This is a genomic window from Streptomyces sp. NPDC005931, assembly GCF_042871235.1.
Taxonomy (GTDB): domain Bacteria; phylum Actinomycetota; class Actinomycetes; order Streptomycetales; family Streptomycetaceae; genus Streptomyces.
Genome location: NZ_JBIAIG010000009.1, coordinates 171,274 through 283,673 on the forward strand (window position 1 = coordinate 171,274; position 112,400 = coordinate 283,673).

Annotated in this window: 104 protein-coding genes, 5 tRNA genes and 2 pseudogenes (2 of these 111 only partly in view); 32 read left to right on the top strand and 79 right to left on the bottom strand. The window is 72.7% G+C overall.

The annotated features are described in order from the left end of the window. The 3 genes from ACFYOV_RS21715 to ACFYOV_RS21725 form a co-directional block, all read right to left on the bottom strand. A protein-coding gene (locus tag ACFYOV_RS21715) for a GNAT family N-acetyltransferase (protein ID WP_389089865.1) crosses the window boundary here: on the bottom strand, window positions 1–158 show its start. Its footprint begins 667 nt before the window's first position; only the first 158 of its 825 coding nucleotides appear in the window; its start codon is at window positions 156–158; the stop codon falls past the left edge of the window. 106 nt (window positions 159–264) lie between these two features. Next, window positions 265–1,086, bottom strand: a complete 822-nt coding sequence (locus tag ACFYOV_RS21720; protein ID WP_389089867.1) for an aminotransferase class IV — start codon at window positions 1,084–1,086, stop codon at window positions 265–267. 1 nt (window position 1,087) lies between these two features. Further along, entirely contained in the window at window positions 1,088–2,131 is a 1,044-nt protein-coding gene (locus ACFYOV_RS21725) for a chorismate-binding protein (RefSeq protein ID WP_389089868.1), read from the bottom strand. A 166-nt stretch (window positions 2,132–2,297) separates the two neighbouring features. On the opposite strand from ACFYOV_RS21725, the gene ACFYOV_RS21730 reads away from it, so the two are divergent. The 5 genes from ACFYOV_RS21730 (at window position 2,298) to ACFYOV_RS21750 (ending at window position 2,761) form a co-directional block, all read left to right on the top strand. Then, window positions 2,298–2,370, top strand: a tRNA-Gly gene (locus ACFYOV_RS21730). Window positions 2,371–2,408: 38 nt separating this feature from the next. Next, window positions 2,409–2,482 (top strand) — tRNA-Cys (locus ACFYOV_RS21735). 1 nt (window position 2,483) lies between these two features. Continuing rightward, window positions 2,484–2,555: transfer RNA gene (locus ACFYOV_RS21740), tRNA-Val, on the top strand. A 19-nt stretch (window positions 2,556–2,574) separates the two neighbouring features. Next, window positions 2,575–2,646: transfer RNA gene (locus ACFYOV_RS21745), tRNA-Val, on the top strand. 43 nt (window positions 2,647–2,689) lie between these two features. Continuing rightward, window positions 2,690–2,761, top strand: a tRNA-Val gene (locus ACFYOV_RS21750). Window positions 2,762–2,805: 44 nt separating this feature from the next. On the opposite strand, the gene ACFYOV_RS21755 is transcribed toward ACFYOV_RS21750, so the two are convergent. From ACFYOV_RS21755 to ACFYOV_RS21765, 3 genes are all read right to left on the bottom strand, one after another. Continuing rightward, on the bottom strand, window positions 2,806–3,066 hold the full coding sequence (locus ACFYOV_RS21755; RefSeq protein ID WP_389089870.1) for a zf-TFIIB domain-containing protein: 261 nt from the start codon (window positions 3,064–3,066) through the stop codon (window positions 2,806–2,808). 37 nt (window positions 3,067–3,103) lie between these two features. Next, entirely contained in the window at window positions 3,104–4,015 is a 912-nt protein-coding gene (locus ACFYOV_RS21760; protein ID WP_389089871.1) for an aminoglycoside phosphotransferase family protein, read from the bottom strand. 255 nt (window positions 4,016–4,270) lie between these two features. After that, window positions 4,271–4,480: a hypothetical protein gene (locus ACFYOV_RS21765; RefSeq protein ID WP_389089873.1), complete on the bottom strand. Its 210-nt coding sequence runs from the start codon at window positions 4,478–4,480 to the stop codon at window positions 4,271–4,273. 616 nt (window positions 4,481–5,096) lie between these two features. Here ACFYOV_RS21765 and ACFYOV_RS21770 point away from each other — a divergent pair. Then, window positions 5,097–6,557 carry a protein kinase gene (locus ACFYOV_RS21770; RefSeq protein ID WP_389089874.1) on the top strand — a complete coding sequence of 487 codons (1,461 nt, stop codon included), beginning with the start codon at window positions 5,097–5,099 and terminating at the stop codon, window positions 6,555–6,557. Between the two features lie 31 nt (window positions 6,558–6,588). Here ACFYOV_RS21770 and ACFYOV_RS21775 read toward each other — a convergent pair whose 3' ends face one another. From ACFYOV_RS21775 to ACFYOV_RS21815, 9 genes and pseudogenes are all read right to left on the bottom strand, one after another. After that, on the bottom strand, window positions 6,589–7,407 hold the full coding sequence (locus ACFYOV_RS21775; protein ID WP_389089876.1) for a TrmH family RNA methyltransferase: 819 nt from the start codon (window positions 7,405–7,407) through the stop codon (window positions 6,589–6,591). A 79-nt stretch (window positions 7,408–7,486) separates the two neighbouring features. Then, window positions 7,487–8,746, bottom strand: a complete 1,260-nt coding sequence (cobA, locus tag ACFYOV_RS21780) for a uroporphyrinogen-III C-methyltransferase (RefSeq protein ID WP_389089877.1) — start codon at window positions 8,744–8,746, stop codon at window positions 7,487–7,489. Window positions 8,747–8,897: 151 nt separating this feature from the next. Beyond that, a complete protein-coding gene (gene cobT / locus ACFYOV_RS21785) occupies window positions 8,898–13,586 on the bottom strand; it encodes a nicotinate-nucleotide--dimethylbenzimidazole phosphoribosyltransferase (protein WP_389089879.1) in 4,689 nt (1,562 codons plus the stop codon). A 348-nt stretch (window positions 13,587–13,934) separates the two neighbouring features. Continuing rightward, complete coding sequence (cbiE, locus tag ACFYOV_RS21790; protein ID WP_389089880.1) at window positions 13,935–15,167, bottom strand: precorrin-6y C5,15-methyltransferase (decarboxylating) subunit CbiE; 1,233 nt, start codon at window positions 15,165–15,167, stop codon at window positions 13,935–13,937. A gap of 127 nt (window positions 15,168–15,294) precedes the next feature. Then, window positions 15,295–15,933 (bottom strand): GNAT family N-acetyltransferase, encoded by a 639-nt coding sequence (locus ACFYOV_RS21795; RefSeq protein WP_389089882.1) that lies wholly within the window; start codon window positions 15,931–15,933, stop codon window positions 15,295–15,297. Between the two features lie 139 nt (window positions 15,934–16,072). After that, window positions 16,073–16,909: a MetQ/NlpA family ABC transporter substrate-binding protein gene (locus tag ACFYOV_RS21800; RefSeq protein ID WP_389089883.1), complete on the bottom strand. Its 837-nt coding sequence runs from the start codon at window positions 16,907–16,909 to the stop codon at window positions 16,073–16,075. 77 nt (window positions 16,910–16,986) lie between these two features. After that, on the bottom strand, window positions 16,987–17,712 hold the full coding sequence (locus ACFYOV_RS21805; RefSeq protein ID WP_389089885.1) for a methionine ABC transporter permease: 726 nt from the start codon (window positions 17,710–17,712) through the stop codon (window positions 16,987–16,989). Then, the gene (locus ACFYOV_RS21810; protein ID WP_389089886.1) at window positions 17,709–18,746 is read right to left on the bottom strand and encodes a methionine ABC transporter ATP-binding protein; all 1,038 of its coding nucleotides are present in this window, start codon (window positions 18,744–18,746) and stop codon (window positions 17,709–17,711) included. Before ACFYOV_RS21810 ends, ACFYOV_RS21805 begins: the two co-directional genes overlap by 4 nt. 411 nt (window positions 18,747–19,157) lie before the next feature. Next, window positions 19,158–19,537: pseudogene (locus ACFYOV_RS21815) on the bottom strand (HAD-IA family hydrolase); the annotation flags it as partial. Between the two features lie 130 nt (window positions 19,538–19,667). Between ACFYOV_RS21815 and ACFYOV_RS21820 the strand changes: the two are divergent. Beyond that, window positions 19,668–20,027, top strand: coding sequence for a hypothetical protein (locus ACFYOV_RS21820; protein WP_389089888.1), 360 nt, complete (start codon window positions 19,668–19,670; stop codon window positions 20,025–20,027). A gap of 58 nt (window positions 20,028–20,085) precedes the next feature. Continuing rightward, entirely contained in the window at window positions 20,086–20,448 is a 363-nt protein-coding gene (locus ACFYOV_RS21825) for a hypothetical protein (RefSeq protein WP_389090018.1), read from the top strand. Between the two features lie 66 nt (window positions 20,449–20,514). Here ACFYOV_RS21825 and ACFYOV_RS21830 read toward each other — a convergent pair whose 3' ends face one another. From ACFYOV_RS21830 to ACFYOV_RS21840, 3 genes are all read right to left on the bottom strand, one after another. Then, the gene (locus tag ACFYOV_RS21830) at window positions 20,515–21,012 is read right to left on the bottom strand and encodes a GNAT family N-acetyltransferase (protein ID WP_389090020.1); all 498 of its coding nucleotides are present in this window, start codon (window positions 21,010–21,012) and stop codon (window positions 20,515–20,517) included. A gap of 57 nt (window positions 21,013–21,069) precedes the next feature. Continuing rightward, on the bottom strand, window positions 21,070–21,564 hold the full coding sequence (locus ACFYOV_RS21835) for a sigma-70 family RNA polymerase sigma factor (RefSeq protein ID WP_389089889.1): 495 nt from the start codon (window positions 21,562–21,564) through the stop codon (window positions 21,070–21,072). A 73-nt stretch (window positions 21,565–21,637) separates the two neighbouring features. Continuing rightward, window positions 21,638–22,822: a glycerophosphodiester phosphodiesterase gene (locus tag ACFYOV_RS21840; RefSeq protein ID WP_389089891.1), complete on the bottom strand. Its 1,185-nt coding sequence runs from the start codon at window positions 22,820–22,822 to the stop codon at window positions 21,638–21,640. 442 nt (window positions 22,823–23,264) lie between these two features. Between ACFYOV_RS21840 and ACFYOV_RS21845 the strand changes: the two genes are divergently transcribed. Continuing rightward, window positions 23,265–23,936 carry a lysophospholipid acyltransferase family protein gene (locus tag ACFYOV_RS21845; RefSeq protein ID WP_389089892.1) on the top strand — a complete coding sequence of 224 codons (672 nt, stop codon included), beginning with the start codon at window positions 23,265–23,267 and terminating at the stop codon, window positions 23,934–23,936. A 57-nt stretch (window positions 23,937–23,993) separates the two neighbouring features. On the opposite strand, the gene ACFYOV_RS21850 is transcribed toward ACFYOV_RS21845, so the two are convergent. The 6 genes from ACFYOV_RS21850 to ACFYOV_RS21875 all read right to left on the bottom strand — a co-directional run bounded on the left by ACFYOV_RS21850 (window position 23,994) and on the right by ACFYOV_RS21875 (window position 31,105). Then, window positions 23,994–25,517 carry an MFS transporter gene (locus ACFYOV_RS21850; RefSeq protein ID WP_389089893.1) on the bottom strand — a complete coding sequence of 508 codons (1,524 nt, stop codon included), beginning with the start codon at window positions 25,515–25,517 and terminating at the stop codon, window positions 23,994–23,996. After that, window positions 25,514–26,065: a TetR/AcrR family transcriptional regulator gene (locus ACFYOV_RS21855; RefSeq protein WP_389089895.1), complete on the bottom strand. Its 552-nt coding sequence runs from the start codon at window positions 26,063–26,065 to the stop codon at window positions 25,514–25,516. The genes ACFYOV_RS21850 and ACFYOV_RS21855 overlap by 4 nt, the downstream gene beginning before the upstream one ends. Before the next feature lie 83 nt (window positions 26,066–26,148). Continuing rightward, window positions 26,149–27,120 (bottom strand): aldo/keto reductase, encoded by a 972-nt coding sequence (locus ACFYOV_RS21860; RefSeq protein ID WP_389089896.1) that lies wholly within the window; start codon window positions 27,118–27,120, stop codon window positions 26,149–26,151. Window positions 27,121–27,182: 62 nt separating this feature from the next. Continuing rightward, the gene (locus ACFYOV_RS21865) at window positions 27,183–28,010 is read right to left on the bottom strand and encodes an alpha/beta fold hydrolase (RefSeq protein ID WP_389089897.1); all 828 of its coding nucleotides are present in this window, start codon (window positions 28,008–28,010) and stop codon (window positions 27,183–27,185) included. Between the two features lie 368 nt (window positions 28,011–28,378). Beyond that, window positions 28,379–29,809, bottom strand: a complete 1,431-nt coding sequence (gene argH, locus ACFYOV_RS21870; protein ID WP_389089898.1) for an argininosuccinate lyase — start codon at window positions 29,807–29,809, stop codon at window positions 28,379–28,381. A gap of 102 nt (window positions 29,810–29,911) precedes the next feature. Further along, entirely contained in the window at window positions 29,912–31,105 is a 1,194-nt protein-coding gene (locus tag ACFYOV_RS21875; protein ID WP_389089900.1) for an argininosuccinate synthase, read from the bottom strand. 231 nt (window positions 31,106–31,336) lie between these two features. Between ACFYOV_RS21875 and ACFYOV_RS21880 the strand changes: the two genes are divergently transcribed. From ACFYOV_RS21880 to ACFYOV_RS21905, 6 genes are all read left to right on the top strand, one after another. Then, entirely contained in the window at window positions 31,337–31,912 is a 576-nt protein-coding gene (locus ACFYOV_RS21880; RefSeq protein ID WP_389089901.1) for a hypothetical protein, read from the top strand. Window positions 31,913–31,921: 9 nt separating this feature from the next. Further along, complete coding sequence (locus tag ACFYOV_RS21885; RefSeq protein WP_389089902.1) at window positions 31,922–32,509, top strand: pyridoxamine 5'-phosphate oxidase family protein; 588 nt, start codon at window positions 31,922–31,924, stop codon at window positions 32,507–32,509. Between the two features lie 3 nt (window positions 32,510–32,512). Next, window positions 32,513–33,214, top strand: a complete 702-nt coding sequence (locus ACFYOV_RS21890; protein ID WP_389089903.1) for a L,D-transpeptidase — start codon at window positions 32,513–32,515, stop codon at window positions 33,212–33,214. A gap of 66 nt (window positions 33,215–33,280) precedes the next feature. Next, window positions 33,281–34,663, top strand: coding sequence for a ferric reductase-like transmembrane domain-containing protein (locus tag ACFYOV_RS21895; protein ID WP_389089905.1), 1,383 nt, complete (start codon window positions 33,281–33,283; stop codon window positions 34,661–34,663). A 39-nt stretch (window positions 34,664–34,702) separates the two neighbouring features. Further along, the gene (locus ACFYOV_RS21900; protein ID WP_389089906.1) at window positions 34,703–35,803 is read left to right on the top strand and encodes an FMN-binding protein; all 1,101 of its coding nucleotides are present in this window, start codon (window positions 34,703–34,705) and stop codon (window positions 35,801–35,803) included. A 55-nt stretch (window positions 35,804–35,858) separates the two neighbouring features. Further along, the gene (locus tag ACFYOV_RS21905) at window positions 35,859–36,599 is read left to right on the top strand and encodes an FAD:protein FMN transferase (protein ID WP_389090022.1); all 741 of its coding nucleotides are present in this window, start codon (window positions 35,859–35,861) and stop codon (window positions 36,597–36,599) included. Between the two features lie 539 nt (window positions 36,600–37,138). On the opposite strand, the gene ACFYOV_RS21910 is transcribed toward ACFYOV_RS21905, so the two are convergent. From ACFYOV_RS21910 to ACFYOV_RS21945, 8 genes and pseudogenes are all read right to left on the bottom strand, one after another. Next, window positions 37,139–37,678, bottom strand: coding sequence for an arginine repressor (locus ACFYOV_RS21910; RefSeq protein WP_389089908.1), 540 nt, complete (start codon window positions 37,676–37,678; stop codon window positions 37,139–37,141). 25 nt (window positions 37,679–37,703) lie between these two features. After that, window positions 37,704–38,900, bottom strand: coding sequence for an acetylornithine transaminase (locus ACFYOV_RS21915; RefSeq protein ID WP_389089909.1), 1,197 nt, complete (start codon window positions 38,898–38,900; stop codon window positions 37,704–37,706). Continuing rightward, window positions 38,897–39,859: an acetylglutamate kinase gene (gene argB / locus ACFYOV_RS21920; protein ID WP_389089911.1), complete on the bottom strand. Its 963-nt coding sequence runs from the start codon at window positions 39,857–39,859 to the stop codon at window positions 38,897–38,899. Before argB ends, ACFYOV_RS21915 begins: the two co-directional genes overlap by 4 nt. After that, window positions 39,856–41,007: a bifunctional glutamate N-acetyltransferase/amino-acid acetyltransferase ArgJ gene (argJ, locus tag ACFYOV_RS21925; RefSeq protein WP_389089912.1), complete on the bottom strand. Its 1,152-nt coding sequence runs from the start codon at window positions 41,005–41,007 to the stop codon at window positions 39,856–39,858. Before argJ ends, argB begins: the two co-directional genes overlap by 4 nt. Next, the gene (argC, locus tag ACFYOV_RS21930; protein WP_389089914.1) at window positions 41,004–42,032 is read right to left on the bottom strand and encodes an N-acetyl-gamma-glutamyl-phosphate reductase; all 1,029 of its coding nucleotides are present in this window, start codon (window positions 42,030–42,032) and stop codon (window positions 41,004–41,006) included. Before argC ends, argJ begins: the two co-directional genes overlap by 4 nt. 92 nt (window positions 42,033–42,124) lie before the next feature. Next, window positions 42,125–43,078: an RNA polymerase sigma factor SigJ gene (gene sigJ / locus ACFYOV_RS21935; protein WP_389089915.1), complete on the bottom strand. Its 954-nt coding sequence runs from the start codon at window positions 43,076–43,078 to the stop codon at window positions 42,125–42,127. A 10-nt stretch (window positions 43,079–43,088) separates the two neighbouring features. Further along, window positions 43,089–44,291, bottom strand: a complete 1,203-nt coding sequence (locus ACFYOV_RS21940; protein WP_389089917.1) for an NAD(P)/FAD-dependent oxidoreductase — start codon at window positions 44,289–44,291, stop codon at window positions 43,089–43,091. Window positions 44,292–44,515: 224 nt separating this feature from the next. Continuing rightward, a pseudogene (locus tag ACFYOV_RS21945) lies at window positions 44,516–44,985 on the bottom strand (carbohydrate binding domain-containing protein); the annotation flags it as partial. A gap of 109 nt (window positions 44,986–45,094) precedes the next feature. Between ACFYOV_RS21945 and ACFYOV_RS21950 the strand changes: the two are divergent. Next, window positions 45,095–45,556: a DUF6314 family protein gene (locus ACFYOV_RS21950; protein ID WP_389090023.1), complete on the top strand. Its 462-nt coding sequence runs from the start codon at window positions 45,095–45,097 to the stop codon at window positions 45,554–45,556. Here the strand turns inward: ACFYOV_RS21950 and ACFYOV_RS21955 are convergent. The 3 genes from ACFYOV_RS21955 to ACFYOV_RS21965 all read right to left on the bottom strand — a co-directional run bounded on the left by ACFYOV_RS21955 (window position 45,553) and on the right by ACFYOV_RS21965 (window position 48,304). Beyond that, window positions 45,553–46,146 (bottom strand): histidine phosphatase family protein, encoded by a 594-nt coding sequence (locus ACFYOV_RS21955; RefSeq protein ID WP_389089918.1) that lies wholly within the window; start codon window positions 46,144–46,146, stop codon window positions 45,553–45,555. The genes ACFYOV_RS21950 and ACFYOV_RS21955 overlap by 4 nt on opposite strands. Window positions 46,147–46,282: 136 nt before the next feature. After that, complete coding sequence (locus ACFYOV_RS21960) at window positions 46,283–46,720, bottom strand: GNAT family N-acetyltransferase (RefSeq protein ID WP_389089920.1); 438 nt, start codon at window positions 46,718–46,720, stop codon at window positions 46,283–46,285. A 150-nt stretch (window positions 46,721–46,870) separates the two neighbouring features. Then, window positions 46,871–48,304 carry a PLP-dependent aminotransferase family protein gene (locus tag ACFYOV_RS21965; RefSeq protein WP_389089922.1) on the bottom strand — a complete coding sequence of 478 codons (1,434 nt, stop codon included), beginning with the start codon at window positions 48,302–48,304 and terminating at the stop codon, window positions 46,871–46,873. Between ACFYOV_RS21965 and ACFYOV_RS21970 the strand changes: the two genes are divergently transcribed. Together ACFYOV_RS21970 and ACFYOV_RS21975 are read left to right on the top strand one after the other, a co-directional pair. Next, complete coding sequence (locus tag ACFYOV_RS21970; RefSeq protein ID WP_389089923.1) at window positions 48,303–49,304, top strand: DMT family transporter; 1,002 nt, start codon at window positions 48,303–48,305, stop codon at window positions 49,302–49,304. The genes ACFYOV_RS21965 and ACFYOV_RS21970 overlap by 2 nt on opposite strands. A gap of 91 nt (window positions 49,305–49,395) precedes the next feature. After that, complete coding sequence (locus ACFYOV_RS21975) at window positions 49,396–49,590, top strand: DUF1918 domain-containing protein (RefSeq protein WP_389089925.1); 195 nt, start codon at window positions 49,396–49,398, stop codon at window positions 49,588–49,590. Window position 49,591: 1 nt separating this feature from the next. Here ACFYOV_RS21975 and ACFYOV_RS21980 read toward each other — a convergent pair whose 3' ends face one another. Further along, the gene (locus ACFYOV_RS21980) at window positions 49,592–50,827 is read right to left on the bottom strand and encodes a glycoside hydrolase family 10 protein (RefSeq protein ID WP_389089926.1); all 1,236 of its coding nucleotides are present in this window, start codon (window positions 50,825–50,827) and stop codon (window positions 49,592–49,594) included. Window positions 50,828–51,030: 203 nt separating this feature from the next. Here ACFYOV_RS21980 and ACFYOV_RS21985 point away from each other — a divergent pair, with 203 nt between their 5' ends. Then, the gene (locus tag ACFYOV_RS21985) at window positions 51,031–51,891 is read left to right on the top strand and encodes a 3-hydroxybutyryl-CoA dehydrogenase (RefSeq protein WP_389089928.1); all 861 of its coding nucleotides are present in this window, start codon (window positions 51,031–51,033) and stop codon (window positions 51,889–51,891) included. Between the two features lie 183 nt (window positions 51,892–52,074). Then, window positions 52,075–52,332 carry a hypothetical protein gene (locus ACFYOV_RS21990; protein WP_389089929.1) on the top strand — a complete coding sequence of 86 codons (258 nt, stop codon included), beginning with the start codon at window positions 52,075–52,077 and terminating at the stop codon, window positions 52,330–52,332. Here ACFYOV_RS21990 and ACFYOV_RS21995 read toward each other — a convergent pair. From ACFYOV_RS21995 to infC, 10 genes are all read right to left on the bottom strand, one after another. Beyond that, a complete protein-coding gene (locus tag ACFYOV_RS21995; protein WP_389089931.1) occupies window positions 52,329–52,883 on the bottom strand; it encodes an NUDIX domain-containing protein in 555 nt (184 codons plus the stop codon). The genes ACFYOV_RS21990 and ACFYOV_RS21995 overlap by 4 nt on opposite strands. 65 nt (window positions 52,884–52,948) lie before the next feature. Further along, window positions 52,949–54,289 carry a transcriptional regulator gene (locus tag ACFYOV_RS22000; RefSeq protein WP_389089932.1) on the bottom strand — a complete coding sequence of 447 codons (1,341 nt, stop codon included), beginning with the start codon at window positions 54,287–54,289 and terminating at the stop codon, window positions 52,949–52,951. A 262-nt stretch (window positions 54,290–54,551) separates the two neighbouring features. Further along, window positions 54,552–55,652 carry a PP2C family protein-serine/threonine phosphatase gene (locus ACFYOV_RS22005; protein ID WP_389089934.1) on the bottom strand — a complete coding sequence of 367 codons (1,101 nt, stop codon included), beginning with the start codon at window positions 55,650–55,652 and terminating at the stop codon, window positions 54,552–54,554. Window positions 55,653–55,892: 240 nt separating this feature from the next. Beyond that, the gene (gene pheT / locus ACFYOV_RS22010; RefSeq protein WP_389089935.1) at window positions 55,893–58,415 is read right to left on the bottom strand and encodes a phenylalanine--tRNA ligase subunit beta; all 2,523 of its coding nucleotides are present in this window, start codon (window positions 58,413–58,415) and stop codon (window positions 55,893–55,895) included. Further along, entirely contained in the window at window positions 58,415–59,536 is a 1,122-nt protein-coding gene (pheS, locus tag ACFYOV_RS22015) for a phenylalanine--tRNA ligase subunit alpha (RefSeq protein ID WP_389089937.1), read from the bottom strand. The genes pheT and pheS overlap by 1 nt, the downstream gene beginning before the upstream one ends. A 148-nt stretch (window positions 59,537–59,684) precedes the next feature. Beyond that, window positions 59,685–60,830 (bottom strand): ATP-binding protein, encoded by a 1,146-nt coding sequence (locus ACFYOV_RS22020; RefSeq protein ID WP_389089938.1) that lies wholly within the window; start codon window positions 60,828–60,830, stop codon window positions 59,685–59,687. 54 nt (window positions 60,831–60,884) lie between these two features. Beyond that, a complete protein-coding gene (locus ACFYOV_RS22025; RefSeq protein ID WP_389089940.1) occupies window positions 60,885–61,745 on the bottom strand; it encodes a TrmH family RNA methyltransferase in 861 nt (286 codons plus the stop codon). 127 nt (window positions 61,746–61,872) lie between these two features. Next, window positions 61,873–62,256 carry a 50S ribosomal protein L20 gene (gene rplT / locus ACFYOV_RS22030; RefSeq protein ID WP_004933571.1) on the bottom strand — a complete coding sequence of 128 codons (384 nt, stop codon included), beginning with the start codon at window positions 62,254–62,256 and terminating at the stop codon, window positions 61,873–61,875. Between the two features lie 101 nt (window positions 62,257–62,357). Next, the gene (rpmI, locus tag ACFYOV_RS22035; protein ID WP_004933563.1) at window positions 62,358–62,552 is read right to left on the bottom strand and encodes a 50S ribosomal protein L35; all 195 of its coding nucleotides are present in this window, start codon (window positions 62,550–62,552) and stop codon (window positions 62,358–62,360) included. Between the two features lie 108 nt (window positions 62,553–62,660). Continuing rightward, window positions 62,661–63,305: a translation initiation factor IF-3 gene (gene infC, locus ACFYOV_RS22040; RefSeq protein ID WP_389090025.1), complete on the bottom strand. Its 645-nt coding sequence runs from the start codon at window positions 63,303–63,305 to the stop codon at window positions 62,661–62,663. Window positions 63,306–63,684: 379 nt separating this feature from the next. Here infC and ACFYOV_RS22045 point away from each other — a divergent pair, with 379 nt between their 5' ends. After that, complete coding sequence (locus tag ACFYOV_RS22045; RefSeq protein ID WP_389089941.1) at window positions 63,685–64,041, top strand: DUF1844 domain-containing protein; 357 nt, start codon at window positions 63,685–63,687, stop codon at window positions 64,039–64,041. A 90-nt stretch (window positions 64,042–64,131) separates the two neighbouring features. On the opposite strand, the gene ACFYOV_RS22050 is transcribed toward ACFYOV_RS22045, so the two are convergent. The 3 genes from ACFYOV_RS22050 to ACFYOV_RS22060 form a co-directional block, all read right to left on the bottom strand. Next, window positions 64,132–64,869, bottom strand: a complete 738-nt coding sequence (locus ACFYOV_RS22050) for an SseB family protein (protein ID WP_389090026.1) — start codon at window positions 64,867–64,869, stop codon at window positions 64,132–64,134. 842 nt (window positions 64,870–65,711) lie between these two features. Beyond that, window positions 65,712–66,890 (bottom strand): type VII secretion-associated serine protease mycosin, encoded by a 1,179-nt coding sequence (mycP, locus tag ACFYOV_RS22055; protein WP_389089942.1) that lies wholly within the window; start codon window positions 66,888–66,890, stop codon window positions 65,712–65,714. After that, window positions 66,887–67,699: a hypothetical protein gene (locus ACFYOV_RS22060; RefSeq protein WP_389089943.1), complete on the bottom strand. Its 813-nt coding sequence runs from the start codon at window positions 67,697–67,699 to the stop codon at window positions 66,887–66,889. Before ACFYOV_RS22060 ends, mycP begins: the two co-directional genes overlap by 4 nt. 1,287 nt (window positions 67,700–68,986) lie before the next feature. Between ACFYOV_RS22060 and ACFYOV_RS22065 the strand changes: the two genes are divergently transcribed. After that, the gene (locus ACFYOV_RS22065) at window positions 68,987–70,189 is read left to right on the top strand and encodes an amino acid deaminase/aldolase (protein ID WP_389089945.1); all 1,203 of its coding nucleotides are present in this window, start codon (window positions 68,987–68,989) and stop codon (window positions 70,187–70,189) included. Between the two features lie 18 nt (window positions 70,190–70,207). On the opposite strand, the gene ACFYOV_RS22070 is transcribed toward ACFYOV_RS22065, so the two are convergent. From ACFYOV_RS22070 to ACFYOV_RS22085, 4 genes are read right to left on the bottom strand one after another with little or no spacing between them, the layout of a single operon-like run. Beyond that, window positions 70,208–71,101 (bottom strand): DUF2510 domain-containing protein, encoded by an 894-nt coding sequence (locus tag ACFYOV_RS22070; RefSeq protein ID WP_389090028.1) that lies wholly within the window; start codon window positions 71,099–71,101, stop codon window positions 70,208–70,210. A gap of 27 nt (window positions 71,102–71,128) precedes the next feature. After that, window positions 71,129–71,911: a 3-oxoacyl-ACP reductase gene (locus ACFYOV_RS22075; protein ID WP_389089946.1), complete on the bottom strand. Its 783-nt coding sequence runs from the start codon at window positions 71,909–71,911 to the stop codon at window positions 71,129–71,131. Between the two features lie 6 nt (window positions 71,912–71,917). Then, complete coding sequence (locus tag ACFYOV_RS22080; protein ID WP_389089948.1) at window positions 71,918–73,291, bottom strand: aldehyde dehydrogenase family protein; 1,374 nt, start codon at window positions 73,289–73,291, stop codon at window positions 71,918–71,920. Between the two features lie 8 nt (window positions 73,292–73,299). Then, on the bottom strand, window positions 73,300–74,670 hold the full coding sequence (locus ACFYOV_RS22085; RefSeq protein WP_389089949.1) for a glutamine synthetase family protein: 1,371 nt from the start codon (window positions 74,668–74,670) through the stop codon (window positions 73,300–73,302). Between the two features lie 85 nt (window positions 74,671–74,755). Here ACFYOV_RS22085 and ACFYOV_RS22090 point away from each other — a divergent pair, with 85 nt between their 5' ends. The 3 genes from ACFYOV_RS22090 (at window position 74,756) to ACFYOV_RS22100 (ending at window position 77,853) form a co-directional block, all read left to right on the top strand. After that, window positions 74,756–75,490, top strand: a complete 735-nt coding sequence (locus ACFYOV_RS22090) for a FadR/GntR family transcriptional regulator (RefSeq protein WP_389089950.1) — start codon at window positions 74,756–74,758, stop codon at window positions 75,488–75,490. Window positions 75,491–75,666: 176 nt separating this feature from the next. Beyond that, window positions 75,667–77,118, top strand: coding sequence for an ethanolamine permease (gene eat, locus ACFYOV_RS22095; protein ID WP_389089952.1), 1,452 nt, complete (start codon window positions 75,667–75,669; stop codon window positions 77,116–77,118). A 42-nt stretch (window positions 77,119–77,160) separates the two neighbouring features. Next, window positions 77,161–77,853 (top strand): gamma-glutamyl-gamma-aminobutyrate hydrolase family protein, encoded by a 693-nt coding sequence (locus ACFYOV_RS22100; RefSeq protein ID WP_389089953.1) that lies wholly within the window; start codon window positions 77,161–77,163, stop codon window positions 77,851–77,853. Window positions 77,854–78,966: 1,113 nt separating this feature from the next. Here ACFYOV_RS22100 and ACFYOV_RS22105 read toward each other — a convergent pair. After that, on the bottom strand, window positions 78,967–79,902 hold the full coding sequence (locus ACFYOV_RS22105) for a LysR family transcriptional regulator (RefSeq protein WP_389089955.1): 936 nt from the start codon (window positions 79,900–79,902) through the stop codon (window positions 78,967–78,969). A 71-nt stretch (window positions 79,903–79,973) separates the two neighbouring features. Between ACFYOV_RS22105 and ACFYOV_RS22110 the strand changes: the two genes are divergently transcribed. Then, on the top strand, window positions 79,974–81,140 hold the full coding sequence (locus ACFYOV_RS22110; protein ID WP_389089956.1) for a TDT family transporter: 1,167 nt from the start codon (window positions 79,974–79,976) through the stop codon (window positions 81,138–81,140). On the opposite strand, the gene ACFYOV_RS22115 is transcribed toward ACFYOV_RS22110, so the two are convergent. Together ACFYOV_RS22115 and ACFYOV_RS22120 are read right to left on the bottom strand one after the other, a co-directional pair. Further along, the gene (locus ACFYOV_RS22115; RefSeq protein ID WP_389090029.1) at window positions 81,067–81,786 is read right to left on the bottom strand and encodes a helical backbone metal receptor; all 720 of its coding nucleotides are present in this window, start codon (window positions 81,784–81,786) and stop codon (window positions 81,067–81,069) included. The genes ACFYOV_RS22110 and ACFYOV_RS22115 overlap by 74 nt on opposite strands. A 5-nt stretch (window positions 81,787–81,791) precedes the next feature. After that, the gene (locus ACFYOV_RS22120) at window positions 81,792–82,367 is read right to left on the bottom strand and encodes a helix-turn-helix domain-containing protein (protein ID WP_389089957.1); all 576 of its coding nucleotides are present in this window, start codon (window positions 82,365–82,367) and stop codon (window positions 81,792–81,794) included. A gap of 638 nt (window positions 82,368–83,005) precedes the next feature. Here ACFYOV_RS22120 and ACFYOV_RS22125 point away from each other — a divergent pair. The 4 genes from ACFYOV_RS22125 (at window position 83,006) to ACFYOV_RS22140 (ending at window position 86,291) form a co-directional block, all read left to right on the top strand. Further along, window positions 83,006–83,935 carry a 5'-3' exonuclease H3TH domain-containing protein gene (locus ACFYOV_RS22125; RefSeq protein ID WP_389090030.1) on the top strand — a complete coding sequence of 310 codons (930 nt, stop codon included), beginning with the start codon at window positions 83,006–83,008 and terminating at the stop codon, window positions 83,933–83,935. Window positions 83,936–84,024: 89 nt separating this feature from the next. Then, complete coding sequence (locus ACFYOV_RS22130; RefSeq protein ID WP_389089958.1) at window positions 84,025–84,873, top strand: siderophore-interacting protein; 849 nt, start codon at window positions 84,025–84,027, stop codon at window positions 84,871–84,873. 112 nt (window positions 84,874–84,985) lie between these two features. After that, window positions 84,986–85,273, top strand: a complete 288-nt coding sequence (locus tag ACFYOV_RS22135) for a hypothetical protein (protein WP_389089960.1) — start codon at window positions 84,986–84,988, stop codon at window positions 85,271–85,273. A gap of 58 nt (window positions 85,274–85,331) precedes the next feature. Further along, a complete protein-coding gene (locus ACFYOV_RS22140) occupies window positions 85,332–86,291 on the top strand; it encodes an RluA family pseudouridine synthase (protein ID WP_389089961.1) in 960 nt (319 codons plus the stop codon). Here ACFYOV_RS22140 and ACFYOV_RS22145 read toward each other — a convergent pair. From ACFYOV_RS22145 to ACFYOV_RS22220, 16 genes are all read right to left on the bottom strand, one after another. Beyond that, window positions 86,285–87,787, bottom strand: coding sequence for a cytochrome P450 (locus tag ACFYOV_RS22145; protein ID WP_389089962.1), 1,503 nt, complete (start codon window positions 87,785–87,787; stop codon window positions 86,285–86,287). The genes ACFYOV_RS22140 and ACFYOV_RS22145 overlap by 7 nt on opposite strands. A gap of 65 nt (window positions 87,788–87,852) precedes the next feature. Then, window positions 87,853–88,473 carry an ATP/GTP-binding protein gene (locus tag ACFYOV_RS22150; protein WP_389089963.1) on the bottom strand — a complete coding sequence of 207 codons (621 nt, stop codon included), beginning with the start codon at window positions 88,471–88,473 and terminating at the stop codon, window positions 87,853–87,855. After that, window positions 88,454–88,855: a DUF742 domain-containing protein gene (locus ACFYOV_RS22155; protein ID WP_389089965.1), complete on the bottom strand. Its 402-nt coding sequence runs from the start codon at window positions 88,853–88,855 to the stop codon at window positions 88,454–88,456. The genes ACFYOV_RS22150 and ACFYOV_RS22155 overlap by 20 nt, the downstream gene beginning before the upstream one ends. Further along, on the bottom strand, window positions 88,852–89,259 hold the full coding sequence (locus tag ACFYOV_RS22160) for a roadblock/LC7 domain-containing protein (protein WP_389089966.1): 408 nt from the start codon (window positions 89,257–89,259) through the stop codon (window positions 88,852–88,854). Before ACFYOV_RS22160 ends, ACFYOV_RS22155 begins: the two co-directional genes overlap by 4 nt. Beyond that, entirely contained in the window at window positions 89,256–90,890 is a 1,635-nt protein-coding gene (locus ACFYOV_RS22165) for a sensor histidine kinase (protein WP_389089968.1), read from the bottom strand. The genes ACFYOV_RS22160 and ACFYOV_RS22165 overlap by 4 nt, the downstream gene beginning before the upstream one ends. Window positions 90,891–91,320: 430 nt before the next feature. After that, window positions 91,321–94,179 (bottom strand): DEAD/DEAH box helicase, encoded by a 2,859-nt coding sequence (locus ACFYOV_RS22170; RefSeq protein WP_389089970.1) that lies wholly within the window; start codon window positions 94,177–94,179, stop codon window positions 91,321–91,323. Window positions 94,180–94,243: 64 nt separating this feature from the next. After that, window positions 94,244–95,191: a twin-arginine translocase subunit TatC gene (gene tatC, locus ACFYOV_RS22175; RefSeq protein ID WP_389089971.1), complete on the bottom strand. Its 948-nt coding sequence runs from the start codon at window positions 95,189–95,191 to the stop codon at window positions 94,244–94,246. A gap of 48 nt (window positions 95,192–95,239) precedes the next feature. Next, on the bottom strand, window positions 95,240–95,524 hold the full coding sequence (gene tatA / locus ACFYOV_RS22180) for a Sec-independent protein translocase subunit TatA (protein ID WP_389089973.1): 285 nt from the start codon (window positions 95,522–95,524) through the stop codon (window positions 95,240–95,242). A gap of 288 nt (window positions 95,525–95,812) precedes the next feature. Further along, window positions 95,813–96,007: a hypothetical protein gene (locus ACFYOV_RS22185; protein WP_389089974.1), complete on the bottom strand. Its 195-nt coding sequence runs from the start codon at window positions 96,005–96,007 to the stop codon at window positions 95,813–95,815. Between the two features lie 46 nt (window positions 96,008–96,053). Then, window positions 96,054–96,347: a hypothetical protein gene (locus ACFYOV_RS22190; RefSeq protein WP_389089976.1), complete on the bottom strand. Its 294-nt coding sequence runs from the start codon at window positions 96,345–96,347 to the stop codon at window positions 96,054–96,056. Window positions 96,348–96,426: 79 nt separating this feature from the next. Next, window positions 96,427–97,431 (bottom strand): helix-turn-helix transcriptional regulator, encoded by a 1,005-nt coding sequence (locus ACFYOV_RS22195; RefSeq protein ID WP_389089977.1) that lies wholly within the window; start codon window positions 97,429–97,431, stop codon window positions 96,427–96,429. Window positions 97,432–97,448: 17 nt separating this feature from the next. Continuing rightward, a complete protein-coding gene (locus ACFYOV_RS22200; RefSeq protein WP_389089979.1) occupies window positions 97,449–98,426 on the bottom strand; it encodes a helix-turn-helix transcriptional regulator in 978 nt (325 codons plus the stop codon). Window positions 98,427–98,555: 129 nt separating this feature from the next. After that, window positions 98,556–98,927, bottom strand: a complete 372-nt coding sequence (locus ACFYOV_RS22205) for an FKBP-type peptidyl-prolyl cis-trans isomerase (protein ID WP_004002537.1) — start codon at window positions 98,925–98,927, stop codon at window positions 98,556–98,558. 55 nt (window positions 98,928–98,982) lie between these two features. Next, window positions 98,983–99,963 (bottom strand): FKBP-type peptidyl-prolyl cis-trans isomerase, encoded by a 981-nt coding sequence (locus tag ACFYOV_RS22210; protein ID WP_389089981.1) that lies wholly within the window; start codon window positions 99,961–99,963, stop codon window positions 98,983–98,985. A gap of 153 nt (window positions 99,964–100,116) precedes the next feature. Continuing rightward, window positions 100,117–101,478 (bottom strand): Pup--protein ligase, encoded by a 1,362-nt coding sequence (pafA, locus tag ACFYOV_RS22215; RefSeq protein ID WP_359763019.1) that lies wholly within the window; start codon window positions 101,476–101,478, stop codon window positions 100,117–100,119. Between the two features lie 9 nt (window positions 101,479–101,487). Further along, window positions 101,488–102,747 (bottom strand): MFS transporter, encoded by a 1,260-nt coding sequence (locus ACFYOV_RS22220; RefSeq protein WP_389089984.1) that lies wholly within the window; start codon window positions 102,745–102,747, stop codon window positions 101,488–101,490. A 75-nt stretch (window positions 102,748–102,822) separates the two neighbouring features. Between ACFYOV_RS22220 and ACFYOV_RS22225 the strand changes: the two genes are divergently transcribed. Continuing rightward, complete coding sequence (locus ACFYOV_RS22225; protein ID WP_389089985.1) at window positions 102,823–103,881, top strand: LacI family DNA-binding transcriptional regulator; 1,059 nt, start codon at window positions 102,823–102,825, stop codon at window positions 103,879–103,881. Window positions 103,882–104,547: 666 nt separating this feature from the next. On the opposite strand, the gene prcA is transcribed toward ACFYOV_RS22225, so the two are convergent. The 5 genes from prcA to arc form a co-directional block, all read right to left on the bottom strand. Continuing rightward, window positions 104,548–105,297 (bottom strand): proteasome subunit alpha, encoded by a 750-nt coding sequence (prcA, locus tag ACFYOV_RS22230; RefSeq protein WP_389089986.1) that lies wholly within the window; start codon window positions 105,295–105,297, stop codon window positions 104,548–104,550. A 78-nt stretch (window positions 105,298–105,375) separates the two neighbouring features. Next, a complete protein-coding gene (prcB, locus tag ACFYOV_RS22235; protein WP_389089988.1) occupies window positions 105,376–106,221 on the bottom strand; it encodes a proteasome subunit beta in 846 nt (281 codons plus the stop codon). A gap of 390 nt (window positions 106,222–106,611) precedes the next feature. Then, window positions 106,612–106,830: a ubiquitin-like protein Pup gene (locus ACFYOV_RS22240; protein WP_388389596.1), complete on the bottom strand. Its 219-nt coding sequence runs from the start codon at window positions 106,828–106,830 to the stop codon at window positions 106,612–106,614. Window positions 106,831–107,019: 189 nt separating this feature from the next. Continuing rightward, a complete protein-coding gene (gene dop / locus ACFYOV_RS22245) occupies window positions 107,020–108,531 on the bottom strand; it encodes a depupylase/deamidase Dop (protein WP_389089989.1) in 1,512 nt (503 codons plus the stop codon). 235 nt (window positions 108,532–108,766) lie between these two features. Further along, window positions 108,767–110,533 (bottom strand): proteasome ATPase, encoded by a 1,767-nt coding sequence (arc, locus tag ACFYOV_RS22250; protein ID WP_389089990.1) that lies wholly within the window; start codon window positions 110,531–110,533, stop codon window positions 108,767–108,769. A 245-nt stretch (window positions 110,534–110,778) separates the two neighbouring features. Between arc and ACFYOV_RS22255 the strand changes: the two genes are divergently transcribed. Further along, window positions 110,779–111,084 carry a ferredoxin gene (locus tag ACFYOV_RS22255; protein ID WP_389089992.1) on the top strand — a complete coding sequence of 102 codons (306 nt, stop codon included), beginning with the start codon at window positions 110,779–110,781 and terminating at the stop codon, window positions 111,082–111,084. 90 nt (window positions 111,085–111,174) lie between these two features. Here ACFYOV_RS22255 and ACFYOV_RS22260 read toward each other — a convergent pair whose 3' ends face one another. Both ACFYOV_RS22260 and ACFYOV_RS22265 read right to left on the bottom strand, forming a co-directional pair. Beyond that, a complete protein-coding gene (locus ACFYOV_RS22260) occupies window positions 111,175–111,753 on the bottom strand; it encodes a hypothetical protein (protein ID WP_389089993.1) in 579 nt (192 codons plus the stop codon). A gap of 226 nt (window positions 111,754–111,979) precedes the next feature. Next, window positions 111,980–112,400 carry the 3' portion of a tRNA (adenine-N1)-methyltransferase gene (locus tag ACFYOV_RS22265; RefSeq protein ID WP_389089994.1) on the bottom strand. Its footprint extends 482 nt past the window's final position, so the window shows 421 of its 903 coding nt (coding positions 483–903); its start codon lies beyond the right edge, outside the window — the gene reads right to left on this strand; its stop codon occupies window positions 111,980–111,982.

Genomic DNA, 112,400 nt, shown 5'->3' on the forward strand with positions numbered 1-112,400 from the left:
AGATGCAGGATCCGGGCCACCGCATCGCCGAAGAGGGGATGCGTGGCGAGGTGTATCTCCCCGACGGGGCGGCTGTTCACGCACACCCGGAAGCGGCGCGAGCGCGTCCCGTCGGAGTTCTGCTGAAGCGGCTCGACCGGCCGCAGGGTGGTGGTCATCAGGTGAGTTCTACCCGACCACCCGGCGCCCGCCACCACCCCCGACCGAGGGCCCCGCGGACGCCGCTTTCCGTGCACGCCTCGGGTCAGCCGGCTGTCCGGCGGCTCACGGATCGAGGTCGGCCCCGGACCGCTCGTCGAAGATCCGCATGGCCTTGGCGGTCACCGGACCGGGCGCGCCGGGAAGCTCGCGGTCGTCGACACGGTGCACGCCCTGCACGTCGCGCAGGGTGGAGGTGAGGAAGATCTCCTCGGCCTCCCGCAGGACGTCCAGGGGCAGGTCGGTTTCCTTGGAGCCGGTCCACTCCACGGCCAGGGCGCGGGTGATGCCGGCGAGGCAGCCGGAGGCGAGCGGCGGGGTGTGGATCTCGCCGTCGAGGACGACGAAGACGTTCGACCCGGTGCCCTCGCAGAGATGTCCGACGGTGTTGCCGAACAGCGCCTCGGAGGCGCCCTGTTCGCGGGCACGGGCGAGGGCGACCACGTTCTCGGCGTACGAGGTGGTCTTCAGCCCGGTCAGCGCGCCGCGCTCGTTGCGCGTCCAGGGCACGGTGACGACGGCGGTGGAGTCGGGGCGCCCGGCGGTCGAGCCGAGGGCGACCACGAGCGTCGGGCCGTGCTCGCCCCGGTCCGAGCCCAGCGGGCCGTGACCGCCGGTGTAGGTGATCCGCAGCCGCCCGAGCGGCATGGGGTTGGCCTCGAGGACGGCGGCGCAGGCGCGGCGGACGTGGTCGAGGTCGGGGGCGGGCAGCCCGAGCCCGCGGGCCGACCGGGTCAGCCGGTCGAGATGCCGGGTGAGCGCGAACGGACGGCCGTCCACGGCCTTCACCGTCTCGAAGATGCCGTCGCCCACGGTCAGTCCGTGGTCGAAGACGGAGACGCGGGCGGACTCCATGTCCTGCAGCCCACCGTCGAGCCAGATCTTCACCTCAGGTCCCTTCACTCACCTCGTACGTGCCCGACGCTACCGCGAGCAGCCGGGAAGCCTTCAGTTCGGTCTCCCGCCACTCCCCCTCGGGATCGGAGCCCCAGGTGATCCCGGCGCCGGTGCCGAAGCGCAGCACGGCACCGCCCGTCCCCCGGTCGATCCAGAAGGTGCGGATGCCCACCGCCAGCTCGCCGGTGCCCCGGTCGGCGTCGACCCAGCCGACGCCACCGCAGTACGGGCCACGGGGCGAGGTCTCCAGGGCGTCGATGATCCGCAGGGCGCTGGACTTGGGCGCGCCGGTGACCGAGCCGGGAGGAAAGGCGGCGTCCAGCAGTTCGGGCCAGCCGGCCCCCTCGCGCAGCTCACCGCGCACCGTCGACACCAGGTGGACCAGCCCCGGATGCTTCTCCACCGCGCACAGGTCGGGCACGGTGACGCTGCCGGTGTCGCAGACCCGCCCGATGTCGTTGCGCACCAGGTCCACGATCATGACGTTCTCGGCGTAGTCCTTCTCCAGGAGGTCCGCCTCGGTCCGCCCGGTCCCCTTGATCGGCCCGGACTCCACGACACGCCCGCCGCGGCGGAGGAACAACTCGGGCGAGGCGGTGGCGATCTCCACACCGTGCTCCGGCAGCCGAATCGTTCCGGCGTACGGTGCGGGATTGCCCCGGGCCAGCAGGGCGGTGAGCGCCTCCACATCGGCACCGGACGGCACCGGCGCGGACAGCACCCGGCACAGATTGGCCTGGTACACCTCACCGCGGGCTATGTGCTCACGGATGCGCCGCACGGCAGCCGTGTACGAAGCGCGATCCAGCGAGGACGTCCAGTCACCGACCGCCGGCCCCTCCCAGGCTCCCGGCGCCGCCGCCGGCACCGGCGCCTCGCGCACGTCCCGGAAGCGGGCGCAGGTCAGACGGCCCTCGAAGTCGGCGCAGACGGCCCAGAAGCCCTGGGAGTCGAGGGCCGCGGGGTCGTCCGTCACATCGAGGAGTCCGGTGGCGAGACGGCTGCCGAAACGGGCGAGAGGTGGGAGGTCGAGCACGCGTCGAGTCTATGGCGGGCGCCCCTGCGGCGGCCCGTCCCGGCCCCCGGCCGCGTACCTGACCAGGCGCAGCGCAGCACGCTGCACAAACGCGTTTTTGTGCTGGCCCCGGAATCCGCTAGAGTTCAACACGTCGCCGGGACGCGCAAGCCGACCGAAACGACAGGCGGACGTAGCTCAGTTGGTAGAGCGCAACCTTGCCAAGGTTGAGGTCGCGAGTTCGAGCCTCGTCGTCCGCTCGAAGGAAGAGGGGGGGATCCCGATCCCCTACACTCCTGGTGGAGTGGCCGAGAGGCGAGGCAACGGCCTGCAAAGCCGTCTACACGGGTTCAAATCCCGTCTCCACCTCCAAGGACGATTAGCTCAGCGGGAGAGCGCTTCCCTGACACGGAAGAGGTCACTGGTTCAATCCCAGTATCGTCCACTGGATCCTCGGATCCTCCGCGCGATTAGCTCAGCGGGAGAGCGCTTCCCTGACACGGAAGAGGTCACTGGTTCAATCCCAGTATCGCGCACGCACTGCCCATGATCCGCTCCAGTGCGTGATCGTGGTCCCGAGGACGATTAGCTCAGCGGGAGAGCGCTTCCCTGACACGGAAGAGGTCACTGGTTCAATCCCAGTATCGTCCACGCACCGAACCCCCGGCCGCAGGCGGCCGGGGGTTCGATCGTTCTCAGGACGAGAACAGCATGTGCCCGAAGCTCTTGTGGCGGCGGTGCCCGTAGTGCCCGGCGTGCGGCGCACCCCAGGCCGGCGCCTGCGGGGCCGCGGGGGGCGGCGGAGGGGCGGGCTGGGCCCACTGCGACTCCAGCCGGGTCAGCGCCTCCAGTTCGCCGTAGTCCAGGAAGATCCCCCGGCACCCGCTGCACTGCTCGATCTGGACACCGTTGCGGTTGTAGGTGTGCATCGGCGCACGGCACTTGGGACACTGCATGATCGGTTCAACTCCTCGTCCGTTCCACGTATCGCCATCACAGACTCCGCCCGGCTCCGGACGGTTGCACCCGGACGGCTGCCATGCGCCCGCAGGCGTCCACCACGGCCCGCTCCACCTCGTCCAGGTCCCGCCCCTCGCGCACGGCCCTGGTCACCATGCGGGCCGCGGTCTGCACGGTCAGCGCCCGCGCCGGAACGTCCAGCACCCCCCACGGATCCCCGGCCGGAACGGCCGGCCCGCCCGCGGCCCGGTAGGCGTCGAGGAACCGCGCCCATTCCTCCCCCGGCAACAGCCCGCACGCGAACCAGGACGCAGGCCGCGCCAGATCCCAGGCCTGCATCCCCACCCCCAGGTCGTCGACGTCTATCAACCGCCAGCCGGAGGCCCGCACCAGCTGCCCCAGATGAAGATCCCCATGACACAGCGCACCGCCCCCCATCGGGGCCTCCCCCCGCGCCCACGCGGGCAGCGCCTCCCAGGCGCCGAGGACCGAGGCGTGTCCCCCGGCCGCCCGCAACCGGGCGACCGCCAGGGCCGCCTTGGCCGGCCCCCGCATCACGGGCAGCGGCGCGACGACGGGCGTGCGGTGCAACCGGGCCAGCAGTTCGCCCGCGGCCTCCCAGGGAGCGGCATCTGGATCGTCCGGGTCCACGGGAGTGGCGTAGGGCCAGTAGGTCACCGGCCTCCCGCCCAGCTCGGCGGGCGTGGTGCCGAGCGGCGCCAGGAACACCTCGGGCAGCCCCGCGGCGACACCGAGCCGCCTGGCCAGTTCGCCCCGGTCGGCGTCCGGGGCGTGCGCCTTCCCCACGACGTCCGCATGGCGCACGACGACCCCGTCGGCCCGGTCGGCCAGCGTCCCGGCGGCGCATGGACAGGCCGAGCCGCGCGAGTGGGCCACGGCGCGCACGCGGGCGGCCAGCTCGGGCACGACTTCTCGGTCGGTCACGGTTCTCCCCCGGCCGGCGGACATGTCCCGAGAGCGTACGCGGCGCTCGCGGCGGGCACCGGTGCGGCCGGTCAGGCAGGACGAGGACGCTCACCACCACCGCAGCGCGCCGAGGAATGCGCGTCGGGTACGGCGATGCCGACGCAGCTCCCCAGCTGCGCCGGCATCTGTGCCGTCCGCCGCACCCCCGTCCCCACGGGGTTTCATGGGTGGATGTCCCCGCCCGGACCGCTCTTCCGGGCCTGGGGTCGCCGCTCAGCGCCCCAGCATCTCGCCCACGGACGACGCCTGTGTGGCCACTGTCTCCCACCCGTCGAACACGAGGAGGAGCAGGACCGCCAGGGGAAGGGCCATGAGCGTCGCCACCAGCGGATGACGACGGCCCTCCCGGCGCGGCCGGAACGCGGCGGTGCCCGCCGTGCGCTCCCGCATGCGGACCAGCGTCCGCGGTGCCGTGTGGGCCATGGTCCCTCTCCTGACCGTTTCTGTTGTCGTTGGCAGCGGCGGGCGTTCGACCTCGGGGGACGAGTGCTGCACCCGCCGCTTGACCTCGAATCTAGGCGTTCCGCGCCTCCGGGGCGTCATGCCCTCGTACCGATTGCCGGGCCTCCCGGAGGATGAGCGATGACCTGCGGTGTACTCCCCTGGGTGGAGACGAGGTCCTGGGTCTCGGGGTCTTCTCGGAAGGGCCGCCCGCGGTGACGCTTTCGAGTGACGGCCTTCGCACCTCGCAGGCCGTCCCCCCAGCGCGTGACTTCCGTCACTTCCCGTGCCCCGCGTCACCCCCGCCCCGCGCCGCCGCTCCCCACCCGCCCACCGCACCCCCCGCCTCACCGCGCTGCGGGGCAGCCGCCGCGTCCCCTTCGCCGTGCGACCCCCCGCCGCATGATCAATTGCCCGCGCTCGGCAGGCGGTTGGGGTCACGGTCCACCGGCCGGTCCGCCCCGGGCCGCACCCCCTGATCCCCCCTCAACTCTCCGGCCCGCCAGCGACAATCCGGCCCGAAGAGAGGGCGCGGCCTCTGCGCGCACACGCCCGGGGAAACGTAAGCTGTGGCACGTCACAGGACCGGGCAGCGGGGATGAACATGGCGATGATGCGCCTGAGGCGCGAGGACCCGCGCGTCGTCGGCTCTTTCAGGCTCCACCGACGGCTCGGCGCGGGCGGGATGGGCGTGGTCTACCTGGGCTCCGACAAGAAGGGGCAGCGGGTCGCGCTGAAGGTCATCCGGCCGGACCTGGCGGAGGACCAGGAGTTCCGCTCCCGATTCGCACGCGAGGTCTCCGCCGCCCGCCGCATCCGCGGAGGCTGTACCGCCCGTCTGGTCGCCGCGGACCTGGAGGCGGACCGCCCGTGGTTCGCCACGCAGTACGTCCCCGGGCCGTCGCTGCACGACAAGGTCGCCGACGAGGGGCCGCTCTGCGCGGCGGAGGTCGCCGCCATCGGTGCGGCGCTGTCGGAGGGGCTGGTCGCCGTGCACGAGGCCGGCGTGGTGCACCGGGACCTGAAACCGTCCAACATCCTGCTGTCCCCCAAGGGACCGCGGATCATCGATTTCGGCATCGCCTGGGCGACCGGCGCGTCGACACTCACGCACGTCGGCACGGCGGTCGGGTCCCCCGGCTTCCTCGCCCCCGAGCAGGTGCGCGGCGCCGCCGTGACGCCGGCCACGGACGTGTTCTCGCTGGGGGCCACGCTCGCCTATACCGCCATGGGCGACTCGCCCTTCGGGCACGGCAGTTCCGAGGTCATGCTGTACCGCGTCGTGCACGAGGAGGCCCAGCTCCACGGCGTCCCGGACGCCCTGGCGCCGCTGATCCGCGCCTGTCTGGCGAAGGACCCGGAGGAACGCCCGACCACGCTCCAGCTCTCGCTGCGGCTCAAGGAGATCGCCGCGCGCGAGGCACAGGGCCTCGCCGACGTCCACCCGCCCGCACCGCGCGGCGCCGAGACGGACCGGCCGGCCGGCCGCCTCGCCGACACCTACCCGGACCCGCACCGCGACCGCCCGGCGGACCGCGGCCGGGGTCGCCGCCCGGGGCCGCAGGGCGACGGCCAGGGGACTCCCCCGCCGCGCGGGGCGTCCACCGGCCGTGGTGCCACCCCGGCCGGGAACGGCTCGGCCCCCCGGCGCGGGAGCCGGGGTGTTCCGCCGTCGCGGGGCGGCAGCGGACCGCGCAGCGGCGCTGCACGCGGCGGTACGCCGTCCCGTTCCGGCGCCCGCCCCACGCCCGCGTCCAGGAACTCGACACGCCCGGGCACGGGTGCCCGGCGCCCGGGCGGCCCCAGGACGACGGGAACCGGTCTGCGCCCGGCCAACCCGCGCCTGCTCAGGCAGCGCCTGTTCGTCTTCGTCGTGGTCACGCTGGTGGTCGCGCTCGGCATCGCCCTGGTGCAGGGCTGCCAGGGCCCGGCGCGTGGACTCGGCGGCGACGGGAGCACCGTACGGAGCGAGCAGGGGCAGGCGGCCGGCATGACCCAGTCGTCGAACGGAAGCGGGAACGGGCACTCCGGTGTGCCGGATCGGCGGACAGCCGGATGAGCGGCGAACAACCGGGCAAGGCCGGGCCGTACTACCCCTGCGCCCTTTCGGCGGCCACCGCGTAGAAGGCGACCGCGGCCGCCGCGCCCACGTTCAGGCTGTCCACGCCGTGGGACATCGGGATGCGCACCCACTCGTCGGCCGCCATCAGGGCCTGCCGGGACAGACCGTCGCCCTCGGCGCCCAGCATCAGCGCCACCCGGTCCATCCGGTGGGGCGCCGCTTCGTCGAGCGGCCGGGCCTTCTCGTCGGGGGTGAGGGCGAGGAGCGTGAAGCCCGCCCCGCGGACCGACTCCAGGTCCTTGGGCCAGGTGTCGAGACGGGCGTAGGGCACGGAGAAGACCGCGCCCATGGAGACCTTGACGCTGCGCCGGTACAGCGGGTCGGCGCAGTCCGGTGAGAGCAGGACGGCGTCCATGCCGAGGGCGGCGGCCGACCGGAAGATCGCCCCCGTGTTGGTGTGGTCGTTGACCGACTCCATGACCACGACCCGGCGGGCGGTGCGCAGCAGGTCCGCCGCCGTGGGCAGCGGTGTGCGCCGCATGGAGGCGAGGGCGCCGCGATGCACGTGGTAGCCGGTGACCCGTTCGGCGAGTTCGGGGGTGACCACGTAGACAGGGGCGGGGACCTCGTCGATGACGTCGCGCATGACGTCGACCCACCTGGCCGACAGCAGCATGGACCGCATCGCGTAGCCGGCGTCCCTGGCCCGTCTGATGACCTTCTCGCCCTCGGCGATGAACAGGCCCTCGGCGGGTTCGCGCCTACGGCGCAGCTCCACGTCGGTCAGGCCCGTGTAGTCGTGCAGGCGGGGGTCGTCGGGGTCGTCGACGGTGATGAGATCGGCCACGGGGGTGATACTGCCTTGTCCTGGGTGCGGTGTGCGGGGTGCGGGGTGCCGACGGCCGGGATCGGACGCGTCCCCCTGGTCACTCGGTGGTGGGCTGCGCCTTCGGGGCGTGCGGTGCGGGGAGCCCCACGTTCACGACCTCGCCGATGACGATGACCGCCGGCGGCTTGACCTCCTGCGCGACGACCGTCCCGGCGACCGTGGCGAGGGTGGCGTCGACCCGGCGCTGGGCGGCCGTGGTGCCTTCCTGCACGAGGGCGACCGGGGTGTCGGGGGACTTGCCGTTCGCCACCAGGGTCTCGGCGATCCGGCCGATCTTGTCGACGCCCATGAGGATCACCAGCGTGCCGGTCAGCTTCGCCAGGGACGGCCAGTCGACCAGGGAGCGCTCGTCGTCCGGGGCGACATGGCCGCTGACCACGGTGAACTCGTGGGCCACGCCGCGGTGGGTGACGGGGATGCCGGCCGCGCCCGGCACGGAGATGGAACTGGAGATGCCGGGCACGACGGTGCAGGGGATGCCGGCCTCGGCGAGCGCCTGGAGTTCCTCCATGCCGCGGCCGAAGACGTACGGGTCGCCGCCCTTGAGGCGGACCACCGACTTGCCTTGCTTGGCGTGCTCGATGAGCGCGTTGTTGATGGCCTCCTGGGCCATGAATCGGCCGTACGGGATCTTCGCCGCGTCGATCACCTCGACGTGCGGCGGGAGTTCGGCGAGGAGGTCCCGCGGGCCGAGCCGGTCGGCGATGACGACGTCGGCCTCGGCGAGCAGACGCCGGCCGCGCACGGTGATCAGGTCCGGGTCGCCGGGGCCGCCGCCGACGAGGGCGACGCCCGGGGTGCGGGTGCGGTGGTGGGGGGCGACGAGGGTGCCGTCGCGCAGGCCCTCGACCACGGCGTCACGGATGGCGGCGGTGTGGCGGGGATCGCGGCCACGCGCCTCGGTGGTCAGCACGGCCACCGTGACCCCCTCGCTGTGACCGGTGGCCGGGGTCCAGGCGGTCGCCTCGTCGGCGTCGTCGGAGCGGACGCACCAGACGCGGTGGCGCTCGGCCTCGGCCGAGGCGCGAGTGTTGGCCCCGGTGTCGCTGGTGGCGATCAGGGCGTACCAGGCGTCCGCGAGATCTCCCTCGGCGTAAGGGCGCCGGTGCCAGGTGATCTCGCCCGTGTCGGCCATGGCCTCGACGGAGGGGGTGGCTTCGGGGGACACGAGGAGGATGTCCGCGCCTGCCGCGATCAGTGCGGGGAGGCGGCGCTGGGCGACCTGGCCGCCGCCGAGGACGACCACGCGGCGGCCGGTGAGGCGGAGACCTACGGGGTAGGCGGGGTGTTCGGCCATGAGGGTGCGGCTCCTCGTACGGGCTGCGTGCGGTGGGCGCTACGGCACTGGAGCGGCCCTGACGTGCGGATTCTAGACGGCCGGTGGTGCGTGTGGCGGGGGTGGGCGGATGCCGGCCGTGTGCGGCTGACCACCCACCCCCGGTGACGCGCTACTTCTCGGTGACCCCCGCCGAGTCGAACGTCGCCACCTCGTGCATGGCCCGGGCCGTGCTCTGGACCAGCGGCAGCGCGAGCAGCGCGCCGGTGCCCTCGCCGAGGCGCAGGTCGAGGTCGACCAGCGGGCGCAGGCCCAGCTTGTTGAGGGCGGCCACGTGGCCCGGCTCGGCGCTGCGGTGACCGGCGATGCACGCGGCCAGCACCTCGGGGGCGATGGCGCGGGCGACGAGGGCGGCGGCGCCGGCGCTGACGCCGTCCAGGATCACTGGCGTGCGCAGGGACGCGCCGCCGAGGAGCAGACCGACCATGGCGGCGTGCTCGAAGCCGCCGACCGCGGCGAGGACACCGATGGGGTCGGCCGGGTCCGGCTGGTGCAGTTCCAGGGCGCGGCGCACGACGTCGGTCTTGCGGACGAGCGTCTCGTCGTTGATGCCGGTGCCCCGGCCGGTGACCTCGGCCGGGTCGGCGCCGGTGAACACGGAGATCAGGGCGGCGGACGCGGTGGTGTTGGCGATGCCCATCTCGCCGGTGAGCAGGGCCTTGTTGCCGGCGGCGACCAGGTCGCGGGCCGTCTCGATGCCCACCTCGATGGCCTTCTTGGCCTCCTCGCGGGTCATCGCGGGGCCTGCGGTCATGTCGGAGGTGCCGGCGCGGACCTTGCGCGGCAGCAGGCCCGGGGTGGCGGGCAGGTCGGAGGCGACTCCGACGTCGACGACGCAGACCTCGGCGCCGACCTGCGTGGCGAAGGCGTTGCAGACCGCTCCGCCCCCCAGGAAGTTGGCCACCATCTGGGCGGTGACCTCCTGCGGCCAGGGGGTGACGCCCTGGGCGTGCACCCCGTGGTCGCCGGCGAAGACGGCGACGGCCGCGGGCTCCGGAATGGGGGGCGGGCACTGGCGGGACAGGCCGGAGAGCTGCGCGGAGATGATCTCCAGCATGCCGAGCGCGCCGGCCGGCTTGGTCATGCGCTTCTGCCGCTCCCACGCCTCGCCGAGCGCCTTCGCGTCCAGCGGGCGGATCTGGGAGACGGTCTCGGCGAGCAGGTCGTGCGGGTCCTCGCCGGGCAGGGCGCGGCGGCCGTACGTCTCCTCGTGGACCACCCAGGACAGCGGGCGGCGCTTGGACCAGCCGGCCTGCATCAGCTCGGGCTCGTCCGGAAACTCGTCGACATAGCCCACGCACAGGTAGGCGACGACCTCGAGGTGTTCGGGCAGGCCGAGCGCGCGGACCATCTCGCGCTCGTCGAAGAAGCTGACCCAGCCGACGCCGAGGCCCTCGGCGCGGGCGGCGAGCCAGAGGTTCTCCACCGCGAGCGCGGAGGAGTAGGGCGCCATCTGCGGCTGGGTGTGCCGACCGAGGGTGTGGCGGCCGCCGCGGGTGGGGTCGGCGGTGACGACGATGTTCACCGGGGTGTCGAGGATGGCCTCGATCTTCAGTTCCTTGAACTGCTTGGCCCGGCCCTTGGGAAGGGACTTCGCGTACGCCTCGCGCTGGCGCATGGCCAGTTCGTGCATGCTGCGCCGGGTGTCGGCGGAGCGGATGACGACGAAGTCCCAGGGCTGCGAGTGGCCGACGGAGGGCGCGGTGTGGGCGGCCTCGAGGACCCGGAGGAGGACCTCGTGCGGGATGGGGTCGCTGCGGAAGCCGTTGCGGATGTCCCGGCGCTCGCGCATGACCTTCAGCACGGCCTCGCGCTCCGCGTCGTCGTACGCGGGGGCGGCGGGGCCGGACCGCCCGCCTGCGTCGGCCACGGCCGCGCTCTGCTGCTGTGCCGGAGGCGTCGGGGGCGTCTGCTGCGCCGGCTGGTCTTCAGCGGCGGCGCCCCCGGTGGCCAGGTCGTCGGCGTTCTGTGCGGGATCCGGGTCGGCGTCCGCCCCGGGTGCGGCGGGTACGGCGTCGGAGTCCCCGGCCGCGGGGTCGGGGGCGACGGCGTCCGGGGCGGTCTGCTCCTGGGCGGGGAGGGTCAGGGGCTGCGGCGGCGTGGGCGCGAGGTGCGGGGTGGTCGGCACGGACCCTTCCACGGGGACGAACTGCCCGAGCGGCTGGTCCGACTGGGGTTCCAGGGGGACCGCGCCCGGCAGGGGGGCGGGGGGACGGTCGGAGGTGGTGGGGGTGGCACCGACGGGGATTCCGGCGGCGGGTGTCGCGGTGGCCGGAACGCCGGGTGCGGCTCCGGCCCGGGGGGACGGGGCGGAGGGCCACGGGTCCTGCCCGGGTGGTCCGGGCTGCTCCGTCCCGGCGGGGGCGTGGGTCTGCTGCGGGCCCTGGACCGGCTGGGCGGGCTGGTGGTGCGCGGGGGCGCCGCGCTCTTCCGCGTGCGCCGGCTCGGTGGGAGTCGCGGGCACGGGTCCGGGGGCGCGGTCGGCTGCCCCGACGGGCTCCGTGGCCTCGGGCGTCTGCGCGAGGCCGGGGGTGGGGACGTCGGGTGAGGGCACCTGGTCCATCCCGGGGGTGGGCTCGGTCGTGGGGGTGACGGCCGCCGGTTCGGCCGCGTCGGGGGTGGCACCCGCCTGTTCCGCCGTGTCGGGGGTGGCACCCGCCTGTTCCGCCGTGTCGGGAGCGGGGGCGGACGTTTCTTCGGCGGGTGCGGGGGCACCGGCGTCTGCATCGGCAGCGGGGACGTCCCCCGCGGCCACGGCGGCAGGGGCCGCGTCGGCAGCGGGGGCGAGCTCCGCAGCGGCCACGTCCTCGGGATCGGCGCCCTCGGTTCGGGCCGCGGCTGCCTGATCGGTCGCGTCGGCAGCGACAGGCGTGGTGGTCGTCGCCTCTGTGGCGCTCGCTCCGCTGGGCGGTACGGTGTCAGCGCCCACCTCGGCGGCGGGGAGCGCCTCGATGGCGGGGAGCGCCTCGGTGCCCGCCGGCCCGGTCATGGGGGCCTGGGCCTCGGGGGTCCCGGCCTCGGCTTCGGCGGCAGGGGCGGGCGCGCCCTGGGTCCCGGGTGCCGCAGGGCCCGCGCTCCCGGGATCGCCGGGTGCGGCGACGGGAACGTCGGGAGCCGTGGCGGTTGCCTGCCGGTTTTCGGGAGCGGCAGAGGTGGCGGCCCGGGTCTCGGCAGCCGCGTCGGGCGCACCCGAGGTCCCGGCGGCGGCGGGTGCCTCCGCGGTTCCGGGAGCCGCGACGGTCGCCTCCAGATCCCCGGAGGCCGCCGGGGCCACGGCCCCGGTCGCTACGGCCGCGCCGTCCGAATCCCCGGCGACGGTCGCTTCGGGAGCCTCGGGGGCCGCGACGGTCGTCTCCGGAGCCTCGGCGGTCACGGCGGTCGTCTCCGGAGCCTCGGCGGTCACGGCGGTCGTCGGCCCGGCCTCCGTCGTGGCAGGCGCACCCGGCGTCCCGGAGGAGGCGGCCGCAGGCGCGTCCGGAGTCCCCGGAGCCGTCGCGGTGGTCTCCTGGCCCTCGGCGTCCGGGGCGGTCGTGCTCTGGGCCTCGGTCACGTGGGGTACGCCGTCGGAGGCGTCGCCGGTCGTGCCGGGAGCGGGGGTGCCCGTGCCGGGCGTGGCGGCGTCGGGGGCGGTGTCGTTCGCCGCCTGCTCCGTGGTCTGCCGGGACCCGGCCTCGGGGGCGGCGTCCTGCGGGGCGTCCGTGGTCTCGGTGGCCGTGGTCGGTGCTGTCTCCGGGGCCTCCACGACGTCGGGAGCAGGATCCTCCACGGGCCCGGCCACGTCGGGCAGGTGCTCGGCGGCGGCGTGCCGGGGCGTCGCAGGAGCGGCAGCCCGTGCCTCGGCGGCGGCCGGTTCCGATGCGGGGGCCTGTGCGGCGGGATCGAGGGTCGCCTGGGACGGCATCGGGTCGGGGCGCTGGGCGCCCCGGGGCTGGTCGGCGTGTGGGGAGGACTCGATCTCCGGCTCGATTCCCGGGGCACCGACATCGCCGGCGGCCGGAACGTGCCCGGCCGCCTCGTCGGCCTGGCCCGCCTCGGCGAGCGGTGCCGTCGTCTCCGTCGGCGTCTCCGTCGGCGTCGGCGTCGGCGCGGCCGGTGCGCCCGCCGCCGTGTTCTCCGCCTGCCGGGAGTACTCGACCGCCTCCGTCGTGACCCGGGCGACGACCGCCTGGGCGGGGCTCACCCGGCCCTGTTCCGGAACAACCGTTTCCGCAGGGGTGGCCGCCGGGACCACCTGGGTCGCGGGCACGGCCCGCCCGCCCCAGGGCTGGGCCGGCTGCGGGGCCGTGGCCTCGCGGGTCTGCGGGACGTCGAGGTATTCGGGCCCCAGGGTCGGCGGGCCGGAGGGGCGGACCGGGACGTCGGCCGGGCCTCGGTCGGCGAGGGAGCGGACCGGGGTGGCGGAGGTGCTGGGGACGGGCGGGCCGAGGTGCAGCGGGCGGCGCGATGCGGGCGGGGCCGTCTGCTCATGGGGGGAGCGAGGGAGGTGCGGGGCCGCGTGGGCGGGCGCCGGGGAGGGTACCGGGTCGGAGGGGCGGACGGCCCCGAGGTCGACCGAGCCGCTGTCGCGACCGGAGATCTCGTGCGGGCCGGGCTCGTGCACGGTCTCCACGACCGGCTCGGGCGCGGGCGGGGCGACCTCGTTGCCCCAGGCCCCCCGGGCGCCGGGCAGCAGCAGGTCTTCGTCCTCGGCGGCGGTCTCGGAGAGGTAGGTGTACGCGCTGGGCGCGGCGACGCCCTGCTGCTCCACCGTGCCTGCGTTCTCCGGCAGCCCCTCGCCCGGGACCTGGCCGGTGTCGGTCATGCGTACCCCTCGCCCATCGGTTAGTGCTCCTACGACCAGCTCACCCGGAACGGCGCACCGACCGCCCCACACTGAAGAACGAGCGTGCGTCCCCAGCGGCACGAACGGCCCGACCGAAAAAGGCGACAAAGCCATTCACTGGCATTGTCGCGGCCGCACCGCCGTCCCGTCAGCTTGATCCGCGACGGTTCCGCTGTGGACTGCGCCACGTTGCGCGTCCTCCGGTTGCGCCGTACCACGACCCACCTCAAAACGGGTGCGGTTTCGGGACATTGACCGACGAAGTGCCGGGTGCCCGAGTGCGGTACGACGATCGGCCAGCCTACCGCGCGCGGTACGACAAACGGATCACGGGGACGGGTGAGGGGACCAGCCGTCGCGGGCCGACAGCACGCCGCTGAGCAGGAACCCGACGCTCCGTTCCTTCTCCGTCCAGACCCCGGTGTCGAGTTCGACGGACTGGAGCAGGGCGCACTCGACCTGATAGCCGTGCTCCGTCAGGTCGCGGCCGACGAGTTCGGCCGTGTCGCGGGTGGCGGCGTGGGTGACGATGCGCTGAGGGCGGCGGTCGGCGACCGCGGAGACCACGGCCGCTCCCCCGCCGCCGACCCGGACGACGTCCGGTTCGGGCAGGTTCTCCAGCACGTGCGGGGCGGTGCCGTGGACGACCTGGAGCTGGACGCCGTAGTGGCGTGCGGTGGCCTCGGTGCGGGCGCAGGCGCGCGGATCGCTGTCGACGGCGATGACGGCGGCGCCCGCGCGTGCGGCCTCGGTGGCGAAGGCGCCGCTGCCGCAGCCGATGTCCCACACCAGATCCCCCGGACGCGGTCCGAGCCGGGAGAGCTGGGCGACGCGCAGCATCTCCGTCTCGCCCTCGCCGAGTTCGCCGCCGTAGGCCCCGGCGGGCAGCGACCAGCCGCGCGGGCCGACGGCCGGGTCGCGTCCGGCGATCCAGCCGCCGGACTCTCCGGCACCGGCGGGACCGCCGATGACGATGACCACGTTGGGATCGCGCCAGGTGTGGTCGGCCGCCTTGTCGGATGTGACGACGGTGACCTGCTCCCGGTCGGTGCCGAGTTCCTCGCAGATGACGAAGGTGCGGTGGACGCCCTCCAGCAGCAGGCCGAGTTCCGCGGGGCCGGCACCGGGCGAGGTGAGGACGGCGACCTTGGTGTGGGCCCGGCATACGTTCACCGCGCGTCGCAGGGTACGCCGGTGTGCGACGACCACATGGGCGTCGTCCCAGGGCATACCGGCCCGGGCGAAGGCGGCGGCGACGGAGGAGACGGCGGGGACGACCTCGACCTCGAGGCCGAACTCGGGTGCGCGCAGGGTGCGTACGACGCCGAAGAAACCGGGGTCGCCGTCGGCGAGGACCACGGCCGTGCCGCGGTGCGCGGCGATGCGCCGGGCGGCGAGGGCGAGGCTGCCGAGCCGGATGCGCTCGGCGCCGGGGGGCACCTCGGGCAGTACCAGGTGGTGGGCGGCCCCGGCCACGAGGGTGGCGGCGCCCAGGGCGGAGCGTGCCGCGGCGGTCAGCGGCGAGCCGTCCCAGCCGATCACCGTGACCCGGTCGGCCATCGCGTCAGTCTCCAGGGGTGTTTGCGCAGGTCGTCGTCGGTTGTCCCGCTCGAGGCGGGCTTGGTGAGAGTACCTGGTGCGGCCGTGCACCGGGGCGGCGGTGGCACCGCGGACCGGTCCGGGGGAATCAGTTCCAGTCGGTGTACGCGGTGTAGCCACCGGTGTCGGCCAGTTGTTCGGCCGCGCCTTCGATGTCCTCGGGCAGCAGGCTCCACACGATGTAGTCGGTGCGCACGTCGCTCCAGCCGCCGTCCTCGGTGCGCACGTGCGCTATGCAGGCGTTGCGCAGCACGCCCTCGCTGATGCAGCCGATCTTCTGGGCGACCTGCTGGGAGGCGGTGTTGTCGGCGGCGGTGCGCAGTTCGATGCGCTCCAGCCTCTGGTCGCCGAAGAGCCACTGGGCTGTGGCGAGCGCGGCCTCGGACGCGTAGCCCTCGCCGCGCGCCCAGGGCGCGATGATGTACGACAGTTCCGTGGACCTGACGCGCCAGTTGGTTCTGGTCAGGCGGATGATGCCGACCAGGCGCTGGGTGAGGAACTCGGTGACGGCGAGGTCGAGTCCGAGGCCGGCCGCGCGTTCCACGGGGGCGTGCTCGGTGATCCAGGCCCGGGCGGCCTGCTCGGTGAAGGGCTGGGGGACGTCCGTCCAGGCGGCGACCTGTTCGTCGTTCATCATCTCGGCCAGGGCGGGGACGTCGTCCGTGTCCAGGGGACGCAGCACCAACCGCTCCGTGCTGATGGAGATGTTGGGGAAGGTGCTCGTCATGCGCCGCTCCGTAGCCTTCGAAACCGTCGGGTGCTGCTGAACTGCCCAGCATGCAGCATGAAAGCACCGCACCGCACCACGGGGTCCACTCCGTGTGCCGGAGCGGACCCCGTGGGTAGCGGCGGGCGCGCCGACCGGATCAGAAGGAGGCGACCACGGAACCGGCGTACTTGTCCTCGATGAACTTCTTCACCTCGGGCGAGGTGAGGAGCTCCGCGAGCTTCTTCACGCGCGGGTCGTCCTCGTTGCCCTTCTTCACGGCGAGGAAGTTGCCGTAGGGGTTGCCCTCGGGGGACTCGGCGGCGATGGCGTTCTCGGCCGGGCTGAGGTCGGCCTCCAGGGCGTAGTTGCCGTTGATGACGGCGGCGTCGACGTCGCCGAGGGAGCGCGGGAGCTGGGCCGCCTCGAGCTCCTTAAACGTGAGGTTCCTGGGGTTGGAGGCGATGTCCTTGGGGGTCGCCTCGTAGCCGACGCCCGCCTTGAGCTCGATCAGGCCGTTGGCCTCCAGCAGCTTCAGCGCGCGGGCCTCGTTGGTGGTGTCGTTCGGCAGGGCGATCGTGGCGCCCTTGGCGAGGTCCGTGAGCTTCTTGGCGCCCTGGGAGTACACGCCGAGCGGCTCCAGGTGCACCGTGGCGTTCGGCACGGCGACGATGTCGGTGCCGTTCTTCTTGTTGAAGTCGTCCAGGTACGGCTGGTGCTGGAAGTAGTTCGCGTCGACCTCGCCCTGCTGGACGGCCGTGTTGGGCGTCACGTAGTCGGTGAACTCCTTGACCTCGAGCTCGAGGCCGGCCTTCTCGGCGAGGTTGTCCTTGATGTAGGTGAGGATCTCGCCCTGCGGGGTGGGGGTGGCGGCGACCGTCAGCGGGCCGCTCGCGTCGCCGGACCCGGAGTCCTTGTCCGAGCCGCAGGCGGTGAGCCCGAGGGTGAGGGCTCCGGCGGTGAGGACGACGGTGGTGATCTTGGCGATGTTACGCACGAAAAGTGCCTTTCCTTCTGGGTGGTGCGACCCCGACATGGGTGTGCGGGGAGTCGTGGGAGCCCGTACGGGGCGTGTCACGCAGCCTTGCTCGTGGCGGCGGATGCCTTCAGCAACCGCAGCTTCGGCGCCACCCCCGAGCGTCCGGCGCGGCGGTGCAGGGAGCGGGCCGCGTAGTCGCCGACGAACTGGATGAGGGAGATGACGACGGCGAGGATCGCGACGGTCAGCCACATCAGCTCGGTCTCGAAGCGCTGGTAGCCGTAGCGGATCGCGATGTCGCCGAGGCCGCCGGCGCCGACCGTGCCGGCCATGGCCGAGTAGCCGATGAGGGCGACGATCGTCGTGGTGGTACTGGCGATGAGGGAGGGCAGGGACTCGGGCACGAGGACCTTGCGGACCACGGTCCAGGTGTTCCCGCCCATGGACTGGACGGCTTCGACGAGCCCGCCGTCGACCTCGCGGACGGCCGTCTCGACAAGGCGCGCGAAGAAGGGGATCGCGCCGATCGCGAGTGGCACGATGGCGGCCTCGCGGCCGATCGTCGTCCCGGTGACCCAGCGTGTGAAGCCCATCAGGGCGACCATGAGGATGATGAAGGGCATCGAACGGGCGATGTTGACGATCTGCCCGATGACCTTGTTGGCGACGACGTTCTGGAGCAGCCCGCCCCGGTCGGTGAGGACCAGGAGGATGCCGAGCGGGAGGCCGCCGACGACGGCGACGACGGTCGACCAGCCGACCATGTAGAGGGTGTCCCAACAGGCCTGTTCGAGCAGTGGACGCATGTCGGACCAGGTCATTTGGCCCCCTCCTTCACCAGCACGGGCTGTTCCTGGCCGACGACGTCGAGCTGGAGTCCTCGTTCGCGCAGGAAACCGATCGGTACGACGTTGTCCTCGTAGCGGCCGGGCAGTTCGATGCGCATCCGGCCGACCTGGAGGCCGCCGACGGTGTCGATGGCGGCACCGAGGATCGATATGTCGATGTTGTAGGTGCGGGAGAGCTGGGAGATGACCGGCTGGGTCGCGCTCTCCCCCTGGAAGGTGACGTCGACGACGGTGCGGTCCGCGCCGGTCGCCTCGCCGCCGACCGGGAACAGCGCGGAGGCGAGTTCCGAGCCGGGGGTGGCGAGCAGTTCGGTGACGGTGCCGGACTCGACGATGCGTCCGCCCTCCATGAGGGCGGCCGAGTCGCAGATCGACTTCACCACGTCCATCTCGTGGGTGATGAGCAGGACCGTCAGACCGAGCTGGCGGTTGAGGTCGCGCAGCAGGGCGAGGATCGAGCGGGTGGTCTCCGGGTCGAGGGCGCTGGTGGCCTCGTCGGACAGCAGCACCTTGGGGTCACCGGCCAGGGCGCGGGCGATGCCGACGCGCTGCTTCTGCCCGCCGGAGAGCTGGGCGGGGTAGGCCCCGGCCTTGTCGGCGAGGCCGACCAGGTCGAGCAGTTCCAGCGCCCTGCCGGAACGTTCCTTCCCCGACTTCCCGAGGATCTCCAGCGGCAGTTCCACGTTGTCCTGCACGGTGCGCGAGGAGAGCAGGTTGAAGTGCTGGAAGACCATGCCGATGCGGCTGCGCGCCCGCCGCAGTTCCCGGTCGGCGCGCGGCCCGCGGCCGGCGAGGGCGGTGAGGTCCTGCCCGGCGACGGTCACGGTGCCGGAGGTGGGGCGTTCCAGGAGGTTGACGCAGCGGATGAGGGAGGACTTCCCGGCGCCGGACTGGCCGATGACGCCGTAGACCTCGCCTTCGCGGACGTGCAGGTCGACGCCGTCCAGGGCGGTGACCTCGCGACCGCGGGAGCGGTAGACCTTGGTGAGGCCCGAGGTGGTGATCACGTGGGTTTCCGTCACTGTCGAGTGCACGGGCGCGTCGTGGCGCCGGGCACGGGGCAATCAGGGTCGAATGCAGCCGGAACGCGGCAGGGTTTCTCCCGAGCGCGGTGGGTGGCGTGCCGTGGAGAGAAGGTGCGCGTGGGCGTGGCTCGGTCGCGCACGCGGGAGCGTGCGGGCGGACGGGAGCCGGCTCTCGCTTCGGGGCGCGAGACTCAGATGGTGCGGGGGCCCTCTAGAAGGCGCACATTCGGCACGGACACATACAACGAGCACCGGGCGTCATGGTCGCCCCGGTCGCAGGAATGCGGTCGCTCGTCGTGGTCATGTGGTCAGTAAACCAGACGTTTGGTCCTGACCGGACACGGCTGTCCGGATGCTGGACAGTCGTGGACATCGCAGCGCGCGCGTGCAGGAACGTACGGAGATCGCGACTCCCGCGCCCGTGACCGGCGCCGACGGAGCCGAGAGGTTCTCGACCACGAGGTCGGCGGCCGGTTCGTGGGCCTGATGTGTTGTGGTCAGGCCCACGGTGGTCGTGCCGGCGGCGCGGCCGACCTGCAGACCGGCGGGGGCGTCCTCGAACACGACGCAGTCGGCTGGGTCGACGCCGGGTGCACGGCGGCGAGCAGGTAGGGCTCGGGTCCGGCTCGCCGCGGCTGATGTCGTCGGCGGCGACGAGCGTCTTGGGGAGGATGCCGACGGCGCCGAGACGGGCCCTCGGCCGGCCGGCGGGTGGCGGAGGTGACGACGGCCCAGCGCTCGGCGGGCAGCGCGACGAGGAGGTCACGGGTGCCACCGACCCTACGGGTCGGCGGGAGTGGCGGACCAGGGGCGTCCGGTCGGGGGGCCAGGGGCGTCCGGGCGGCGGGCGGGGTGGCGGGGGCGGGGACGGGGCGGGTTCTCCGGCGTAATAGGGTCGCTGCCATGCTTGACGTCCTGACGCTGGTGACCGGCGGTGCCGCGTTGCTGCTCGCCGCGTGGTGCGGCTGGGCCGCCTACCGTGATCAGCCCACGAAGGACTGGCACTTCATCGGCATGGCCGTGGTCACGCTGCTCGCCCTGGTCCAGTTGGTGGTCGGCATCGTGCAGCTGGCCCGGGGCGAGGAGCCGGCGCAGGGGACGACGATCTTCGTGGCGTACCTGCTGGGAGCCTTCGCGTGCGTGCCGGCGGCGGCGTTCATGTCGCTGGCCGAGCGCACGCGCTGGGGCTCGGTGACGGTCGCCGCGAGCGGTGTCGTGCTGGCCGTGCTCGAGGTGCGGCTCTACGACATCTGGGGAGGCTGAAGTGACCGCCGCGACGCGGGAGAAGCCGGACGGGACACGGCTGATCAGCGGGCCCGGGATGCTGCTGGTGTGGCTGTACGGGGTGATGGTCGTCGGCGCCGTGTCGCGCTCCGCCTACCAGATCTCCACCGAGTTCGACCGGGCCCCGCTCGCCTACACGCTGTCCGCGGTGGCCGGGCTGGTGTACGGATTCATCACCTACACCCTGGTCCGCGGCGGCGAACGGGCCCGCAGGGCGGCGCTGGTGTGCTGCGCCGCCGAGCTGGTGGGAGTCCTGACGGTCGGGACCTGGACCCTGGTGGACCCGTCCGCCTTCCCCGACGCGACCGTGTGGTCCGACTACGGGATGGGCTATCTCTTCATTCCCGTGCTGCTGCCGCTGTCGGCCGTCTACTGGCTGCGCAGGGCCCGCGCCCGCTAGCCGTGTTCACCTGAAGCGTCGTTCACATCGCCGACAGGTGGGTGGCCGCGGGCACGCGCCCGGCCGTCAGGCGGTGGCGGCGTACGCCTCCGCCTGCTTCTCCAGGACGATCATGGGTACGCCGTCCGTGCCCTGGGACGTCCCCACCCGCTGGTAGCCGACGCGGCTGTACAGCCGCAGGTTGCTCTCGCTGCGGTGGCCGGCGTGCAGGCGGAAGGTCCGGGCGCCGCGTTCCTCGGCGAGCGCCGCCTCGGCGGCGCGCAGCAGACGGGCGCCGATGCCGTGGCCCTGGAGGCGGGGGTGGACGCAGAGCTTGCCGATGGCGGCGGCGCCGTCCTCGGTGATCCTGCCGTGCACCGAGCCGACCACCTCGTCGCCCAGGCGGGCGACGAAGACGCAGTCGGCGGCGACCTCCTGACGCACGGAGTCCAGGGTCTGGACGAGCGGGTCGATGCGGTAGTTGCCGTAGAGCGCCGCCTCGCTCTGGAAGCACAGGTACTGCAACCTGAAGATCTGCTCCGCGTCCTGCTCGGCCGCCGCAGAGATGGTCACGCTCATGCCCATGTGCGCATGCCTCCCGCTCACCTGATCACCTGTCGTCCCCCACTCCTATCCCCGTCCTCAGCGGGCCGCAACCTCCGATGTGAGCGAACGACGCAGACATCCCAGGCATCTGGAACGTTCCGGACCCAGACTCCCCTGTGAGATACCCAACTCCCCTGCGATGTCCCGGTATGTCGGGTCGCTCGGGGACAGCAGCGCCTCCAGCAGCCGGGGGCAGCGGCCGGGCAGCCGGCGCACGGCGTCCCGCAGGGCGCGGCGGCGGGCGGCGGCGAGGGCGAGGCGCTCGGGATCGTGGGCGCCGGCGTCGGCGGGTTCCCCGGCCAGGGGTTGTTCCCGGCGGCTGGTGCGGCGGCCCCGGCGGGCCTCCGTGCGCACGGCCCTTCGCAGCCAGCCCGGCGGGTCGGACGGCGGGTCGTCGGCGTCGAGGCGTTCCAGGAGGCGCAGCCAGACCTCCTGTTCCAGGTCGGCCGGTTCGATTCCGGCGGCGAACGCCTCGGCGGCTGCCTCCGCGGTGAGCAGCGGACGGAGGGCGGTGACCAGCTCGTACGTCATGTGCGCAACGACGCGGCCGCGCCGGGCGGGGTTGCCCGGAGCGGCCGGAACTCACCCTCCGGGGCGAAGCGGGTCAGTCGTTGACGAAGTCGGCGCGGGCCAGCAGACCGGTGTCCGGCTGGTCGGTGAAGACGCCGTCGATGCCGGTGGCGAAGTACGCCCGGTAGGCGCCGAAGACGTCGCCGTAGGCGTCGGGGTCGGTGCCCCGGCGGAACTCGGCGGGCAGGAAGGGGTTCTCGTTGCGCAGCGTGTAGGGGTGGAGGATCAGGCCGGCCCGGTGGGCGTCACGGACCAGGGTGGTCGGGCTGGTGAGCCGGCCGCCGGAGTCGCGCGGGATGACGAGGTCCAGGGTGGGGCCGATGCCCTGGGCGTAGGAGGCGATCTCCTTCAGGCCCTCGGGGGTGATGAGGTCGGCGACGGTGCGCGGGTCGCCGGACTCGACGAAGTCCCACGGGCGGCTGCCCGCGCCGGACAGGAGCACCACCAGCGGGTTGTCCACCAGCTTGCGGAACCGCTGGATGCCTGTCGGCTCGAAGGACTGGAGGATGACCGGGGAGGTGCGGCGGTCCTTGCCGTACTTGTGCAGCAACCTGGCCACCCGCTCCTCCAGCCCGAGGCCGAGCCTGCGGAAGTAGGTGGGGTGCTTGGTCTCGGGGTAGATCCAGACCTGCTTGCCGCGCTTGCGGGTCTGCTCGTCCTGCCAGCGCAGCACCTCCTCGAAGGTGGGGATCTCCCAGCGGCCGTTGTAGAGGGTGTTGTGCGGGCGGTTGGCCGGGATGCGCTCGATCGCACGCAGCCGCTTCAGCTCGGCGAGCGTGAAGTCCTCGGTGAACCAGCCGGTGACCCGGACGCCGTCGAGGGTCTTGGTGGTCCTGCGGTCGGCGAACTCGGGATGGTCGGCGACGTCCGTGGTGCCGCCGATCTCCGGCTCGTGCCGGCAGACGATGTGACCGTCCCTGGTGGGGACGAGGTCACCCGCCTCGACGATGTCCGCCCCCATGTCGAGGGCGAGCTGGTACGCGCCGAGGGTGTGCTCGGGCCGGTGACCGCTGGCCCCACGGTGACCGATGACGGTCGGGACCGGAAGGCTCTTCAGCCCACGGCCGGTACCCCTACGGGCGTCCGCCTGCCGGGCGTCGGCGGCTCTCGCCGTTCCGCTCAGCCCGAGGGCGGTTCCGCCCGCGCCGAGCACCGCCGCGCCGAGCAGGGCCCGCCGCCCGGTTCCGCCCGTCCGTTCCCTCGACTGCCGCGTTCCCATGAGCGCCTCCTGCCGTCGGCTGGTGTCAGTGCCGGCCGATCGTAGGGGCGCGTGGATGACGTGCGGGAGACCCCGGGCCGAACACCCGGGTGATCTTGCATGGCGTACGTCCGTCGCGGGCGGGTCGTGCGTCCGGCGTAGGCCCGTCGTATTCCGGCGGAGATGTAACGAGTCGTCTGATAGATACGGATGAATGGGGGCACGCGTTCGATGTGCGAGTCCGGGCGGGTTCCGGTCACATCGTGATCGCATGAGATCGTGACGGTCATGCTGCGTGCCTGGTACGTGGGGGCCGCCGGGGATGAACCCGCGTCAAGGGTGCGTAAGACCCCGGTGAATCCCATGAGGCCGATGTGCGCAACCCCCCGGGCCGCGAGTAATGTCCTCACCTGCACAGACCCATACGGCATCCATCGTTCGTCCGCTTCCCACGGAGGGCCCGTTGTCCCGCTTCGCGCTCATCAAGGCAGTGCTCGGCCCGATCATGCGCCTGATGTTCCGCCCACGGGTGGAAGGCGCGGAGCACATCCCGGGCGACGGCCCGGTCATCCTGGCCGGCAACCACCTCACGTTCATCGACTCGATGATCCTGCCGCTGGTCTGCGACCGTCAGGTCGTCTTCATCGGCAAGGACGAGTACGTCACCGGCAAGGGCCTCAAGGGCAGGCTGATGGCCTGGTTCTTCACCGGCGTCGGCATGATCCCGGTCGACCGCGACGGCGGCCGGGGCGGGGTGGCGGCGCTGATGACCGGGCGCCGGGTGCTGGAGCAGGGCAAGGTGTTCGGCATCTACCCGGAGGGCACCCGCTCCCCCGACGGCCGCCTGTACCGCGGGCGCACCGGCATCGCCCGGCTCACCCTGATGACCGGCGCGCCGGTCGTGCCGTTCGCCATGATCGGCACGGACAAGCTCCAGCCTGGCGGCGCGGGGCTGCCGCGGCCGGGCCGGGTCACGGTGCGGTTCGGAAAGGCGATGGAGTTCTCGCGGTACGAGGGCATGGACCGGGACCGCTATGTGCTGCGGGCCGTCACCGACTCGGTGATGACCGAGGTCATGCGTCTGTCGGGGCAGGAGTACGTGGACATGTACGCGAGCAAGGCGAAGGCCGCGTAGCGTTCCGCGCGAGCGGCCGTGTGCGTCAGCGGCCGTGTGCGTCAGCGGCCGTGTGCGTCAGCGGCCGGTGTCCAGCCGCTCGTTCCGCAGCAGCAGCCAGGCCGCTGCCGACGCGACCAGGAGGACTGTCGCGCCGGTGGCGGCGGCCAGGGTGAGGCCCTCCACGAACGCCTCCCGGGCGGACGACAGGAGGGCCGTTGCCGTGTCCGTCGGCAGGGCGCGTGCCGCCTCCACCGCACCGCCGAGTGACTCGTGGGCGTCGGGCGGGGTGCCGGCCGGGCCGCTGAAGCCGCGGTAGGCGCCCGTCACGATCGAGCCCAGGACGGCGATGCCCAGGGCCGCGCCGAGTTCGTACGCGGTCTCGGAGACGGCCGAGGCGGCGCCCGCCTGTTCCTCGGGCACGGACGACAGGATCACGTCGGCCGTGACCGTGAAGGAGAAACCCGCCCCCAGACCGACCACCAGCAGGGCCGCGCCCAGCAGTGGGTAGCCCGTGGTGACGTCGATGGTGGTGAGGGCCGCGAGCGCGAGGCCCACGGCGGCGAGCCCGCCGGCGACCACCGAGCGCACCGAGAAACGCCGGGCCGCGCGGCCCGCGACCAGACCGGCCGCCACCGCGCCGATCGCGGCGGGCAGTTCGGCCAGGCCCGCCTCGAACGGGCGCCGCCCCTGCACCAGTTGCAGGTACTGCGAGAGGAAGAACACCAGGCCGGACAGACCTAGGATGGTCAGCAGGTCGGCCAGGACGGCTCCGCTGAAACCGCGGTGGCGGAACAGCCGCATGTCCAGCAGCGGCACCGGGAGCGTGAGCTGACGGCGGACGAACGCGCCCAGGGCGCCCGCGCCCAGGAGCCCGGCGGCCAGGGTGGCCCAGGCGAGGCCGTGGGCCGCGGCCTCCTTCACCGCGTACATGATGCCGACCATGCCCGCCAGGGACAGCACGACGCTCGCCAGGTCCCACGGGCCCGGGGCGGCGGTGCGGGACTCGGGGAGCAGCTTGATGCCGACGAGGACCAGGACGGCCATCACGGGCAGGTTGATCAGGAAGACGGAGCCCCACCAGAAGTGCTCGAGCAGGACGCCGCCCAGGATCGGCCCGATGGCCGTGCCCGCGGAGGCGGTCGCGCCCCAGATGCCGACGGCGAGGCTGCGTTCGCGCGGGTCGTGGAAGAGGTTGCGGATCAGGGCGAGCGTGGCCGGCATCAGGGTCGCACCGGCCACGCCGAGCAGCGCCCGGGCGAGGATCATCGTCCCGGGCGTGGTGGCGTAGGCGTTGAGGACGGACATCGCGCCGAACGCGGTGGCACCGTACAGCAGGATCCGCTTGCGGCCGATGCGGTCGCCGAGGCTGCCCATGGAGACGAGCAGGCCGGCGATGACGAAGGAGTAGACGTCGCCGATCCACAGCAACTGGGTGCCCGAGGGCGCGAGATCCTCGCTGATGTAGGGGGTCGCCAGGCCGAGGACGGTCGCGTCGACGGCCACCAGCAGCACGGCGAGCACGAGCACGGACAGCGCGAGCCAGCGGCCCGGGTGCCGCACCGTCTCGTCCTCGCCCACCGGCCGTACGGTGCTGGTCATGACTGCTCGCTCCGCAGTGCGCCGCCGAGCAGCAGCTCGACGATCATGTGGGTGAAGTCCTTGGGCGCCACGCGCCCCTCCGCCACGGCCCAGGCGGCCGAGGCGAGCAGGCCGTACAGCGCCTCGGTGAGCCAGGCCGGGGACAGGTCGATGCGGAACTCGCCGGCCTGCTGACCGCGCCGGAACAGCGCCTCCACGCGGTCGTCCAGGCGGGACCAGCCGGCGTTGCGCTCCTCGCCCTCGAACAGCTGGTTCTCCGAGTACAGGAAGGCGAGCAGTCCGGCGGCGGGCTCGACGGCACGCACCAGGCGCCGAACGGCATCGGCCGCGGGACCTTCCTCCGGGCGGGCCGCGTCGAGCGCCGCCTCGCACTCGGCGATGCCGAGCGACTCCAGGGCGCGCACCAGCGCGTCGCGTCCGGCGAAGTGCCGGTGCAGCGTGGCCCGGCTGATCCCGGCGGCCTTGGCGACCTCGTCCATGGTCGCGGTGGATTTGCGGGTCAGCAGGGCCGCGGCCTGGCGCAGCACGTGGTCACGATCGACAGCCATGAGACGACCATAGCGCACTTGAGACACTCATGTCTCACATCGGGCGCGCACGTCTCACGGCTGTCGACGTGGCCGGTGTGGTCTCAGTGCCAGGCGAGCCGTCCGCGCCGCTCCCAGTAGGCGCGCGGGTCCTCGATCAGGGTGGCGAGGCGGAGGATCTGGTCGTCGTCGAGGTCGACGGCCGCGGCGTGCAGGTTGGAGGCGAGTTGGTGGAGCGTCGCCGCGCCCGAGAGGACCACGCCGGCCCACGGCTGGCGCAGGACGAAGGCGAGGGCGACCGCGTCACAGGCCAGACCGGTCTCCGCTGCCACGGTCCGCAGCACCTCGGGTGCGTGCGGTCCGGCGAGCCGGCCGTTGGCCATGCCCTCCTTGACGATCACCGTGAGGCCGGCCTCGTGGGCCTCGCCGAGCGCGGGACCGGCCGAGACGTCGAGGAGGTTGTAGGTGGACTGGACGGTGCGGAAGAGGGGTTCGCCGTCGACGGCCACGGCGAGCGCCGCGCGGATCGCGTCGGCCTGTTCCGGTCCGCTGGTGGAGAAGCCGATGGTGATGCCGTCGGCGGCGGCTTCGGCGAGGCGTTCATGGAGCCGCTTGTCGGTGAGGGCCGGGCTGTCCGGGGTCACCGAGTGGATCTGGTAGAGGTCGAGGCGGTCCCCGAGCAGCGCGCCGGTCTCGGCCCGCTGGCGCTCGTACGTGGCGAGGGAGTGGTCCTTGATCTCGTGGTGCTCGGCGTCGGTGGACCAGTCGGCGGTGTAGGTGTAGCCCCACTTGCTGCCCACGACGACGTCGTCCGCGTCGGGGCGGGCGCGCAGCCAGGCCGCGAGGAACTCCTCGGAGCGGCCGTAGGAGCGGGCGGCGTCGATGTAGCGGACGCCCTGGGCGTAGGCGGCGTCGAGGAGTTCGTGGGTGCGGGTGCGCAGGGTGTCGACGGTGCGCTCGGCCGGGAGGTCGCGCTCCCGGCCGAGGTTGATGTACCCCGGGCGGCCCACTGCGGCCAGGCCGAGCCCCAGGTGGGCGGTGGGGGTGGTCGCGGCAGCCAGACGGCTGAACGGCATGGCGGGCTCCGTGCACGGTCGGCGGACGGGTAACCCGCACCAATCTACCGACGCCCGTCGCCTCAGCCCGCGCTGAGGCAGCGCGGCACGAAGGCCGGGTCGGCGGGCCCGTTGCGCCCGAGGGCGTTGAGCACCCACTGCCGGACCAGCGCGGACTTGGGCGCCTGGTCGTGCTCGGTGAGGTCGAGCGGGCAGCGGTCCTGGAGCAGGATGTTGGTGACGTAGGAAGCGGGCCCTTCCAGGAAGGAGCTGGTGTACGGCAGCACGACCTGGTCGTACTTGGTGGCGATCGCCGTGTAGTCGGGGCCGACGGGGGTCTCGGGGTCGGCGTTGAGCTGCTGCAGGAAGTCCGAGCCGGCGGTCTGGTCGACGCAGGAAGGGCAGAGGGTGGCACCGGCCGCGAGGGCGAGCGGGTTGGTGGTGCCGTGGTTGGAGGGCACGATGCCGACGAGGTCGTCGACCTTGGTGGCGCCACCCAGGAACTTGACGTAGTAGCGGGGCATCATGCCGCCCTGGCTGTGGCCGACGAGGTCGACCTTCCTGGCGCCGGTGGCGCCGAGCACGGCGTTCACGAAGTCGCGCAGCTCGACGGCGGAGTCGGTGACCGGCGCGGTCGCCAGGTCGCCGTACTCGAAGGTGAAGACGCAGTAACCGGCGTCCGCGAGGGCGGGCGCGAGGGTCAGCCAGTTCTCGTACGAGGTCTTGAAGGTGCCGTTCACCAGGACCACGGGCTGCGGATGAGCAGAATCCGGCTTGCAGGACCAGTCGTTGGCGCCGGGCGGCGGAGTGGCGGCGCTCGCGGGGGCCGTGAGACCGAGGGCGCACAGGGCGGCGGTCGCGGCGGCGGCGAGGAGGCGGCGGGCGGTTCTTCTGCGGTGTCTCGCGCGCATGGTGTCCCTTTCGTGCTCGACCATGATCGACCGGCGTTCGGCATTGCCGACCAGGAATCGGAATACTTACTTCCGAGTAGGGGGAAGTCAAGGATTCGGCCAGTGGCCGAATCCTTACCGTTACCCGTGCGGGTCGGCACCGTGCGAGTGGGCCCGGCTGCGGCGGGGAGCGCCCTCCCCCGGAGCAGCACGAAGGGCCCGGAGCGCGCCCTTCCGGGAACTGCGGGACGCCGGGACCTGTCGGTCGGATCAGGGCACAGGGAGGCGACGCCGCCCTGTCACCACCGTGAGCAGGTTCTGGTGCGTGCACCTGCAAGGCGGAGGAGGGCGCCGAAGCGGAGGGTCACCATCCTGCCGCGACAGCACACCTAGCCGCGCCTGGCCGTGGCCCATTCGTGCTGCGCCGCCACGTCCGCCTTCACCTCGGCCAGCTGGACGGCGACCGCCTCAGGTGCCGTGCCGCCCCGGCCGTTGCGGGAGGCCAGGGCGCCGGGGACGTTGAGCACGGAGCGCACCTGCGGAGTCAGATGGGAGGAGATCTTGGCGAACTGTTCGTCTGTGAGGTCGTCGAGCTCCTTGCCCTCGGCCTCGGCGACCTTGACGCACTCGCCGGCCACCTCGTGCGCCACGCGGAACGGCACGCCCTGGCGGACCAGCCACTCGGCGATGTCGGTGGCGAGGGAGAAGCCCGCCGGGGCCAGCGCCTCCATGCGCTCGCGGTGCACGGTGAGGGTGGCCATCATGCCGGTGAAGGCCGGGAGCAGGATCTCCAGCTGGTCGATGGAGTCGAAGACCGGCTCCTTGTCCTCCTGGAGGTCGCGGTTGTACGCGAGCGGCAGGGCCTTGAGGGTGGTCATCAGGCCGGTGAGGTTGCCGATCAGGCGGCCGGACTTGCCGCGGGCCAGCTCGGCGATGTCCGGGTTCTTCTTCTGCGGCATGATCGACGAGCCCGTGGAGAACGCGTCGTGCAGCGTGACGAAGGAGAACTCCTTCGTGTTCCAGATGATGATCTCCTCGGCGATCCGGGAGACGTTGACGCCGATCATCGCGGTGATGAAGGCGAACTCGGCGACGAAGTCGCGGGAGGCCGTGCCGTCGATCGAGTTGGCGGAGCTGCCGTGCTCGAAGCCGAGGTCCTCGGCGACCGCCTCCGGGTCCAGGCCGAGGGAGGAACCGGCCAGGGCGCCCGAGCCGTACGGGGACACGGCGGTGCGCTCGTCCCACTGGCGCAGCCGCTCGGCGTCCCGGGACAGGGCCTGGACGTGGGCGAGGACGTGGTGGGCGAAGAGCACCGGCTGGGCGTGCTGGAGATGGGTGCGGCCGGGCATGGCCACGTCCGGGTGGGCCTCGGCGAGGCCGATCAGGGCGTCCTGCAGGTCGGCGATCAGGCCGCCGATGACGCGGGCGTGGTCGCGCAGGTACATCCGGAAGAGGGTGGCCACCTGGTCGTTGCGGGACCGGCCGGCGCGCAGCTTGCCGCCGAGATCGGGGCCGAGCCGCTCCAGCAGGCCCCGCTCCAGGGCGGTGTGGACGTCCTCGTCGGCGACGGTGCCCACGAAGTCGCCCGAGGCCACGTCCGCCTCCAGCCGGTCGAGGCCCTGGAGCATGCGGGTGAGCTCGTCCTGCGTGAGCAGCCCCGCCTTGTGCAGCACGCGCGCGTGGGCGCGCGAACCGGCGGTGTCGTAGGGCGCCAGCCGCCAGTCGAAGTGGACGGACGCGGACAGCTTCGCCAGGGCCTCGGCGGGACCGTCGGCGAAACGGCCGCCCCAGAGCCGTACGTCACCGCTGTTGCTGCTCACTTGCGTTGCTCCTCGGAAGATGGCGATGTGCGACCGCCTCCCCACTCTCGGCAAGCGGGGAGGCGGCTGTCAGGCTAGTGCGTGTGAGGGGTCGTCAGGCGGTTACGCCAGGTCCCGCTTGGCGGCGATCTTCGACGACAGGCTGTAGATGTCGATGAAGCCCTTGGCCGCGGCCTGGTCGAAGGTGTCGCCGGTGTCGTAGGTGGCGAGGTTGAAGTCGTACAGGGAGGACTCGGAACGCCGGCCGGTGACGACCGCGCGACCGCCGTGCAGGGTCATCCGGATGTCACCGGTGACGTGCTGGTTCGCCTCGTTGACGAAGCCGTCGAGGGCGCGCTTGAGCGGGGAGAACCACAGGCCGTCGTAGACCAGCTCGCTCCAGCGCTGCTCCACCTGCCGCTTGTAGCGGGCGAGCTCACGCTCGACCGTGACGTTCTCCAGCTCCTGGTGGGCGGTGATCAGGGCGATCGCCCCGGGCGCCTCGTACACCTCGCGGGACTTGATGCCGACGAGGCGGTCCTCGACCATGTCGATCCGGCCGATGCCCTGGGCGCCGGCGCGCTCGTTGAGCTGCTGGATGGCCTGGAGGACGGTCACGGGGCGGCCGTCGATGGCCACGGGCACGCCCTCCTTGAAGGAGATGACCACCTCGTCGGCCTCGCGGGCGACGGCCGGGTTCTGGGTGTACTCGTAGATGTCCTCGATCGGGGCGTTCCAGATGTCCTCGAGGAAGCCGGTCTCGATGGCGCGGCCGAAGACGTTCTGGTCGATGGAGTACGGGGACTTCTTGGTGGTCGCGATCGGCAGGCCCTTGGCCTCGCAGAAGGCGATGGCCTTGTCGCGGGTCATGGCGTAGTCGCGGACCGGGGCGATGCACTTGAGGTCGGGGGCGAGGGCGACGATGCCGGCCTCGAAGCGGACCTGGTCGTTGCCCTTGCCGGTGCAGCCGTGGGCGACGGTGGTGGCGCCGTGCTTCTCGGCGGCGGCGACGAGGTGCTTCACGATCGTCGGCCGGGACAGCGCGGAGACCAGCGGGTATCGGTCCATGTAGAGGGCGTTGGCCTTGATCGCCGGGAGGCAGTACTCCTCGGCGAACTCGTCCTTGGCGTCCGCGACCTCGGCCTCGACGGCACCGCAGGCGAGAGCGCGCTTGCGGATGACGTCCAGGTCCTCGCCGCCCTGGCCGACGTCGACCGCAACGGCGATGACCTCGGCGCCCGTCTCCTCGGCGATCCAGCCGATGGCGACGGAGGTGTCCAGACCGCCCGAGTAGGCGAGTACGACGCGCTCGGTCACGGGTTTCTCCTCACAGTGCATTCGCTGATATGCATGAGTATGCAGGGCGATGCATGATTCGTCAATCCGCCTCTGCGCAGGGACGCGTTTCGGCCGGATAGCGAGCCGCGATCGCGAGCCGTCCGGGCGGCGGTGAACGCGGGAAGCCCCTTTCCCGTTCCCGTACTTCCCGCCGAGCGCAGGCGCCGCGTTCCCGGTCCACGACACCCCCGCTCTTGGTGAGGCATCGGCATGTCCAGGGCTCTCCCCAGACACCACAGGCGCCGCGTGGCGCTCGCCGGCGGCACCGCCGCGCTGGCGCTGTCCGGCACGGTGATCACCGGCTTTGCCCTCGCCGGGGAGCAGGCGGGCTCCCCGGGCGGCGGGGCGCAGCCCGGGACGCCGGCGGGCCCCGGCACGATCGCCTGTCGCGACGTCGCCTCCCGGCTCCCCGCGGTCCCCGCCTCCGCGCACGCCGAGGTCGACCGCAACCTCGCCCTGCTCGACCGGCAGATCCACGAAGCCGACAAGCACCTCACCGACACCGTCGGACAGGGCGGACCCGACTTCGTGCAGAACGCCGTCCTCGGCCCCCTCAAGGACAGGCGCACCGCCGCCATCGACCGCATCGCCATCGCCATCGACCGCACCGCCGACCGGCCACCGGACTCGACTCCCTGGCCGCCTGCACGTTCACGGAGTGACGTGACAGGCACCGTGGCCGCCCCGTTTCCGCGCCGGCCGGGGCGGCCACGGCCCCCGTCCCGGCCACGGCTCCGGTTGCGGACCGGGCAATTCCTTAGACGTGCGAAATATCTGCGCCCATAATCGTTGGACATGGGAAAGACCTATGAACGCATAGACGGCCGTATCCGTACCTTCATCGAGGAGCAGCCGCTCTTCTTCACCGCCACCGCTCCCCTGTCCGCCGACGGTACGGTCAACCTCTCGCCCAAGGGCCTGAAGGGCTCCTTCGCGGTGCTCGACGAACTGACCGTGGCCTACCTCGACTTCGCCGGCTCCAACGCCGAGACCATCGCCCATCTGCGGGAGAACGGTCGCATCACCCTCATGTGGTGCGCCTTCCAGGGCCCCCCGAACATCGTGCGCGTCCACGGCCGCGGCGAGCCCGTCTTCCGGGACGACCCCCGCTTTCCCGAACTGCTCGCCCACTTCCCCGAGATCGATCACGGCTCGCACGGCCTGCGCGCCGTCGTCGTCGTGACGGCCGAACTCATCCGCGACACCTGCGGGTACGCCGTGCCGTTCATGGCGTACGAGGCCGACCGGGACCTGCACGGCAAGCGGTTCGCGCGGGAGGACGACGCCTCGCTGAACGCCTACTTCACCAAGAAGGAGCACGTGGCGACGAGCCTGGACGGACTACCCGGGCTGCCGTTGCCGCTCCCCCCGTCTACGGTCTGAGCCATGCGCCCAGGTGCCGTCCCCACCGCCGTCCTCCTCTCCCTGTCGCTGCTCGCGCTCGGCGCCGGGCAGCCGTCGGCGCCGCTGCCCTCCCGGATGGCGGACACCGGGGGCGGCAGGCAGCTGATCACCGCCGTCGCCGCGGCGACGGGGTCGACGACGGGCACGGTCACCTGGTGGGACCTCAGGGGCGGGCGCTGGGTGAGGGCCGGTTCTGCCCCGGCGCGCTTCGGGGCGGGCGGACTCGCCGAGGGCGCCTCCCGCAAGCAGGGCACGAACACGACACCGACCGGCCTGTACGACCTGCCGTACGCCTTCGGCATCGAGGCGGCGCCACGCGGGACGGCGTACCGTTACCGCCCCGTCGGCCCGGACTCCTGGTGGTGCCAGGACAACGACTCGCGGTCCTACAACCGCTGGACCGAGCCCCGGGCGGCCGACTGCCGGGCCGCCGAGGCGGAGCATCTGATCACCTACCGGGCGCAGTACACCCACGCCCTGGTCGTCGGCTTCAACTACGACCGTCCGGTGCGCGGCCGGGGCGCCGGAATCTTCCTGCACGTCAGCGGGCGCGGCCCGACGGCCGGTTGTGTGTCCGTGGGCGAAGGAGCGATGCGGCGGATCCTGCGCTGGGCGGACCCCGCGCGGGACCCGCACATCGCGATCGGGACGGAGCGCGGGCGCACGGCGATCACGCGGTACTGACCGCTGAACGCTTCGGCGTCACGGCACGTATCTGTGGGCCAAGGGTCAAGTCCCCCCGGAGGAACCGTGACCACCACGCTCGCCGGCGGCCGTGCCGCCCGCCGCCAGACGATGCGCCGCATCCGTCCGCGCCGCTCCCCCGCCGTGCCGCTGCTGCTCGCCGTGGCGGCGGGCGCGGTGGCCGTGCTCTGGTTGTGGTGGACCAGCACGCCGTCCCTCGCGGACACCACCGCGCAGATCGTCGCCGCGGGCCGGATCACCGGACTGCTCGCCGGCTACCTGATGGCGCTCGTGGTGCTCCAGATGGCCCGGGTGCCCGCGCTGGAGCGCCGGGTGGGTTCGGACCGGGTCGCGCGCTGGCACGCGATGAGCGGCCGCTACACCCTCTGCCTGGTCGTCGCCCATGTCTTCCTCATCATGTGGGGCTACGCCCTCCAGGCGGGCAAGGGCCTGGGCGACATCGTCCAGCAGACCGTCAGTTCCATCAACCAACTGCCGGACATGGGCAAGGCCGCCATCGGCACCGGTCTGCTGTTCGTGATCGGCCTCATCTCCATCGGCGGGATCCGCCGCCGGCTGCCGTACGACGGCTGGTACCACGTGCACCTGCTGACCTACGCCGCGGTGTACCTGACCTTCTGGCACCAGATCAGCACCGGAAACGAGTTCGCCGTCGAGCCCTCCGCGAAGACCTTCTGGTACGCCCTCTATGGCGGGGTGACCGCGCTGGTCCTCTGGTACCGGATCCTCACCCCGATCCGGCTGAACCTGCGGCACCGGATGCGGGTCGAGGCGGTCATCGAGGAGGCGCCCGGCATCGTGTCGGTGCTGATCGGCGGGCGCAAGCTGCACCGGATCGGCGCGGAGGCCGGGCAGTTCTTCCGCTGGCGGTTCCTGGCACCCGGGATGCGGTTCAGCTCGCACCCGTACTCGCTGTCGGCGGCGCCCCGCCCCGACATGCTGCGGATCACGGTCAAGGCGATCGGCGACCACAGCTCCCGGCTGCGCGAGCTGGAGCCGGGCACGCGCGTGTGGGCGGAGGGCCCCTACGGCGCCCTGACCGCGCAGCGGCGCAGCCGGGGCAAGGTGCTGCTGGTTGCGGGCGGCGTGGGGATCACGCCCATGCGGGCGCTGTTCGAGACACTGCCCGGCGCCTCCGGTGACATCACCCTGCTGTACCGGGCCAACAGCACGCAGGACCTGGCGCTGTGGGGCGAGCTGGCGAAGATCGCCGACGAGCGGGGGGCGCGGCTGATGTACGCGGTGAACAGCCCCGACGGGGAGCGGCCCGACATCTCGGCCGAGAGCCTTCAGCGGAAGATACCCGACATCGACCGGCACGACGTCTTCATGTGCGGACCGCCCGGCTTCGCGCAGTCGGTGTACGAGGCACTGCGCGGCGCGGGAGTCCCCGCCCGCCGAATCCATCACGAGTCGTTCGAGATGTGAGCGACGGGTCGTCCACACCCATCAGGAGCTTGAGAAGCGATGAGGAAGAGTCATCCCGTCCGGCGTGCCGTGCTCGCCACCGCCGCCACGGTCTCGGGGATCGTGCTGCTGCTGTCACTGAAGCCGGCGTCCGACCCGGGCTCGGCCGCGGCGGCGGGCGGTGCGGCCCCGCCCGCGGCCGCCCAGTCCCCGCAGGGGGGCGCCGCCCAGCCCATCGGGAACGGCACGGTCACCGGGGACGCGGCGAAGACGGAGTACGGGCCGGTGCAGGTCCGCATCACAGTGAACGGCGGGAAGATCACCAAGGCGGAAGCGGTCCAGGCACCCAAGGGCGGCCAGAGCGACCGGATCACCTCCAACGCCGTACCCCGACTCAACCAGGCCGCCGTCGCGGCCGGAAGCGCCGACATCGACTCCGTGTCCGGAGCCACGTACACCAGCACCGGCTACAAGAAGTCACTCCAGTCCGCACTGGACAAGGCGCGGGCCGCGGCCCCCTCCGGGACCGGCGGCGGCTCGGGGCAGAGCTCCGGTGGCGCCCAGGCACAGGTCGTCACGGGCAGCGCGGCACAGACCCAGTACGGACCGGTACAGGTCCGCATCACAGTCAACGGCGGGAAGATCACCAAGGCGGAAGCGGTCCAGGCACCCAAGGGCGGCCAGAGCGACCGGATCACCTCCAACGCCGTACCCCGACTCAACCAGGCCGCCGTCGCGGCCGGAAGCGCCGACATCGACTCCGTGTCCGGAGCCACGTACACCAGCACCGGCTACAAGAAGTCACTCCAGTCCGCACTGGACAAGGCGCGGGCCGCGGCCCCCTCCGGGACCGGCGGCGGCTCGGGGCAGAGCTCCGGTGGCGCCCAGGCACAGGTCGTCACGGGCAGCGCGGCACAGACCCAGTACGGGCCGGTACAGGTCCGCATCACAGTCAACGGCGGGAAGATCACCAAGGCGGAAGCGGTCCAGGCACCCAAGGGCGGCCAGAGCGACCGGATCACCTCCAACGCCGTACCCCGACTCAACCAGGCCGCCGTCGCGGCCGGAAGCGCCGACATCGACTCCGTGTCCGGAGCCACGTACACCAGCACCGGCTACAAGAAGTCACTCCAGTCCGCACTGGACAAGGTCGGTGGCTGAGACGGTGGCCGAGTCCGCCGAGGCTCCCGCCGCCGTGCGCCATGTGGAGGAGGCGATGGGGACCGTCTTCTCCCTCGACGTCCGCGGCGGGGATCCCGGTGCCGTGCGGGTGGCGCTCCAGGACGCGGTCGCGGGGCTGCACCGGGTCGACGAGGTGTTCAGCACGTACCGCGACGACAGCCAGGTCTCGCGGCTGGCGCGCGGTGAGCTGTCCGTCGAGCGGTGCGATGCCGAAGTCGCCGAGGTGCTGGAACTCGCCGCCGAGGCGGAACGGGTGAGCGATGGCTGGTTCAGTCCGCGCTACCGCGGGCGCCTCGATCCGACGGGCATCGTCAAGGGCTGGGCGACCGAGCGGGCGGCACGGCGGCTGGCGCAGGCGGACGGAGTACACGGGGTGCACGTCAACGGGGGCGGTGACGTGCAGCTCCTCGGCTCGCCGGGGGCACAGCGGCCGTGGCGGGTCGGTGTGTCGGACCCGCTGCGTCCGGGCGGTCTGGCCGCGGTGATCTCCGCCGCCGGCACGGACCAACTGGCCGTGGCGACCTCCGGCACCGCCGAACGCGGCGACCACATCGTCGATCCGCGCACCGGCCGCTCCGCGGTGACCGACCTCGTCTCCGTGACCGTGGTGGCCCCGACCCTGACCTGGGCGGACTGTTGGGCCACGGCCGCGTTCGCGATGGGCTCGCGGGCCGGGCTGGCATGGCTGGAGTCCCTGCCGGACGTGGAGGCCCTGCTCATCACGGCGGGCGACGAGGTCCGGTGCACGGGGGGCCTGGCGGCGCGGCTGGGCTGAAGGAGAGGCGGGTACGGTCGCGGGAATACAGGAGCACGGGAACACGGGACCCCGGATATGGCGTACCCCCGTGCGCGCCGCTGGTCCGCTCCCTCACCCCAGGCGTCCGTGCCGGACCGACGGCTCCGGTCCGTACAGACCCGGCCATGGGCGGCCGATCCGAGCCGGTCGGAGCGGCGCCACCGGTGACGAGCGGGGCGGAGGGGCGCCACCCGTGACGAGCGGGGAGGGGCGCCACCCGTGACGAGCCGGGCGGGCGGCAGGGCCGGTGCAGGACCGCTCGGACCCGCTCGGGGCCGCGATCCGAGGCCCTCGGCCGCCGTGCCGAGCACCCCTGCCGCCCTGCAGCACCACCACACCGGGGCCCCGCCGCACCGGGCCCGGCCGGACGAGCGGCAGGAAACCGCCGCAGGGCCGGGGCGAACTTCATGTCGGGAGCCGCCGCCGTCCCGGGACCGTCCGCCGTCGCGCCCCGGGCCGAGGTGTCGGCAGACCCGCCCGAGGGGCCGACGGACCCGGGCACCTGCCCCGGCCGCCCCTCAGCCCCCGTTCTGGGCCAGGCGGAGCAGGTGGTCGGCCAGGGCCTGGCCGCCCGTCGGTTCCCTGCTGATCAGCAGGAGGGTGTCGTCGCCGGCGATGGTGCCCAGGATGTCGTGGAGTTCCGCCTGGTCGATGGCCGAGGCGAGGAACTGGGCGGCTCCCGGCGGGGTGCGCAGCACCACGAGGTTCGCGGACGCCTCCGCGGAGATCAGCAGCTCCTGGGAGAGCCGCCGCATCCGCTCCTCCTTCGCGGACTCCCCCAGCGGCGCGCGCGGGGTGCGGAAACCCCCCTCGCTCGGCACCGCGTAGATGAGGTCGCCGTCGTTGTTGCGGATCTTCACCGCGTTCAGCTCGTCGAGGTCGCGGCTGAGCGTCGCCTGTGTCACGGACAGCCCGTCGTCGGCGAGCAGCTTCGCCAGCTGGCTCTGCGAGCGCACCGGCTGCCGGTTGAGGATGTCCACGATCCGGCGGTGGCGTGCGGTGCGGGTCTGCGGCACGGCAGGCCCGGCGTGCTGTCCGTGGTCCTGCTCCTGGCTCATCGTCGTCTCATTCCCCGGATCGTCCTTACCCGTCGGCCCCGTCGGCCTCGTGGGCCACGTCGAGGACGCCGGGCAGCGCCCGGAGGAACGCGTCCACCGCGTCGTCGCCGAGAGTCAGCGGCGGCATGAGCCGTACGACGTCGGGAGCGGGCGCGTTCACGAGGAAACCGGCGTCCTGAGCCGCCTGTTGCACCTGGGGTGCGAGCGGCTTGGTGAGCACGATACCCAGGAGCAGGCCCGCGCCCCGGACATGGTCGATCAACGGGTGGTTCAGGCCCTCGATCCCCGCGTGGAGTCTCTCGCCCTGCCGCTTGGTGTTCTCCAGCAGCCCCTCGTTCTCGATGGTGTCCAGCACGGCGAGCCCGGCGGCGCAGGCGACCGGGTTACCGCCGAACGTCGTACCGTGGTGGCCGGGCTGCAGCAGCTCGGCCGCACGGCCGAAGGCGACGGTGGCGCCCAGCGGCAGTCCGCCGCCGAGCCCCTTGGCCAGGGTGACGACGTCGGGCAGCACACCCTCGTGGGCCTGGTACTCGAACCAGGTCCCGGTACGGCCCACCCCGGTCTGCACCTCGTCCAGCACCAGAAGGGCACCCGTCGCGGCAGTGATCGCCCGGGCCGCCTTCAGGTACCCGGGCGGGGGGACCGCGACCCCGATCTCTCCCTGGATCGGCTCGATGACGACCAGTGCGGTGTCCTCGGTCACCGCCGCGGCGAGGGCCTGGGCGTCGCCGTAGGGGACGTGGGTGACGTCGCCGGGCAGCGGCAGGAACGGCTCGCGCTTGCCGGCCTGTCCGGTCAGTGCCAGGGCGCCCATGGTGCGGCCGTGGAAACCGCCGTGGGTGGCGACCATGTGCGTGCGCCCGGTCAGCCGCCCGATCTTGAACGCCGCCTCGTTCGCCTCCGCGCCCGAGTTGCAGAAGTACACCCGTCCCTCACGCCCGAACAGCTGGAGCAGCCGCTCCGCCAGGGCGACCGGCGGCTCGGCGACGAACAGGTTGGACACGTGCCCCAGGGAGGCGATCTGCCGGCTCACCGCCTCGACCACGGCCGGGTGGGCGTGGCCGAGCGCGTTGACCGCGATCCCGCCCACGAAGTCCGCGTACGCCTTCCCGTCGGCGTCCCACACCGTGGCGCCCTCACCGCGCACGAGGGGCAGCCGGGGCGTGCCGTAGTTGTTCATCAGCGCGCCCTGCCACCGGGTGGTCAGTTCCTGGTTGCTCACGACTCCCCCTGTTCGTCCGGCCGGCCGTCGGGCTTCTCGCCGGGCTTCTCGTCGGGCTTCTCGTCGGGCTTCTCGTCGGGCACGACCATCGTGCCGATGCCCTCGTCGGTGAAGATCTCCAGCAGAATCGAGTGCTGGACCCGGCCGTCGATGACCCGGGCCGTGGTCACACCGTTGCGGACGGCGTGCAGGCAGCCCTCCATCTTCGGGACCATGCCGGACGACAGGTCCGGCAACAGCTTCTCCAGCTGCGACGCGGTCAGCCGGCTGATCACCTCGTCCGAGTTCGGCCAGTCCTCGTACAGGCCCTCCACGTCCGTGAGGACCATCAGCGTCTCCGCGCCCAGCGCCGCCGCCAGTGCCGCCGCCGCCGTGTCGGCGTTGACGTTGTAGACGTGGTGGTCGTCCTGGCTGCGCGCCACCGACGACACCACCGGGATCCGCCCGTCGGCCAGCAGGGCCTCGATCGCGCCGGTGTCGATGCCGGTGATCTCGCCGACCCGTCCGATGTCGACCGGCTCGCCGTCGATCTCGGGCCGGTGCCGGGTGGCGGTGATGGTGTGCGCGTCCTCGCCGGTCAGGCCGACGGCCAGCGGCCCGTGCCGGTTCAGCAGTCCCACCAGCTCCCGCTGCACCTGCCCGGCCAGCACCATCCGCACCACGTCCATGGCGTCCTCGGTGGTCACCCGCAGACCGGCCCGGAACTCACTGACGATGCCGTGCTTGTCCAGCGCCGCGCTGATCTGCGGACCGCCGCCGTGCACCACCACCGGCTTGAGCCCGGCGTGGTGCAGGAACACCACGTCCTGGGCGAACGCGGCCTTCAGCTCCTCGTCCACCATGGCGTTCCCGCCGAACTTGATCACGACCGTCTTGCCGTTGTGGCGGACGAGCCACGGCAGTGCCTCGATGAGGATCTGCGCCTTGGGCAGAGCGGTGTGCTTGCGAGTGGTGCTCATGAGGAGTACGCGCTGTTCTCGTGGACGTAGTCGGCGGTGAGGTCGTTGGTCCAGATGGTGGCGGTCTCGTCGCCCGCGGCGAGGTCGGCGACGATGTGCACCTCGCGGTAGCGCATGTCGACCTTCTCGCGGTCCTCTCCGACGCCGCCGTTCTTGCACACCCAGACGCCGTTGATCGCCACGTTCAGCCGGTCGGGCCCGAACGCGGCCTTCGTCGTGCCGATGGCGGACAGCACCCGGCCCCAGTTCGGGTCCTCGCCGTGGATCGCGCACTTGAGGAGGTTGTTGCGGGCGATGGAGCGGCCCACCTCGACGGCGTCCTCCTCGGTCGCGGCGTTGATCACCTCGACCTTGATGTCCTTGCTGGCGCCCTCGGCGTCCCGGATGAGCTGCTGCCCGAGGTCGTCGCAGACGGTGCGTACGGCCTCGGCGAACTCGGCGTGATCCGGGGCGATCCCCGAGGCGCCGGAGGCGAGCAGCAGCACGGTGTCGTTGGTGGACATGCAGCCGTCGGAGTCGACGCGGTCGAAGGTGACCTTCGTCGCGGCGCGCAGGGCGCCGTCGAGCGCCTCGGCCTCGAGATCGGCGTCGGTGGTGAGGACGACCAGCATGGTGGCGAGGCCGGGGGCGAGCATGCCGGCGCCCTTGGCCATGCCGCCGACGGTCCAGCCGTCCTTGGTGACGACGGACGTCTTGTGCACGGTGTCGGTGGTCTTGATGGCGATGGCGGCCTTCTCGCCGCCGTGCTCGGACAGGTGCGCGGCGGCCGTCTCGACCCCGGGGAGCAGCTTGTCCATCGGGAGCAGGACGCCGATCAGGCCGGTGGAGCACACGGCCACGTCGCCGGCGCCGATGCCGAGCGCCTCGGCGACCTTCTCGGCGGTGGCGTGCGTGTCCTGGAAGCCCTTGTGACCGGTGCAGGCGTTGGCGCCACCGGAGTTGAGGACGACGGCCGTCAACCGGCCGGCCTTGAGCACCTGCTCGGACCAGAGCACCGGTGCGGCCTTGACACGGTTGGAGGTGAAGACGCCCGCGGCGGCGTGGCGCGGCCCGTTGTTGACCACGAGGGCCAGGTCCGGGTTGCCGTTCTCCTTGATGCCTGCTGCGATGCCGGAGGCGGTGAAGCCCTTGGCAGCGGTGACGCTCACGGCGCGACTCCGATCGTGGAAAGTCCGGTGGACTCGTCGAGTCCGAGGGCGATGTTCATGCTCTGGACGGCACCGCCCGCGGTGCCCTTGGTCAGGTTGTCGATGGCGCTGATCGCGATGACGCGGTGCGCGGCGGCGTCGTACGCGACCTGCACCTGGACGGCGTTGGAGCCGTGGACGGACGCCGTGGAGGGCCACTGACCCTCCGGGAGCAGGTGGACGAAGGGCTCGTCGGCGAAGGCCTTCTCGTACGCGGCGCGCACGGAGCCGGCGGTCACGCCCGGTCGGGCCTTCGCACTGCACGTGGCGAGGATGCCGCGGGGCATGGGGGCGAGGGTCGGCGTGAAGGACACGGTGACCCGCTCGCCGGCCGCCGCGCCGAGGTTCTGGATCATCTCGGGGGTGTGCCGGTGGACGCCGCCGACGCCGTAGGGCGACATCGAGCCCATGACCTCGCTCCCCAGCAGGTGCGGCTTGGGCGCCTTGCCCGCGCCGGAGGTGCCGGAGGCGGCGACGATCACGGCCTCGTTCTCGGCGAGTCCCGCGGCGTACGCCGGGAACAGGGCCAGGGTGACGGCGGTCGGGTAGCAACCGGGCACCGCGATGCGCTTGGACCCCTCCAGCGCGGCACGGGCGCCCGGCAGTTCGGGAAGGCCGTACGGCCAGGTTCCGGCGTGCGGGGAGCCGTAGAACTTCTCCCAGTCGGAGGCGTCCCGCAGCCGGAAGTCGGCGCCCATGTCGACCACCAGGACGTCCGGTCCGAGGTGCTCGGCGACGGCGGCGGACTGGCCGTGCGGCAGGGCGAGGAAAACCACGTCGTGACCGGCGAGGACCTCAGGGGAGGTCGGCCGGAGCACCCGGTCGGCCAGCGGCAGCAGGTGCGGCTGGAGCGCGCCGAGCCGCTGTCCGGCGTTGGAGTTGCCGGTCAGGGCGCCGATCTCGACCTCGGGGTGGGCCAGGAGCAGACGCAGCAGTTCCCCGCCTGCGTATCCGCTCGCTCCGGCCACTGCCGCGCGTACAGCCATGCACTCCTCCTCCTGGATGGCATGACTATACGTTTCGCTGCACTTTTATGCAATGTCCCACGGTCCCGACCGGGGCCGCGGGCGGCACCGGGTCACCACCGGGCAATGAGCGGCGTGTCGGGTTCGCGCCGCCGCCAGGCTTCGGTCAGGCGGGTCAGACGGGCGGGGGCGGCGATGCCGTGGACGGTGCCGATCCTGCCGTCGGTGATGTCGAACGTCACGGAGCCGACGACCTGGTCCCGGACCACCGTGAGGATGGCGGGGGCGCCGTTGACGAGCGCGTAGTGGACGGCGGGCGTGCCGCCGACGAGTCGCCGCTTGGCGGTGGTGGGCCTGAAGCCGGCCCGCGCCACGGCGGCGACGCGCTGCGCGGTGGTGAAGCGCAGCAGCTTCTCGGTCAGGCCGGCGCCGTCGGAGATCGCGACCACGTCGTCGGTGAGCAGCGCCACCAGCCGCTCGGTGCGCCCCGAGGTGGCTGCTTCGAGGAACTCCTCGACGATCCTGCGGGCGGACGCCGGGTCCACTTCCCCGCCGCGGTGGCGCCCCGCGGCGATGCGGCGCCGGGCCCGGTGGAGGTGCTGCTGGCTCGCGGACTCGGTGATGTCGAGGATCTCGGCGATCTCGGCGTGGCTGTGGGAGAACGCCTCGCGAAGGATGTAGACGGCCCGTTCGAGGGGTGACAGGCGCTCCATGAGCGTCAGCACGGCGAGGGAGACCGATTCTCGCTGCTCGAAGGTGTCGGCCGGGCCGAGCATCGGGTCGCCGTCGAGGAGCGGCTCGGGCAGCCAGGCGCCGACGGCGCGTTCGCGGCGGGCCCGTGCCGAGCGGAGCCGGTCGAGGCACAGGTTGGTGACGACCTTGGTCAGCCACGCCTCCGGCACCTCGATCCGCTGCCGGTCCGCGGCCTGCCAGTGCAGGAAGGCGTCCTGCACGGCGTCCTCGGCGTCGGTGGCGGAGCCCAGCATCCGGTAGGCCAGCGAGGCCAGCCGGGTTCGGCTGGCCTCGAACCGACGCGTGTCGAAGCGATCGGTGCCGGTGGCGTCCACGCGGACCACCCTAGGCGGCCACTCGGTCGACGGCGGGCGCATGGTCCGCGGCGGCCAGGCGGCGCTTGCGCCTGGGGAGGCCGAAGGTCGGGTGCGAGATGGCCCACAGCGACATCCGGAGAATGCCCGCCTTGATCCGCGCGGCCTTCGGGCCGCCCACGTACGTCGGCTTCGCCCGCCCCTCGTCGTCGACCAGCTGAAGGATCCCGTCGCGCCGCCCGAGGCTGATGTGGTTGCCCGGGTAGGCCAGCTTGACGTTCGTGACCTCTCGGCCGGTCAGGCGTCCCACGACGGCTTCCGTGACCTGCCGGCCGGTGTATCCGGCGGAACCGCAGGACATCGGCAGCGGCAGGCCGTTGTCCCCGACGGCGTGGACGCTGTCCCCGGCGGCGTAGACGTTCGGGTGCGAGACCGACCGCATGGTGCGGTCGACGACGATCCGACCGCTCCCGGTGACCTCCAGCCCGCTGGCGGCGGCGAGGGGATGGACCGTGAACCCGGCCGTCCACACGGTCGCGTCGGACGCCAGGGCACTGCCGTCGGCGCACAGTACCCGCGCCGCTTCGACGGCTTCGACGGTGGTGTGCTCCAGGACGGTGATGCCCAGCCGGTCGCAGGCCCGGCGCAGGTGGTCGCGGGCTCCCGTGGACAGCCGGGCGCCGAGCTCGCCGCGGGCGATCAGTGTCACCGACAGCCCGGGCCGGGACTCGGCGATCTCGGTGGCGGTCTCGATGCCGGTCAGCCCGTCGCCGACGACGAGCACGCTCCCGCCCCCGCCCCGCTCGTCCAGGCCGTCCAGGCGGTCGCGCAGGCGTAGCGCCGAGGGCCGGGCGGCGACGTCGAAGGTGTGACCGGACACGCCGGGGACGCCGCCGTCGGCGACGTGACTGCCCAACGTGTAAAGCAGCGTGTCGTAGCCGAGCTCGTCCCCGCCCTCGGCGTCGGCCAGGGCGACGACCCGGCGCTCGGGGTGGACGGCGGTGACCCGGGCCAGCCGCAGCCGTACCCCTGTGCCCGCGAAGACGTCGGCCAGCTGCGGACTCTCGATCTCCTGCCCGGCCGCGAGCTGGTGCAGCCGCAGCCGCTGGACGAAGTCGGGTTCGGCGTTGACGACGGTGATCTCGGTGTCCGCCGGGGACAGCCGGCGGGCCAGGCTCCCGGCCACGTAGGCCCCGGCGTAGCCGGCACCGAGGACGACGATGCGGTGCTTCATGGGTCGCTCCTGTCGGTTCGCTTGCCTTCCGGTGACTTGAGCGGAGCAGCGCCCCGATTGCTGACAGGAAGCGGATGTGACGTGGGGCACAGGACGTGGGTCACGGAACGAGGGAAGCGCCGACGGCCGGGGACGTCCGCGCGTCCGCGGGCCGCCGAACCCGCGGGGGACGGCGGCCCACCGGCTGCGGGCAATCGCTGTCCGATCCGGTACTTGGCTCAGCGGCCCTCGACGGCCACCTGGGGGGCGGTCGCGAGCCGGCCCGCGGAGCCCTTCAGCGTGCTGGTGAGCACGGCCCCCGACTCGGCACGGGCCCACACAGAGAAGTCGTCCGCTTGCCCGCCTCGACGCGGAGGCCGGTGTGGTAACCGGCGTTGGTGACGGACGAACCGGCGCCCAGCGACAGGCAGTCGCGGTTGCACTCGTTGAGCCGTCCGGCGTCGTTCACCACCTCGGCCGCGCCGCCGGCGGTCCAGGAGGTCAGGGGCACGTACGAGCCGTTGTCGGCGGTGGAGTACTCGAAGGAGCGGTTCCGGACGAGCTCGGCATACGGATCGCCGTCGGCGGCCCGGCCGAGGTCCGAGGCGGGTGCGGCTCCGCGTGCGGCGGGAGCGGCGGGAGCGGCTTCGATCGATGCGTGACATGGATGCTCCGCGGCTCTCTCTGGGAGGGGTGGAGCTTGATACATCAGCATTGTTCGACATATAGATCAATGGTCAAAACATCGAACGGCAAGATGGGAGAAAGGCAGGAGCACGTCAATGGTTCGTACGGCATTGGACAGCACGCATCGGCGAGGCGGGATGGGCGGTTTCTGGCCAGTACCAGATGTACTGACCTATATGAGGGGGTGCTGGCGCGCGACCCGGACCGTGCGGGACCTGGGCAGCGGCGACGAGGGCCACTTCGAGGGGACGACCGTTTTCGGCCCGCTGGAGGGCGGAGGTCTGCTGCACCGGGAATCCGGCACCTTCACCTGGCGCGGCACCGCCCGGCCCGCGGAGCGGACGCTGCACTTCCTGCCGGGACCGGGCGGCACGGCGCGGGTTCGGTTCGCGGACGGCCGCCCGTTCCACGACCTGGACCTCGCGACGGGCCGGTACCTGGCCGACCACCCGTGCTCGGCCGACCTCTACCGCGGCGAGTTCACGGTGCGCGACGCCGACCACTGGCGGACGCTCTGGCGGGTGCGGGGCCCCGCCAAGGACCTGGTGCTCACAACCGCCTACGAGCGCGCCGAGGAGGTGCTCCCGGCCACCGGCTAGGCACTCAGGGGCTGAGCGCACACTCCGTCGAGCCGGAGGCTCCAGCGGCCCGCCCGGCCGGCGACGGTGATCGTCGACAGCGAGCGGACGTCGATGCTCCAGAAGGTCGAGGGCGGAGCCTTCAGGGCATACACCAGGGCCGCGCGGATCACGGACGGCTCGGCCACGGCGACCACGCGGCAGCCGTCCTCGCGGGGCCGGGTGTCCAGCCAGTCGCCGACACGGGTGATGAAGCCGAGCAGCGACTCGCCGCCGTGCACGGTGGCCCGCGGATCGGCGAGCCAGGCGTCCACGGCCGCGGGCTCCCTGGCCATCGCCTCGCCCAGGGTGAGCCCGCGCCAGCGGCCCATGTCGCACTGCCGCAGGGCGAGCTGGGCCAGCGGGGCGAATCCGAGCCCGTCGCCCGTGGCCCGGCTGCGCGGGGTCGGCGAGCAGTAGCGCAGATCGGCCGCGGCGAGCGGCAGCAGCTCGTGGGCGGCACGCTGCACCTCGACCCAGCCGTACTGATCCAGCGGCCGGTCGTCCTGGAAGCGCTCGGAAAGCACCGAGGAGCTCCCCGCGGGGGCGACGAAGGTGACCCGAAGTGCCATGCCGCGCATCGTCAGTCGCGGAAGTACGCAGGTCAAGAGGTGTTACCGGGGCGTCACCCTGGGTGTGCCACGCCTTACTCACCGGTCAGGACATCTCGGGCGATCCATCGGAGAACGCCCGTCGGTCACGGCGCCGTCAGTCCAGGACGAGCGCCATCCAGTGCTCGGGCCGGTCCAGTGGCCGGAATCCGAGCCTCTCGTACACGCCGTGCGCGTCGTGGGTGGCGAGCATGATGCGCCGCAGGCCGTGCGGCCGCAGTTCCTCCCGTACGGCCGCGACCAGGGCGCTGCCGACACCCTTGCCGCGGACCGACGGGTCGACGTACACGTCGCACAGCCAGGCGAAGGTGGCCCGGTCGGTGACCACCCGGGCGTACGCCACCTGCTTCCCGGAGGCCGAGTCGTACGCACCGAAGTTGAGCGAGCCCTCGATGGCCCGGTCCTGCTTGCGCCGGGACCGCCCGAGCGCCCAGTACGCGTCGGTGGACAGCCAGTGGTGCACGCGCGCGGCGTCGATCCGGTCGGGGTCGATGGAGATCTCGTAGCCCTCGGGCAGCCTCGGCACGTCGCTCATGGCGGGATGCTCGCAGGCGGCGCGGGCCGGCGTCGAGCGATTATGGCCGACGACCGGCCGGCCGGACTGTTCCGTCCGGACGGGTCGCGCAAGCCGTCCGGACCGCACGCGTCGTACGGGCGCGCCGGGCAAGCCGTCCGGACCGGGCGGTCACAGCACCTCGTCGCAGGCGGTACGCAGCCGTCGCACGCCCTCCGCGATCTCCCCCGTGCCCGCGACCGCGGCGAAGCTCAGACGGACGTGACCGGCCGGGGGTTCGGCGCTGAAGTAGGGCCGGCCGGGGGCGACGGCGACCCCGGCGCGCAGGGCGGCGGTCGTCAGGGCGGACTCGGCGGTCCCGTCGGGCAGGCGCAGCCACAGGTGGTAGCCGCCGGACGGGACGTGCCGCAGGGCGAGTTCGGGCAGCCGAAGCCGGAGCGCGGCGGTCAGCGCCTCCCTGCGGACCCGCAACTCGGCGGACACCGCCCGCAGATGGCGGGGCCAGGCGGGCGAGCCGACGAGTTCGAGTGCGGCCTCCTGGAGGGGCCGGGACACGAAGAAGGTGTCGACGACCTGGATGGCCCGCAGCCGTGCCAGCACCGGGCCGTGCGCGGCGAGGGCGCTCACCCGGAAGCTGGGCGAGGTGGCCTTGGTCAGCGAGCAGACGTGCACCACGACCCCGTCGGGGTCGTCGGCGGCGAGGGGGCGCGGCAGCGGCCCGGCGTCCTCGTGCACCAGCCGCCGGACGAAGTCGTCCTCGACCACGAACGCGCCCGCCTCGCGCGCGATGCGCAGCACCTCACCACGCCGGCCGGGGGCGAGCACTGTGCCGGTGGGGTTCTGGAACAGCGGCTGGCAGACGAAGACCCGGGCACCGGTGGCCCGGAACGCGTCGGCGAGCAGGGCGGGCCGTACGCCGTCCGCGTCCACGGGAACGGGCACCGGTCGCAGTCCGGCCGCACGGGCGATGGCCAGCATGCCGGGGTAGGTCGGCGACTCGACGAGGACCGGGGCACCGGGCGGGGCCAACGCGCGCAGGGCGGTGGTCAGCGCGGACTGCCCACCCGCGGTGACCAGCACACCGGCCGCGGTGACCGCGCCGCCGATGCTGCGCGCGAACCATTCCCGCAGCTCGGGCAGGCCCTCCATGGGAGGTCTCCCCCAGGCGCCCGGCCGGCGCCCGGCCCGGGACAGCGCCGCGGCCATCGCACGCTCCGGCTGGAGCGAGGGGTGCAGATAGCCGCCGTTGAACTCGATCACGCCCGGCGGCGGCGCGGCGAGCGAGGCGAGCACGCCGGTGGCGTCCACCGAGCGGGGCACGAGGTCGGCGGCGCCGTCGGCGCTGAGCGCGACCTCCTGCCAGGACGTGTCCCCGGCGGGCGGGGCGGCGGCCCTGGGTCGCGCACGGAAGGCCCCGGCTCCGGGCCGGGTGACGACCAGCCCCTCGGCGGCGAGCTGCGCGAGGGCCCGCGAGACGGTCACCGGACTCACCCGGAACCGCTCCACAAGGGCCCGACTGGACGGCAGCTTTCCACCCGGTGGATAGCGGTCGACCTCCTGCCGCAGCCGATCCGCCAACTCACCGACACTGCTACGCTCATGCATGAGAGCACAGAGTAGCGCTACTGACCCTTCCCAGATAGCGGTCGCCGGCCAGGAACAGGGCACCGGTCCGGAAGGGATTCCCTCCGCACGAAACGGCGGGACCCGTGGCACCGCCACCCCGGACCGGCCCCGCCCCCGGATGCGCCCCGGGCTCGGGACGGCGCAGGCCGGGCTCGGCGTCGTCGCGTTCTCGCTCACCTTCCCGGCCACCGCATGGGGGCTGGAGGGGTTCGGGCCCTGGTCGCTCGTGGCCGTGCGGAGCGTCCTCGCCGCGCTGATCGCGGGCGGCTGCCTGCTGGCCCTGCGCATTCCGCTGCCCGCCCGCCGGCACTGGCCCGGGCTCGCCGTGGTCGCCGCCGGTGTGGTGCTCGGCTTCCCGATGCTGACCACGCTCGCGCTGCGGAGCTCGACCACCGCGCACGCGGCCGTCGTCGTGGGTCTGCTCCCGCTGACCACCGCGCTGCTGTCCGCGCTGCGCGTCGGCTCCCGGCCCTCTCGCACCTTCTGGGTGGCGGCGCTCGCCGGAGCCGCCGCGGTGGCCGCCTTCACCGTCCGGCAGAGCGGCGGCGCGCTGGGCAACGCCGACCTGTACCTGTTCGCGGCGTTGCTGGTCTGTGCGGCCGGCTACACCGAGGGAGGCCGGCTGGCCCGGATCATGCCGGGGTGGCAGGTGATCGGCTGGGCGCTGGTGCTGTGCCTGCCGCTCGCGGTGCCGGCCGCCGTGGTGGCCCTGTCGTACGAGCCGGTGCGGCCGACCGCGCAGGCCGTGGCCGGGCTGCTGTGGGTGGCCGCGGGTTCGCAGTTCCTGGGGCTGATCTTCTGGTACCGGGGCATGGCGGCGATCGGCATCCCCAAGGCCAGCCAGTTGCAGCTGGCCCAGCCGCTGCTCACACTGGTGTGGTCGGTGCTGCTGCTGGGCGAGCACCTGACGGTGGCCGCCCCCCTGACGGCCACGGCGGTGCTCGTGTGCATCGCCGTCACCCAGCGCAGCCGCGGCTGAAAGCGGCCGCACAGCCCGCTGCCGAGCGGCGCGCCACGTCCTAGACTCGAGGCCACGGACCGCTGCTCCCGCACTTGGTGAGGAGGCCCCGATGCACGCAACCGTGGGCGACCAGCTTGTCCAGCACGGCAGGGTGGTCGGTCAGCACGACAAGGTCGCCGAGATCGTCGAAGTGATGGGCCAGGAGGGCAACCCGCCCTACCGGGTCCGCTTCGAGGACGGACACGAGGCCGTCTGCTCGCCCGGCCCCGATTCCGAGATCCGGCACAAGGCCCACCAGCAGTAGGTCACCGCGGGGGGATCGCCGGCCGCCGGTAGTGGTCGGCGATCACCCGCGCCATCGCGCCCACCCGGTCGGTCCGCACCTCTCGCGCGGCGAAGAAGACGTGCCCGCGCACCTGCGGGTGCTTCCGGGCCAGCGTGAGGTGCCGGGACAGTTCGGCCGGGTCCTGCCAGGGCGCGGGCTGCGCCGGGTCACCCGCCTTGTACAGCGCCTCCCCCACGTACAGCCGTGTCCCGCTGCCCCGCACCACCTTCGCCCACCAGGACAGCAGCTTCGCGTAGTCGGCGGCCTCGAAGCCGATGTGCCAGTACAACTGCGGGCAGATGTAGTCGATCCAGTTCTCGCGCGCCCACCGCCGGGTGTCCGCGTGCAGGTCGTCGTAGGTCTGCACGCCCGCCCGGGTGTCGGAGCCGCGCGGATCGGTGGCGGCGTTGCGCCACACGCCGAACGGGCTGATGCCGAAGCGGGTGCCGGGCCGGATCCTGCGGATCCCGGCCGCCGTCTCCCGCACCAGCCGGTCGACGTTGTCCCGCCGCCAGGCTGCCCGGTCGGGAAAACCGCCGCCGTGGGCGTCGTACGCCGCGTCGTCGTCGAAGGTCTGCCCGGCCACCGGGTACGGGTAGAAGTAGTCGTCGAAGTGGACGGCGTCGACGGGGTACCGGCGCACCGCGTCCAGCATCGCCTCCCGCACGAAGGCGCGGACCTCGGGCAGCCCGGGGTTGTAGAGCAGCTTCCCGCCGTACGGCACCAGCCAGCCGGGGTTCCGGCGCGCCGGGTGGGAGGCGGTGAGCCGGTTGGGATCGGTGTGGAGGGCGACGCGGTACGGGTTGAACCAGGCGTGCAGCTCCAGACCGCGCGCGTGGGCCTCCTCGACCGCCGTGCCCAGCGGATCCCAGCCCGGGTGCCGGCCCTGGGTACCGGTGAGGTAGTGCGACCACGGTTCGTACGGCGAGGGCCACAGGGCGTCGGCCGTGGGCCGGACCTGGAAGATCACGGTGTTGAGTCGGCGGCGGACGGCGGTGTCGAGGTGCGCGATCAGCTCGGCCCGCTGCTCGGCGGCGCTCAGCCCCGGCCGGGACGGCCAGTCCCGGTTGGCGACCGTGGCCAGCCACACACCCCGCATCTCCCCGGCCGCCGCCGGCCGCGGCCGGTGCCGTCCCGGCGCGGCCGACGCCTCCGGCATCGTCGCCAGCGCCGCCAGCGCCGCCGTCGTGAACGCCCTGCGTGACACTCGTCCCATCCGCCTGCCCCCTGGCATGCCTCGAACGTGCCGCGGTCCGGGCCGTCCGGACCGCCGAGGGACCCAGGATGCCGGACCCGCGCGATCGATCATCGATACTTCGGAGTAACGTGCACGAACGGAGCAGGGCACCGGAACCCGGCGAACCTGCCACAGCCGAAGATCAGCGCAGACGAACCGCGCAGAGAAGCGAAAGGGACGATGTGACCGACATCGAACGCGTCGGAGTGGTGGGCTGCGGTCAGATGGGCGCGGGGATCGCCGAGGTGTGCGCCCGAGCCGGACTGGACGTGAAGGTCGCCGAGACCACCGGCGAAGCCCTGGAGATCGGCCGTACCCGGCTGTTCAACTCCCTGTCGAAGGCGGCCGAGCGGGGCAAGATCACCGCGGAGGAACTGGACGCCACCCAGGCCCGGCTGAGCTTCACCACGGACCTCGGCGCATTCGCCGACCGCGACCTCGTCATCGAGGCCGTCGTGGAGAACGAGCAGGTCAAGACCGAGATCTTCCAGGTCCTCGACCAGGTGGTGACCCGGCCGGACGCGATCCTGGCCTCCAACACCTCCTCCATCCCCCTGGTGAAACTGGCCGTCGCCACCTCGCGGCCCGACCACGTGATCGGCATCCACTTCTTCAACCCGGCTCCGGTGCAGAAGCTGGTGGAGCTGATCCCGGCGCTCACCACCTCCGAGGGCACGATCGGCCGGGCCCAGGTCTTCACCGAGAAGGTGCTGGGCAAGCACGCCATCCGCGCCGTGGACCGCTCCGGCTTCGTGGTCAACGCGCTGCTGATCCCCTACCTGCTCTCCGCGATCCGGATGTTCGAGTCGGGCATCGCCAGCCGCGAGGACATCGACAACGGCATGGAGATGGGCTGCGCCCACCCGATGGGTCCGCTGAAGCTGTCCGACCTGATCGGCCTGGACACGGTCGCCTCGGTCGCGCACTCGATGTACGAGGAGTACAAGGAGCCGCTGTACGCCGCGCCCCCGCTGCTCCAGCGCATGGTGGACGCGGGTCGGCTGGGCCGCAAGACCGGTTCCGGCTTCTACACCTACGGCTGACTACCCACAGCCACGCTCCGCGGGCCCGGCACCTGGTCAGGTGCCGGGCCCGCGACGTTCGCACACCGAGTGCGCAGCGGGCCCGCATATGCCGCTCGCACACTCTCCCCCCGCGTCCACCAGGGGAGTTGACTCTTGATGCGCATGCAAGGGATGACCACCGCAACGGAAAGGAGCGGACTTGTGACCGCCGATCCCGAGCATCCCGTCGTTCAGGGTGAACTCGCAGAGTTACGGCGCCGCCTCGATGTCGCGTACACCCGGGTGGAGGGCGGACTGGCTCTGCTCAGCCATCGCACCGAGGAGGCGGCCAGGGAGCTGGAGGAGCTGAACACCCGGATCGTCACGCTGGAGCACGCCCGCTGGCCGCTGCCGTCGATCGCGGCCGTCACGGCTGTGGGCGCCCTGGCCGTGGCGGTGTGGCAGGCGCTCGGACGCTAGTGCCCGCCCGGCACGGCGTCCTGCCCGAGCCGGAGATGGTGCAGCAGGAGCAACGCCGCCGCCATGCCGGCGGCCGGGACCTCGCCCCGGGCGACGAGGTCGGGGACGATCTTGAGGGAGACCCACTCCCGGCGGTCGGACTCGAAGTCGTCCACGGGATGCCCCACGTACTCCCCCTCGTCGGCCCAGTAGACGTGATGGCGGGCGTCGGTGAGTCCGTTGGACGGCTCCACGCTCATGAGGTGGCGCAGGGGTCCCGGCCGCCATCCGGTCTCCTCCTCCAGTTCCCGGGCGGCCGCGGCGGCGATGTCCTCGCCGTCCTCCACCACCCCGGCCGCGAGTTCCCAGCCCCAGCTGTCCGTGATGAAGCGGTGACGCCACAGCAGCAGGACCTCGTTGGCGTCGTTGACGACCGTGGCCACGGCGACGGGCCGCAGTCGTATGAGGAAGTGGTCGAGATGCCGGCCGTCCGGGAGTGCGACATCCGCGAGGTTCACGCTGAACCAGCGATTCGCATACACAGTGTGTTCGGTCGATTTCGTCCACTGCATGGTGCTGCCACCTTCCGTTGGGTAAGGGGCAATATCGCAGCAGGGACGGTCCGGCAGCAGGCGCACTACAGCGGCACGCGCAGCGCCCCGTCGATGAGTTCGGCCGCCTCGGCGGTGCCCGCGCAGCCGCTGCGCATCAGGTGCTCGCGGACCGCGCGCAGGCGGTCGCGCAGGCGCTGGGACTCCATTCCCCGGGCCTGTTCCGCCATCTGCACCGCGATGGCCACCGCCTTGTCGGCGTTGCCCTGCCGCAGTTCGATGGTGCTCAGCATGGCGAGCCGGTGCACCCGGCCGCGGTCGTGCGCCGGGTTGTCCACGGCCGCCGCCGCGTGCTCCCCCGCCGCCGCGAGTTCGCCGAGACTGAGCAGCGCCTCGGCCACCTGGACGTTCACCAGGCCCGGCTGGACATAGCCGGTCTCGTCGGGCTCGTGTCCGCGCCGGATGCGTTCGGCGGCCTGCTCGGCCCGCCGGATGCAGGACAGCGCGCTCGTGCCGTCGCCGAGGTGCGCGTACGCCTTGGCCTGCATCGCGTAGAGGTCGGAGGCGAGCGCCGGGGTGATGTGCGTGCCGGCGGCGCGCAACGCGGCCTCCGCGAAGGCGACGGCCTGGCGGAACTCCCGCATGAACAGCGACTGGTTGACCAGCAGCGCGATCACATAGGCGCCGAGTCCCCGGTCCCCGCTGGCCTTCGCGAGCCTGAGCGCCTGGTGGAAGTAGCGCTGGGCCAGGCCGTGCGCATCGGAGTCGTAGGCGCAGATCCCGGCGATGGCGACCAGTCCGCCGGTGGCCCGGTGCAGTTGGCGGCCGGTGGCGTCGGTGTAGCCGCCGCGCAGCAGCGGGGCGGCCTCGGCGTTGAGGAAGCCGACGATGCGGGCCCGGGTCGCGACGCCGCCGGCCTTGCGGTACATCTGCTCGTAGTGGGTGCGGGCGGCGCGCAGCATCTGGATGTCGCCGTGGGTGACCCGGTGCCGTCCGCCGCGGGAGACGTCCACGTCCTCGGGCGGGTTCTCCCACTCCCAGACCGGCATCACCGCGGGCGTGCCGGTGACCGCGGGAGCGTCGAGCACGTGCGGGCGCCGCTGCTGGTCGGAGCGCCACAGCGCGGTGGCCCGTTCGACGAAGCCGCAGAGCGTCGCGGTGTGCGGGGCGGAGGGTTCGCCCGGCACACCGAGTCCGATGTCGTCGAGCGTGACCGGGCGGTGCAGCCGGGCGGCGAGCACCTCGCAGATCAGGTCGGGCACCTGACCCCGGGGCCGCTGCCCCTTCAGCCAGCGCGCCACGGCGGTGTGCTCGTAGCGCAGGGACAGGCCGCGCGCCCGTCCGGCCTGGTTGACGTGCGCGGCCAGTCCCGCGTGCGAGACCCCGGCCTCGTCCAGGATCGCGTCGAGCAGTGTGTTGGGCTGCATGGATGCCCCCCGTTGGCTGGGTGCCGGACAGACTAGTGGCTCCCCGTTCACACGGGGTGTGAACGGAGTGCTCGCATCCGCAGTGTGCGCGCACTGTCGCGGAGAGTTTCCGGCCGGTTGACTGATTTCCCTCGCAAGAGGCCGGCCGGGCCGCCGGCTCCCCCTCGTACAGTGCGGCGGCCCGACACCGCGCCGTCCGCCCAGCTGCCTGCCCGACACTCCGTGGCGGGGCGGACGGCCGAGCCGGCCAGGCAGCAGGGGACTAGAGGGGGTTGGTCGCGCGCGCGTGCGGCACGGCGGAGGACGGGGCGGCCCGTGCCCCCGGCGGGCCGGACCCGGCCGGGTGCTCGTGCCCCAGGACGAGGAGGGCCACGTCGTCGGCGGGCGCGCCCGACGTGTGGTGCAGGAGGGCGGCGAGGATCGTGCGGACGACGTCGTCCGGAGGCGGCGGCTGCGCGCGCACCGCGGCGGCCAGTACGCCCCGCAGGGGGAAGAACCGGCCACTGCTGTCGCGCGCGTCCTCGACGCCGTCCGTGTGCAGGACGAGCGTCTCGCCGGGCAGCAGGGCGCCGCAGGGGACGGCCGGGAGATCGGCCGGCAGCGGGAACGGCCCGAGCGGCGGGAGCGGATCGGCGCGGGCAAGCGGTTCGACCCCCGTGCCGCTCAGCCGGTAGGGCCAGGGATGCCCGCAGTTCAGCGCCCGCATCTCGCCGTCCGGACGGATCTCCAGCAGCAGGACGGTGACGAACTCCTCGGCCTCCGGCCCGTCAGCAGCAGGTTCGTGCGCGGGACCCGGCGCGGGATGCCCGTCCCGGGTCCGCTCCCGCAGATGCCGGTCCATCGCCCGCTCCAGCCGGCGCAGTACACCGGCGAGGTCGGCCTCGTCGTGCACGGCCTCGCGGAAGCTCCCGAGCACGGCGGCCCCGGTCCGCACGGCGCCGAGCCCGTGTCCCCGGACGTCGCCGATGACGGCCCGGACCCCGTGCTCGGTGGCGGCCACCTCGTACAGGTCCCCACCGATCCGCGCGCCGCGGTCGGCGGACAACTGCACGGCGGCGACGGCCAGTGGGCCGACGTACGGGGGCGGCGGCCGCAGCAGCGCGCTCTGCGCGGCGTCCGCGATGCGCCGGGTTCGCCGCAGTTCCCGCAGCAGTCTGCGCCGGACGTGGACCACGAGTCCCGTGCCGACGGCGAACAGCACGGCGCTGCCGGCCAGGCGTGCGCCGAGCCCGTCCTGCTGGGCGAGCGGGCAGGAGAACCGGTAGGTGGTGGCGCCGCCCCAGGAGGTCGGTCCGGGAGCGGGAGCCCGTGAGCTGCTGCGGGGCCGCACCCCGCGGGGAGCCCCAGCCGTGAAGCGGATCATGCCGATGGCCCCCCAATGTAGGCCCGGACAGCACAGACCGGCCTCGAGAGGCCGGTCCGATTCTGTCGACCAGGGGACCCGATCCAGGCGTACCGCCCGGGACAGCCACCCGAACGAGTGAGGAGTCCGTCGCGCATCGACGGCGGCCCGCGGGGCGGGGGAACGCCACGGCCGGCCGGGTCGTCGACCCGGCCGGCCGGTGGGGTGCGGTGTCGGCGTCCCCTTCGGGACGCTCGGTGACTAGCCTCGCAGGACGGCCCCGGTGCGCTCGCCGGCGAGGGCGACCGCCGCTTCCCGGGCGGCCGACGCCTCGTCGACCGTGAGGGTGCGGTCGCCGGCGCGGAACCGCAGCGCGTACGCCAGCGACCTGCGGCCCTCGCCCAGCTGCTCGGCGTTCTCGTAGACGTCGAACAGCCGGATGGACTCCAGCAGTTCACCGGCGCCCTCGCGCAGCGCCGCCTCGACCTCCGCCGCCGGCACGAAGGCGTCCACGACCAGCGCGACGTCCTGCGTGGCGACCGGGAACGTGGAGATGGCGGGGGCCTGCGGGAGGTCGTTGCCGACCCGCTCCAGGACGTCCAGGTCCAGCTCCATCGCACAGGTGCGCTCGGGCAGCCCCAGAGTCTTCAGGACGCGCGGGTGCAGCTCACCGGCATGGCCGACGACGCGCTCGGTGCCGTCGACGGCGACCGCGAGTTCGGCGCAGCGGCCCGGGTGCCAGGGGCCGTACTGGCCCTTGCGGACGAGGAGTTCGGCACCGGCCCCGCGGGCGACGGTCCGGGCGGCCTCGACCGCGTCGGCCCAGTCGGCCGGGCGGCCGGCGCCCCACCAGCCGGTCTGCTCGCGCGCACCGGCGAGGACCACGGCGACGTGCCGCGGCTGGTCCGGCAGAGCGGCGTCCAGCTCCGCGATCTCCTCGTGGGTGGGCCGGCGGTCCACGGGCAGCCGGACGGCGGTGCGCTGCTCCTCACGGGGGTGGAAGACCAGGCCGGTCTCGAACAGCGCCAGGTCGTGGCTGCCGCGTCCGTCGTTGCGCCGCAGGGCGCCGAGCAGGCCGGGCAGCAGCGAGGTGCGCAGCGCGGGCTCCTCGTCGCTGAGCGGGTTGGTCAGCCGCACCACGCGGCGGGCCGGGTCGTCGGCGTCGAGGCCGAGCTGGTCGAAGACCTGCTCGCTGACGAACGGGTAGTTCGGCGCCTCGACGTAGCCGGCGCCGGCCAGGGCGCGACCGATGCGGCGGTGCAGCCGCTGACGGCCGGTCAGGCCGCGGCCGGCGGGCGGCCGGGGCAGCGTGGAGGGCAGGTTCTCGTAGCCCTCGAGCCGGATGACCTCTTCGGCCAGGTCGTTCGGGTCGGTGAGGTCGGGCCGCCAGGACGGCACGGTGACGACCAGCGTGTCCTGGCCGTGGACGTCGCAGCCGACCTCCTGGAGGCGGCGCACGACGGTCTCGCGGCCGTAGGCCACGCCCGCGACCCGGTCCGGGTGGTCGGCCGGGATGGTGATGGTGCGCGGCGCGCCGGGCGCGACGACCTCGGTGACACCGGCCTCGGCGGTACCGCCGGCAAGGAGGACCAGCAGGTCGACGGTGCGCTGCGCGGCAGCGGCGGCGGCCTGCGGGTCGACGCCGCGCTCGAAGCGCCGGGACGCCTCGGAGGACAGCTTGTGCCGACGGGCGGTGCGGGCGATGGACACCGCGTCGAAGTGGGCGGCCTCGATGACCACGTCGGTCGACGCGTTCGACCCGTTGTCGACGGCGTCGTGGTCGGCGATCTCGGTGTTGGCGCCGCCCATGACACCGGCGAGGCCGATGGGGCCCCGCTCGTCGGTAATGACCAGGTCCTCGGGGTCGAGGGTGCGGGTCACCCCGTCGAGGGTGGTGAGCTTCTCGCCCGCCTCGGCCCGGCGCACGCCGATCGCTCCCTGGACCAGGGAACGGTCGTAGGCGTGCAGGGGCTGGCCGAGCTCCATCATCACGTAGTTGGTGACGTCGACGGCGAGCGAGATCGGGCGCATGCCGACCTTCTGGAGCCGGCGCTTCAGCCAGATCGGGGAGCGCGCCTCGGGGCTGAGGCCGGTCACCGTGCGGGCGGTGAAGCGGTCGCAGCCGGCGGGGTCGGAGACCTTCACCGGGTAGCCGAAGGCGTTCGGGGCGGGCACGTCGAGCAGGGCCGGGTCGCGCAGCGGGAGCCCGTAGGCGGTGGCGGCCTCGCGGGCGACGCCGCGCAGCGACAGGCAGTAGCCGCGGTCCGGGGTGACGGCGATGTCGAGGACCTCGTCGACGAGCTCGAGCAGCTCGATCGCGTCCTTGCCGACCTCGGTCTCCGGCGGCAGCACGATGATGCCCTTGGTGCCGTCGTCGCCCATGCCGAGTTCGTCGCTGGAGCAGATCATGCCGCGCGACATCCGGCCGTAGGTCTGGCGCTCGGCGATCTGGAAGTCGCCGGGCAGCACGGCGCCGGGCAGCGCGACGACGACCTTGTCGCCGACGGTGAAGTTCCGGGCGCCGCAGATGATCTCCTGGGGCTCGCCGGTGCCGTTGGCCCGGCCGACGTCGACGGTGCAGTGGCGGATGGGCTTCTTGAAGCCCTCCAGCTCCTCGATGGTGGCGACCCGGCCCACGACGAGGGGGCCCTTGAGGTCGGCGCCGAGGTGGTCGACGGTCTCCACCTCGAGGCCGGCCGAAATGAGCTTGGCCTGCACGTCGCGGCCGGTCTCCGTGGCCGGCAGGTCGACGTACTCCCGCAGCCAAGAAAGCGGGACCCGCATCAGATCTCCATCCCGAACGGCCGGGTGAACCGGACGTCACCCTCGACCATGTCTCGCATGTCCTCGACGTTGTGGCGGAACATCAGCATTCGCTCGATGCCGAACCCGAAGGCGAAGCCGCTGTACTTCTCCGGGTCGACGCCGCAGGCGGTGAGCACCCGCGGGTTGACCATGCCGCAGCCGCCGAGCTCGATCCAGCCCTCGGACGAGCAGGTGCGGCAGGGGCGGTCGGGGTTGCCGACGGACGCGCCCTTGCAGACGTAGCAGAGCATGTCCATCTCGGCGCTGGGCTCGGTGAACGGGAAGAAGTTCGGCCGCAGCCGGGTCTTCATCCCCTCGCCGAACAGCGACTGGACCATGTGGTCCAGGGTGCCCTTGAGGTCCGCCATGGTCAGGCCCTCGTCCACGGCGAGCAGCTCGACCTGGTGGAAGACGGGGGTGTGGGTGGCGTCCAGCTCGTCGGTGCGGTACACGCGGCCCGGGCAGATCACGTAGACCGGCAGCTCACGGTCCAGCAGGGAGCGGATCTGCACGGGGGAGGTGTGGGTGCGCAGTACGACGCCGGACTCGGTGCCGCCCCGGGGGCCCTGCACGAAGAAGGTGTCGTGCTCGCCGCGGGCCGGGTGGTCCGGGCCGATGTTGAGCGCGTCGAAGTTGAACCACTCGGCCTCGACCTGCGGTCCCTCGGCCACCTCGTAGCCCATGGCCACGAAGATGTCCTCGATGCGCTCCGAGAGGGTGGTGAGCGGGTGGCGGGCGCCGGCCGGGACGCGGTCGTAGGGCAGGGTGACGTCCACCGCCTCCTCGACCAGCACGCGCGCGTCCCGCTCGGCCTCGAGCTCGGCCTGGCGGGCGGCGAGGCCCTTGTTCACGGCACCGCGCGCCTGGCCCACGCGCTTGCCGGCGTCCGCCTTGGCGTGCGGGGGCAGGGCGCCGATCTCGCGGTTGGCGAGGGCCAGCGGCGAGGCGGGGCCGGTGTGGGCGACCTTCGCCTCGTGGAGCGCGTCGAGGGAGTCCGCGGCGGCGAAGGCGGCGAGCGCCTCGTCCCGCATGCGCTCGATCTCTTCCGGTTTCAACGCCTCGACCTCGACAGGGTCGTACGACTTATTGGGTGCCGACATCTCTTCCCGTGCTTCCGATTGGCTGGCTGACGGTCCCCGTCACCGACTCGTCACCGTGTTTTGGGACAGATCGTCACGGTTTTTGGGACACAAAGGTGCCAAAGGCCGAGTCTAACGGGGTGGCGGTGGGCGGATGCGCCCGTGGTCGTCAGGCGAGATACGCCGGAGCGGCCACGGGCAACGTAAATCGGAACTGGGCGCCGCCGCCGGGGGCGCGTCCGACCGTGATGGTGCCGCCGTGGGCCTCGACGATGCCCTTGACGATGTACAGCCCCAGGCCCGTCCCGCCGCGCTTGCTGCCCCGCCAGAAGCGGGTGAAGACGCGGTTCATGGACTCCTCCGGGATGCCTGGGCCCTCGTCGCTCACCGTGACCGACGTGGCTGCGGCCTCGCCGTTCTCCCGTTCGCGCGGGGACGCCGAGGGTGTGATGTCGATGGTGACGGTTCCCTCGCCGTGGCGCACGGCATTTTCCAGCAGGTTGCTGAGCACCTGGTCGATCTTGTCGGGGTCGGCCCACAGGTCGGGCAGCGGGTGCTGGACCCGCAGCAGGAACCGGTCGGCCGGCTGCCCGGCGGCGACGTACGCCTGGATGTGCCGTCCGACGGCGGCTCCGATGTCGACGGGCTGGCGGCGGACCTCCAGGCGCCCGGAGTCGATGCGGGATATGTCCAGCAGCTCGGCGATCAGCCGGGTGACGCGGTCGGCGTCGGCGTCGACGGTCTCCAGCATCAGCCGCTTCTGGTCGTCGGTGAACCTCTCCCACTTGGCGAGGAGGGTGGCGGTGAAGCCCTTGACGGAGGTGAGCGGGGAGCGCAGTTCGTGGGCGACGGTGGCGATCAGCTCGGCGTGGCTGCGCTCGGTGCGGCGGCGGGCCTCGGTGTCGCGCAGGGTGACCACGACGCGGCGGACCGGGCCGGTGGGCCCGGTGCGGACGTACTGCGCCGAGACCAGGACCTCGCGTCCGCCGGGGAGCAGCAGGTTGCGCTCGGGCTGGCGCACCCGGATGGCGAGCCCGCCGTAGGGGTCGGTGACCTGCCACCAACGGCGGCCCTCCAGGTCCTCTAACGGGAGGGCCTTGTCGAGGCGCTGCCCGAGGGCTTCCTCGGCGGCGACGGCGGTGATCCGCGCGGCCGCCGCGTTGAAGCAGACGACCCGCTGCTGTTCGTCGGCGACGACGAGGCCGTCGGGCAGGGCGTCGGGGTCGATGCCGAGGCCGGCGAGATCCGTGGCCCGGGCTCCGGGCGGGCGTGCCGCCCCGTGCGCTCCCGGTGCCCTGCTCGTGCCGACGCTCATCCCCGTACCCCACCTCTCGGACTTCCTCTGGGGGTCCCCGAGCTGGTCACCCTACTAGTTTTCGGTGACGGAGCGGCACCCTCCGACGGCGCGCTGTGCACGTGCCGAGGCGTAGAGACATACGGCCGCGGCGGTGGCCAGGTTCAGGCTCTCGGCCTTTCCGTGGATCGGGACGCTGACGACGGCGTCGGTGAGGGCACGGGTCTCCTCGGGGAGCCCCCATGCCTCGTTGCCGAAGACCCAGGCGGTGGGCCCGCCCATGGTGCCCTTGTCGAGCTCGTCGTCGAGGTCGCGGTCGCCCGCGCCGTCGGCGGCCAGCACCCGTACCCCGGTGTCCCGCAGTAGCGCCACGGCCCGGTCGACGGGCACGCCGACGGCGACCGGCAGGTGGAACAGCGAGCCGACGGAGGCGCGTACGGCCTTGGGGTTGTACAGGTCGACGGAGGCGTCGGTGAGGACGACGGCCTCGGCTCCGGCGGCGTCGGCGCAGCGCAGCACGGTGCCGGCGTTGCCGGGGTCGCGCACGTGCGCGAGGACGGCGACGAGGCGGGGCCGGGCGGCGAGGATGTCCTCGAACGGGGTGTCCAGGAACCGGCACACCCCGACCAGGCCCTGGGGCGTGACGGTGGTGGAGATGTCGGCGACGACCTGCTCGGAGGCGAGGTGGATCCGGGCGCCGGCGTCCCGGGCGTCGCCGATGATGTCGGCGTACCGGTCGGCGGCATCGGGCGTGGCGAACAGCTCGACGAGCGTGGCGGCGTCCGCGTCCCGGTGTCCGGCGGCCTCCCGTACCGCCTGCGGCCCCTCGGCGAGGAACAGCCGCTCCTTCCCCCGGAAGTTCCGCTTGGCCAACCGCCGCGCGGCGGCCACACGGGGTGAGCGGGGGGAGATCAGCTCGGGGGTGGCGGGGGGCATGGGTGTTTCACCTCGCGAGTTCATGGTCGACGGCCGCCGCAGCTGTTGATTTTTTTCCGTACGCACGACGGACCCGCGGGAAAACCCACGGGTCCGTCCAGGTGCCTCGGCTAGAGCCGGCGCGGCGTCACGCGGCCTTGGGCGCGTTCACGTCCGCCGGCAGCGCCTTCTGGGCGACCTCGACGAGCGCGGCGAAGGCGGTGGCGTCGTTGACGGCCAGCTCAGCCAGGATCTTGCGGTCGACCTCGACGTTCGCGGCCTTCAGACCCTGGATGAAGCGGTTGTACGTGATGCCGTTCGCGCGGGCAGCGGCGTTGATGCGCTGGATCCACAGCTGGCGGAAGTCACCCTTGCGCTTCTTGCGGTCGTTGTAGTTGTAGACCAGCGAGTGGGTGACCTGCTCCTTGGCCTTGCGGTACAGGCGCGAACGCTGACCGCGGTAGCCGGAGGCCTGCTCGAGGATCGCCCGGCGCTTCTTGTGGGCGTTGACTGCCCGCTTGACGCGTGCCACTTGTTTAACTCCTTGTAGCGGGGCCGCGGTGGGAACTCACACGGCCCGGTGTCGACTGGGTCCCGGTGGTGACGTACGTACGGCGCTCAGGCGCCGAGGCGTCACTTGCCGAGAAGCTTCTTGATCTTCGCGGCGTCGCCCGGGGCCATCTCGGCGTTGCCGGTGAGGCGACGCGTCACGCGGGACGACTTGTGCTCGAGCAGGTGGCGCTTGCCGGCACGCTCTCGGAGCACCTTGCCGGAGCCGGTGACCTTGAAGCGCTTGCTGGCACCGCTGTGCGACTTGTTCTTCGGCATAGCGCCGTTCTCTCCTCGTCGGTGGCGCTCCGGTGCCCGGTCGTGAAACCGGGCACGGTGGAGCGTCGTACTTGTTTCGGTTGCTTCCTGGGACTCGCGTCCCCGGAGTCACGCCTCGGCGGGCTCCTCGGCGCCGGCCTGGGCCTCGGCGTCTGCAGGGTTCTGCGAACGGCCGGGGTTGGCCTTCGCGGAAGCCTTGCGGGCCTCCTGCGCCTGGCGGGCCTCGGCCATCGCCTCGGTCTTCTTCTTGTGCGGACCGAGGACCATGATCATGTTGCGGCCGTCCTGCTTCGGGTTCGACTCGACGAACCCGAGGTCCTGGACGTCCTCCGCGAGACGCTGCAGCAGTCGGTAGCCCAGCTCGGGCCGGGACTGCTCGCGACCACGGAACATGATCGTGATCTTGACCTTGTCGCCCTGCTTGAGGAACCGGACGACGTGACCCTTCTTGGTGTCGTAGTCGTGCGGGTCGATCTTCGGCCGGAGCTTCATCTCCTTGATGACCGTGTGCGCCTGGTTCTTGCGCGCCTCACGGGCCTTCATGGCCGACTCGTACTTGAACTTCCCGTAGTCCATGAGCTTGCACACGGGCGGACGGGCGTTCGCCGCGACCTCGACCAGGTCCAGGTCGTACTCCTGCGCAAGCTCCAGTGCCTTGGCCAGCGGGACGATGCCCACCTGCTCGCCACTGGGACCGACAAGTCGCACCTCGGGAACGCGAATCCGGTCGTTGATGCGGGGCTCGGCGCTGATGGATCCTCCTCGGTAGCACCACGCGACGGTCTGGCGGACAGCCGCGTAACGTCTGTGTTCGTTAGACCTGACCGCGCCGGAGCACAAAAAATGCCCCGGACGATCACAGGCGGGGCTCCTCGAACTACCGGAGCACCGCCGCGGTGACCGCGGGGCGCGCTTTCGGACGGATCGCCGCCGAGCGGGACCGCCTGACCGGTGACCCGCCGCCCAGAGGGCGGAAGGTGGGAGTTCGAAAGCCTCCACTTGTGGGCCGGGCCCGCGTGCCGTGGGGCATACGTGTCCGACCGGTCGTTACACAAGGTTAGCAGCTCGGGCCGGTAAGGGCTAACCGAGGCCGACGCGGGCCGGGAGCCGAAGTGCCCCTATCGTGTCCGGCATGAGTGACTCCCCCGCCGACACGCCCGATTTCGATGAGATGACCCGCGACATCGCAGAGGTGCCCGCGGTCGAGGTGATCGTGACGGTCGCCGTGAACCTGATGAGTGCCGCCGCCGTGAAGCTCGGTCTGACCGAGGAGGGCGAGCAGCACAAGGACCTCGACGAGGCCCGGAAGCTGATCCACGCCCTCGCCGGCCTGCTGGACGCGAGCGCGACCGAGATCAGCTCGTTCCACGCGGCACCGCTGCGGGACGGCCTGAAGTCGCTCCAGCTGGCGTTCCGCGAGGCGTCCCTGGTTCCGGACGAGCCCGGCCAGGGTCCGGGCGAGAAGTACACGGGTCCGGTCTACGGCTGATCAGGGCCTCTGCGTCCTCACATGGGGGCTCGTTTCGCACGTGGGCGTTCGTCCTCATGTGGCGGGCCCGTCCTCACGTGAGGGGGGTCCTCACGTGGGCGGGCTCGTCCTCACGTGGACGGGCTCACCCGGCGCGGCGGCGTCGGCCGGCAGGACGGCGAGGTCGAGGCCGCGCACCAGGCGGGCCCTGAGCGTCTCGTCGGCGGCGAGTCGACGCGCCACGGCGCGGACGGTGTCGGCGGCGGGCACGGCGGGGTCGAGGACGAGGGCGAGGATGCCGTCCGCCTCGCCCGGCCCGAGGTGGGCGCGTACGACGGCGGGCTCCGCGGCGACGACCGCGCGGACGGCCTCGACGACGGCCGGGTCGGCGAGCGGGTCGGTGCTGGTCCGTCCCTCCGCGAGGGCGAGCAGGGCGGGGCCGGTCAGTTCGAAGGGCACCGGTCCGGACAGGTCCAGGACGACGGTGTCCGCCTTCTCGTGCGCCGCAGCCTGGAGGGCCTGGTGTGTGGGTACGGCCACGGGGCGGGCTCCCGGATCCCAGCGGGCGAGCGAGTCGGTGGAGGTGAACGCGGGGAGCGCGGTGCGGTTTCCGGCCTTCAGGGTGGGGACGGCCATGTCGCTGGTCTTCTCGCGGCGCAGGCCGTTCTCGTCCTCCTCGACCTCGCCGAGCACGGCGACCACGGGGACGAGCAGCCGGGCGCCCTTGAGGGCCTCGAGGACCGGGCCGACGGCGGTGCGGTCCTCGGCCCAGGCCGCGAGCGCGGCGCTCAGCCGGGGGTCGGCGGAGCCGTCGTCGTCGCGGAAGCCGGGGTCCGGAATGTTCTTCATCTCCACGGTCACGACCCTATCGGCCAACCGTCGCGGGCCGGGACGCGGGCATGCGGACCGACGCCCGGGCCGGTGGGGCGGAGGGGACGGACGCGCGCCGTGGGTGGGGCCACCGCGCCCGTGCCGGTGGCGCCGCTGGGCCCGCGCACCGGAGCCGGGGCCCACCGCGGCGACCGTGCGTTCGGCGGCGGGCATCGTCAGGGTCTGGATCCTGGTCACGGCGCTGCTCCTGCCGGCGCGGGACGCGGGGCGGGGACTCGACGGGACGGAGCGGACCCGGGTCCCGGCGATGATCGAGCACAGCGGCAACGGATCGGCGTCGGCGCCGCGGCGGACGACCGTCGCCTCGGCGGGGTTCGACGCGGTGAACGTCCGTCTGCGCCCGGCGGCGCCCCGCGATGGGGACGGCACTCTGGGGGCCTGCCGCGGATCACGGCGGTCGACCCACTCGCCCCGTCACGGCAGGTGTTCGGGGCGGAGAGGGAGCTTGCGGCACTGACCGGTGCGTCGCCGGCGTACGTGCGCACGTCGAGTGGGTGGGTGATCGCGGACCGGACGTGCCGGCGGTGGCGCGAGGCGGCGCCGGGGGCGGGGAGGGACGGCCGGCCGTCGCCGGCACGACGGGCCGTGGGGGGGTGCACAGCGTCGGCCTCGTGAGGTGCGACGGCCACGAGGTCCGGCCGTCCGTCCCGCCCGACCGCCCCCCTACGCGGGCGCGGGGCATGACCCTGTGGCAGTCGGTGGCGTGCTGGGGGGCGAGCGCCGCGACGGGGCGTGAAGGAGTGGCTCCCGGCCGCGGGTGGCGGGGGGTGGCAGGGGCCGGGCGGTCCGGCGGCCGGTCGTCAGCCGTCGTCGGGTCGAGTGCGGCCCCGCCACAGGACGACGGTGGCCACCAGGAGGACGCCGCCGGCACTGCCCGCCAGGGGGGCCGCCCAGTCGGCGGTGTCGTCACCGGAGGCGGGGGCGTCCGGGCCGAGGCCGAAGTACTCGTCGGCGTGGGCGGCGGACCTCAGGCCCTCGGGCTTCAGCCGGGCGGCGGCCCTGATCGCGGCGGCCGGGTCGACGAAGCCGAAGCCCCGTGAGTCGTCGCGGCCGTCGGCGGGGGCGTTGCGGGCGGTGTCCTCCAGGAGCCGTTTGATCTGGGCCGGGGTGAGGTCCGGGTGGGCCGACCTGATCAGCGCCACTGCGCCGGAGACGAAGGCGGCGGCTGCGCTGGTGCCCCAGCCCTCGTAGTACTTGCGGTCGGGGTCGGCGATGACGACGTCGACGCCGGGCGCGCTGACCGTGGCGTACCAGCGGCGGGTCGAGAAGGAGGCGCGGGTGCCGTAGCGGTCGACGGCGGTCACGGCGATCACACCGGGATACGCGGCCGGGTAGGAGATGCGGTCGCCCTTCTCGCCGCCGTTGCCCGCGGAGGCGACGACGGCGACGCCCTTGCGCAGGGCGTACTGGATCGCCTCGTCCTCGCCGGGTTCGGGGTGCGCGGAGGCGGAGTCGTCGCCGAGGGAGAGGTTGATGACGTCGGCGCCGTGGTCCGCGGCCCAGCGGATCCCCTCGGCGAGGGCGTGGCCACGGCTGCTGCGGGCCTTGGCGCGGGCCGGGTCGCCGTCCTCCAGGATGACGCGGACGGGCAGGATCTTCGCCTCGGGCGCGATGCCCATGACGCCCTCGGTCCTGCCGGGTCCGTGCCCGTGGCCGGCGACGATCCCGGCCATGGCGGTGCCGTGGCGGGCCCAGGGGCGGTCGCCGCGTCGGGCACCGAAGCCGACGAGGTCCTTGCCGTCGAGGACGTTGCCGGCCAGGTCGGGGTGGGAGGCGTCGACACCGGTGTCCAGGACGGCGACGGTGACGTCCTCCCCCTTGGTCGTGCGCCAGACCTCCTGGGTGTGCATGGCCTCCAGGGCCCACTGCTGGGCGCGGATGCCGTCGGCGTGCGCGGAGGTGGCGGGCAGCAGAGCGAGCCCGGCGGCGAGCAGCGCACCGAGGGCGGCGGTGCGGCGGCGGTGCGTGCGCGCGGTCATGACGGCTGCTCCGAGGCGCTTCCGGCGTTCTTGCGCAGGGCGCGTTCCACGCGGTCGGCCAGACCCTTGGCGTCGTGGCCGAGTCCCGCCTGGCCGGGGGCGGTGCCGGTGCCGGACCGCACGGCCTCCTCGGCGGGCTGCGGGGTGTCGACGGTGCGGCCGTCGGCCCAGCCGGAGACGGCGTAGACGACGACGGGGGCGTCGGTCAGCACGGAGATCGTCCAGGAGGCGCGCTGCCGGGCGCCGAAGCCGTCGGCGACGGTGTCCTTCGCCGCGTGGGTACGGGGCATCAGGTCGCTGCGGCGGTCCAGGTGCTCCCTGTCGAAACGGCGGGCGAGGGAGGCCATCCGGGTGGCGTCGGCCTTGGTGAACAGCAGGCCGACGGTGGTGACGTGGCTCTGGGTCGCGTCGGTGTACGTGGCGCGCAGCAGGCGGCGGCAGCCGACGGGGGCGAGCACCTTGTCCAGCAGGGGATCGAAGGCACCCTTGCAGCCGCTGTCCGGGGCGACGGCGACACGGGTCCAGGTGCGGTCGGCGCCACCGGGGCCGGCGCCCCGGCCCTGCACGGTGGGCGGGAAGAGCCGGTCGACCGGGACGCTGTGCCACATGCTTCCGGCGGCGGCGAAGCCGGTGTGGGCCCGTGCCTCGTCGGAGTCGCCGGCGAGCCAGCTCCCGGTGACGGCACCGCCGATGAGTCCCATGCCGAGGACGAGGCAGACGCCGGCCGCGACGGCCCGGGACCGTCCGCGCCTGCCGAGGGGACGCGGCCGGGCGTCGTCGTCGTAGCCCTCCGGCTCGCCGAACGACACGAAGGGCCGGTCGGCTCCGGGGGCGCCGCCCGGGGCGGCCGGGGCGCTCCAGGAGTGCGCGGGGTCGGGCGCACCCGGACGAGTGGGTCCGGCCGGTCGGGACGCGCCCGGGCCGGACGTCGCGGCCGCGGGTGCGACCGGCTCGGGGGCCGGCTCCGCGGGCACCGGGCGCAACCGGCGGGTCGTCTCGGACGATCTCTCGGCCGGGGCGTCGGTACGTGGTCCTGCCGGACCCTCGGTCCGCGGTGCGGGCGGGGTATCCGAAGACCCCGCGGTCGACGCGTCCGTGGGCGGCGCGCTGGGGGGCGGCGCGGTGGGGCGGGGACCGGGCTGTCGGGGTACCGCCGTCGGCCGGGGTGCCGCGGCCGGCGCACCGGTTCGGGCGTCCGGGGAGGGTGTGCCCCGGCCGACGGTGGGCCGCGTGTCCGGGAAGCGAGCGGAGGCGGGAGGCGGCGGCGCGACGGCGTCCGCGGCAGCGGGGACGGACACCCCGAAGCTCGGGAAGCGGGGTGCCGGCGGGGCGGTGCGGGACGGGGCGCCCGCGGCCCCGGCGGGGTCCCCGGTCGCCGGTCCGACATCGCGGCGCCCGCCGAAGGACCCGGTCGCGCGGGAGGTCGGCCCGCTGGGAGCGGCGCCGGACACGGGCCGCCCACCGGGGGCGGCGCCGTTCGGGACGCGTTCCGCGGGCGCCGTGGTGCGCTCCGCGGGCGTCGCGATGCCTTCCCCGGGCGCCGCGATGCGTTCCATGGGCACGGTCCCGGCCGGGGGCCGTTCGCCGGGCGCGGATCCGTCCGAAACCCGACCCCCGGGTCGCGCATCGGGGGCCGGTCGTTGCCGTTCCCTCTTCACGTGGCCGTCGTCCCCCGTACCCGGCGGATGCGGTGGGCGGGGCGGGGCGGACTGGGCCGGTACCGCGGGAGGGGTCGGCGGGGGCGGGGGCGCGGTCGGACGCGGCGGGTGGGAGGCGCGCTGCGCTTCCGTGCTCATGCACCCCCCGTTTCCTCGTGCCCGGGCCGTCCCTCGCGTACGGGCCGGTGTTCTCCTGCCAGGAGCCCGGCACGGATTCGTCCCGGGCACAGATACCCGCACGGACGGAGCGTCATCCCGGCACGGACCCCTGTCCGGCCCCGTTCCGCCGTGTCTGCGCGTCACTCTACGGCGTGCCCCCACCCGTACGGGAACCAGTCCGCGCGCCCGCGGCACTTGCCCGGAACGTCCCCCACGCTGCGGGGATCAGGTCCGGACACGCCCCTACCCCGGGGTAATCCGGTCTGGCAGGCTGCGCTCATGACTGCGCGTGCCGCCGACCGGGCCCGGTACGACCGGGCCACCGCCCACCTCGACGCTCCGCTGGCGATCGTGGACCTGGACGCCTTCGACGCCAACGCCGACGACCTGGTCCGCCGGTCCGGCGGCAAGCCCGTCCGGGTGGCCAGCAAGTCCGTACGCTGCCGCGCGCTGCTCGAACGCGTCCTCGCCCGGGACGGTTTCGCGGGCATCATGTCCTTCACGCTCGCCGAGTCGCTCTGGCTGGCACGCTCCGGCTTCGACGACGTCCTGCTCGCCTATCCCTCCGCCGACCGGGCCGGGTACGCCGAACTCGCCGCCGATCCCAAGCTGGCCGCCGCGGTGACCGTCATGGTCGACGACCCGGCCCAGCTCGACCTGATCGACGCCGCGCGGGCGGGCGGGCGTGAAGTGGTGCGGGTGTGCCTGGAGTTGGACACCTCGCTGAAGCTGCTCGGCGGCCGGGTGCGGATCGGTGCCCGGCGCTCGCCCCTGCACTCGCCCGCCCACGTCGCCGACCTGGCACGGGCGGTGGTCCGGCGACCGGGGTTCCGGGTGGTCGGGATCATGGCGTACGAGGGTCATGTCGCCGGGGTCGGGGACGCGGTGGCCGGGCGGCCGCTGCGGTCACGGGCGGTGCGGCTGATGCAGGCGGCCGCGCGCCGTGAACTCGCCGAGCGGCGGGCCGCGGTCGTGGCCGCGGTACGGGCCGTCGTGCCGGATCTGGAGTTCGTCAACGGCGGCGGCACCGGCAGCGTGCAGTACACCGCCGCGGAGGACGCGGTCACCGAGGTCGCGGCGGGGTCGGGGCTGTACGTGCCGCGGCTGTTCGACAACTACACGTCGTTCACGGGCCGTCCGGCCGCCCTCTTCGCCCTGCCGGTCGTACGGCGGCCCGGGGTGGGCGTGGTGACCGTGCTGGGCGGCGGGTATCCGGCGTCCGGCGCGCCCGGCGCCGACCGGCTGCCGGTGCCGTACCTGCCCGAGGGGCTGCGCCACGACCCGCAGGAGGGTGCCGGCGAGGTGCAGACGCCGTTGCTGGGCTCACCGGCGGACGATCTGCTGATCGGCGACCGGGTGTGGTTCCGGCACGCCAAGGCCGGCGAGCTGTGCGAGCGGTTCGACGCACTGCATCTGGTCGAGGGCGAGGCGGTGGCGGCGACGGTGCCGACCTACCGCGGCGAGGGCCGCGCCTTCCTGTGACCGTGCCGCCGGGGCGGGTCAGTCCGAGGGGCCGATGCTGCTGCCCACGCCGCCGCCCGTGTCGGCGTCGGTGGCAGGGCGGATGCCCTTGGTGATGCGGTCCATGTCGGCCAGGGGCGGCCCGTCCTCGCCGGCGTCGAAGACGTAACGGACGAGGACCGGGGACTCGGTGCCGGTGCTGGAGGGGAAGACCAGCGACTGCACGTAACCGCCGGGGCCCTTGGCGGTATGCACGCGCCAGCGCACGAAGTACCCGGCGCGGCCCGCCACCGCCACGGCGCCGGACTCGACCGTTTCGTGGGACTCGATGCCGCCGTAGGGCCTGCGGCCGATGGTGTCGCGGTCGAAGGCGTCGTCGGCCGCCTCGGAGATGTCCTGTTTCGCGAGCCGTTCCGGGGACGTCTCGTCGGTGGAGGTGACCGTGCGGGAGATGACGAGCCCGTGGCGGCAGACGGTGCCGTCGCCGGGGCAGTCGTAGGTGCCGTCGGTGGTCATGACGACGTCGTGCTCGGCGACGTGTTCCGGCCGGACCCAGCCGTCGAGGAGCGGAAAGGTGATGGCGTTGAGCGGGTCCTCGACGACCGTCGGGTCCCCGGCCGGGGACTCGGAGGGGTCGGAGGCGGAGGGCGACGGGGGTGACGGCCGTGGGGCGGAGGCCGTGGCCGTCGGCCCGGTCCTGGTCTCCGTCCCGCCGTCGTCGCCCAGGAACACCGCACCGGTGACGATCGCGGTGACCAGGACGGCTCCGGCGGTGGTCAGGGCGACCACCCTGGCGCGGCCGGAGCCGCCCGGGGGCACCGGCCCGCCGTGGGTCTCGGGGGCGCGCCGGTGCTCGGTCCAGGCCGTGCCGTCCCACCAGCGTTCCAGGTGCGGGGCGGACGGGTCGCGGTACCAGCCGGGGGGTGGCGTCATGCTCATCCCGGCACTGTAGGACGAGCGCTACAGCGGCGTGACGTACGCCCCCGAGATTCCGCCGTCCACCAGGAAGTCGGTGGCGTTGACGAAGGAGGAGTCGTCGCTGGCCAGGAAGGCGACGGCGGCGGCGATCTCCTCGGCCTCGGCGAACCGGCCGAGCGGGATGTGCACGAGGCGGCGGGCGGCGCGCTCGGGGTCCTTGGCGAACAGCTCCTGGAGGAGCGGGGTGTTGACCGGTCCGGGGCACAGGGCGTTGACGCGGATGCCCTCCCTGGCGAACTGCACGCCGAGTTCACGGGACATGGCGAGGACGCCGCCCTTCGACGCGGTGTAGGAGATCTGCGAGGTCGCCGCGCCCATGCGGGCCACGAAGGACGCGGTGTTGATGATGGAGCCCTTGCCCTGGCGTCGCATGTAGGGGATGGCGGCCTTGCAGCACAGGTAGACGGAGGTGAGGTTGACCTCCTGGACGCGCTTCCAGGCGTCGAGGCCGGTCTCCAGGATGGAGTCGTCGTCGGGCGGTGAGATGCCGGCGTTGTTGAAGGCGACGTCGACGCTGCCGTAGGTGTCGTACGCCGTCCGGAACAGGGCCTCGACCTGCTCGGGGTCGGTGACGTCGACGTTGACGAAGATCCCGCCGGTCTCCTCGGCGGCGGCCTTGCCGCGGGCCTCGTCGACGTCTGCGCATACCACGTGGGCGCCCTCGGAGGCGAGCCGGCGGGCGGCGGCGAGGCCGATGCCGCTGCCGGCCCCGGTGACGACGGCGGTCCGGCCGACCAGGCGGCGGCAGATGGTCTCTTCACTCATGAGCGGTCAGGCCTCCGTACTGATGAAGACGTTCTTGGTCTCGGTGAAGGCGGTCAGGGCGTCCGGGCCGAGCTCGCGTCCGACGCCGGACTGCTTGAAACCGCCGAAGGGGGTCCAGTAGCGGACGCTGGCGTGGGAGTTGACGGACAGGTTCCCGGCGCGCACGGCCCGGGAGACGCGCAGGGCGCGGCCGACGTCCCGGGTCCAGACGGAGCCGGAGAGGCCGTAGTCGGTGGCGTTGGCCAGCCGTACGGCGTCGGCCTCGTCGTCGAAGGGGAGGACGACGGCGACGGGGCCGAAGACCTCCTCGACGGCCACGCGGGCGTGCGGGTCGACACCGGTGAGGACGGTGGGCGGGAACCAGTAGCCCGGGCCCTCGGGAGCCTTGCCACGGATGCCGTCGAGGTCGTCGGTGACGTACGCGCGGACGCGGTCCAGCTGGGTGCGGGAGATCAGCGGGCCCATCTGGACGCTCTCGTCGGCCGGGTCGCCGACCCGGACGGATTCGATCGCGGGGGCGAGCAGGTCCAGGAACCGGTCGTACGCGGAGCGCTGGACGAGGATGCGGGTGCGGGCGCAGCAGTCCTGGCCGGCGTTGTCGAGGAACGACATGGGGGCGGCGGCCGCGGCGGCCTCCAGGTCGGCGTCGGCGAAGACGATGTTGGGGCTCTTGCCGCCGAGTTCGAGGGTGACGCGCTTGAGGTGGGCCGCCCCCCTGGCCCACACGTGTTTGCCCACGGCCGTGGACCCGGTGAACACGATCTTCGCGACGCCCGGGTGCTCGACGAGCGCGTTGCCGGTGACGGGGCCGTGTCCGGGGAGCACCTGGAACAGGCCCTCGGGGAGCCCTGCCTCCAGGGCGAGGCCGGCCAGGCGCAGCGCGGTGAGCGGGGTGGTCTCGGCGGGCTTGAGCAGGACCGCGTTGCCGGCCGCGAGCGCGGGTGCGGTGCCCCAGGCCGCGATGGGCAGCGGGAAGTTCCAGGGGGCGATGACGCCGACGACGCCGAGCGGTTCGAGGAAGGTGACGTCGATGCCTCCGGGGACCGGGATCTGCCGGCCGGTCAGGCGTTCCACTCCGCCGGCGGCGTAGTCCAGCAGGTCCCGGACGTTGCCGGCCTCCCAGCGGGCGTTGCCGAGGGTGTGGCCGGCCTCCCGGACCTCCAGACGGGCCAGTTCCTCGACGTGGTCGTCGACGGTCGCGGCAAAGCGGCGCAGCAGCCGGGCCCGGTCGCCGGGAGCCAGGGCGGCCCAGGCGGTCTGGGCACGGGCGGCTCGCTCGACGGCACCGTGGACCCCGGCGGGGTCCGTGGCGGGGACGGTGGCGATCACCTCCTCGGTCGCGGGGTTGCGCACCTGGAGCTCATCGGGCTGGTCGGACAAGAAGTGCCTCACATGCGTTCGAAGGAGCGACGCAGTTCCCAGTCGGTGACCGCGGCGTCGAAGGCGTCGATCTCGACGCGCGCCATGTTGCGGTAGTGGGCGACGACCTCGTCACCGAAGGCGGCCCTGGCGATCGCGCTGTTCTCCCACAGCTCCGCGGCCTCGCGCAGGGTGGTGGGGACGTGCTCGAAGCCTGCGGTGTAGGCGTTGCCGGGGCAGGGTTCGGGCAGGTCCAGCTTCCGCTCGACGCCGTGCAGGCCGGCCGCGACCATGCCGGCCACGGCGAGGTGCGGGTTGACGTCGCCGCCGGGCAGCCGGTTCTCGAAGCGCAGGGAGCGGCCGTGGCCGACCACGCGCAGGGCGCAGGTGCGGTTGTCGTGGCCCCAGGCGACGGCGGTCGGGGCGAAGGAGCCCGGCTGGAACCGCTTGTAGGAATTGATGTGGGGGGCGTAGAGCAGGGAGAACTCGCGCAGCGCGGCGAGCTGGCCGGCGAGGAAGTGGCGCATGACGTCGGACATGCCGCCCGGGTCCTGGGAGGAGCCCGCCATGACGTTGGTGCCGTCGGCGTCGGCGAGGGAGAGGTGGATGTGGCAGGAGTTGCCCTCGCGCTCGTTGTACTTGGCCATGAAGGTGATCGACATGCCCTCCTGCGCGGCGATCTCCTTGGCGCCGGTCTTGTAGATCGCGTGCTGGTCGCAGGTGACCAGTGCCTCGGCGTAGCGGAAGGCGATCTCGTGCTGGCCGGGGTTGCACTCGCCCTTGGCCGACTCGACGGTGAGTCCGGCGGCGGCCATCTCGTTGCGGATGCGGCGCAGCAGGGGCTCGATGCGGCCGGTGCCGAGGACGGAGTAGTCGACGTTGTACTGGTTGGCCGGGATGAGGCCACGGTAGCCCGCGTCCCAGGCCCGTTCGTAGGTGTCCTTGAAGACGATGAACTCCAGCTCGGTACCGACCTGGGCGGTCAGACCCAGCTCGGCCAGGCGCTCGAGCTGGCGGCGCAGGATCTGGCGGGGGGCGGCGGCGACCGGGGAGCCGTCGTCCCAGGCGAGGTCGGCGATCACCAGGGCGGTGCCCTCGTTCCAGGGCACGCGGCGCAGGGTGGCGAGGTCGGGGTGCATGGCGAAGTCCCCGTAGCCGCGCTCCCAGGAGGACATGGCGTAGCCGTCGACGGTGTTCATGTCGGCGTCGACGGCGAGCAGGTAGGTGCAGCCCTCGGTGCCGTGGTGGAGGACTTCGTCGAGGAAGAAGCGGGCGGCGAACCGCTTGCCCTGGAGCCGTCCTTGCATGTCGGGAAAGGCCAGGACGACGGTGTCGATCTCGCCGCCCGCGACGAGGGCGTGCAGCTCCTCGACACCGAGCGGAGGTGTGCGGTCTGCCACGGGAGAGCCTCCTCAGGCTGCTTCGACCGGCCGGGAGCCATAAGGTATTGCCGAGAACCATTGCTTGGGAAGGGGGCGCGACCGGATGCACGAGGAAGCGGCCGGCGGCATGGGGGACCGTCTGGCGCCGGTGCTGCGGCCGGTGCGCGCGGGCAACGGCTTCGAGGAGGCGCTGGAGCAGATCCTCCAGGTGGTGCGGCTGGGCCTGGTCCCGGGCGGGGAGCGGCTGCCGGCCGAGCGGGACCTGGCGGAGCGGCTGGGGATCAGCCGGGTGACGCTGCGCGAGGTCCTCAAGGTGCTCCAGGACCAGGGGCTCGTGGAGTCGCGGCGCGGCCGGTACGGCGGCACGTTCGTGCTGCCCCGCCCGACGGACACCGGGGAGGTGGAGCTGCGGCGCCGCACGGCCGGGGTCGACATCGAGGACGTCCTGCGCTTCCGGGAGGTGCTGGAGGTGGGCGCGGCGGGCCTGTGCGCGGCCCACGGCCTGACGGATGAGCAGGCGGCGCGGCTGCATGAGGCGCTGGCCGGCACGCGCGACGCCCCGCTGGCCGACTACCGGCGCCTGGACACCCTGTTCCACCTCACTCTGGCGGAGCTGTCCGGCTCACCGACGCTGACCGCGCAGTACGCGGCGGTCCGGGCGACGGTGAACGACCTGCTGGACTGCATCCCGCTGCTGGTCCGCAACCTGGAGCACTCGCAACACCAGCACACGGCCGTGGTGGAGGCGGTGCTGGAGGGCGACGCGGACGGGGCCCGCGAGGTGATGCGCGAGCACTGCGCGGGCACGGCGGCGCTCCTGCGGGGATTCCTGACGTAGAGGGCGCGGGTTCGCGGCGTGGCGGTCCGGGCAGGGGGCGGTGCGCGGGGAGGGTTCGCCGCGGTTTGACGCACGGGTCTTGCGTTCCCGCCGTCCACGCAACGAAGGTATGGGCCCACAAAGGTCTGGATCCGTTCCATTGTCCCCCGTCGACGCCGCACCTGGGGAGTCGCCCCGTGAGCCTTCCACCCACGTCCACGTCCAGACGGTCCGCCGGTGAGGCGGACGACTACCTCGACCGCAGGAAGCTGCGCCGCGGCAGCGCCGGCTGGCTGCTGCTGACCGGCCTCGGTGTCGCCTACGTCGTGTCCGGCGACTACTCGGGCTGGAACTTCGGCCTGGCCGAGGGCGGCTTCGGGGGTCTGGCGATCGCCATGGTCCTGATGGGCGCCATGTACGCCTGCATGGTGTTCGCCCTCGCCGAGCTGTCCTCGATCCTGCCCACGGCGGGCGGCGGCTACGGCTTCGCGCGCCGGGCGCTCGGACCGTGGGGCGGGTTCCTCACCGGCACCGCGATCCTCATCGAGTACGTGCTCGCGCCCGCCGCCATCGCCATCTTCATCGGCGACTACGTCGAGTCGCTGGGCCTGTTCGGGCTGGAGTCCGGCTGGCCGGTGTACCTCGCCTGCTTCGTGGTCTTCATCGGCATCCATCTGTGGGGCGTCGGCGAAGCGCTGCGCTTCAGCTTCGTCGTCACCGGCATCGCGGTGGCGGCGCTGGTGGTCTTCGCCGTGGGCGCGCTGCCCGAGTTCGACGCCTCCTCCCTCGACGACATCCCGGTGGACTCCTCGGCCTTCGGGGCGAACTCCTGGCTGCCGATGGGGCTGCTCGGCATCTGGGCGGCATTCCCCTTCGGCATGTGGTTCTTCCTGGGCGTGGAGGGCGTGCCACTGGCCGCCGAGGAGACCAGGGACCCGGCCCGCACGCTGCCGCGGGCGATCCGCTGGTCCATGGGCATCCTCGTGGTCCTGGCCGTGGTCACCTTCGTGACGGCGGCCGGGGCGCGCGGTTCGGCGGCCGTCCAGGACGCGGGCAACCCGCTGGTGGAGGCGCTCCAGCCGGACGGCGAGGCGACCGCGCTCAGCCGGATCGTCAACTACGCGGGACTCGCGGGCCTGGTGGCGTCGTTCTTCTCGCTGATCTACGCGGGGTCCCGCCAGCTGTTCGCGCTCTCCCGCGCGGGCTACCTGCCGAAGTTCCTGTCGCTGACCAGCAGCCGCAAGGCCCCGTACCTGGGTCTGCTGGTGCCCGGGGCGATCGGCTTCGCGCTGGCCGCCGGGTCGGGCAACGGGGCGCGCATGCTGAACGTGGCCGTCTTCGGCGCGACGATCTCGTACGCGCTGATGTCCCTCTCGCACATCGTGCTGCGCCGCCGCGAGCCGGAACTGCCGCGGCCGTACCGCACCCCGGGCGGCGTGCTGACCTCGTCGGTCGCGCTGGTGCTGGCCTGCGCGGCGCTGGTGGCCACGTTCCTGGTGGACGTGACGGCGGCGTTCATCGCGCTGGCCGTGTACATCGTGGCGCTGGCGTACTTCGGGCTGTACAGCCGCAGGCACCTGGTGGCGAGGGCGCCGGAGGAGGAGTTCGCGGCGCTGGCGGCCGCCGAGGCAGAGTTGTCACGGGACTGAGGCACGGGGGAAGCCCGCGCGTCGCACACGGAGGTCGGGAAGATGGTGGCCAGGCCGCTCATCGGCATCAGCACGTACGCGGAGTCCGGTGTCCGCTGGGGCGTGTGGCAGCTGGACGCCGCACTGCTGCCGGCGGGGTACCCGCGCCTGGTGCAGCGGGCCGGCGGACTGGCCGCCATGCTGCCCCCGGACGCGCCGGAGCGGGCCGCGGCGACCGTGGCACGGCTGGACGGCCTGGTGATCGCCGGCGGCCCCGACGTCGAGCCGGTCCACTACGGCGCGGAGCCCGACCCGCGCACCGGGCCACCCGCACGGGCGCGGGACGCCTGGGAACTCGCCTTGGTCCGGGCCGCCCTGGAGGCCCGGATCCCGCTGCTGGGCATCTGCCGGGGCATGCAACTGCTCAACGTCGCCCTCGGCGGCACCCTGGTCCAGCACATCGACGGCCACGCCGAGGTCCCGGGCGTCTTCGGCCGCCACCGGGTCAAACCGGTACCGGGCACGCGCTACGCCGGGCTCGTCCCGGAGGAGACCTCCGTCCCGACCTACCACCACCAGGCGGTCGACCGCCTCGGCGCGGGCCTCGTGCCGTCCGCGTGCGCGGAGGACGGCACGGTGGAGGCGGTCGAACTCCCGACGGCCCCCTGGGTCGTCGGCGTCCAGTGGCACCCGGAGATGGACGAGGACCTCAGGGTGATCCGCGGCCTGATCGCCGCCGCCGAGGGCACGAGCTGAGGGGCCCGGCACCGCAGGCACGGGCCGCGGTCGGAACGACGCCGTCGCCGGACCGATCGGCGACGGGCACCGTGACGGCGAGCCAGGGGCCGCCGCCGGCGCGGGCACCGGCCACCGACACCGCGGCGGGGAGGAGCCACGGCACAACCGGCGCGGTCGCGGGCACCGGCCGAGGGGCGGGCGCGCCGCAGGCAACGCGTCACGGGACGACCGACCCCGCCGCCGGACGGGCCGGTGACGAACGGACCGCAGGTTCAGGAGACAGAGGCGGACGCCCCGTCCCCGCCGGACCGGATCCGCGACGGCCGACACGGCCTCGCACCGGGGCCGCCGCTACCCGAGCACCGGCAACCGACGGGTATCACCGCCGCGGGCACGAACCTGGCTCCCGACACCGGCAGGCACGGGCCGCAGGCAGGCCGACCCGCCGCCGGACGAGCCGGTGACGAACGGACCGCAGGTTCCGGAGGCAGAGGCGGACGCCCCGTCGCCACCGGACCGGACCGGATCCGCGACGGGCGGGCGGCTCCGGAGCAGGCACCGCCGCTACCGCGAAGCACCGGCCACCGACGGGTGTTCACCGCCGCAAGCACGAACCGACGCGCCTGGCGCCCCAGGCACGGGCGGCCCGGCAGGCCGACCCACCGCCGGACGAGCCCGTGACGAGGGACCGCAGGCCCCGCAGACAGAGGCGAACGCCCCGGGCGGGCGGCTCCGGAGCAGGGACAGCCGCTACCGCGAGGCACCGGCGAACGAGGGGCCGACGCGGCGGGGCGGAGCCGACGGCACCCGGCGCGGTCGCGGGCCCGAGCACGGGCCGAGGCGACCGGCACCGTAGGCAACGCGTCACGGCGGGCCGGCACCGCAGGCAGACGTGACAGCAGGCCGGCACCGCAAGCACCGGGGGAATCGGCGAGCAGGCACCGCAGACAGGGAGACAGCGCACCGCTACCGCAGGCCACGCACAACGGCCGGCCGGCACCACAGGCAGAAACCGGCGGGCCGCGCCCAGGCAGCCACCCGGGACCCTGCTCCGCCGCTGGGCGAGCCGGCGGCAGAGCGGGACGCGAGGGCGGGGCCGCGCCGAGGGTGGGGCCGCTTCACCCCGTGGGGTCAGCCCCGCGTCAGTGACAGCAGGTCGCGGGCCGGCCCCGTGGGGCGGTGGCCCGTCGGCCAGACCGCGCGCAGGTCGCGGGCCAGGGTGACGCCGTTGACGGGGACGCGAACCAGCCGGCGCATGGCCAGTTCCTCGCCGACGGCCAATTCGCTGAGCACCGCCGGTCCGGCGCCGCTCACCGCCGCCGCCTTGACCGCGGTCGTGGAGGACAGCTCGATCAGCGGGCGGGCCAGGCCGCCCAGCGCAGCGTCCAGGACCTGGCGGGTACCGGAGCCCTTCTCCCGCAGGATGAGCGGGGTCGTCGCCAGTTCGTCGGCCGCCAGCGGGCGCCGGCGCCGGGCCCAGGCGTGCGAGGGTGCGGCCACCACGATCAGCCGGTCGTGGGCTATCACCGCGGAATCCAGCCCGGCCTGGACCGTGAGCCCCTCCACGAAGCCCACGTCGGCCTCCCCCGACAGCAGCCGCTCCGCGACCGCCGCGGAGTTCCCGGCCAGCAACGACACCGCCGTGTCCGGCCGCTCCGCACGCAGCGCCAGCAGCCAGCCCGGCAACAGGTACTCGGCGATGGTCATGCTCGCCGCCACCCGCAGCCGTGAGTCCCTGCGGTCCCGCAGCGCCTGCGCCCCGGCGTCGAACGCCTCCGCCGCCTCCACGATCCGCCGGGCCCAGTCGGTGACCAGGGCCCCCGCGTCGGTCAGCCGCGACCCGCGCGGCGAGCGGTCCACCAGGGCCACGCCGAGCTGGCGCTCCATCGACCTGATCCGGCTGCTGGCCGCCGGCTGGGTGATGCCCAGCTCCCGGGCCGCACCCCCGAGGCTCCCCAGCCGCGCCACCGCCAGCAGCAGCTCCAGCGCCCCGAGGTCGGGGACCCGGTGGGCGAGCGATCCCGCGCTCACGGGCCGGTCATCGGCGTGGTCCTGCGTGCTGCTCATAAAGCCAGCTTATGTCGTCATAGGGACATGCTCCCTGGCGGTGGCCCGGCGCCGGTACGACCGTGAGGACCATGGTCACCGCAGCGCGCCTCCTGCCGCCCCTCCCCCGTGCGCCCGCACGGCCCCCGCGCGTCCCGGCCGTCCGCCACCTCGGACCCAACTGGTACGCCTGTGTGATGGGCACCGCGGTGGTGGCGAGCGCGGGCGGCGCGCTGCCCCTGCGGGCGCCGGGACTGCGCGCCGCCCTCACCGCCGTGTGGGCGCTGTCCCTGCTGCTCCTGCTCGCGCTGCTCGCCGCCCGCGCCCTGCACTGGGCCCACCACCGCGACCGTGCCCTGGCCCACCTCCGCGACGCGTCCGTGGCCCCGTTCTACGGCTGTCTCTCCATGGCCCTGCTGGCGGTGGGCGGGGGCGCCCTCACGGTCGGCCGGGACTGGATCGGCACCGGGGCGGCCGTCGCGCTCGACGCCGTGCTGTTCACCGCCGGTACGGCCATCGGGCTCGTGGCGGCCGTGGCGGTGCCGTACCTCATGGCCGTACGGCACCGGGTCACCGCCGAGCAGGCCACCCCGGCGTGGCTGCTGCCGCTGGTGGCGCCGATGGTGTCGGCCGCGCTCGGTCCGCGGCTGGTGCCCCACCTGCCGGCCGGGCAGCCCCGCGCGACCCTGCTGCTCGCATGCCTCGCACTGTTCGGGCTGAGCCTGTTCGCGACCCTGCTCATGCTGCCGCTGGTCTTCGCCCGGCTGGTCACCGGCGGTCCGCTCCCGCCGCCGCTCACCCCCACGCTGTTCCTGGTGCTGGGGCCGCTCGGCCAGTCCACCACCGCCGTCGGAGCGTTCGCGGACGCCGCCCCCGGCGTGGTCCCGGCGCCGTACGACGCGGGGTTCGGCCTGCTGGCCGTGCTGTACGGCGTGCCGGTGATGGGGTTCGCGGTGCTGTGGCTCTGTCTCGCCACCGCGCACGTCGTGCGGGCCCGGCGACACGGGATGCGCTTCGCGATGACGTGGTGGTCGTTCACCTTCCCGGTCGGCACGTGTGTCACCGGCGCCGAGGCGCTGTCCCGGCACACGGGCCTCGTCGTCTACGACGCCCTGACGGCCGGCCTGTACGCCCTCCTCGTCGCCGCCTGGGCCACCACCGCCTGGCACACCGCACGCGGAGTCGTCAGCGGTGCGCTGCTCGCAGGGCCCGGTCCAGTACCGCCGGCGCCTCGGCCAGCGACGGCCCGTACCAGGTGAGGTGCCGGCCGCTGATCAAAGCGCAGGGCAGCCCGGGGAACGCCTCGGGGCCGTCGTCGGCGGTGAAGCGGTACGGCTCGTCGGGCAGCACGACCAGGTCGGGGGCCGCCGCCCGCAGCTCCTCCACCGGAACACGTGGATAACGCTCGGGACGGGCGGCGTGCAGGTGGTCGACGCCGAGGCGGGAGAGCAGGTCGCCGGCGAAGGTGTCGCGGCCCAGGACCATCCACGGCCGCCGCCAGACCGGCACCACCGCGCTCCGGCGGTGCGCGGGCGCGGGCAGCGCCTCCCAGGCCGCCCCGGCCTCGTCCAGCCACCGGGGACGCGTGGGCACCCCGCACGCCGAGAGGACCCGGGCCAGTTCGTCGAGGGCCTGGGGCAGGGTCCGGATCTCCGTGACCAGCACCTCGAGGCCGGCGGCGCGCAGGGCCGCGAGGTCGGGCCCGCGGTTCTCCTCCTCGTTGGCGATCACCAGGTCAGGGGCGAGGGAGACGATCCGGTCGGTCCTGGGGTTCTTGGTGCCACCGATCCGCTCGACGTCCAGATCCACGGGGTGCGTGCACCAGTCGGTGGCGGCGACCAGCACACCGGGGGCGGACAGCGCCACCGCCTCCGTCAGCGACGGGACGAGGGAGACGACCCGCACCCCGCTCACCGGTGCGGCCGGTCGCGGACCGCCTCGATGTGGTCGGCCACGGCGACGACGATCAGTCGGGTCTCGGGGACGGTGGCCCGCCACCGGTGGCGCACTCCCCCGGTGAGATAGAGGGTGTCGCCGCGGCCGAGACGGTAAGCGCGGCCCTCCGCCTCGATCTCCACGGCACCGTCGGCCACGTACATCAACTGATCGTTGCGGAACTGGAGTTCGCGGGCGGCATCGTGGTCGCCGGTGAACTCGGAGGCGTGCATCTGGTGGTGGCCGCGCACCAGCGAGCGCACCTGGGGCGCGAGCAGCGGCTCGGCGGCGACGCCGTCCGCGCGCACCACGTCGACGCTGCACGCCGGGTCGGCGGCGGCGAGGAGCTCCACGGCGGTGGTGCGCAGGGCGTCGGCGACCTTCTCCAGGGATCCCCTGCTGGGGCGCGCCCGCTCGTTCTCGATCTGGCTCAGGAAGGGGACCGACAGGCCGCTGCGCTCGGCCACGACGGCGAGGGTGAGCTCCAGCGCCCGGCGGCGTCGCCGCACGGCCGCGCCCACCCGAAGGGGCTGTTCCTTGTGATCGCCCATCGCTCCGCCTCCCTCCTTCGCCCATCGTCCCGCGCCTTGCCCACCGCTGTCGCGGCGCGCACCGTCTTGAGTTGTCTGCACCCTACGCATGTTCGGCAAACCGTTTCATGCACCCGTCACACAGGGGTCACGCAGCAGCAGCCGGGACCTCACAGTTCGCGCCAGCCGGGGAACCTTTCCTTCCGTTCAATGTGTGCGCGGTGCCGTGTGTTCCCGCCATTGTTCCCCTCCGCGGGCGGGAGGGGGAGTGCTGTTCGAAAAGGTTCGGGGAGGGGATAGCGGTACGTGGTTGTCCGAATCCTTTCCGCGTTTCGTGCGCGAGGCCGGCGGTCGGCGCGGGCCGCGCCCCGTCCGGGGACCACCAGAGGGCGGACGCGGGCCGTCAGGTGCCGATCCGGGCCCCCGCCCCTCGGGAGCGGATCGGCCAACGGGCGGGCGCAGACAGGACATCGAGGGGGCTTCTGCCCAAGCTCCTGACTTGTTGAATCGAGCCCCGATGCTCGGTCTGCAGCCGTAGCGTCCAGGGTGTCGGTCGGCACAGAACAGTGGGAAGACAGCCCAGCAGGGCGTCAGTCAGTGGCAGAGCCACGACCACCGGAATCTGAGCATCAGCATCGATGTCAGTGGTGTGCGGCATGATGCGGAGCGTGACCGGACGACTGATGCTTCTCGACACCGCCTCGCTGTACTTCCGCGCCTATTTCGGCGTCCCGGAGTCGATCAAGGCCCCGGACGGCACGCCGGTGAACGCCGTGCGCGGGCTGCTCGACTTCATCGACCGCCTGGTGAAGGACCACCGGCCGGACCACCTGGTGGCGTGCATGGACGCCGACTGGCGCCCGCACTGGCGGGTGGAGCTGATCCCCTCCTACAAGGCGCACCGGGTCGCCGAGGAGCACGTGGCGGGCCCGGACGAGGAGGAGGTGCCCGACACGCTGTCGCCGCAGGTGCCGGTCATCGAGGCCGTTCTCGACGCGGTCGGCATCGCCCGCGTGGGGGTCGCCGGCTACGAGGCGGACGACGTGATCGGCACCTTCACCGCGCGGGCACGGGGCCCCGTCGACATCGTGACGGGCGACCGCGACCTGTACCAGCTGGTGGACGACGCCCGCGGGGTGCGGGTGCTGTATCCGCTCAAGGGGGTGGGCACGCTCCAGGTCACCGACGAGGGCGTGCTGCGCGAGAAGTATGGGGTGGACGGCCGCGGGTACGCGGACCTGGCGCTGCTGCGCGGCGATCCGAGCGACGGGCTGCCGGGCGTGGCGGGCATCGGCGAGAAGACCGCCGCCAAGCTGCTGGCCGAGTTCGGCGACCTGGACGGGATCCTCGCGGCGGTGGACGACCGGCGGGCCGCGCTCACGCCGTCGCAGCGCAGAAGGCTGGACGAGGCACGGCCGTACCTGGCCGTCGCCCCGAAGGTCGTCCGGGTCGCCGACGACGTCCCGCTGCCGGACGTCGACACGGCGGTGCCCCGCGCACCGCGCGACGCGGCCGCGCTGGAGGCACTGGCGGCCCGGTGGGGCCTGGGCGGCTCGCTGGGGCGGCTGCTGGCGACGCTCGCGCGCTGAGGGTGGCCGACGAGCGTCTCACGCGGGGGTGGGCCGACCGCGCGAGATGCTAACTTAGGTGACCCTAACCAAGTAACCGGGAGGCCCCCATGGCAGAGCGACCGGGACGCCGGCCGCGCAGGCCGCACTCCGCACAGGTCGTCCGCACCGAGCGGCTGACCCCGCACGTGCAGCGCGTGGTGCTGGGCGGTGAGGGCCTGGCCGGCTTCAGCGCGGACACCTGCACCGACCACTACGTGAAGCTGCTGTTCCCCGCCGGGGGCGCGACCTACCCCGAACCCTTCGACCTGGAGCGCGTCCGCGCGGAATTCCCGCGCGAGCAATGGCCGGTGACCCGGACGTACACGGTGCGCCACTGGGACCCCGAGCACCGTGAACTGACCCTGGACTTCGTGCTGCACGGCGACGAGGGCCTGGCCGGCCCGTGGTCACTGCGGGCCCGGCCGGGCGAGACCGTGTGGTTCCTGGGCCCCGGCGGCGCCTACGCGCCTTCCCCGGACGCCGACTGGCATCTGCTCGTCGGCGACGAGAGCGCGCTGCCGGCGATCGCCCGGTCGCTGGAGTCCCTGCCGCGCGGGGCCAGGGCACACGCGTTCGTCGAGATCGCGGGCCCCGAGGAAGAGCAGAAGATCGACTCCGAGGTGGAGGTCGTCTGGCTGCACCGCGGGGACCGTCCCGTCGGATCGCTGCTGGTCCGGGCCGTGCGGGACCTCAGGTGGCCGGAGGGCAGGGTCCACGCCTTCGTGCACGGCGAGGCGCACTTCGTGAAGCAGCTGCGCCATCTGCTGCGGGTGGAGCGGCAGATCCCGCGCGAGGACCTCTCCCTCTCCGGCTACTGGCGGCTGGGCCACAACGAGGACGGCTGGCAGGCGTCCAAGCGGGAGTGGAACGCGCGCATCGAGGCGGAGCAGGAAGGCACGCCGGTGGCGTCGTTCTGAAACCCCGCGCGGTCGCGGAGGGGCGCCGGCCGGGTGAACCACGGCCCCTGCGCGGCCCCGGACGGCGTGGCGAGCCGGCCGGTCGACGTCCGCTGCCCCAGGATCCGGCCGCGTGGCACACACCTTCGAAGAGCTCGTGGCCCGGCAGCGCGCGGCGGACGAGGCGCACACCCGCGTACGCCGTCTCCAGGAGACGTACGGCCCGCCCACCCAGACGAAGTGGAGCGACAGCCAGACGACCACCTGGGAGACCGCTTGGCGGGCCTGGCGCGACCTCGCCCGCGACGTGCAGGTGGCGGTGAGCGAGTACGCCCGGGCCGAGGGCCGGTCGCGGCACGAGATCGAGGCGGAGGTGAAGCGAGCGGTCCGCCGGGAGGACCCGGACGGGACGGACACGTGAGTCCCGTCGGGCGGCCGACCGCGGCCGACCGCACGCCGCGCTCCCCCGCCTCGTACCCTTGCCCCCTGTGAGACGCAAGCGCCGGATCCCGCCCTCCCCCCTGCCGCAGCGGCACGGGGTGGACCCCGTACGGGTGCGGTTGCCCGCCGGGGGCACCTGGGGCACGGTGCGGGAGCATCTCGTGGAGCGTTTGGCGGCCGGGGCCGGCGTCGTCGACGGGATGTTCGACGCCGGGCTGATCGTGGGGGCCGACGGGCGGGCGGTGGCGGCGGACGCCCCGTACACGCCGGGGACGTTCGTGTGGTTCCACCGGGAGCTGCCCGCCGAGGTGCCGGTGCCGTTCCCGCTGGAGATCGTGCACCGGGACGAGCACATCGTCGTCGCCGACAAACCGCACTTCCTGGCCACCACCCCGCGCGGCAGCCATGTCGCCGAGACCGCCCTCGCCCGGCTGCGCCGCGAGCTCGGCGTCCCGGAACTCGGCCCCGCGCACCGGCTCGACCGGCTCACCGCCGGCCTGCTGCTGTTCACGGTGCGCCCCGAGGAGCGCGGCGCCTACCAGACGCTGTTCCGCGACCGGCGGGTGCGCAAGGAGTACGAGGCCGTCGCCCCGTACGATCCCGCGCTGGGGCTCCCCCGGACGGTGCGCAGCCGCATCGTGAAGGAACGCGGAGTGCTCACCGCCCAGGTGGTCGAGGGCGAGCCGAACGCGGTCAGCCGGGTCGAACTGCTCGAGCACCGGCAGGACGGCCTGGGCCGGTACCGCCTGGTGCCCGGCACCGGGCAGACGCACCAGCTGCGCGTGCACATGAACGCCCTGGGCGTGCCGATCCTCGGTGATCCGCTCTATCCCGAGGTGACCGGCCCCGTCCCGGCCGGCGACTTCCGGCGCCCGCTGCAACTGCTCGCGCGGGCCCTGGAGTTCACCGACCCGGTGACGGGTGCCGAGCACCGCTTCCGCAGCCGCCGGGTGCTCGCGGCGTGGGCCGCGTACGAGGACTGGGCGGCCGGTCAGTAGCCACGCCACCAGCGCACCAGGCGCTGCCACGCGCCCCGGGGCCGCTCCGGTTCCGGCGCCGGCGGTGCGGGTGGCGGCGGTGCCTGCTGGGGTGGGGGGACGGTGAGCTGCTCGGGCGGGGACGGCTCGGGCAGGGGCTGCGCCGGGCGCGGTGCGGGCGCGCCGATGTGCCATTCGGACTGCGGTGCGCCCTGGGGATGGTGGTTCGGGCGCTGGGTCACGTCCTGCGGCGGCCGGGGGGTGAAGGACACCGGCAGCGCCACGAGGTGCCGTGAGGCGATGGACTCGGTGTACGCCAGGTCCTCCTCCGGGCAGTCGAGTTCGACGTCGGGCAGCCGCATCAGCAGCGCGTCGACGCCGACCTCCGCGATGGCGCGGCCGATGTCCTGTCCCGGGCACTCGTGCGGCCCGCCGCCGAAGGCGAGGTGCGAGCGGTTGCCCTGCATGTTGGCCGACAGGTCCGGGCGCACCCGCGGATCGACGTTGGCCGGGGCCGGCGCGAACAGCAGTCCGTCGCCCCGGCGGATGCGCTGCCCGCCGAGTTCCGTCTCCTGCTTGGCGAAGTAGGCGAACACCGTGCTGAACGGCGGCTCGTCCCACAGCAGTTGCTCCACGGCCTCCGGCACCGTCATCTGCCCGCCGTTGAGCTGGGCGCGGAAACGCGGGTCGGTCAGCACCGTGCGCAGGACATTAGCGAGGAGGTTCGCGGTGGCCTCGTAGGCGGCGATGAGTACCACCCGCAGGTGTTCCCGGACCTCGTCGTCGGTCAGTTCCGCGGGGTCCAGGACGAGGTGGCTGGCGAAGTCGTCCTCGGGCCTGGCCCGGCGGCGGGCGGTGAGCCGGCCCAGCGCGTCCATGATGTAGGCGTTGCTGGCGATGGCGGTCTCGGTGCCCCTGAGCATGTCGCGGGCGGCCTCGACGATCCGGTCGTTGTACTCCTCGGGCATGCCGAGGACGTGGCACATCACGGCCATCGGCAGGTGCTCGGCGTACTGGGAGACGAGTTCCGCCTCGCCCTCCTCGCAGAACCGGTTGACGAGGCGCTGGGTGTAGCGGTTGATGTGCCGGCGCAGGCTGCGGAAGTCGATGGTCGACATGGCGGTGTTGATCGCGCCGCGCAGCCGCTTGTGCTCGTCGCCCTCGGCGTGGGAGCACATCGGCTGCCAGGCGATGTGCGGCATGAGCGGGTGGTCGGGCTTGACCAGACCCTCCCTGAGCGGCGACCAGATGCGGCTGTCCCGGCAGAACTGCGCGGGGGTGCGCACCATGTGCAGGTTCTCGGCGTGGCCGAGGACCACCCACACCGGCACGTCGTCGTGCAGCAGTACGGGCGCGACCGGGCCGTGTTCGGCGCGCAGTTCCTCGTAGAGCTTCTTCAGGTCCTCCGCCTCGTGCAGCCGGTGCAGCCCCCCGGGGCCGAGGCCGTGCGCGGGGCAGCCGGGGGGCGGGCCGAGCCGGGGGGCGTCCGTGGTCGGGGAGTGGGAGTCAGGCGTCACAGTGGTCGCTCCGGAAACTGAGGGAAGAGCAGGGGCCGTGGGGTGGGGCGCGGCGGTGCGCGGCGTCAGGTGAGGGAGCCGGTCATGGCGAGCGAGTGCAGGAACCGCATGAGGGTCGTCAGGACGTCACGGCTGGATGCCCGGCGCCGCACGTCGCACTCCATGATCGGGACGTCCTCCGGCAGATCGAGGGCCGTGCGCAGCTCTCCGAGGGGGTATCGGGGCGCGTCCGGGAAGGAGTTGACGGCGACGACGAAGGGCACGCCGCGTTCCTCCAGGCGTCCCATGACGTCGAAGCTGACCTCGAGGCGGCGGGTGTCGACGAGCACGACCGCGCCGAGCGCCCCCTCGAACAACCCGTTCCACAGGAACCAGAAGCGCTCCTGGCCCGGGGTGCCGAAGAGGTACAGCACCAGCTGGTCGGTGATCTTGATGCGGCCGAAGTCCATCGCCACGGTGGTGGCCGTCTTCGACGCGGATCCGAAGTTGTCGTCGACCCCGATGCCGGCCTGCGTCATGGTCTCCTCGGTGGTCAGCGGTCTGATCTCGCTGACCGAACCGACCATGGTCGTCTTGCCGACCCCGAATCCGCCCACGATCACGATCTTCACCGCGGCCTGTGCCGTGTGCGGCAACCGGTCCTCGGTTCGTGGGCCCGGGACGGTCTCAGAGCCTTTGAAGTCCATGCATCACCGCTTCGAGAAGGGAACGGTCGGGGAGCGCCTGGCGGACGATCGGGGCGCGCGCCTGCACCAGTTGTGCCGCCAGCAGGTCGGTGAGCAGGACGGTCACCACGCTGAACGGCAGGTTGAGGTAGGCCGAGAGCTCGGCCACGGACAGCGGGGCGGCACACAGCCGCAGCAGCGCCGCCTGCTCGGGGGTGGCGGAGGGCGGCGGGTCCGGGGAGCGGGCCACGATCAGGGTCACCAGGTCGAGGTCCGCGCGGTCGCCGTCCGGGCCGGCGACGACGTAAAGCCGCTCCGGGTTGCCGCCGCCCTCCTTGCCCTGGGCCGGCCGGGGAGGGGGCTCCTCCTGGGAAGTGCGCCTCTGGCGTTGCGGAGGAGTCATACGGTCTGGCCGTTCCGTCGGGGCGGACTGGTCAGATGGGCGCCGATGCGCACCACGAGGTCGCGCATCATGGCGCCCATCCGGCCCGGCTCGCACGTCATGTCGGAGAGCACGGCGAGATAGGCGTTGGCGCCGGCCGCCATCAGGTAGAAGTAGCCGCCGTTGATCTCGATGAGCACCATCTTCATCTCGCCGTCGCTGCCCGGCAGTTCCTGGGCGACGGCGCCGGCGAGGCTCTGCACGCCCGCGCAGGCCGCGGCGACCCGGTCGGCGGCGTCCGGCTCTCCGCCGTAGCGCGCGATGCGCAGGCCGTCGGCCGAGAGCACCACGATCATCTCGACGCCCGGTACGCCGTCGGCGAGTTCCTTGAGCATCCAGTCGAAGTTGGCTCGCTGCTGGATCACTTGGGGTCCCCCTCGTCATCGGCCTCGGTGCGGGCCGGTTCGTTGATCAGATGCAGGTAGGCGGTGGGGTTCCGGGTGAAGTCGGTCGGGTGGACGCCCGGTTCGAGGTCCTTCTTCAGGCCCTCCCAGAAGGCGTCGACCCACAGCCCGGGTTCGCGGTCGTCCTTCTTCGGCTCCGGCTCGGGCGCGGGCGTGGACCAGGGCGACCGGTACGTCTCCCCGCGCTCGGCGGCCTCCCGCTCGGCCCGCTCGGCGGCGGCCTGCTCGGCGTAGCGCTGGGTCAACGGGGTCTTCATCCGGCTGCGGCGCTGGGGCAGGCCGTTCGCGGTCCATTCGGTGACCTCGGGCAGGTCGTCCTCCGGGGCGACCGTGGCCGGGACGCGCGGACTGGTGGGGCGACGCCTCTTGGGCGCCCGCTCGGGCCCCGGGAGGGCGTCGACCTGCTGGGGCACCGCGGTCGCCCCGATGCCGTGGGCGAGGCCGACGCCGGGCTCGCTGGTCAGCATGTCGCTCGGCACCACGAGGACGGCGCGGACGCCGCCGTAGGCCGAGGCGCGCAGCGAGACCTGCATGCTGTAGGCGGAGCAGAGCCGGCCGACGACGGCGAGGCCGAGGCGCGGGCTGTCCCCGAGGTCCTGGAGGTCGATGCCCGCCTTGGCGCGCTCCAGCATGCCCTCGATCCGGGCGCGGGCCTCCTCGTCGAGGCTGACTCCGGCGTCCTCGATCTCGATCGCCACGCCGGTCTGCACCTCCACGGCGGTGACATGGACCTTGGTGTGGGGCGGCGAGTACCGGGTGGCGTTGTCGAGGAGTTCCGCGGCGGCGTGGATGACAGGTTCCACGGAGATGCCCTTGACGTTGACCTTGGCGATGGACTTCAGGTCGATGCGGCGGTACTCGAGGATGCGGGACATGGCGCCGCGCAGCACGCTGTAGAGCGCGACCGGCTGGGGCCACTGCCGTCCGGGCCGGCCACCACCGAGGACGGAGATGGAGTCGGCGAGGCGGCCGATCAGCGCGGTGCCGTGGTCGATGCGCAGCAGGTCGTCGAAGACCTCGGGATTGCGGCCGTGGTCCTCCTCCATCTCCCGCAGTTCCTTGGCCTGCTGGTGGACGATGGCCTGGACGCGGCGGGCGATGCTGACGAAGGAGCGCTGGGAGGACTCGCGCAGGGCCTCTTCGTCGTCGATGATCTGGAGCGTCGTCCGCAGCAGCCGGACCTGGTACTCCGGCAGGTTCTGCCAGGCGGGGTCGAGCTGCGCCAGGTCGCGGATCACCTCGCGCGGCGAGTTGCCGCGGTGCAGGTGGTCGAGGGCGGCGGGCACGACCTCCTTCGCGAAGTGCAGTGTCTCCGTGTCGTGGGCGGCGATCCGCGCCTCCAGATACGCACGGTGACGCTCGTGCTCGGCGCGCGCGTCGCGCAGCGTCCGGCCGCGGCGCGCGGCCTCACCCGCCGTGACGATCACCAGCAGCGTGGCGATGGTGCCGCACACGCCGACGGCGGTCCGGGCGGGCTCGGTCACCAGGGCGACAGCGGCCCCGGTCGCCGCGGCCATCAGTATCGCCGGCAACAACAGCACGCGCGCGTAAGGAAGTTCACGGCGGCCGGGAGGGGATTGGACACTCACCATGTGGGCCCTCTGAAAGGAATCGGCTGGTGTTCGGGGGTACGTGCAGGGGAATGGATCATGAAACAGGGGGGATCTTCCACAGAAATGGGAACGAGCGCACGAATTCATCCCAACTCGGTGCGCTGCGGGCGAGCTTAGTCCGACCGGATCATCGCCATGTCATATTCAGCAAGTGCCGGAAACGGGCTCGGGACAGGAGTACTCTCAGGCCTATTTGCACACTGAGGGACCGTTCACACACATGGCGTAACGGCGGATGCCCGTACGAACATCACTCACCGTCATGAGTGACGTTGGACTCGGATCCTGCCCAGCCCGTCCCCGCGCCATGCCCGCGCGGGCGGCGCACCGGACGCGAAAGCCCGGCGCGCTGGGGGCGCACCGGGCTTCGGGGCGTACGGGACCGGCGGAGCGGCGGAGGGCCGAAGGGTCAGCCCACGGACGAGTAGGCGACCACTCCGCGCAGTAGGCCGTCCACGGCCTTGCGGGCGTTCCTGGCGACCGTCGAGCCCTCGACGGCCGGTGCCGCGGCTGAGATCTGGCCGAGCACGTCGATGACCTGCTTGCACCAGCGCACGAAGTCGCCGGCCGGCATCTCCGCCTCCCGCAGCACCTCGTCCAGGCCCTTGCCGGAGGCCCACATGTAGGCGGCCCAGGCGAACCCGAGGTCGGGCTCGCGCTGGCCCACGCCCTCCGTCTGGGTGATCCGGAACTCCTCCTCCAGAGCGTCCAGCCGCCCCCAGATGCGGACCATCTCGCCGAGCGCGGCCTTGGCCCTGCCGGAGGGCAGCTTGGGGGCCATCGCGTCGTCGCCGACCCGCGCCTCGTACACCAGCGCCGAGACGCAGGCGGCGAGCTCGGCCGGGCCGAGCGCTTCCCAGACGCCCTCGCGCAGGCACTCGGAGGCCAGCAGGTCCAGCTCGCCGTAGAGCCGGGCGAGCCGCTTGCCGTCCTCGGTGACCTCGTCGCCGCGCAGATAATCCATCTCGGTCAGCAGCGCGACGATGCGGTCGAAGGTGCGGGCGATGGTGTTCGTCCGGCCTTCGATGCGCCGCTCCAGCTGCGAGGTGTCGCGCAGCAGCCGGTAGTAGCGCTCGGCCCAGCGGGCGTGGTCCTCGCGGTCGCTGCACCCGTGGCAGGGATGGGCGCGCAGCGCCTTGCGCAGCCGGGCGATCTCCCGGTCGTCGGCCGCCTCCGAGCGACGCTTGCGGTGCCGCTCCGGCGCTATGTGCCCGGCCTTGGTGCGCAGCGCGGAGGCGAGGTCGCGACGGGACTGCGGGGAGCGCGGGTTGAAGGACTTGGGGATGCGCATCCGCTCCAGCGCCTCGACGGGCACCGGGAAGTCGATCGACGCCAGCCGCTTGACCTGTCGTTCGGCGGTCAGCACCAGCGGGCGCGGACCGTCGTGGTACTCCACGCCGCGGTGGCCGTTGGACCGCCCGGCGGGCAGTCCCGGGTCGAGCACCAGGGCCAGTCCGGCGTACTTGCCGGTGGGCACGTGGATGACGTCGCCGGGCTTGAGCCTCTCCAGGGCCACGGCGGCCTCCGCGCGGCGCTGCGCCGCGCCCTGCCGGGCCAGCTCGGTCTCGCGGTCCTTCAGCTCCCGGCGCAGGCGCGCGTACTCCTCGAAGTCCCCGAGGTGGCAGGTCATGGAGCCCCTGTAGCCCTCCAGTCCCTCCTCGTTGCGCTGCACCTGCCGCGAGATGCCGACGACCGACTTGTCCGCCTGGAACTGCGCGAACGACGTCTCCAGCAGCTCGCGCGAACGGTGCCGGCCGAACTGCTCGACCAGATTGACCGCCATGTTGTACGACGGCCTGAAGCTGGAGCGCAGCGGGTACGTGCGCGTGCCGGCCAGTCCCGCGAGCTGCTCGGGGTTCATGCCGCGCTGCCAGAGCACGACCGCGTGCCCCTCGACGTCGATGCCGCGCCGGCCGGCCCGCCCGGTGAGCTGCGTGTACTCACCGGGGGTGATGTCGGCGTGCTGCTCGCCGTTCCACTTGACCAGCTTCTCCAGCACCACCGAGCGGGCGGGCATGTTGATGCCGAGGGCGAGGGTCTCGGTCGCGAACACGGCCTTCACCAGACCGCGCACGAAGAGTTCCTCGACGACCTCCTTGAACGTCGGCAGCATGCCCGCGTGGTGGGCCGCGATCCCGCGCTCCAGGCCCTCCAGCCACTCGTAGTAGCCGAGGACGTGCAGGTCCTCGGGCGGGATGGAGGCGGTGCGCTCCTCGACGAGGGAGCGGACGTGCTCGCGCGCCTCCTCGTCGTTGAGCCGCAGTCCCGCGTACAGGCACTGCTGGACGGCGGCCTCGCAGGCGGCGCGGCTGAAGATGAAGGTGATGGCGGGCAGCAGGCCCTCGGCGTCGAGCCGCTCGATGACCTCCGGCCGGCTCGGCGTCCACACCCGCGACCGCTGCCGGCGCTCCCGCTCCCGGTCGGCCTCCCGCATGCCGTTGCGCCCGCGCCGGCGGTCGCCCCAGGACGGGCGGCTCGCCTCCAGGCGGGCCATGCGCGTGAGGTCGGGGTTGACGGCCCTGCGGTGGCCCTCGCCCTCCTCGAACAGGTCGTACATCCGGCGCCCGGCGAGCACGTGCTGGAACAGCGGCACGGGCCGGTGCTCGGAGACGATCACCTCGGTGTCGCCGCGGACGGTGTCGAGCCAGTCGCCGAACTCCTCGGCGTTGGACACGGTCGCCGACAGTGACACCAGGGTCACCGACTCGGGGAGGTGGATGATCACTTCCTCCCACACCGCGCCGCGGAAGCGGTCGGAGAGGTAGTGCACCTCGTCCATGACCACGTACCCGAGACCGAGGAGCGTCTGGGAACCGGCATACAGCATGTTCCGCAGCACCTCGGTGGTCATCACGACCACCGGGGCGGCCGAGTTGACGCTGTTGTCACCGGTGAGCAGGCCCACGTTGTCCGTGCCATAGCGGCGGCACAGGTCCGCGTACTTCTGGTTCGACAGCGCCTTGATGGGGGTCGTGTAGAAGCACTTCTTGCCCTGCCGGAGGGCGAGGTGGACGGCGAACTCGCCCACGATCGTCTTGCCGGAGCCGGTGGGCGCGGCGACCAGCACGCCCTTGCCCGCCTCGAGCGCCCGGCATGCCTCGATCTGGAACGGGTCGAGACCGAAGTCGTACATCTCGCGGAAGGAGGCGAGCGCGGTGGCCTGCTCGGCAGCGCGCCTGCGTGCTGCCGCGTACCGCTCGGCCGGTGAGAGGTCCTGAGTCATCGTGCTTTCGAGCGTACCGGGCCGCACCGACAACCGGACGATCATTAACCGAGGGCGTTCCCGGCCGGTGCCGCGGCAGCCGGGCCGGTCGCGCCGCCGGGTCACGTCGTCAGGTCACGTCGTCGTAGCCGTTCACCCGCTCCGGGCCGGCTTGCTCGGGCAGGACGCGGGCGGTGCTCACGGGCTCGACGGCGCCGATGTCCTCGGGCGTGAGGTCGAGCTCGGACGCCTCGTCGTCGGCGGGGCGCAGCGCGTCACGGCGGGCCCGGCGCCGGTCGTTGAGCAGGGCGACCGCCGCCGCGGCGAAGTACAGGATCCAGATGGGGCCCGCCAGCGCCAGCATGGAGATCGGGTCGGTGCTGGGGGTGGCGATCGCCGCGAAGAGCGTGATGCCCAGGATCATGCCGCGCCACCAGCCGGCCATCTTCTCGCCGGACAGCACCCCGCCGAAGTTGAGCATCACCAGCAGCAGCGGCAGCTCGAAGGAGAGCCCGAAGACGACGATCATCCGCATGATCAGTTGCAGGAGGTCGTCGAGGGGCAGCTGATTGTCGCTTCCGATGATGGCGAACTCGAGCATCACCGAAGCCATCTTCGGCAGCGACCAGTAGGCGAAGTACGCCCCCAGGACGAACAGGGGGAACCCGGCGGCCACGAAGGCGAGGCCGTACTTCTTCTCGTGGCGGTGCAGCCCCGGCGCGACGAAGGCCCAGAGCTGGTAGAGCCACACCGGGGTGGCCAGGACCACGCCCGACGACAGCGCGACCGTGAGGGCGAGCGTGAACGGACTCAGCAGGCCGTTCTGCACGATCCGCGCGCACTTGGTCTCGCTGGTGTCCTTCGACAGCTCGGCGAAGCTGTACTCGCACCCCACCGCCCTCAGGATGGGATCCGTGAAGAACTCAATGATGTCCTTGTAGAAGAAGGCCGTGATCACCGTCGCCACAGCGATCGCCACGAGACTCTTCACGAGCCGGTTGCGGAGCTCGCGAAGGTGCTCCGCGAGAGGCATGCGCCCCTCCGGATCCTTCTCCGTTGTGCGGGCAGACTTGAGCAACCCACGTCCTCGTCTCGTGCGGGGGACCGGAGTCCGCCGGTCCTTCGGTCAGCGCTTGGTCGTGTCCGTCGGCTCCGTGACCGGGCGGGAGCTGGTCACGTCGCCGGGGGCCGCCTGGATGGTGCGCTGCGCGGGGGGCTGCTCGCCGGTGGCCGGCGGGTCGGCAGGCGCGGAGGACTTGCTGTCCTCCTTCATCGCCTTCGCCTCGCTCTTGAGGATGCGGGCGGACTTGCCGAGCGACCGCGCCATGTCCGGAAGCTTCTTCGCGCCGAACAGCAGGATGATGACGACGAGGATGAGAATGATCTCGGGAGCTCCGAGCCTTCCGAACATAAGTCTTTACCTTCTCACCGAGGCTGCTGGGGTGGGGGTGCTGTCCGACCGGTCGGACGTGTGTCCGAAACGATCCCGTTGTCAGCGATCGTAACGCTCAGGGGTGAACGCGGGGCAATCCCTGTGCGTACTCCCGTCCGCGGTCCGCGCCTCGTTCTCCGGGCCGCGATCAGCAGCGTACCTGTCGGCACCCGGCGGGTGACAGGGCGGACAGGCGCAGCGCGTCACCGTGGGACGGTCCGGGAGCGGTCACCGCTGGACGGTCCGGGAGCGGCCACACGGGGACGGTCAGAGCGCTTCCGCCGAGCGGGCCGCGCCGGCCGCCGCGCGCTCCAGGTCCTCGGCGGCCCGGTTGATCCGCCGTGTGGAGTCCGCGACCTGCCTGCCGAGCCGCTCCGCCTCGACGAAGACCCGGACGGCGCAGACCCCGAGCACCAGCAGACCCAGGAACCCCACGGCAATCGCGAACATCGGCCAGAACATGGGGGCGAGCCTAACGCGTCCCGCCGGGGCCGCGGCGCCGGGCCGCCTACAGCGTCGAGTGCAGCCGCAGTGTTCTGACCCCGCCGCCGGTGAGCAGTTCGACGATCCGCTCCCCCGCCGGCTTGCGCACGGCGGTGCCGCACTCGGGGCAGGTGAACGAGTAGAAGGTCGTACGGCTGCTGGCGCCGATGGCCAGCCGCAGGGCGCTCGCCGCGAGCTCGAAGCGCCCCCGGCAGTCCGGGCAGCCCGCCCGGAACACGACCGGGGCCACGCCCCGCATCCCGGCGAACGCGGACGCCACCGTCATGCCCCGCGCACCAGACGTCGCCGACTCGCTCAAAGCCCTCGCTCCTGCCTGTCGTTCTGCCCGTGCCGGCCGTCCCGCCGGTCGCCTGCCGCGTGTTCCGCGGGCCGTCCGTTCATCCGGCCGCCTCGACCGCCTCGACGCCGTCGTACGCCGTCAGCGCCTCGCGGGCCGCCCGCCGGGCGCTCTCGGCGAGCTCGTACGGCTCGACGATCCGGCCGTCGCGCCCGAGTCGCAGCGCCAGCCGCTTCAGCGAGGCCGGATCGGGGGTGCGCAGGGTGATGCGCAGGCCGCCGTCGGGAAGCTCTTCGGCGCTGTCGTGCGGGTAGTACTCGGCGACCCACCGCCCGCCCGGCCCGACCTCGACGACGACCTCAGGATCCTCGGCCGCGGGCTGCACCAGCGCCTCCGACAGGTCCCGCAGCTCGATCTCCGGCGGCGCGGAGGGCTCGTCGAGGATCTTGATCTCGGCGACCCGGTCGAGCCGGAAGGTACGGCGCGCCTCGGAGCGCCGACACCACGCCTCGACATAGGTGTGGCCGACGCTGACCAGGCGGATCGGGTCGATCTCGCGCTCGGTGACCTCGTCGCGCGCGGGTGAGTAGTACCGGATCCACAGTCTGCGGCGCTCGGCGATGGCGCGGTCGACGTCGGCGAAGACGCCACCCTCCGACTCGAAGGTGACCGACAGCCGGGAGCTGGCGCCGGCCGCCTCGCCGGCCGCGGCCTCCACCTTGGCGGTGGCTCGCAGCAACGCCTGCCGGTCGCTCTCGCGCAGTCCGGGCAGCGTGGCCACCGCGCGAGCGGCGACCAGCAGGGCGGTGGCCTCGTCAGCAGCGAGCCGCAGCGGTTCCGCCGCCTCCGCGCCGAGGGCGGCGACGTTGTGCCACCAGATGCGCTCGCCGTCGGTGTCGATGTCGAGCAGATCCCCGCCGCGGAAGCTGGTGCCGCACATGGGCAGCACGTCGAGGTCGGAGACCAGTTCCTCCTCGGTGATGCCGAAGGCGCGCGCCACGTCCTCGATGCGGGCACCGGGCCGCTCCCGCAGATACGTCACCAGGGAGAGCATCCGCCGGGTCTGGTCGATGGCGTTCACGGGCCTGACCGGTTTGCCTGCCACGTTCTCTTCCGTCCCCCTCAGCCCTTGGCCACGGCGCGCAGCCGGTCCACCACGTCGGCCCGCAGCTCGGCGGGCTCCAGGACCACCACGTCCGGACCGAACTCCACCAGCCAGGCATCCAGACCGTGCCCGTACGGAATCTCCAACTCGTCCCACCCTTCGGCGAGTTCCCGCACCGCCGTGGCCTTCGCGCGAAGGGGGTAGCCGGAGCCGGAGCGCAGCCGGATCCGCGCGGAGCGGTCGGCGGTCTCCCCCGCCCAGCCGGCGACGGTCTCGCGCACGGTGACGACGTCGGGCACGGGGGCGGTGAAGCGGCCGGCGCGCGAGCGCACCTTGCCGGTGATCCGGGAGAGGCGGAAGACCCGCTCGGCGCCCCGGTCGCGGTCCCAGCCCGCCAGGTACCAGTGGCCGCGCCAGCACTCCAGCGCCCACGGCTCGACGTGCCGCTGCTCGGGCTGTGCGGCATTGGCCTTGCGGTAGTCGAAGACGACGGGGCGGCGATCGCGGCAGGCCAGCATCAGCGGCTCGAAGGCCGCCTCGTGCACGGGGATGCGGGGCTCCAGCGCACCGTGGGCCCCGTACGGGTCGACGTCCTCGGGGAGGCCTGCGGCGCGCAGTTTCTGCAGGGCGCCGCTGGCCGCGCCGGCGAGCCGGGCCTGCTGCCAGACCTTGGCCGCGAGGCCGAGGGCGGCGGCCTCCTCGGCGTCGAGGGTGATGGGCGGGAGGCGGTTGCTGTCGCGTCGGGCCAGATAGCCGACCTCGCCGTCGAGGTTCTCGACCGTCTCGATGACCAGACCGAGCTCGCGCAGGTCGTCCTTGTCCCGCTCGAACATGCGGTTGAACGAGTCGTCCGAGCCGGTCGCGCCCCGGTCCGGGCCGAAGGCCTCGGCGTAGGCCTCGATCGACTCGCGCAGCTCGCGCTTGCTGAGCGGCCGCCGCGTCCCCAGCAGACACAGCGCCAGGTTCATCAGCCGCTCGGCCTTGGCAATGGCCATCGACGCGCTTCGCCTCCCTATGGTGCTTACGACCGATGACCGTACCGCCCAGGGGTGTCCTGACAAAAGCCGAGGGCCCATGCCCGGACAGGCATGGGCCCCAGGTGATCGGGTCCGGTCGTGCGACGGTCAGACGCCGAGCAGGTCGACCACGAAGATCAGGGTCTCACCGGGCTTGATCGCCGGGGTCGGGCTCTGGTTGCCGTAGGCGAGGTGGGCGGGGATGGTCAGCTGGCGGCGCCCGCCGACCTTCATGCCCTGCACGCCCTGGTCCCACCCCTTGATGACGCGGCCGGCGCCGAGCGGGAAGCGGAACGGGGTGCCTCGGTTCCAGCTGGCGTCGAACTCCTCGCCGGTGCTGAAGGCCACGCCCACGTAGTGGACCGTCACGGTCTGTCCGGCCTGAGCGACCGGGCCGTCGCCCTCCCAGATGTCCTTGATCTCGAGGTCCGCCGGGGGCTCGCCGCCCGGGAAGTCGATCTCGGGCTTGTCGATGCTCACTTCATCTCTCCTTGTTGCGTGACCTGCGTCGGGGACAGTCTCACAGACGCCGGGGTCAGACGGCGCCGAGGATGTCCACGACGAAGACCAGCGTGTTCTTGGCCAGCTCGCTGTTGGGGCTGGCGCCGTAGCCGAGGGAGGGCGGGATCACCAGCAGGACCCGGTCGCCCACGTTCTTGCCCACGAGGCCCTGGTCCCAGCCTGCCACGACGGACCCGTTGCCGATCTGGAAGGCGGTGGCACCGCCGTGGTCCCAGGAGGAGTCGAACTTCTTGCCGTCCTCCCACTTGACCCCGGTGTACTGGGCGATGAGCCCCTGGCCGGCCTCGACCTTCTTGCCGTCGCCCTTGATCAGGACCTGCTGCTCGAGGTCCTTGGGAGCCTTGGTGCCCTGGGGGAGGGTGATGGTCGCCGCCTTCTGCGACGGGGCCTTCACCTCCGGCAGGCCCGCCTCGGAGGCCGCCTGCTCGCCCTCGGCCTCGGCCTTGGCGTCGACGCGGGCGGCGCCTACCGGGTCGACCACCCAGATCAGCACGTCGTCGGCGGAGATGCCGGAGGAGGGGTTCAGGTTCTCGCCGATCAGGTCGCCCGCGGTGCCCTGGACGAGGATCCGGCTGCCGGGCTTCTTGCCCTTCACGGCGTCGAGGACCTTGGCGGGCAGCTGCTGGCTCGGCTTGCCGATCTGCTCGATGGACTGCCGCCGGGGCGCCTTGTCGCCGGCCGGCGCGGCGGCCCAGGTGCCGCCCAGTTCCTGGTCGCCACCCCACTTCTCGACGGTCCAGTCGAGCCGGACGAAGTCGGAGGCCTTGATCGCGGCCCCGCTGCCCTCCGAGACCGTCTCGACGAGGGTCTTCTCGGACGGGTCCCCGTCCTTCGGCACGGAGATCTCGGGCTTCTCCCCGAGCTTCCCCTCGACCTTGGCGACGCCTCCCGCCGCATCACCCTTGCTGTCGTCGTCCGATCCGCACGCGGCGGTGATCAGCAGGGCGGGCACGGCCAGCAGCGCCGCGACGCGGCGTTTCGTGTTGTAGTTCATCAGTCCAACTGGGCTCGGGAGTGGGGGGCGATCCCGCCACTCTACGACCTGTCCGCCGCGCACACGGCTCACCGGGGGGACGCGGCCGCGCAGAGGCGCCCGATGCCCGCAGGCCCTGAGAACCTGCGGGCATCGGGCACGCCGGCCGGACCGTCACATACCGGCGATCAGCTTCTCCACCCGGTCGTCCACGGAGCGGAACGGGTCCTTGCACAACACGGTGCGCTGCGCCTGGTCGTTCAGCTTCAGGTGGACCCAGTCGACCGTGAAGTCACGGCGCTGTTCCTGGGCCCTGCGGATGAAGTCGCCGCGCAGGCGGGCCCGAGTGGTCTGCGGCGGCACGGACTTGCCCTCGAAGATTTTCAAGTCGTTGCAGATCCGCGCCGCTTGTCCCTTCTTCTCGAGCAGGTAGTACAGGCCACGACGCCGGTGGATGTCGTGGTAGGCGAGGTCTATCTGGGCGACCCGCGGATGCGACATGGTCATGTTGTGCTTGGCCCGGTACCGCTCGAGAAGCTTGTACTTCATGACCCAGTCGATCTCGGTGCCGATGCGGTCGAGGTCCTCGGTCTCGATCGCGTCCAGGGTGCGGCCCCACAGCTCAAGCACCTGCTCGACGGTGCCGGTGCGGATGCCGCGGCGCTCGCAGAAGTCCAGCGCCTTCTCGTAGTACTCGCGCTGCACCTCCAGGGCGGAGGCCTCCCGGCCGCTGGCCAGGCGGACCTTGCGGCGCCCGGTGATGTCGTGGCTGACCTCGCGGATCGCCCGGATGGGGTTCTCCAGGGTGAGGTCGCGCATCACGGTGCCCGCCTCGATCATGCGCAGCACCAGGTCGGTGGCCCCGACCTTGAGCAGCATGGTCGTCTCGGACATGTTCGAGTCGCCCACGATGACGTGCAGGCGCCGGTAGCGCTCCGCGTCGGCGTGCGGCTCGTCACGAGTGTTGATGATCGGCCGGGAGCGGGTGGTCGCCGAGGAGACGCCCTCCCAGATGTGCTCGGCCCGCTGGCTGACGCAGTACACGGCGCCGCGCGGCGTCTGGAGCACCTTGCCGGCGCCGCACAGCAGCTGGCGGGTGACCAGGAACGGGATGAGGATGTCCGCGAGTCGGGAGAACTCCCCGTGCCGGGCGACGAGGTAGTTCTCGTGGCAGCCGTAGGAGTTGCCCGCCGAATCGGTGTTGTTCTTGAAGAGGTAGACGTCGCCCGCGATTCCCTCCTCGTGCAGGCGTCGTTCCGCGTCTACCAGGAGTCCTTCCAGAATGCGCTCGCCGGCCTTGTCGTGGGTGACCAGTTCGGTCACGTTGTCACATTCGGGTGTGGCGTATTCCGGATGTGACCCGACGTCGAGATAGAGGCGGGCGCCGTTTCGCAGAAAGACATTGCTGCTGCGGCCCCATGACACGACACGGCGGAAGAGGTACCGCGCCACCTCGTCAGGCGACAGGCGGCGCTGTCCCCTGAACGTGCACGTGACGCCGTACTCGTTCTCCAGCCCGAAAATGCGGCGGTCCATGAGGGAACATTACGCCCGATCCCCCGAGCTGAAACGGGGTTCGACGGCACGGTTCGGATCATTTTCCGAACGGGCGGCAACGACCCCTCTTCCGGCGGGACCTGCGAGTACCCGTCCTGTGGCGATCAAAACCAGCAGCGACACACCGCCCGCGGCCCCCGGCACGGCGAAGCCCCACAAGGCCCCGCCCGCCTCGACGACCGGGCCCGTGAGGCCCGTTCCTACGGACGCGCCCACGGTGAACGTCGTCACCAGCCAGGAGAACGCCTCGGTGACCGTCCCGCGCGGAGCGTGCCGGTCGACGAGCACGAAGGCGCAGGCGATGGCCGGCGCGAGGAAGAGACCGGCGACCACGGTGAGCAACGTCATCGTCACGACCCCCGGCATCAGCGTCAGCGGCAGGTAACACACCGCCAGCAGGGCCACCAGCACCTGAAGTCGCCGTGCGGGGGCGCCGCCCCACTGCCGCGCCCCGTACACCGTGCCGCCGATGAGCGCGCCGAGCCCGATGCCGGCCATCAGCCAGCCGTACACGTGGTCGCCGCCGTGCTCGTCCGCGTAGGGGACCGACGCCACGGTGATGGAGCCGAGGGCCATCCCCACGAACAGGAAGGCGCCCAGCAGCGCCAGCAGACCCGGCGAGCGCAGGGCACCCAGCCAGTGCGCCGCGCGCGGCGCCGACCGCCACGCGCGCGAGGGCGGCGACACGACGACCGACAGCGCCCCCAGCACGCCGATGAGATTCAGCACCAGCAGGGCGGCCTGCGCCGACCACACCGAGACGCAGACGGTCACGAGCAGCGGCCCGACGGTGAACATCACCTCCTGCGCCACGGCATCCAGCGCGTACGCCCGGTGCACGTGGTCCTCCTTGGGCAGCACGGAGGACCACAGGGCCCGCAGCCCACCCTCCAGCGGTGGCGTGAAGAGCCCCGCGGCCGCCACGGACGCGTACGCCACCGCTGCGGGCTCGACGCCCGCGAAGGCGAAGACGGCCATCGCCAGTGCCGACAGCACCGCGGCGGGCAGCTGCACCCGCGGCTGCCCGTGCAGGTCCACCAGCCGGCCGAGCGCGGGCTGCCCCACCGCGTTGGCGACGCCGTACACCGCCGCCAGGGCACCCGCCAGGCTGTACGTCCCGCCCTCCGCGCGCACGAACAGCACGATGGCGATGGCGGCGGTCGCGTTGGGCAGCCGCCCCACGAGGGTGCCCACCAGCAGCCGGGTGGCGTGCCGCGCGCGGAGGATCTCCAGGTATCCCGTGGCCAAAGCCGAGCCCTCCATCACGTCGCGGTGTCCGCCGAACCTCGGGTTTTACGTATAACTAGCTCCTCCATACGTACCATGTCCGCTGTTCACCAGTCCAGACCAAGGAGCGGCCCGACCGTGGTACGAGCCAGCACCCGCCCCACGAGCCGGGACGTCGCCCAGGCCGCCGGCGTCTCCCAGGCCGCGGTCTCCCTCGTCCTCGGCGACAAGTGGCGCGGCCGCGTCTCCGAGTCCACGGCCCAGCGCGTTCGCGAGGCCGCCCGCACGCTGGGCTACCGCCCCAACCTCGCCGCCCGCAATCTGCGCCTGGGCCGCACTCGTACGGTCCTGCTGGTGGTCCCGGCGCTCACCACGGAGTTCTTCGCGGGCGTCTACACGGGCGCCGCCCGCATCGCCTCACAGCACGGCTTCGGTGTGGTCCTCTACCCCTCCCCCGAGGGCATCGGCCCCGCCCGCGACCCCTTCGCATCCGCAGAGGCGGCCCTGGACGGCGTCATCGCGTCCTCGATGGCCGCCGACGCCCTCAGCGCGATCCGCGGCGACCAGCTGCCGCTGGTGATGCTGGACAGCGACCCGGACGCCACACTGGGCGCGGCCACGGTCAACCTGGACATCGCCGACGGCGTCCGCCAGATCACCGAGCACCTGCTGGCCCTGGGCCACCGCCGCTTCCTGCACCTCGCGGCGGACGTGGCGTCCTGGACCTTCGAGGTACGGGCCCGAGAACTGGCCGCCCGGCTGGCCCGGGTCCCCGGCACGTCCCTGCGTACGGCCAGGTCGCCGATCTCCATCAAGGGCGCGCAAGCCGCGGCCGAGGTGGCGCTGTCCCACTCCCACCGCCCCACCGCGGTCGTCTGCGACGACGACCAACTGGCGGCCGGCACGTACAAGGCGGCACGCCGCCTGGGACTGCGCGTCCCCGGCGACCTCTCCGTCACCGGCCTGGACGACCTGGCCCTGGCGACGGCGATCGACCCCGAGCTGACCACGGTCCGCCTGGACGCGGAACTCTTCGGCGAACGCGGCATGCAGGCCCTCATGGCGGTGCTGGACGACCGCACCCCCGAGGCCGGCGACATCCCGGTGAGCCTGGTCGTGAGAGGCTCGACGGGCCCGGCCTCCACCCGGCGCTGACAGGCACCCGGCGACGCGGTGCGCAGACCGGTTGCCCCCTGTCGACGGCGGCCGGCGATGGCCGAGCAGCCCGGGCCACCGGGATGCGCCGCGCCGCCCGCTCCCGCTCTCGACGTCGCTCGAGCCCGGCCCCCTGGCCCCACGACTGCCCGCGGACGTGCGGTACCACCCGCGGAGAGACGTTACGGCTGCCGACGGAGGCTGGGCCCAGTAGCCGCACACAGCAGGAGACCGGCCCGGGCCACCGGGCGCGGATGACCCGCACGCGGCGGAAAAGGGAGGAGCCCAGTAGCCACACACGGGCACGATGGACGCCGCCCAAGCCGCCCATGACGGGAAGGGACGGAGCCCAGTAGCCGCACCCGGCACGCCGCACAAGGCCACAGTGGACGAGGGTGAAGCCGCACCCGGCGCACCACACACGGGCACAGTGGGCGTCGGGGCGGCCGCCCACGGCGGGAAGGGGACGGGGCGGGGGTGCCCGCCCGCAGCGGCCGGCGCGTCAACGCCCCCGCTTCCCGGCCGACCGACTCCGCGCCGGACCGAGGACGGACACCCCCGACCCGGCCCCGCCCCACCACCGAACCGAGGGCGCTGCACCCGCCCCCACCGAACCCGCACAGGCGCCGCAGGCATCACACGCGCACCCCCACCGCCCCGCACGGCCTACTCCTCCTCGTCGGCCTCCGCCTCCGCCTCGGACGCCGTCTCCGCTCCCCCGGCCTCCAGCAGCCGCGCCAGCTGCCGCCCGGTGATCCGCTTGAACTTCCGCTTCTGCGGCCGCGTACGGTCCAGCACCGCGACCTCCAGCCGCTCCGCCGGAATCTCCCGCTCGCTGCCGTTCGTGTCCCGCGACAGCGACTGCACCGCCAGCTTCAGCGCCTCCGCCAGCGACATCCCGTCCCGGTGCCGCTGGTCCAGGTACCCGCCGATCTGCTCGGCGTTGCCGCCCACCGCCACCGAGCCGTGCTCGTCGACGATCGACCCGTCGTGCGGCAGCCGGTAGATCTGGTCCTGCTCCGGGGTCTCCCCGACCTCGGCCACCACCAGCTCCACCTCGTACGGCTTCTCCCCCGCGCTCGAGAAGATCGTGCCCAGCGTCTGCGCGTACACGTTCGCCAGACCCCGGGCGGTGACGTCGTCCCGGTCGTAGGTGTAGCCCCGCAGATCGGCGTACCGCACGCCCCCGATCCGCAGGTTCTCGTACTCGTTGTACTTACCGGCCGCGGCGAAGCCGATCCGGTCGTAGATCTCGCTGAACTTGTGCAGCGCGCGGGACGGGTTCTCGCCGACGAACACGATGCCGTCGGCGTACTGCAGCACGACCAGGCTGCGGCCACGGGCGATGCCCTTGCGGGCGTACTCCGCCCGGTCGGCCATGGCCTGCTGAGGTGAGACATAGAACGGCGTCGACACCGGTTATCCGTCCCTTTCTGTCGAAGTCACTGGACCACCCTCAAAGAGAAAGCACTCACGGGGAACCGCGCCCGCCGCCTACAGCAGCGAGGCCCGCGGACCGTCCGGCTGCTCCAGGCGCCGCTCCAGCACGGACCGCGCGATCCCGGACGCCTCGTCCTCGGTGAGCCTGCGGAACCCGTCCTCGGTGATCACGGTGACGATCGGATAGATCCGGCGGGCGACATCGGGACCACCGGTCGCCGAGTCGTCGTCTGCCGCGTCGTACAGGGCCTGCACCACCAGCGTGGTGGCCTCGTCCTCGCTCAGGTCGTCACGGTAGAGCTTCTTCATGGCGCCGCGCGCGAAGATCGAGCCGGAGCCCGTCGCCGCGTACCCCTGCTCCTCGGAGCGCCCGCCCGTGACGTCGTAGGAGAAGATCCGCCCCTTCTCCCGGTCCACGTCGTACCCGGCGAACAGCGGCACCACGGCCAGCCCCTGCATCGCCATGCCGAGGTTGGAACGGATCATGGTCGACAGCCGGTTCGCCTTGCCCTCGAGGGACAGCTGGGTGCCCTCGACCTTCTCGAAGTGTTCCAGCTCCAGCTGGAACAGCTTCACCATCTCCACCGCCAGACCCGCCGTGCCGGCGATGCCGACGGCCGAGTACTCGTCGGCGGGAAACACCTTCTCGATGTCCCGCTGGGCGATGACATTGCCCATGGTGGCCCGTCGGTCACCGGCGAGCACCACGCCGCCGGGGAAGATGACGGCCACGATGGTGGTGCCGTGCGGCGCCTCGATCGCTCCCTGGACGGGTGGCAACTTCCTGCGGCCCGGCAGCAGTTCGGGCTGGTGCTCGGAGAGGAAGTCCATGAAGGAGGAAGACCCTGGCGTCAGGAAGGCAGCTGGTAGACGCCCGGTGCTGCGAGTGTTGGCTTCCACGCGATTCCTTCCACGTATGCGGCAGCCCGCCCTGTGACGTCGGGCCGATCCTTGCAACTGCCCCGGTCGGATGGTACGGCCGGAGCGCGGTATGCCACGGACCCTACCCGTCCCGAGGCGGTGATCCACATGCTCTGCACGACTCGTGGGAAGAGAGGTCCGCCGGACTCGTGCGGGACTCCGCCGGACTCACGCGGATTTCCGCCGGACTCTGCGCAGGGAGCTCGGCCGGACCCGTGCGAGAACTCGTCTCGTGCGGGACACGGGACTCCGCCGCACGTGCGGACTCCGCGGGACCGGGCGTCAGAAGGCGAAAGCCGCGCGCGGCACCACCTCACCGCACCGCGCGCAGCACCCGCCGATCCGCCTGCCCCTCACACGCCCCGGGGGCTACTGGCCACCCTTCTGAACGAAGGACCGCACGAAGTCCTCGGCGTTCTCCTCGAGGACGTCGTCGATCTCGTCCAGCACGGAGTCCACGTCGTCCGACAGCTTCTCGTGACGCTCCTTGAGGTCTTCGGAGCCCTGCGCCTCCTGCGCCTGCTCCTCGACCTCCTCCGTGGACCGGGTGGCCTTCTGCTGTCCGCCGCCGGTGTCCTTGGTCGCCATCACCCTCACCCCGCTCGGTTCGCCCGACACAGTTGCTCGGTCAAGATCAGACCCTACAAGCCGGGTCCGACCGTGCCCCCGCAGTTGCTCCAACCTGCGGGGACCATCTCGATGATTCCCGGGCCAGGGATTTTCCACCCTGTCCGGCCTGCCCTTCCGGTTACCCCCGGATACCCGCTCCGCCCGCGATCACCCCCCGGACAGCACCCTGACCAGGTCTTCCGCAGTGCGGCAGCGGTCCAGGAGCTCCTTGACGTGATTACGCGTTCCGCGAAGCGGTTCCAGGGTTGGGACCCGCTGGAGGGAGTCCCGGCCCGGCAGGTCGAAGATCACCGAGTCCCAGGAGGCCGCCGCGACGTCGTCCGCGTACTGCTCCAGGCAGCGCCCGCGGAAGTACGCGCGGGTGTCCTCCGGCGGCTTCGTACGGGCCCGCTCGACCTCGGCCTCGCCCAGCAGCCGCTTCATCCTGCCGCGGGCCGCCAGGCGGTTGTAGAGGCCCTTCTCGGGGCGCACGTCGGCGTACTGGAGGTCGACCAGGTGCAGCCTGGCCGCGTCCCAGTCCACGCCGTCCCGGCGCCGGTAGCCCTCCATGAGTTCCCGCTTGGCGACCCAGTCCAGCTCCCCGGCCAGACTCATCGGGTCGTTCTCCAGGCGGGTGAGGGTGTCCTCCCAGCGCGTCAGGACGTCCATGGTCTGTTCGTCGGCGTCCGTCCCGAAACGCTCCTCCACGTACTTGCGGGCCAGCTCGAAGTACTCCATCTGCAACTGGACCGCGGTGAGCGTCCGCCCGTTGCGCAGCGTGACGAGCTGCTGCAGGGAGGGGTCGTGCGAGACCTGGTGCAGGGTCCGTACCGGCTGGTCGACGGCGAGGTCCACGGCGATGAACCCCTCCTCGATCATCGACAGGACCAGCGACGTCGTGCCGAGCTTCAGGTACGTCGAGATCTCCGACAGGTTCGCGTCGCCGATGATCACGTGGAGCCGGCGGTACTTCTCCGCGTCGGCGTGCGGTTCGTCGCGGGTGTTGATGATCGGGCGCTTCAGCGTCGTCTCGAGGCCGACCTCGACCTCGAAGTAGTCCGCGCGCTGGCTGAGCTGGAAGCCGTGCTCGTGGCCGTCCTGGCCGATGCCGACGCGGCCCGCGCCGGCGAACACCTGGCGGGAGACGAAGAACGGCGTCAGGTGGCGCACGATGTCCGAGAAGGGGGTCTCCCGCTTCATCAGGTAGTTCTCGTGCGTGCCGTAGGACGCGCCCTTGTTGTCGGTGTTGTTCTTGTACAGGTGGATCGGCTGGGCCCCGGGCAGCTGGGCGGCCCGCTCGGCGGCCTCGGCCATGATCCGCTCGCCCGCCTTGTCCCAGAGCACGGCGTCGCGCGGGTTGGTGACCTCGGGGGCGCTGTACTCGGGGTGGGCGTGGTCGACGTAGAGCCGTGCCCCGTTGGTGAGGATCACATTGGCCAGGCCGATGTCCTCGTCGGTGAGCTGGCTGGCGTCGGCGGCCTCGCGGGCGAGGTCGAAGCCTCGCGCGTCCCGCAGCGGATTCTCCTCCTCGAAGTCCCAGCGGGCCCGGCGGGCCCGGTGCATCGCCGCCGCGTAGGCGTTCACGATCTGGGACGAGGTGAGCATGGCATTGGCGTTGGGGTGGCCGGGGACGGAGATCCCGTACTCCGTCTCGATGCCCATTACTCGCCGTACGGTCATGCGGCCCTCCTTGCCCGGCGGCGTCCCCGGTCGGGGGCGCTGCTCAAGTACCGCTGGCGCTCCGGTGCGTGTGCGGTGCCCGTCCCCGCACTGCGCGACTCGGCGGTACGGAAGAGCCTAGAACGCCTTTGCGCTGGTGGGGAGATCATTTGCGTCATTACTGTGCTCCAGCCGTGGCCCCGAAAAACAGTCGGCTGCGGGTACCCGCTGAGGGCACCCGCAGCCACCCTGCCTTTTACAGGTACTGACCGGTGTTCGCCACCGTGTCGATGGAGCGTCCGGTGTCCGAACCCTGCTTTCCGGTGATGAGGGTACGGATGTAAACGATCCGCTCGCCCTTCTTTCCGGAGATCCGGGCCCAGTCGTCCGGGTTGGTGGTGTTGGGCAGGTCCTCGTTCTCCTTGAACTCGTCCACGCAGGCCTGGAGCAGGTGGGAGACGCGGAGGCCCTTCTGTTCCTTCTCGAGGAAGTCCTTGATCGCCATCTTCTTGGCGCGGCCCACGATGTTCTCGATCATGGCACCGGAATTGAAGTCCTTGAAATACAGGACTTCCTTGTCGCCATTGGCGTAGGTGACCTCGAGGAAGCGGTTCTCCTCGGATTCGGCGTACATGTGTTCCACCGCGGTCTGGATCATGCTCTGGACCGTCATGGACTTGTCGCCGCCGTGCTCCGCGAGGTCGTCCCCGTGGAGCGGGAGGCGCTCGGTGAGGTACTTGCCGAAGATGTCCTTGGCCGCCTCGGCGTCCGGGCGCTCGATCTTGATCTTCACGTCCAGCCGGCCGGGCCGCAGGATGGCCGGGTCGATCATGTCCTCACGGTTGGAGGCACCGATCACGACCACGTTCTGCAGACCCTCGACGCCGTCGATCTCGGCGAGCAGCTGCGGGACGATGGTGTTCTCCACGTCCGAGCTGACACCCGAGCCACGGGTGCGGAACAGGGACTCCATCTCGTCGAAGAAGACGATGACCGGTGTGCCCTCACTGGCCTTCTCCCGGGCCCGCTGGAAGACCAGGCGGATCTGCCGCTCGGTCTCGCCGACGTACTTGTTCAGCAGCTCGGGGCCCTTGATGTTGAGGAAGAAGCTCTTGCCGGCGGCCTGGCCGGTCACCTCGGCGACCTTCTTGGCCAGCGAGTTGGCGACGGCCTTGGCGATGAGCGTCTTGCCGCATCCGGGGGGCCCGTACAGGAGCACGCCCTTGGGCGGCCGCAGCTCGTGCTCCTTGAACAGGTCCGGGTACAGGTACGGCAGCTCGACCGCGTCACGGATGGCCTCGATCTGGTTGCCGAGACCGCCGATCTGCTCGTAGCCGATGTCGGGGACTTCCTCGAGGACGAGCTCCTCGACCTCGCTCTTGGGCACGACCTCGTAGACGTATCCGGAGCGGGGCTCCAGCAGCAGGGCGTCGCCGGCGCGGATGGTGACGTCCAGCAGCGGCTCGGCGAGCCGTACCACCCGCTCCTCGTCGGTGTGCCCGAGCACCAGGGCCCGCTCGCCGTCCTCGAGGATCTCCTTGAGGGTGACGATGTCACCGACGCGCTCGAACTCCATGGCCTCGACCACGTTGAGCGCTTCGTTGAGCATCAGTTCCTGGCCGCGCCGGAGCTCGTCGAGCTCGACGCCGGGGCTGACGTTCACCCGGAGCTTGCGGCCGCCGGTGAAGATGTCGGCCGTGCCGTCCTCGTTCGCCTGAAGGAAGACACCGAAGCCGGCCGGGGGCTGCGCCAGCCGGTCGACCTCCTCCTTGAGGGCCACGATCTGGTCGCGGGCCTCACGGAGCGTGTTGGCCAGTCGTTCGTTCTGGGCGGACACGCCGGCCAGGTTGGTCTGCAGCTCGACGATCCGCTCCTCGAGAATCCTCGTGTGTCGCGGAGAGTCGGCGAGCTTACGTCGCAGGACGGCGATCTCCTGCTCAAGGTAGGCGATCTGCCCGGCCGGGTCGTCGGACCCGCGTCCCGGGCGGATGCCGCGGTTCATGTCGTCGTCGTGGGCTGCCACGGTCCTCACCTCCTCCAAGGGGAGCTGGACGCTTCCAGACCCTACCTGGGCGGGTGTCGATTGAAACCCCTAGATCACAAAGACGGTCGGGGTGTGTCCGATCTTCACCCTTGCGCTCTCCCTCACGCCAGGGGAATACCCACCGAAGATGATTGGAACCCAGGCGGAGGTAGGGTCGAAGTGTTCAACACCCGTCAGAGCTGGCCTGATTCCCGGTCGGTTCGGCGCAGGAAACGGCAGGAGAGATGAGCGTGCAGCAGGAGGCCCCCGTCGGCGGCGAGGCCCTCGAGGTCTGGATCGACCAGGACCTGTGTACCGGCGACGGCATCTGCGCCCAGTACGCACCCGAGGTGTTCGAGCTGGACATCGACGGCCTGGCCTACGTGAAGGGCGCCGACGACGAACTGCTCCAGGCCGAGGGGGCGACAACCCCCGTACCGCTGCCGCTTCTCACGGACGTGATCGACTCCGCCAAGGAGTGCCCGGGCGAGTGCATCCACGTGCGTCGCGTCACGGACGGCGTCGAGGTGTACGGACCGGACGCCGGGTGACCGACATGACACGGCCCGTCACTGCTGTCTGATTCCTCACAGCTTCTCCGCCCGCGGGAGCGCATGGGTCGGCGCACGCCCGCGCGCGGGTCACACGCTCTTGGCGCCCGCCGGCGTGGACCGCGTGAACGCGCCGTTCTCCCACCGCCACTTCACGTCCTCGCGGACGTCGGGGCAGCAACTGGGCACCTCGTCGGACGAGTAGCCGAGCAGCGTGGCCGTGACGTCGCGCCCGCGCAGGGCGAAGTCGTCGACGTTGGTGCGGTCCTTGGGGTCGACGAGGGTGGCCACCACGCGTGGGGTGTCGCCGCCGGCGTCCTGGGTGAGGACGTACACGCCGTCGGGCGGGGTGCCCATGGGCGCGTCGCAGTGGACGACCGCCACGGTCTCGGGTCGGCCGTCGCCGTCGAGGTCGCCGGACGCCCGCTTCTTCACCACCGCGTCCACCGGGCCGCACTCGAGCGGGAAGTCGACGGCCGCGGGGTCGGGCGGGACGACGGGCGCCGGGGCGCTCTTCGTCTGCGGTCCGGGCGTCTGGGCCGCGGTCGCGGCACCGGGCTGGAGGACCGAGGAGAGGGCCACCACGCCCGCGACGGCCGTGGCGGTGGCGAGCCAGTGGATCGGGCGGGCGTGCGTGTGGGCGAGCTCCGGGACGGCGGAAGACTGCACTAGGAGTGTCTCCTGTGAGGGCTGTGCCGGTGGGGGGGTGGCCAGCATCGTGCCACACGTCACAGTGCGGAGGGAACGGCGGGGGTGTGCAGGTTCCGTTCCGGGGAACGGGGATCGGTTCGCGGTCTTCTGCCGCCGCGTCAAGACGAAGGCGCCGTGGCGCAGTTCCCCTGCCCTGCCGGGAACTGCGCCACGGCGCCCGTACGTTGTCGCGGCACGGGCCGACTCAGCGGCCGGCGCCTCCGTCGGCGTTGGGGCCGGCGTAGTCCTCGCCGTAGGCACCCTTGGCGGGGCGGCGGCGGCGCATGGGCGGCTCGACACCGTCGGCGAGGCGGCGGGCCGTGAGCAGGAAGCCCGTGTGGCCGATCATCCGGTGGTCCGGGCGTACGGCCAGGCCCTCGATGTGCCAGTTGCGGATCATCGTCTCCCAGGAGGTCGGCTCGTTGAAGCAGCCGATCTCGCGGATGGACTCCACGGTCCGGGCGAGCTGGGTGGTGGTGGCGACGTAGCAGCACAGGATGCCGCCGGGGACGAGCGCCTTGGAGACGGCCTCCAGGCACTCCCAGGGGGCGAGCATGTCGAGGATGACGCGGTCCACGTCGGTGTCGGACAGGTTGTCCTGGAGGTCGCCGACGGTCAGCTGCCAG

Bases quoted from the DNA above. Each gene is read 5' to 3' on its own strand.
- ACFYOV_RS22130 (WP_389089958.1), top strand. From the start codon at position 84,025: ATGGCAGAGCGACCGGGACGCCGGCCGCGCAGGCCGCACTCCGCACAG.
- ACFYOV_RS21865 (WP_389089897.1), bottom strand. From the start codon at position 28,010: ATGCGCGCGAGACACCGCAGAAGAACCGCCCGCCGCCTCCTCGCCGCC.
- tatA (WP_389089973.1), bottom strand. From the start codon at position 95,524: ATGTTCGGAAGGCTCGGAGCTCCCGAGATCATTCTCATCCTCGTCGTC.
- ACFYOV_RS21965 (WP_389089922.1), bottom strand. From the start codon at position 48,304: ATGCATGAGCGTAGCAGTGTCGGTGAGTTGGCGGATCGGCTGCGGCAG.
- ACFYOV_RS21950 (WP_389090023.1), top strand. From the start codon at position 45,095: ATGGGCGGTTTCTGGCCAGTACCAGATGTACTGACCTATATGAGGGGG.
- ACFYOV_RS21855 (WP_389089895.1), bottom strand. From the start codon at position 26,065: ATGGCTGTCGATCGTGACCACGTGCTGCGCCAGGCCGCGGCCCTGCTG.
- pafA (WP_359763019.1), bottom strand. From the start codon at position 101,478: ATGGACCGCCGCATTTTCGGGCTGGAGAACGAGTACGGCGTCACGTGC.
- argC (WP_389089914.1), bottom strand. From the start codon at position 42,032: ATGGCTGTACGCGCGGCAGTGGCCGGAGCGAGCGGATACGCAGGCGGG.
- ACFYOV_RS22065 (WP_389089945.1), top strand. From the start codon at position 68,987: ATGACTGCGCGTGCCGCCGACCGGGCCCGGTACGACCGGGCCACCGCC.
- ACFYOV_RS21820 (WP_389089888.1), top strand. From the start codon at position 19,668: ATGCTTGACGTCCTGACGCTGGTGACCGGCGGTGCCGCGTTGCTGCTC.
- ACFYOV_RS21860 (WP_389089896.1), bottom strand. From the start codon at position 27,120: ATGCCGTTCAGCCGTCTGGCTGCCGCGACCACCCCCACCGCCCACCTG.
- ACFYOV_RS22150 (WP_389089963.1), bottom strand. From the start codon at position 88,473: ATGGACTTCAAAGGCTCTGAGACCGTCCCGGGCCCACGAACCGAGGAC.
- ACFYOV_RS21795 (WP_389089882.1), bottom strand. From the start codon at position 15,933: ATGACGAGCACCTTCCCCAACATCTCCATCAGCACGGAGCGGTTGGTG.
- ACFYOV_RS21980 (WP_389089926.1), bottom strand. From the start codon at position 50,827: ATGGGACGAGTGTCACGCAGGGCGTTCACGACGGCGGCGCTGGCGGCG.
- ACFYOV_RS21850 (WP_389089893.1), bottom strand. From the start codon at position 25,517: ATGACCAGCACCGTACGGCCGGTGGGCGAGGACGAGACGGTGCGGCAC.
- ACFYOV_RS21755 (WP_389089870.1), bottom strand. From the start codon at position 3,066: ATGCAGTGTCCCAAGTGCCGTGCGCCGATGCACACCTACAACCGCAAC.
- ACFYOV_RS21910 (WP_389089908.1), bottom strand. From the start codon at position 37,678: ATGAGCCAGGAGCAGGACCACGGACAGCACGCCGGGCCTGCCGTGCCG.
- dop (WP_389089989.1), bottom strand. From the start codon at position 108,531: ATGACCGTACGGCGAGTAATGGGCATCGAGACGGAGTACGGGATCTCC.
- cbiE (WP_389089880.1), bottom strand. From the start codon at position 15,167: ATGGCCGACCGGGTCACGGTGATCGGCTGGGACGGCTCGCCGCTGACC.
- ACFYOV_RS21890 (WP_389089903.1), top strand. From the start codon at position 32,513: ATGCGCCCAGGTGCCGTCCCCACCGCCGTCCTCCTCTCCCTGTCGCTG.
- ACFYOV_RS21960 (WP_389089920.1), bottom strand. From the start codon at position 46,720: ATGAGCGACGTGCCGAGGCTGCCCGAGGGCTACGAGATCTCCATCGAC.
- ACFYOV_RS22025 (WP_389089940.1), bottom strand. From the start codon at position 61,745: ATGCCCCCCGCCACCCCCGAGCTGATCTCCCCCCGCTCACCCCGTGTG.
- ACFYOV_RS21805 (WP_389089885.1), bottom strand. From the start codon at position 17,712: ATGACCTGGTCCGACATGCGTCCACTGCTCGAACAGGCCTGTTGGGAC.
- ACFYOV_RS21955 (WP_389089918.1), bottom strand. From the start codon at position 46,146: ATGGCACTTCGGGTCACCTTCGTCGCCCCCGCGGGGAGCTCCTCGGTG.
- ACFYOV_RS22090 (WP_389089950.1), top strand. From the start codon at position 74,756: ATGCACGAGGAAGCGGCCGGCGGCATGGGGGACCGTCTGGCGCCGGTG.
- ACFYOV_RS21995 (WP_389089931.1), bottom strand. From the start codon at position 52,883: ATGCAGTGGACGAAATCGACCGAACACACTGTGTATGCGAATCGCTGG.
- ACFYOV_RS22100 (WP_389089953.1), top strand. From the start codon at position 77,161: ATGGTGGCCAGGCCGCTCATCGGCATCAGCACGTACGCGGAGTCCGGT.
- ACFYOV_RS22070 (WP_389090028.1), bottom strand. From the start codon at position 71,101: ATGACGCCACCCCCCGGCTGGTACCGCGACCCGTCCGCCCCGCACCTG.
- ACFYOV_RS22045 (WP_389089941.1), top strand. From the start codon at position 63,685: ATGAGTGACTCCCCCGCCGACACGCCCGATTTCGATGAGATGACCCGC.
- rpmI (WP_004933563.1), bottom strand. From the start codon at position 62,552: ATGCCGAAGAACAAGTCGCACAGCGGTGCCAGCAAGCGCTTCAAGGTC.
- ACFYOV_RS22125 (WP_389090030.1), top strand. From the start codon at position 83,006: ATGCGGAGCGTGACCGGACGACTGATGCTTCTCGACACCGCCTCGCTG.
- mycP (WP_389089942.1), bottom strand. From the start codon at position 66,890: ATGACCGCGCGCACGCACCGCCGCCGCACCGCCGCCCTCGGTGCGCTG.
- ACFYOV_RS22185 (WP_389089974.1), bottom strand. From the start codon at position 96,007: ATGTTCTGGCCGATGTTCGCGATTGCCGTGGGGTTCCTGGGTCTGCTG.
- ACFYOV_RS22255 (WP_389089992.1), top strand. From the start codon at position 110,779: ATGAGCGTGCAGCAGGAGGCCCCCGTCGGCGGCGAGGCCCTCGAGGTC.
- ACFYOV_RS22165 (WP_389089968.1), bottom strand. From the start codon at position 90,890: ATGGTGAGTGTCCAATCCCCTCCCGGCCGCCGTGAACTTCCTTACGCG.
- ACFYOV_RS21830 (WP_389090020.1), bottom strand. From the start codon at position 21,012: ATGGGCATGAGCGTGACCATCTCTGCGGCGGCCGAGCAGGACGCGGAG.
- ACFYOV_RS22020 (WP_389089938.1), bottom strand. From the start codon at position 60,830: ATGAGCGTCGGCACGAGCAGGGCACCGGGAGCGCACGGGGCGGCACGC.
- ACFYOV_RS22105 (WP_389089955.1), bottom strand. From the start codon at position 79,902: ATGAGCAGCACGCAGGACCACGCCGATGACCGGCCCGTGAGCGCGGGA.
- ACFYOV_RS21880 (WP_389089901.1), top strand. From the start codon at position 31,337: ATGTCCAGGGCTCTCCCCAGACACCACAGGCGCCGCGTGGCGCTCGCC.
- ACFYOV_RS21905 (WP_389090022.1), top strand. From the start codon at position 35,859: ATGGGGACCGTCTTCTCCCTCGACGTCCGCGGCGGGGATCCCGGTGCC.
- ACFYOV_RS21975 (WP_389089925.1), top strand. From the start codon at position 49,396: ATGCACGCAACCGTGGGCGACCAGCTTGTCCAGCACGGCAGGGTGGTC.
- ACFYOV_RS21835 (WP_389089889.1), bottom strand. From the start codon at position 21,564: ATGACGTACGAGCTGGTCACCGCCCTCCGTCCGCTGCTCACCGCGGAG.
- ACFYOV_RS21840 (WP_389089891.1), bottom strand. From the start codon at position 22,822: ATGGGAACGCGGCAGTCGAGGGAACGGACGGGCGGAACCGGGCGGCGG.
- ACFYOV_RS21900 (WP_389089906.1), top strand. From the start codon at position 34,703: ATGAGGAAGAGTCATCCCGTCCGGCGTGCCGTGCTCGCCACCGCCGCC.
- ACFYOV_RS22120 (WP_389089957.1), bottom strand. From the start codon at position 82,367: ATGGGCGATCACAAGGAACAGCCCCTTCGGGTGGGCGCGGCCGTGCGG.
- ACFYOV_RS22075 (WP_389089946.1), bottom strand. From the start codon at position 71,911: ATGAGTGAAGAGACCATCTGCCGCCGCCTGGTCGGCCGGACCGCCGTC.
- ACFYOV_RS22110 (WP_389089956.1), top strand. From the start codon at position 79,974: ATGGTCACCGCAGCGCGCCTCCTGCCGCCCCTCCCCCGTGCGCCCGCA.
- ACFYOV_RS22240 (WP_388389596.1), bottom strand. From the start codon at position 106,830: ATGGCGACCAAGGACACCGGCGGCGGACAGCAGAAGGCCACCCGGTCC.
- ACFYOV_RS22200 (WP_389089979.1), bottom strand. From the start codon at position 98,426: ATGGCCATTGCCAAGGCCGAGCGGCTGATGAACCTGGCGCTGTGTCTG.
- ACFYOV_RS21770 (WP_389089874.1), top strand. From the start codon at position 5,097: ATGAACATGGCGATGATGCGCCTGAGGCGCGAGGACCCGCGCGTCGTC.
- ACFYOV_RS21970 (WP_389089923.1), top strand. From the start codon at position 48,303: ATGAGAGCACAGAGTAGCGCTACTGACCCTTCCCAGATAGCGGTCGCC.
- ACFYOV_RS21885 (WP_389089902.1), top strand. From the start codon at position 31,922: ATGGGAAAGACCTATGAACGCATAGACGGCCGTATCCGTACCTTCATC.
- pheS (WP_389089937.1), bottom strand. From the start codon at position 59,536: ATGTCGGCACCCAATAAGTCGTACGACCCTGTCGAGGTCGAGGCGTTG.
- ACFYOV_RS22225 (WP_389089985.1), top strand. From the start codon at position 102,823: ATGTCCGCTGTTCACCAGTCCAGACCAAGGAGCGGCCCGACCGTGGTA.
- ACFYOV_RS22050 (WP_389090026.1), bottom strand. From the start codon at position 64,869: ATGAAGAACATTCCGGACCCCGGCTTCCGCGACGACGACGGCTCCGCC.
- pheT (WP_389089935.1), bottom strand. From the start codon at position 58,415: ATGCGGGTCCCGCTTTCTTGGCTGCGGGAGTACGTCGACCTGCCGGCC.
- ACFYOV_RS22000 (WP_389089932.1), bottom strand. From the start codon at position 54,289: ATGCAGCCCAACACACTGCTCGACGCGATCCTGGACGAGGCCGGGGTC.
- ACFYOV_RS22170 (WP_389089970.1), bottom strand. From the start codon at position 94,179: ATGATCGTCCGGTTGTCGGTGCGGCCCGGTACGCTCGAAAGCACGATG.
- ACFYOV_RS22005 (WP_389089934.1), bottom strand. From the start codon at position 55,652: ATGATCCGCTTCACGGCTGGGGCTCCCCGCGGGGTGCGGCCCCGCAGC.
- cobT (WP_389089879.1), bottom strand. From the start codon at position 13,586: ATGACCGACACCGGCCAGGTCCCGGGCGAGGGGCTGCCGGAGAACGCA.
- ACFYOV_RS21825 (WP_389090018.1), top strand. From the start codon at position 20,086: ATGCTGCTGGTGTGGCTGTACGGGGTGATGGTCGTCGGCGCCGTGTCG.
- ACFYOV_RS22155 (WP_389089965.1), bottom strand. From the start codon at position 88,855: ATGACTCCTCCGCAACGCCAGAGGCGCACTTCCCAGGAGGAGCCCCCT.
- argB (WP_389089911.1), bottom strand. From the start codon at position 39,859: ATGAGCACCACTCGCAAGCACACCGCTCTGCCCAAGGCGCAGATCCTC.
- ACFYOV_RS22210 (WP_389089981.1), bottom strand. From the start codon at position 99,963: ATGAACTACAACACGAAACGCCGCGTCGCGGCGCTGCTGGCCGTGCCC.
- ACFYOV_RS21940 (WP_389089917.1), bottom strand. From the start codon at position 44,291: ATGAAGCACCGCATCGTCGTCCTCGGTGCCGGCTACGCCGGGGCCTAC.
- ACFYOV_RS21765 (WP_389089873.1), bottom strand. From the start codon at position 4,480: ATGGCCCACACGGCACCGCGGACGCTGGTCCGCATGCGGGAGCGCACG.
- cobA (WP_389089877.1), bottom strand. From the start codon at position 8,746: ATGGCCGAACACCCCGCCTACCCCGTAGGTCTCCGCCTCACCGGCCGC.